Source organism: Methylobacterium tardum (genome assembly GCF_023546765.1).
GTDB classification, from domain to species: domain Bacteria; phylum Pseudomonadota; class Alphaproteobacteria; order Rhizobiales; family Beijerinckiaceae; genus Methylobacterium; species Methylobacterium tardum.
The window spans coordinates 939,987-1,055,329 of the sequence record NZ_CP097484.1 but is presented as its reverse complement, the minus strand read 5'-3'; the positions used below and the strand labels follow the sequence as shown (position 1 = coordinate 1,055,329).

General features: G+C 64.6%; 84 protein-coding genes and 26 pseudogenes (2 of these 110 cut by a window edge). 55 read left to right on the top strand and 55 right to left on the bottom strand.

The genetic code is table 11. From position 1 onward, the window contains the following. On the top strand, positions 1–159 hold the end of the coding sequence (locus M6G65_RS05135) for a family 16 glycosylhydrolase (protein WP_250103646.1). 2,709 nt of this gene lie to the left of the window's left edge; 159 of the gene's 2,868 nt are visible here — the last part of the coding sequence; its start codon lies off the left edge, out of view; it ends in the stop codon at positions 157–159. A gap of 254 nt (positions 160–413) precedes the next feature. On the opposite strand, the gene M6G65_RS05130 is transcribed toward M6G65_RS05135, so the two are convergent. After that, positions 414–1,727 carry an HlyD family type I secretion periplasmic adaptor subunit gene (locus M6G65_RS05130; RefSeq protein WP_430929547.1) on the bottom strand — a complete coding sequence of 438 codons (1,314 nt, stop codon included), beginning with the start codon at positions 1,725–1,727 and terminating at the stop codon, positions 414–416. Beyond that, positions 1,727–3,499 (bottom strand): type I secretion system permease/ATPase, encoded by a 1,773-nt coding sequence (locus tag M6G65_RS05125; protein ID WP_238200229.1) that lies wholly within the window; start codon positions 3,497–3,499, stop codon positions 1,727–1,729. Before M6G65_RS05125 ends, M6G65_RS05130 begins: the two co-directional genes overlap by 1 nt. 784 nt (positions 3,500–4,283) lie before the next feature. Between M6G65_RS05125 and M6G65_RS05120 the strand changes: the two genes are divergently transcribed. From M6G65_RS05120 to M6G65_RS05100, 5 genes are all read left to right on the top strand, one after another. After that, on the top strand, positions 4,284–4,793 hold the full coding sequence (locus M6G65_RS05120) for a hypothetical protein (protein WP_238200231.1): 510 nt from the start codon (positions 4,284–4,286) through the stop codon (positions 4,791–4,793). 347 nt (positions 4,794–5,140) lie between these two features. Further along, the gene (locus tag M6G65_RS05115) at positions 5,141–5,386 is read left to right on the top strand and encodes a FitA-like ribbon-helix-helix domain-containing protein (RefSeq protein WP_250103645.1); all 246 of its coding nucleotides are present in this window, start codon (positions 5,141–5,143) and stop codon (positions 5,384–5,386) included. Continuing rightward, complete coding sequence (locus M6G65_RS05110) at positions 5,383–5,802, top strand: type II toxin-antitoxin system VapC family toxin (protein WP_238200235.1); 420 nt, start codon at positions 5,383–5,385, stop codon at positions 5,800–5,802. The genes M6G65_RS05115 and M6G65_RS05110 overlap by 4 nt, the downstream gene beginning before the upstream one ends. A gap of 1,265 nt (positions 5,803–7,067) precedes the next feature. Beyond that, complete coding sequence (locus tag M6G65_RS05105; protein ID WP_250103644.1) at positions 7,068–7,847, top strand: sugar transferase; 780 nt, start codon at positions 7,068–7,070, stop codon at positions 7,845–7,847. An 86-nt stretch (positions 7,848–7,933) separates the two neighbouring features. Then, a complete protein-coding gene (locus M6G65_RS05100) occupies positions 7,934–8,164 on the top strand; it encodes a hypothetical protein (RefSeq protein WP_238200356.1) in 231 nt (76 codons plus the stop codon). 1,044 nt (positions 8,165–9,208) lie between these two features. Here M6G65_RS05100 and galE read toward each other — a convergent pair. From galE to M6G65_RS05080, 4 genes are all read right to left on the bottom strand, one after another. After that, a complete protein-coding gene (galE, locus tag M6G65_RS05095; protein ID WP_250104210.1) occupies positions 9,209–10,201 on the bottom strand; it encodes a UDP-glucose 4-epimerase GalE in 993 nt (330 codons plus the stop codon). Positions 10,202–11,040: 839 nt separating this feature from the next. Further along, complete coding sequence (locus M6G65_RS05090) at positions 11,041–11,556, bottom strand: hypothetical protein (protein WP_238200288.1); 516 nt, start codon at positions 11,554–11,556, stop codon at positions 11,041–11,043. A gap of 1,676 nt (positions 11,557–13,232) precedes the next feature. Continuing rightward, positions 13,233–13,478, bottom strand: coding sequence for a DUF6894 family protein (locus M6G65_RS05085; RefSeq protein ID WP_238200290.1), 246 nt, complete (start codon positions 13,476–13,478; stop codon positions 13,233–13,235). A 386-nt stretch (positions 13,479–13,864) separates the two neighbouring features. Continuing rightward, positions 13,865–14,128 (bottom strand): transposase, encoded by a 264-nt coding sequence (locus M6G65_RS05080; RefSeq protein WP_250103643.1) that lies wholly within the window; start codon positions 14,126–14,128, stop codon positions 13,865–13,867. 183 nt (positions 14,129–14,311) lie between these two features. Here M6G65_RS05080 and M6G65_RS05075 point away from each other — a divergent pair, with 183 nt between their 5' ends. Then, complete coding sequence (locus tag M6G65_RS05075) at positions 14,312–15,727, top strand: phosphohexomutase domain-containing protein (protein WP_250103642.1); 1,416 nt, start codon at positions 14,312–14,314, stop codon at positions 15,725–15,727. 150 nt (positions 15,728–15,877) lie between these two features. Further along, positions 15,878–16,252, top strand: a complete 375-nt coding sequence (locus M6G65_RS05070) for a hypothetical protein (protein ID WP_238200183.1) — start codon at positions 15,878–15,880, stop codon at positions 16,250–16,252. A 322-nt stretch (positions 16,253–16,574) separates the two neighbouring features. Here M6G65_RS05070 and M6G65_RS05065 read toward each other — a convergent pair. Both M6G65_RS05065 and M6G65_RS05060 read right to left on the bottom strand, forming a co-directional pair. Further along, positions 16,575–17,229, bottom strand: a pseudogene (locus M6G65_RS05065) (recombinase family protein). Between the two features lie 221 nt (positions 17,230–17,450). Then, positions 17,451–18,377 (bottom strand): FkbM family methyltransferase, encoded by a 927-nt coding sequence (locus tag M6G65_RS05060; protein ID WP_238200185.1) that lies wholly within the window; start codon positions 18,375–18,377, stop codon positions 17,451–17,453. A gap of 250 nt (positions 18,378–18,627) precedes the next feature. Here M6G65_RS05060 and M6G65_RS05055 point away from each other — a divergent pair. The 3 genes and pseudogenes from M6G65_RS05055 to M6G65_RS05045 all read left to right on the top strand — a co-directional run. Then, a pseudogene (locus M6G65_RS05055) lies at positions 18,628–18,948 on the top strand (transposase); the annotation flags it as partial. A gap of 207 nt (positions 18,949–19,155) precedes the next feature. Further along, positions 19,156–19,578: pseudogene (locus tag M6G65_RS05050) on the top strand (IS3 family transposase); the annotation flags it as partial. Between the two features lie 537 nt (positions 19,579–20,115). Further along, entirely contained in the window at positions 20,116–21,156 is a 1,041-nt protein-coding gene (locus M6G65_RS05045) for an acyltransferase family protein (protein WP_238200184.1), read from the top strand. A 31-nt stretch (positions 21,157–21,187) separates the two neighbouring features. Here M6G65_RS05045 and M6G65_RS05040 read toward each other — a convergent pair. After that, positions 21,188–21,376 (bottom strand): annotated as a pseudogene (locus M6G65_RS05040) (IS3 family transposase); the annotation flags it as partial. Further along, positions 21,307–21,618 (bottom strand): annotated as a pseudogene (locus tag M6G65_RS05035) (integrase core domain-containing protein); the annotation flags it as partial. The pseudogenes M6G65_RS05040 and M6G65_RS05035, both read right to left, overlap by 70 nt. 248 nt (positions 21,619–21,866) lie before the next feature. Between M6G65_RS05035 and M6G65_RS05030 the strand changes: the two are divergent. The 4 genes and pseudogenes from M6G65_RS05030 to M6G65_RS05010 form a co-directional block, all read left to right on the top strand. Next, positions 21,867–22,639: pseudogene (locus M6G65_RS05030) on the top strand (IS110 family RNA-guided transposase); the annotation flags it as partial. 6 nt (positions 22,640–22,645) lie between these two features. Further along, positions 22,646–22,774 (top strand): annotated as a pseudogene (locus tag M6G65_RS05020) (IS110 family transposase); the annotation flags it as partial. Between the two features lie 684 nt (positions 22,775–23,458). Next, entirely contained in the window at positions 23,459–24,238 is a 780-nt protein-coding gene (locus M6G65_RS05015) for a sugar transferase (protein ID WP_250103640.1), read from the top strand. 20 nt (positions 24,239–24,258) lie between these two features. After that, complete coding sequence (locus tag M6G65_RS05010) at positions 24,259–24,432, top strand: hypothetical protein (RefSeq protein WP_250103639.1); 174 nt, start codon at positions 24,259–24,261, stop codon at positions 24,430–24,432. A gap of 425 nt (positions 24,433–24,857) precedes the next feature. Here the strand turns inward: M6G65_RS05010 and M6G65_RS05005 are convergent. The 3 genes and pseudogenes from M6G65_RS05005 to M6G65_RS04995 all read right to left on the bottom strand — a co-directional run. Continuing rightward, positions 24,858–25,170 (bottom strand): annotated as a pseudogene (locus M6G65_RS05005) (helix-turn-helix domain-containing protein); the annotation flags it as partial. Positions 25,171–25,463: 293 nt separating this feature from the next. Beyond that, positions 25,464–26,375, bottom strand: coding sequence for a glycosyltransferase family 2 protein (locus M6G65_RS05000; protein ID WP_238200092.1), 912 nt, complete (start codon positions 26,373–26,375; stop codon positions 25,464–25,466). A 456-nt stretch (positions 26,376–26,831) separates the two neighbouring features. Further along, complete coding sequence (locus M6G65_RS04995; protein WP_238200093.1) at positions 26,832–27,767, bottom strand: glycosyltransferase family 2 protein; 936 nt, start codon at positions 27,765–27,767, stop codon at positions 26,832–26,834. A gap of 210 nt (positions 27,768–27,977) precedes the next feature. On the opposite strand from M6G65_RS04995, the pseudogene M6G65_RS04990 reads away from it, so the two are divergent. Further along, a pseudogene (locus tag M6G65_RS04990) lies at positions 27,978–28,888 on the top strand (IS630 family transposase). Between the two features lie 123 nt (positions 28,889–29,011). On the opposite strand, the gene M6G65_RS04985 reads toward M6G65_RS04990, so the two are convergent. Both M6G65_RS04985 and M6G65_RS04980 read right to left on the bottom strand, forming a co-directional pair. Continuing rightward, positions 29,012–29,188 (bottom strand): IS3 family transposase, encoded by a 177-nt coding sequence (locus M6G65_RS04985; RefSeq protein ID WP_250103638.1) that lies wholly within the window; start codon positions 29,186–29,188, stop codon positions 29,012–29,014. Between the two features lie 19 nt (positions 29,189–29,207). Next, positions 29,208–30,149, bottom strand: a complete 942-nt coding sequence (locus M6G65_RS04980; protein WP_250103637.1) for an IS3 family transposase — start codon at positions 30,147–30,149, stop codon at positions 29,208–29,210. A gap of 41 nt (positions 30,150–30,190) precedes the next feature. Here M6G65_RS04980 and M6G65_RS04975 point away from each other — a divergent pair. Continuing rightward, positions 30,191–30,585 (top strand): annotated as a pseudogene (locus M6G65_RS04975) (IS66 family transposase); the annotation flags it as partial. A gap of 254 nt (positions 30,586–30,839) precedes the next feature. Here the strand turns inward: M6G65_RS04975 and M6G65_RS04970 are convergent. Continuing rightward, entirely contained in the window at positions 30,840–31,325 is a 486-nt protein-coding gene (locus M6G65_RS04970) for a hypothetical protein (RefSeq protein WP_250103636.1), read from the bottom strand. 89 nt (positions 31,326–31,414) lie between these two features. Next, positions 31,415–31,960 (bottom strand): hypothetical protein, encoded by a 546-nt coding sequence (locus tag M6G65_RS04965; protein WP_250103635.1) that lies wholly within the window; start codon positions 31,958–31,960, stop codon positions 31,415–31,417. Between the two features lie 233 nt (positions 31,961–32,193). Here M6G65_RS04965 and M6G65_RS04960 point away from each other — a divergent pair, with 233 nt between their 5' ends. Both M6G65_RS04960 and M6G65_RS04955 read left to right on the top strand, forming a co-directional pair. Further along, positions 32,194–33,222, top strand: a complete 1,029-nt coding sequence (locus M6G65_RS04960; RefSeq protein ID WP_347710493.1) for an IS701 family transposase — start codon at positions 32,194–32,196, stop codon at positions 33,220–33,222. A 75-nt stretch (positions 33,223–33,297) separates the two neighbouring features. Next, positions 33,298–34,452 carry an IS110 family RNA-guided transposase gene (locus M6G65_RS04955; RefSeq protein ID WP_238200097.1) on the top strand — a complete coding sequence of 385 codons (1,155 nt, stop codon included), beginning with the start codon at positions 33,298–33,300 and terminating at the stop codon, positions 34,450–34,452. Between the two features lie 297 nt (positions 34,453–34,749). On the opposite strand, the pseudogene M6G65_RS33870 reads toward M6G65_RS04955, so the two are convergent. Beyond that, positions 34,750–34,839, bottom strand: a pseudogene (locus tag M6G65_RS33870) (IS5/IS1182 family transposase); the annotation flags it as partial. A gap of 1 nt (position 34,840) precedes the next feature. On the opposite strand from M6G65_RS33870, the pseudogene M6G65_RS04950 reads away from it, so the two are divergent. Then, positions 34,841–35,248 (top strand): annotated as a pseudogene (locus M6G65_RS04950) (NAD-dependent epimerase/dehydratase family protein); the annotation flags it as partial. Positions 35,249–35,411: 163 nt separating this feature from the next. On the opposite strand, the gene M6G65_RS04945 reads toward M6G65_RS04950, so the two are convergent. Beyond that, on the bottom strand, positions 35,412–36,476 hold the full coding sequence (locus tag M6G65_RS04945; RefSeq protein ID WP_238200062.1) for a glycosyltransferase family 4 protein: 1,065 nt from the start codon (positions 36,474–36,476) through the stop codon (positions 35,412–35,414). 258 nt (positions 36,477–36,734) lie between these two features. On the opposite strand from M6G65_RS04945, the gene M6G65_RS04940 reads away from it, so the two are divergent. From M6G65_RS04940 to M6G65_RS04915, 6 genes and pseudogenes are all read left to right on the top strand, one after another. Beyond that, positions 36,735–38,030 (top strand): polysaccharide biosynthesis/export family protein, encoded by a 1,296-nt coding sequence (locus tag M6G65_RS04940; RefSeq protein WP_238200061.1) that lies wholly within the window; start codon positions 36,735–36,737, stop codon positions 38,028–38,030. A 16-nt stretch (positions 38,031–38,046) separates the two neighbouring features. Further along, positions 38,047–38,910, top strand: coding sequence for a glycoside hydrolase family 16 protein (locus M6G65_RS04935; protein WP_238200060.1), 864 nt, complete (start codon positions 38,047–38,049; stop codon positions 38,908–38,910). A gap of 26 nt (positions 38,911–38,936) precedes the next feature. Continuing rightward, entirely contained in the window at positions 38,937–40,736 is a 1,800-nt protein-coding gene (locus tag M6G65_RS04930; protein WP_238200059.1) for an oligosaccharide flippase family protein, read from the top strand. Positions 40,737–40,837: 101 nt separating this feature from the next. Further along, positions 40,838–41,050 (top strand): annotated as a pseudogene (locus tag M6G65_RS04925) (IS630 family transposase); the annotation flags it as partial. A 9-nt stretch (positions 41,051–41,059) separates the two neighbouring features. Next, positions 41,060–41,194, top strand: a pseudogene (locus M6G65_RS04920) (IS630 family transposase); the annotation flags it as partial. A gap of 38 nt (positions 41,195–41,232) precedes the next feature. After that, positions 41,233–41,394: pseudogene (locus M6G65_RS04915) on the top strand (IS3 family transposase); the annotation flags it as partial. Here M6G65_RS04915 and tnpB read toward each other — a convergent pair. From tnpB to M6G65_RS04860, 11 genes and pseudogenes are all read right to left on the bottom strand, one after another. Beyond that, a pseudogene (gene tnpB, locus M6G65_RS04910) lies at positions 41,350–41,646 on the bottom strand (IS66 family insertion sequence element accessory protein TnpB). The pseudogenes M6G65_RS04915 and tnpB sit on opposite strands and share 45 nt — an antisense overlap. Before the next feature lie 802 nt (positions 41,647–42,448). After that, on the bottom strand, positions 42,449–43,426 hold the full coding sequence (locus M6G65_RS04905) for a glycosyltransferase family 8 protein (protein ID WP_238200058.1): 978 nt from the start codon (positions 43,424–43,426) through the stop codon (positions 42,449–42,451). Between the two features lie 242 nt (positions 43,427–43,668). Beyond that, a pseudogene (gene tnpC / locus M6G65_RS04900) lies at positions 43,669–44,818 on the bottom strand (IS66 family transposase); the annotation flags it as partial. Positions 44,819–44,836: 18 nt separating this feature from the next. Beyond that, positions 44,837–44,974, bottom strand: a pseudogene (locus M6G65_RS04895) (IS66-like element accessory protein TnpA); the annotation flags it as partial. A 373-nt stretch (positions 44,975–45,347) separates the two neighbouring features. Beyond that, complete coding sequence (locus M6G65_RS04890) at positions 45,348–46,316, bottom strand: glycosyltransferase (protein ID WP_238200057.1); 969 nt, start codon at positions 46,314–46,316, stop codon at positions 45,348–45,350. Between the two features lie 137 nt (positions 46,317–46,453). Then, positions 46,454–46,714, bottom strand: a pseudogene (locus M6G65_RS04885) (transposase); the annotation flags it as partial. A 15-nt stretch (positions 46,715–46,729) separates the two neighbouring features. Beyond that, positions 46,730–48,106, bottom strand: a complete 1,377-nt coding sequence (locus tag M6G65_RS04880) for a hypothetical protein (protein WP_238200055.1) — start codon at positions 48,104–48,106, stop codon at positions 46,730–46,732. 90 nt (positions 48,107–48,196) lie between these two features. Beyond that, the gene (locus M6G65_RS04875; RefSeq protein ID WP_238200053.1) at positions 48,197–49,153 is read right to left on the bottom strand and encodes a beta-1,6-N-acetylglucosaminyltransferase; all 957 of its coding nucleotides are present in this window, start codon (positions 49,151–49,153) and stop codon (positions 48,197–48,199) included. A 130-nt stretch (positions 49,154–49,283) separates the two neighbouring features. After that, positions 49,284–50,912 (bottom strand): GumC domain-containing protein, encoded by a 1,629-nt coding sequence (locus tag M6G65_RS04870; protein ID WP_238200051.1) that lies wholly within the window; start codon positions 50,910–50,912, stop codon positions 49,284–49,286. 134 nt (positions 50,913–51,046) lie between these two features. Continuing rightward, a pseudogene (locus M6G65_RS04865) lies at positions 51,047–52,448 on the bottom strand (mannose-1-phosphate guanylyltransferase/mannose-6-phosphate isomerase). A 91-nt stretch (positions 52,449–52,539) separates the two neighbouring features. Beyond that, positions 52,540–53,694: a glycosyltransferase gene (locus tag M6G65_RS04860; protein WP_250103634.1), complete on the bottom strand. Its 1,155-nt coding sequence runs from the start codon at positions 53,692–53,694 to the stop codon at positions 52,540–52,542. A gap of 924 nt (positions 53,695–54,618) precedes the next feature. On the opposite strand from M6G65_RS04860, the gene M6G65_RS04855 reads away from it, so the two are divergent. Together M6G65_RS04855 and M6G65_RS04850 are read left to right on the top strand one after the other, a co-directional pair. Beyond that, positions 54,619–55,698 (top strand): glycosyltransferase family 4 protein, encoded by a 1,080-nt coding sequence (locus M6G65_RS04855; RefSeq protein WP_250103633.1) that lies wholly within the window; start codon positions 54,619–54,621, stop codon positions 55,696–55,698. Between the two features lie 165 nt (positions 55,699–55,863). Beyond that, entirely contained in the window at positions 55,864–57,177 is a 1,314-nt protein-coding gene (locus M6G65_RS04850; RefSeq protein ID WP_250103632.1) for a UDP-glucose dehydrogenase family protein, read from the top strand. 248 nt (positions 57,178–57,425) lie between these two features. Here the strand turns inward: M6G65_RS04850 and M6G65_RS04845 are convergent. The 3 genes and pseudogenes from M6G65_RS04845 to M6G65_RS04835 all read right to left on the bottom strand — a co-directional run. Then, a pseudogene (locus M6G65_RS04845) lies at positions 57,426–57,640 on the bottom strand (transposase); the annotation flags it as partial. Between the two features lie 461 nt (positions 57,641–58,101). Further along, a complete protein-coding gene (locus M6G65_RS04840; protein ID WP_238200341.1) occupies positions 58,102–58,335 on the bottom strand; it encodes a hypothetical protein in 234 nt (77 codons plus the stop codon). 525 nt (positions 58,336–58,860) lie between these two features. Further along, positions 58,861–59,640 carry a sugar transferase gene (locus M6G65_RS04835; protein ID WP_379011081.1) on the bottom strand — a complete coding sequence of 260 codons (780 nt, stop codon included), beginning with the start codon at positions 59,638–59,640 and terminating at the stop codon, positions 58,861–58,863. Between the two features lie 1,528 nt (positions 59,641–61,168). Here M6G65_RS04835 and M6G65_RS04830 point away from each other — a divergent pair. Further along, complete coding sequence (locus M6G65_RS04830) at positions 61,169–61,411, top strand: hypothetical protein (protein WP_238197460.1); 243 nt, start codon at positions 61,169–61,171, stop codon at positions 61,409–61,411. A gap of 1,357 nt (positions 61,412–62,768) precedes the next feature. Then, positions 62,769–63,692, top strand: a complete 924-nt coding sequence (locus M6G65_RS04825) for a metallophosphoesterase (RefSeq protein WP_373323819.1) — start codon at positions 62,769–62,771, stop codon at positions 63,690–63,692. A gap of 1,088 nt (positions 63,693–64,780) precedes the next feature. Here M6G65_RS04825 and M6G65_RS04820 read toward each other — a convergent pair. Beyond that, entirely contained in the window at positions 64,781–65,077 is a 297-nt protein-coding gene (locus tag M6G65_RS04820; RefSeq protein ID WP_238197458.1) for a hypothetical protein, read from the bottom strand. Positions 65,078–65,225: 148 nt separating this feature from the next. After that, on the bottom strand, positions 65,226–65,594 hold the full coding sequence (locus tag M6G65_RS04815) for a hypothetical protein (protein ID WP_238197457.1): 369 nt from the start codon (positions 65,592–65,594) through the stop codon (positions 65,226–65,228). 372 nt (positions 65,595–65,966) lie between these two features. On the opposite strand from M6G65_RS04815, the gene M6G65_RS04810 reads away from it, so the two are divergent. From M6G65_RS04810 to M6G65_RS04790, 5 genes are all read left to right on the top strand, one after another. Next, positions 65,967–66,329, top strand: coding sequence for a hypothetical protein (locus tag M6G65_RS04810; RefSeq protein ID WP_238197456.1), 363 nt, complete (start codon positions 65,967–65,969; stop codon positions 66,327–66,329). Between the two features lie 434 nt (positions 66,330–66,763). After that, the gene (locus tag M6G65_RS04805; RefSeq protein ID WP_238197455.1) at positions 66,764–67,651 is read left to right on the top strand and encodes an N-acetylmuramic acid 6-phosphate etherase; all 888 of its coding nucleotides are present in this window, start codon (positions 66,764–66,766) and stop codon (positions 67,649–67,651) included. A gap of 38 nt (positions 67,652–67,689) precedes the next feature. Further along, positions 67,690–68,688, top strand: coding sequence for an SIS domain-containing protein (locus tag M6G65_RS04800; RefSeq protein ID WP_238197454.1), 999 nt, complete (start codon positions 67,690–67,692; stop codon positions 68,686–68,688). 285 nt (positions 68,689–68,973) lie between these two features. Further along, the gene (locus tag M6G65_RS04795) at positions 68,974–70,998 is read left to right on the top strand and encodes a BadF/BadG/BcrA/BcrD ATPase family protein (RefSeq protein WP_238197467.1); all 2,025 of its coding nucleotides are present in this window, start codon (positions 68,974–68,976) and stop codon (positions 70,996–70,998) included. 213 nt (positions 70,999–71,211) lie between these two features. Further along, complete coding sequence (locus M6G65_RS04790; protein WP_238197453.1) at positions 71,212–71,649, top strand: hypothetical protein; 438 nt, start codon at positions 71,212–71,214, stop codon at positions 71,647–71,649. A 213-nt stretch (positions 71,650–71,862) separates the two neighbouring features. On the opposite strand, the gene M6G65_RS04785 is transcribed toward M6G65_RS04790, so the two are convergent. Then, the gene (locus M6G65_RS04785; RefSeq protein WP_250104335.1) at positions 71,863–72,036 is read right to left on the bottom strand and encodes a hypothetical protein; all 174 of its coding nucleotides are present in this window, start codon (positions 72,034–72,036) and stop codon (positions 71,863–71,865) included. Between M6G65_RS04785 and M6G65_RS04780 the strand changes: the two are divergent. Beyond that, a pseudogene (locus tag M6G65_RS04780) lies at positions 71,969–72,250 on the top strand (glycosyltransferase family 2 protein); the annotation flags it as partial. The gene M6G65_RS04785 and the pseudogene M6G65_RS04780 overlap by 68 nt on opposite strands. A 124-nt stretch (positions 72,251–72,374) precedes the next feature. Further along, positions 72,375–74,108 (top strand): glycosyltransferase family 2 protein, encoded by a 1,734-nt coding sequence (locus M6G65_RS04775; RefSeq protein WP_250103630.1) that lies wholly within the window; start codon positions 72,375–72,377, stop codon positions 74,106–74,108. A 33-nt stretch (positions 74,109–74,141) separates the two neighbouring features. Here the strand turns inward: M6G65_RS04775 and M6G65_RS04770 are convergent, their stop codons facing one another. Beyond that, on the bottom strand, positions 74,142–75,623 hold the full coding sequence (locus M6G65_RS04770) for a LysM peptidoglycan-binding domain-containing protein (protein ID WP_238197466.1): 1,482 nt from the start codon (positions 75,621–75,623) through the stop codon (positions 74,142–74,144). A 223-nt stretch (positions 75,624–75,846) separates the two neighbouring features. Here M6G65_RS04770 and M6G65_RS04765 point away from each other — a divergent pair, with 223 nt between their 5' ends. The 4 genes from M6G65_RS04765 to M6G65_RS04750 all read left to right on the top strand — a co-directional run bounded on the left by M6G65_RS04765 (position 75,847) and on the right by M6G65_RS04750 (position 81,885). Further along, positions 75,847–76,443 carry an LOG family protein gene (locus tag M6G65_RS04765; protein WP_250103629.1) on the top strand — a complete coding sequence of 199 codons (597 nt, stop codon included), beginning with the start codon at positions 75,847–75,849 and terminating at the stop codon, positions 76,441–76,443. A 79-nt stretch (positions 76,444–76,522) separates the two neighbouring features. Beyond that, positions 76,523–78,265, top strand: coding sequence for a methanol/ethanol family PQQ-dependent dehydrogenase (locus tag M6G65_RS04760; protein ID WP_250104209.1), 1,743 nt, complete (start codon positions 76,523–76,525; stop codon positions 78,263–78,265). A gap of 345 nt (positions 78,266–78,610) precedes the next feature. Next, on the top strand, positions 78,611–80,566 hold the full coding sequence (locus M6G65_RS04755; protein WP_250103628.1) for an autotransporter-associated beta strand repeat-containing protein: 1,956 nt from the start codon (positions 78,611–78,613) through the stop codon (positions 80,564–80,566). After that, positions 80,455–81,885, top strand: coding sequence for an autotransporter outer membrane beta-barrel domain-containing protein (locus M6G65_RS04750; RefSeq protein ID WP_347710492.1), 1,431 nt, complete (start codon positions 80,455–80,457; stop codon positions 81,883–81,885). Before M6G65_RS04755 ends, M6G65_RS04750 begins: the two co-directional genes overlap by 112 nt. On the opposite strand, the gene M6G65_RS04745 is transcribed toward M6G65_RS04750, so the two are convergent. Continuing rightward, the gene (locus M6G65_RS04745; RefSeq protein WP_238197448.1) at positions 81,882–82,787 is read right to left on the bottom strand and encodes a LysR family transcriptional regulator; all 906 of its coding nucleotides are present in this window, start codon (positions 82,785–82,787) and stop codon (positions 81,882–81,884) included. The genes M6G65_RS04750 and M6G65_RS04745 overlap by 4 nt on opposite strands. Positions 82,788–82,878: 91 nt before the next feature. Here M6G65_RS04745 and M6G65_RS04740 point away from each other — a divergent pair, with 91 nt between their 5' ends. Continuing rightward, a complete protein-coding gene (locus M6G65_RS04740) occupies positions 82,879–83,748 on the top strand; it encodes an aldo/keto reductase family oxidoreductase (protein ID WP_250103627.1) in 870 nt (289 codons plus the stop codon). Positions 83,749–83,928: 180 nt separating this feature from the next. Here the strand turns inward: M6G65_RS04740 and M6G65_RS04735 are convergent, their stop codons facing one another. From M6G65_RS04735 to M6G65_RS04710, 6 genes and pseudogenes are all read right to left on the bottom strand, one after another. Beyond that, positions 83,929–85,158 (bottom strand): ABC transporter substrate-binding protein, encoded by a 1,230-nt coding sequence (locus M6G65_RS04735; protein WP_238197446.1) that lies wholly within the window; start codon positions 85,156–85,158, stop codon positions 83,929–83,931. 375 nt (positions 85,159–85,533) lie between these two features. Further along, complete coding sequence (locus M6G65_RS04730; RefSeq protein ID WP_238197445.1) at positions 85,534–86,418, bottom strand: beta-keto acid cleavage family enzyme; 885 nt, start codon at positions 86,416–86,418, stop codon at positions 85,534–85,536. Between the two features lie 18 nt (positions 86,419–86,436). Next, positions 86,437–87,195, bottom strand: a complete 759-nt coding sequence (locus M6G65_RS04725) for an SDR family NAD(P)-dependent oxidoreductase (protein ID WP_238197444.1) — start codon at positions 87,193–87,195, stop codon at positions 86,437–86,439. After that, positions 87,192–88,142 (bottom strand): 3-hydroxyacyl-CoA dehydrogenase family protein, encoded by a 951-nt coding sequence (locus M6G65_RS04720; protein ID WP_250103626.1) that lies wholly within the window; start codon positions 88,140–88,142, stop codon positions 87,192–87,194. Before M6G65_RS04720 ends, M6G65_RS04725 begins: the two co-directional genes overlap by 4 nt. A 13-nt stretch (positions 88,143–88,155) precedes the next feature. Then, a pseudogene (locus M6G65_RS04715) lies at positions 88,156–89,180 on the bottom strand (cyclase family protein). Between the two features lie 202 nt (positions 89,181–89,382). Further along, entirely contained in the window at positions 89,383–90,357 is a 975-nt protein-coding gene (locus M6G65_RS04710; RefSeq protein WP_238197441.1) for a transporter, read from the bottom strand. Positions 90,358–90,677: 320 nt separating this feature from the next. Between M6G65_RS04710 and M6G65_RS04705 the strand changes: the two genes are divergently transcribed. The 9 genes from M6G65_RS04705 (at position 90,678) to M6G65_RS04665 (ending at position 101,567) form a co-directional block, all read left to right on the top strand. Next, a complete protein-coding gene (locus tag M6G65_RS04705; RefSeq protein ID WP_430929546.1) occupies positions 90,678–91,937 on the top strand; it encodes an ABC transporter substrate-binding protein in 1,260 nt (419 codons plus the stop codon). A gap of 19 nt (positions 91,938–91,956) precedes the next feature. Next, complete coding sequence (locus M6G65_RS04700) at positions 91,957–92,832, top strand: branched-chain amino acid ABC transporter permease (protein WP_043386828.1); 876 nt, start codon at positions 91,957–91,959, stop codon at positions 92,830–92,832. 299 nt (positions 92,833–93,131) lie between these two features. Beyond that, a complete protein-coding gene (locus M6G65_RS04695; RefSeq protein WP_238197440.1) occupies positions 93,132–94,052 on the top strand; it encodes a branched-chain amino acid ABC transporter permease in 921 nt (306 codons plus the stop codon). Further along, positions 94,049–95,554, top strand: coding sequence for an ATP-binding cassette domain-containing protein (locus tag M6G65_RS04690; RefSeq protein WP_250103625.1), 1,506 nt, complete (start codon positions 94,049–94,051; stop codon positions 95,552–95,554). Before M6G65_RS04695 ends, M6G65_RS04690 begins: the two co-directional genes overlap by 4 nt. A 189-nt stretch (positions 95,555–95,743) precedes the next feature. Next, positions 95,744–96,997 (top strand): acyl-CoA dehydrogenase family protein, encoded by a 1,254-nt coding sequence (locus M6G65_RS04685; RefSeq protein ID WP_238197438.1) that lies wholly within the window; start codon positions 95,744–95,746, stop codon positions 96,995–96,997. Next, entirely contained in the window at positions 96,994–98,052 is a 1,059-nt protein-coding gene (locus tag M6G65_RS04680; protein WP_250103624.1) for a phosphotransferase family protein, read from the top strand. Before M6G65_RS04685 ends, M6G65_RS04680 begins: the two co-directional genes overlap by 4 nt. Before the next feature lie 2 nt (positions 98,053–98,054). Next, entirely contained in the window at positions 98,055–98,843 is a 789-nt protein-coding gene (locus M6G65_RS04675) for an SDR family NAD(P)-dependent oxidoreductase (protein ID WP_238197436.1), read from the top strand. 181 nt (positions 98,844–99,024) lie between these two features. Then, the gene (locus M6G65_RS04670) at positions 99,025–99,795 is read left to right on the top strand and encodes an SDR family NAD(P)-dependent oxidoreductase (protein ID WP_238197435.1); all 771 of its coding nucleotides are present in this window, start codon (positions 99,025–99,027) and stop codon (positions 99,793–99,795) included. Beyond that, complete coding sequence (locus M6G65_RS04665) at positions 99,792–101,567, top strand: class I adenylate-forming enzyme family protein (RefSeq protein WP_238197434.1); 1,776 nt, start codon at positions 99,792–99,794, stop codon at positions 101,565–101,567. Before M6G65_RS04670 ends, M6G65_RS04665 begins: the two co-directional genes overlap by 4 nt. On the opposite strand, the gene M6G65_RS04660 is transcribed toward M6G65_RS04665, so the two are convergent. Next, on the bottom strand, positions 101,534–102,118 hold the full coding sequence (locus tag M6G65_RS04660; RefSeq protein ID WP_238197433.1) for a hypothetical protein: 585 nt from the start codon (positions 102,116–102,118) through the stop codon (positions 101,534–101,536). The genes M6G65_RS04665 and M6G65_RS04660 overlap by 34 nt on opposite strands. A gap of 183 nt (positions 102,119–102,301) precedes the next feature. Here M6G65_RS04660 and M6G65_RS04655 point away from each other — a divergent pair, with 183 nt between their 5' ends. The 3 genes from M6G65_RS04655 (at position 102,302) to M6G65_RS04645 (ending at position 105,417) form a co-directional block, all read left to right on the top strand. Then, a complete protein-coding gene (locus tag M6G65_RS04655; RefSeq protein ID WP_238197432.1) occupies positions 102,302–102,547 on the top strand; it encodes a ferredoxin in 246 nt (81 codons plus the stop codon). Continuing rightward, entirely contained in the window at positions 102,547–103,818 is a 1,272-nt protein-coding gene (locus tag M6G65_RS04650; protein ID WP_238197431.1) for an NAD(P)/FAD-dependent oxidoreductase, read from the top strand. Before M6G65_RS04655 ends, M6G65_RS04650 begins: the two co-directional genes overlap by 1 nt. Positions 103,819–104,163: 345 nt before the next feature. Then, a complete protein-coding gene (locus M6G65_RS04645; protein WP_250103623.1) occupies positions 104,164–105,417 on the top strand; it encodes a cytochrome P450 in 1,254 nt (417 codons plus the stop codon). A gap of 101 nt (positions 105,418–105,518) precedes the next feature. Here M6G65_RS04645 and M6G65_RS04640 read toward each other — a convergent pair whose 3' ends face one another. The 5 genes and pseudogenes from M6G65_RS04640 to bchO form a co-directional block, all read right to left on the bottom strand. Further along, entirely contained in the window at positions 105,519–105,806 is a 288-nt protein-coding gene (locus M6G65_RS04640) for a hypothetical protein (protein ID WP_238197429.1), read from the bottom strand. A gap of 99 nt (positions 105,807–105,905) precedes the next feature. Beyond that, positions 105,906–106,502: a DUF1989 domain-containing protein gene (locus M6G65_RS04635; protein ID WP_238197428.1), complete on the bottom strand. Its 597-nt coding sequence runs from the start codon at positions 106,500–106,502 to the stop codon at positions 105,906–105,908. A gap of 80 nt (positions 106,503–106,582) precedes the next feature. Beyond that, a complete protein-coding gene (gene gntA, locus M6G65_RS04630; protein WP_238197427.1) occupies positions 106,583–107,335 on the bottom strand; it encodes a guanitoxin biosynthesis heme-dependent pre-guanitoxin N-hydroxylase GntA in 753 nt (250 codons plus the stop codon). Positions 107,336–107,632: 297 nt separating this feature from the next. Continuing rightward, complete coding sequence (locus M6G65_RS04625; RefSeq protein ID WP_238197426.1) at positions 107,633–108,418, bottom strand: gamma-glutamyl-gamma-aminobutyrate hydrolase family protein; 786 nt, start codon at positions 108,416–108,418, stop codon at positions 107,633–107,635. A 76-nt stretch (positions 108,419–108,494) separates the two neighbouring features. Continuing rightward, positions 108,495–109,393, bottom strand: a pseudogene (gene bchO, locus M6G65_RS04620) (alpha/beta fold hydrolase BchO). Positions 109,394–109,603: 210 nt separating this feature from the next. Here bchO and M6G65_RS04615 point away from each other — a divergent pair. Beyond that, positions 109,604–109,750, top strand: a complete 147-nt coding sequence (locus M6G65_RS04615; protein WP_238197424.1) for a hypothetical protein — start codon at positions 109,604–109,606, stop codon at positions 109,748–109,750. Positions 109,751–109,773: 23 nt separating this feature from the next. Here the strand turns inward: M6G65_RS04615 and M6G65_RS04610 are convergent, their stop codons facing one another. From M6G65_RS04610 to acsF, 5 genes and pseudogenes are all read right to left on the bottom strand, one after another. Further along, positions 109,774–111,471, bottom strand: a complete 1,698-nt coding sequence (locus tag M6G65_RS04610) for a magnesium chelatase subunit D (protein ID WP_250104206.1) — start codon at positions 111,469–111,471, stop codon at positions 109,774–109,776. Between the two features lie 159 nt (positions 111,472–111,630). Next, positions 111,631–112,604 (bottom strand): annotated as a pseudogene (bchI, locus tag M6G65_RS04605) (magnesium chelatase ATPase subunit I). Between the two features lie 241 nt (positions 112,605–112,845). Next, complete coding sequence (gene hemA, locus M6G65_RS04600) at positions 112,846–114,063, bottom strand: 5-aminolevulinate synthase (protein WP_238197421.1); 1,218 nt, start codon at positions 114,061–114,063, stop codon at positions 112,846–112,848. 112 nt (positions 114,064–114,175) lie between these two features. Further along, a pseudogene (gene puhE, locus M6G65_RS04595) lies at positions 114,176–114,969 on the bottom strand (putative photosynthetic complex assembly protein PuhE). 1 nt (position 114,970) lies between these two features. Then, positions 114,971–115,343: the 3' end of a magnesium-protoporphyrin IX monomethyl ester (oxidative) cyclase gene (gene acsF / locus M6G65_RS04590; protein WP_250103622.1), read on the bottom strand. 716 nt of this gene lie beyond the right edge of the window; the window shows 373 of its 1,089 coding nt (coding positions 717–1,089); the start codon falls outside the window, past its right edge; it ends in the stop codon at positions 114,971–114,973.

Here is a 115,343-nt window from a genome sequence, read left to right as displayed (position 1 = left end):
TGGTTTGATCACACCATGTTCTCCAGCCCGGCGGACATCCTGAACCACGCCACAGACGTGAACGGAAGCGTCACCATTGTTCTGGACGCCAACAACTCGGTGACGTTGCAGGGGGTCACCAAGGCTCAATTGACTGCGTCCGACTTCCACCTGGTGTGAGCGCCAACCAAGCTGAGCGGCTCTGTGGGCAGGGCCGTCATAGTCGGAACGGATCGCCTCGGTTTGAAGCAGAAAGCGCTTCTGTTCCAACCTCACTTGCCGCTCGCCTGATTTAGGATGCAGCGGGACAGTCGGTATTTCATGACCATGCAGCCCAGAACGGACCGCGGGAGGGGAGAAGCGTGCGCCTGAGCCGATCAAGCCACGCAGGCCCCACTGATGACGGCGCGAAGCATCGAGCCCCGCCGAGGTGCTTATCTTTCCCGCCACGCTTTCGCGACCTGGTCCTGCAACGGCTTGGTCAGGTATGAGATGACGGTGCGGTCGCCTGTTCGGATAAAGCTCTCCACCGGCATGCCGGGCACAAGCTTCATCCCTTGGAGGCGGTCGCGTTCCGCCTCCGGCACGCTCATGCGGATCGTGTAGTACGTCGCTCCCGTCTTGGTATCCTGACTGACATCGGCCGAGACCCGGCTCACTTCGCCGATCAGCTCTGGCGTGGTGCGCTGGTTGAAAGCGGAAAAGCGCAGCACCGCCCTTTGCCCGACCCGCACTTGGTCGATGTCTTGCGGCTGGATCTTGGCTTCAACCGTGAGCGCATCCGCCTCTGGCACGATCAGCATGATCGGCTCAGCCCCTGGCGTGATGACGCCTCCTACAGTGTGAACGTTGAGCTGGTGCACCGTTCCGCTCTGGGGCGCGCGGATGTCTACGCGCTTGAGCTGGTCTTCGGCCGCCACCTTCTTTTCAACCAGCTCCGAGGTTTTGGCACGGATCTCGGCCAAGTCCTTGCCGACCTCCGTTCGTAGGTCTTGGTCGATCTGCAGGATCTGGAGCTCGGTTTCGCTGATCCTGCCTTTGGTTTGAGCGATGGTAGACACAAGCGTGCCCCGCTCACCCTCGATCCGAGCCGCATCGCGTTCTAAAGCCGTCATCCGCCCGATCTGGATCAGATTCTTCTGCCAAAGCTCGCGAACGCCCTTCAGCTCCTCGAACACAAGTGCGAGTTCGCGCTTCTTGGCCGCCAGCTGGTCGGTGAGGCCCGAGATTTGTTCGCGGAGCTGAGCGATGCGCTCCCTAAACTGCGCGCTCTGACCGTCCCGCGCCGCGCGGCGGATTCCAAACAGCTTTTGCTCGCCTTGGACCACCCGGGCCACCGCGGGATCCTTTGTTCGCGCCAAAAGATCGGCCGGGAACACGATCCGCTCGGTTCCGTCCTGCTCGGCCTCATCGCGAGCCTGCACGGCCGCGAGTTCGTCTAGATTTTTGGTGACAATCGCCAAATTGGCGCGGGTTTGTGTGTCGTCGAGGCGCACCACCACGTCGCCGGCTTTGACGGGATCACCCTCCCGCACGTTGATCTCGCTCACCACGCCACCGGTCGGATGCTGAACCTTCTTCAGGTTCGAGGCCACAACCAGCGATCCGGGCGCGATCACGGCGCCGGACAGCTCTGCGGTCGCCGCCCAGCCCCCGACACCGAAAGCCAAAAGGCCGGCCACCGCCGCCCCGCCCAGCAGCGAGCGGCGCATCGAGCGATAGGTTTTGCTTTTGGGATCCATGTTCATCAGACCGCGCCTGCCGCTGCGGCTGCGGGCCGCACAGGCCCACCCGGCGCCGGCATGGTTGCTGGCGCCACCGCCTGTGCGGCCGGACGCAGGACCTGCTCCTTGGGTCCCAACGCCTGGGCTTCGCCGCCACTCATCACGAGCACCTGGTCGACGGCCGCCAAGGCGCTCGGCCGGTGCGCTACGATCACCGCAATCCCACCGCGCGCCCGCACATTTGCGATCGCCCGCGTCAGCGCTTGTTCGCCTTCGCTGTCCAGGTTTGAGTTGGGCTCGTCCAGCACCACGAGGAATGGATCGCCATACAGGGCTCGAGCCAGGCCAATGCGCTGTCGTTGTCCGCCCGACAGCGCCATCCCGCCCTCGCCGACGCGGGTATCATAACCCTGCGAAAGACGCACAATCAGCCCATGCACGCCCGCCTGCTCGGCGGCCCGGATGATCGTGTCAGGATCGGCGTCGGGCGCAAATCGGGCGATGTTCTGCCCGATCGTGCCTTCAAACAGTTCGATATCCTGCGGCAGATAACCCACATGCCGACCCAAAGCTTCGGGCGACCATTGATCCAGCGCCGCTCCGTCAAGCCGCACGCTGCCGCGCGCCGGTCGCCACACGCCCACTAAGGCTCGCGCCAGCGACGACTTGCCCGACGCGCTCGGGCCGATGACGCCCAGCGCGCTTCCGCTTTGCAGGGCAAATGACACGTCCCTGACCACAATCCGCTGATCGCCGGGCGGCACCAAACTGAGCGCCTCAACCGACAGCGTGGACGCGGGCCGACGCAAGGGCAGTGGCTCGGCGGTCTCGGGAACAGCCGCGAACAGTTCGTGCAAGCGCGCCCAGCTTTGGCGAGCGCCGGCAAACGCCTTCCAGTGCGCGATCACCAGCTCAACCGGCGCCAGGGCGCGGGCGGACAGAATCGAGCCGGCGATAATGATGCCGCTGCTCGCCTCGCCATGGATGACAAGATAAGCCCCAAGTCCGAGCACGCCCGATTGCAAGGCCATACGCGCCACCTTGGACGCGCCTCCAAGCCCACTCGCGACGTCGCCTGCGTGTTCGTGCGCGTCCAGATGCTGCTGGTTGACCGCGCTCCAGCGCGCGCTTAAGCGCCCGCCCATGCCCATGGCCGCCACCACCTCGGCGTTGCGCCGGCTCGCTTCCGCAAGGCTCATGCGCGCTGCCCCGTGCAGGGCCGCAGCCTTGACGGGCCTGCGAGTGAACTCTTCGGTGCAGATCGTCAGCAGCACCAGCACAACGGCTCCCGCCGTGGCGGCAAGTCCGATCAAAGGATGGAATAGGAAGCAGATCGCCAAGTAGAATGGCATCCAAGGCAGATCAAAGAAGCCTGGTGGCCCGCTCCCGGCGAGAAAGCTCCGCACCTGATCAAGATCGCGCAAGGGCTGCAGGCCCATGCTGCCACCCTGCCCCATCAAGGGCAGACGGGTCACAAGCGCGAACACGCGCGGGCTCAATCGCTCATCCAGCGACCGCGCCATGCGCGCGAGCACGCGCTGGCGGCAAAAATCCAGCGCCGCTTGGCCTGCATAGAGAACAGCGGCCAAAGCCGAAAGGGCGATCAGGGTCGGCACGCTCCGACTCGGGATGACCCGGTCGTAAACCTGGAGCATGTAAAAAGAGCCGGTGAGGTACAGGACGTTGATCAAAGCGCTGAACAGAGACAGCCCGATCAAAGCGCCTCGGCAGCCGCGCACGGCCGACAAAAAGCCCACAGGAGCTAACTTTGAGGCGGCGGATGCTGATGTCTGCACGTCGTCGTTCCACAATTTTGGGCTTAGGCCAAGGCCGATCGACCACTCAAGACCGCGCTTTGAGTGGCTCAGTATGCGCAAAACTGGTGTGAGACGCTGAACTCCTACTCACCCCGGACGGTGTCCACTTGGCGCCCCCTCTTCTATTTCGGTCAGCTCGGCTGAGTATGCGGCAGATCTGTCTCGAAGCATAAGATTAACATCGCCTTAACGGGTCCGCCAGATCTTGCAACGGCTCGGCAGGTTCGATTAAATCTGTGCGCCTCCGCGATCTGATCATTGGAGGTGACACCGAACAGCGCCAGGGCCGCACGGATGTTCTTGGCCCCGGCGTCGAGTTGCAGCTCGTTGGATGGTCAGTGATGCGGCTCGCCCCCGAGCCAGCGCCCCGGCGACCTGGGCTCGTCCGCCGGAAGCCCTACCCTTATGGTTCAAGATCGCCGTGCTTCTCCTCGTGGCGATCTTCGGCATGATGAAGGCAGGCACTATGATGGCAGAAGAAGCGTCGAATGCGCAGGCGCAGCGTCATGGGCTGAGCAAAGCGGTGTGGACGCCAGGATAATTCCGGCAAAGCGGGCAGGTAGGGGCAGCATGGTGGTGTCTCTTGGCGGCGACGCTCAGCCTACCCGTCACGCCTGCTTCGTCACCTCAGCCCACTCAGTCCCTCACAAACGGCCTAAGTCGAGCTAAGCGCGCTCACAGAGATCCCGGCACAGCCAGTTGACTTTTTGGGTCAGCGCGGCTCTGAGCCAGCACTCTGGAAAGCAACAAGTGTGATGAATCGTTGGAAGACGACAGCACGCTCGCTAAAGCCCTGGTTGATGTAAGGCGGCAGCGCGCGACTCTTGAGGCCAAATTCGAGCAACTCAGCGCCGAGCTGTCGAAGCTCCGTCTCGCTGAGAGGTCGCTCGCGGCAATCGTGGAAGGCGCCACAATGGATGAGCCAGTTGCCGATCCGTCTAGTCGCCGTCGCTCACCGAGCGGTGATGATCAGCCTCGCTCTGGCCGCGCGACCGGCCGCGGAAGCCGTGGGCCGCGAGCCAACTCGGCCAAGGGTCGACTGAAGACTCTCTTGGAGGATGCCGGCATACAGGGCTTGTCGCACGCCCAGATCAGCGATCGCTTGCACGCTGTGGCTCCCAACACCCTGGCCACGTATCTCAGCGTGATGACAACGAGCGGCGAGTTGGAGCGGCACGGCGATCTCTATCGCGCCGCTGCTCCGGCTGCGGACGTCGAGGAGCAGACGTCCGATGAGGTAGCTACCGACGCTGTTATGCACGATCGAGCTTAGGCGACTGACTAGGAGCCTCTCCGAGTAAGTGTCCCGACGGAGTGGCTTGCAGGTTGGGCTCACGGTGCCGGCCGTCAGGGCGACGAGACGCCGGACTGGATGGCCGACAAGCAGCGACGGACGCAGCCGGCCGTCGGAGGCTGACCAAGCTGGCCTGGGATTGCCCCGTTTTTGTGAACGGTCAGGGGACTTGGTTGATTAGGGTCAATTCGGCGGCCTGCAGCCTCGACCACTGTGCACATGAGATAGCTCGGCGATTGAGGGCGTCAGCGTTAGCCGTGAGGTGAGATGTTCCTTGATTTCGGCCAAGCGAGATGATATCACGATATCATTAGCGAGGGTGTGAAGTGGCTCAGCTCGTCGTTCGCAACTTAGCCGAGAGTGTCAAGGTCGGCCTGCGGCGCCGGGCAGAACGACACGGCCGAAGCGTGGAGGCAGAAGTCCGAGAAATCCTGCAAGCCGCAATCGGAGATGATGGCGGGGCGCAGGTTCCGCTTGGAAGCCGCATCGCGGCGCGCTTTTCTCATGTCGGCTTCGGCGAGGAAATTCGCGAGCAGCGGGGCACCATGGGCCAGCCGGCAGTGTTCGAGTGATTGTACTCGACACTAATGTCCTCTCCGCTCTGATGCACATCGAGCCAGATCGCGTGGTTTTGTCTTGGCTCGATCGCCAACCCCTCGAATCAATTTGGATTACGTCCATCACGGTATTCGAAGCCAAGTTCGGCCTCGAACTCCTACCATCAGGGCGCCGGCGAATGCAGCTGGAGCGCGCACTCGAGCTGGTGATGCAGGAGGATCTCGCCGGCAGAGTCCTGTCCTTTGACCAATCAGCAGCCGAGCAGGCCGCGATCTTAGCCGCACAGCGCAAGCGCGCCGGCACGCCTGTTGACTTCCGCGACACCGCAATCGCGGGTATTGTTCTGGCGCGCCGCGCAATGTTGGCGACGCGAAACCGGCGGCATTTCTCGGACGCCGGGATCTCACTTGTCGATCCTTGGACAGCCTGAAAGATGCCGGTACGTGTCTGGTGACCTCGGCTGCGGGCGCATTTACGCGCGAGCGCGGTCCTCGACCGTGCACCTAACACACCGATTGTTACAAATACGCACCAAGTCTCACCAGCCCGTGATCAGATTGGGCAGCGGGGTCGATGTCGCGACGGCGAGCGGCGCATGCACACGATCAGCACCCTGAGCAAATGGCTTTCGCAGCATCACGTCCGCCCTGCACAAGGCGGCCCATCGTTGCTTCACGATCATAGGCCGGCGGAGCAGCGGCCGGAGCCGGTTTACCGATCTTTAAGCCTGATGCAGCGGACGTAGCGCCGGTCTCTGCCACGTCGGCGCCGAATGATCGCGCAGCCATCGCAGGTGGCTTCAAGAGATCCCCAGGGTGCAGTGTCTCCCAGGCCATGCGGGTGCGCCTAGAGGCTTCCAACACTGCAACTGGGTTTACACCGCCAGACACGCTCTCCGCTTTCCGCGTCGTGATGGTGCCTGGGATAACTACCGATGGTAAGGCGTCATCGATCTCGGCCGAGACTAACGGAAGCACGACCGGCCGTGCTGGGACGCTGGCCACTGTTGCCGCTGGCAGCGCGCTGTAGGCTGTTGGCCCAATCGGCAGACGCGAGCACGCACTCGTCAGCATGGCTACCGCTCCTAGAGCCGCAATCGGTTTTCCAATCATGACCATCCTGACGCGCTGCTCGGCCTTTCTGGCCAAGCTTAAGCCCGACCGTTAACCCTATCACGCGCATGGTTTCAATCTGCGAGCCTCTCTTTACCCCGCTCGTTTTGGCCCGCTCGGATGACGCTCCAGTTAGCGCGACGGCGCGCCGCAGCCGCGGACTGCCTGCGGGACAATCCCTCGTAGAAATCTTGCAACGGTTTTGGCTGGTCGGGGGTTCATAGGCCAGTGCAGCGCAAAACCGGGTACGGTTTGGGCGCGTGAATTGTGCCGATTGCGTCCTGTGTGCGTTCAGCGTTGTGGCGCTGGGCTCGCGATCGTGCCTCGCCGCCATGTCGGGTCTCGACCGTGAGATCAGGCGGCCAGGATGGCTACGTAACATATACCTAACGCGAAGCCGCGCGAGGGGCGTCAGCGCGCCCACAAACACGGTATATGAGCACTATACAGCGCATATTGGTCGGTTTTGTGGCACTGCGAGATGGCTATATTGCCTTGCGGAGACTGATTTTCTGGGCTAGGAGCACTGCAACAACCAATCGTTAACCAACCCGCCACTGGCCTCGCCAAAGGAGCTGAGACCATGCTGACTCGCGCCGAAGCCCTTGCTCATCCTGGCTTTTCTGCATCGCAGCGTAGGCCAGAGGTGACCGATAGGGCCGAGCAGGCGGTCGGGCAGGTCAGCGGAGCGGCTGAGCTCGTGGCCGGGGCGGTTCTGCCGGAGGCGCCGTTCGTCGCGCGCGGCCTGCGGCTGGACTGGGCGGCCAAGCGGGGTCTGGATGTGAGCGTGGCGGTGACCGCGCTGTTCCTGCTCCTGCCGTTGCTCCTGCTCATCGCGGCGATCGTCTGGGCCGGCGATGGCAAGGCGCCGATCTTCCGCCACATGCGCATCGGCCGCGACGGACGCCGCTTCGGCTGCCTCAAGTTCCGCTCCATGGTCACCGACGGCGAGGCCGTGCTCGCCGCGCACTTGGCTTCCAGCCCGCAGGCCCGAGCCGAGTGGGCGGAGACCCACAAGCTCAGCGACGACCCGCGCATCACCGCGATCGGTCACGTGCTGCGCAAGACCTCGCTCGGCGAGCTGCCCCAGCTCTGGAACGTGCTGCGCGGCGAGATGAGCCTGGTCGGCCCGCGCCCGATCGTGGCCGCTGAGATCGCCCGCTACGATCACGCATTCGCCACCTGCTTTGCCGTGCCGCCCGGCGTGACGGGTTTGTGGCAGGTCTCAGGCCGGTCCGACACGACCTATGCCGAGCGCGTGGCGCTGGATCTCGACTACGCCACCCGCTGGAGCCTGCGCCGGGATTTCGCCATCATGCTCCGCACCATCCCGGCCGTGCTGGCTCAGCGCGGAAGCAAGTAGGGCGCAGCCTGTTACGATCCTAAGCTGTCCTGCGTAGCCTGCCCGGCGGCATAAGGGTCTATCGGGTCAGACGCAGGGACGTGATCATGAAGGGTCTTCTGCTGAACGCGCTGCTCGGTTTAGGGCTGGGTCGGTTCGGCTCGGTGTGGTGGCTGCTGATGTTCCTGCCAATCGTGGCAGTCGAACTCGCCTACGGTGTCTCCGTTTACCACCTCAACATGCATGCATGCATTCGACGCGGTGCGGCGCTGCTAGTTTGTGGCGAACTCGCGTTTTTGCTCGGCGCGCTGATGCGCCCCTTACGCGGCGAGACATAGCGCAGCTCAGAACCCGCTCAGGCTGCACGTCCATGGAAACATTTGGGTAGTCCACCGCTTCCAGCCCAAACGCAAAGAGCTGAGACCATGAGCTCATTCCAAAGCGGCACAGGAGGAACGCCGCAATTAGACAGGCGGCGCAACCTGGGGCGGCGACTATTTGCATGCTTCGGATCGGCGTCGATCCTGATCGCGGTTGTCCTCGTGGTAGTTGGGTGGATCGGCGTCCTCAGCTGGATGCTGATGCGGTTGCTTGGCTGGACCTGATCCTAGACGGCGGTGCTCGGCCGATTGGTAGGCATAAGCGGAGCGGTGTCGCAAAGGCGCCAGAACTCGGACGAACCCGAGGGCGTAAGCGACGAGGAACACGGCGGCCCAGTGCATGGTCGTACTCTCAAACTGCTTCCACCAGATCCGTGACCCAACGATAATTAATGGGCCGCTAATATGGCTTATAATGCAACCGCGTCATAAAATATAGTAGCTTTTTTGGCCAAAACGCAGCTGGATGAACTAACTTTCAACTTGATTCCCTGCTGCTCGTTACCCTGTTTCGAGAGCACGCCGACTTCGCGAAACGCCGATGTCGAGGCACATTCTGACGGTCAGAGTCGTCGGGGGCTCGGCGAGATGATTGGTCTCCACCATGCACTAGGCCGGGGCGTTTGCGCTCAACCGTGAGCATCAAGCGGCTTTCATGATTAGTTGGCTTTGATGGCAGGTTCTCGGGCACTGTCCAGTGCGCAGCTCTCGCAGTGGTTGAGGTCGAGCTGAATATAGACGACCAAAGCAAAATCCCTGGCATGAACACAACAAACCATCCGAGGCTGAGACCTGCAGTCTGATGATGGCGGCGATGAACGTCGTCCGATTGCTGCAATGGCCGGCGGACGAACGAAGGCGCAAAGGCGACATGTCGCCTTTGCGCAACTGCACCCACTGACGCCTTCCGAGTTGGGCCGAATTCGCCTCCATTATCGAAATGCGGGCGAACCACGAGACCGGGTCGCCATCAAGACGGGCCGCTCATCCTCATATGGGCAATTAAGCTCGGTTGCGTTTGCCGAGATGCTGTTCCCAGGCGAGCGCCTGGGCGACGATCGCGTCGAGGTCGTCATGCTGGGGCTTCCAACCCAGCCGATCGCGGATCAGCGCCGCCTCGGCGACGATCCGCGCCGGATCGCCGGGCCGGCGCGGGCAAAGACGCACCTCGAAATCGCGGCCGGACAACCGCTTCACCACATCGATGACCTCGAGCACCGAGTAGCCGCGGCCGTAACCGCAGTTCAGCGTCAGGCTCTCGCCGCCGGCTCTCAGGTGATCGAGCGCGACCCTGTGGGCTGCGGCGAGATCGGAGACTTGGATGTAGTCGCGCAGGCAGGAGCCGTCAGGCGTCGCGTAGTCGGTCCCGAACACGTCGAGCCGTTCGCGCTGCCCGAGGGCGGCCTGCGTGGCGACCTTGATCAGGTGCGTGGCATTGGGCGTCGACTGCCCGGAGCGGCCAGCCGGATCAGCACCGGCCACGTTGAAGTACCGCAAAATCACGTAGGAAAAGCCGTGGGCGGCCGCCGCGTCGGCGATCATCCACTCGCTCATGAGCTTCGATCGGCCGTAGGGGTTGATCGGCTTCAGCGGCAGATCCTCGGGGACGGGCACGACCTCCGGTTCGCCGTAGACGGCTGCCGTCGGCGAGAAGATCACATGCCGCACGCCGGCACGCACCGAGGCCTCGATCAGGGAGCGCGTCTTCACGGTGTTGGCAAGGTAGTAGCCCAGCGGATCGGACACGGAGTCCGGCACCACGATCCGGGCGGCGAAATGAGCCAGCGTATCGATCCTGTGCTGCAGGATCGTCTGTGTGACGAGCGCTTGGTCCGCCACGTCGCCGACCACAAGCTTGACGCCTTCCGGGACGGCCCAGTCGAAGCCCGTCGACAGATCGTCCAGGACGACGACCTCCTCATGGCCGGCATCGAGCAGCGCCAGAACCATGTGGCTGCCGATGTAGCCGGCGCCGCCCGTCACTAATACAGCCATCATTCACCTCAGGGCAGCCCATCCAGATTGGGCAAAGGCGTCTATGATCGTCGAGCTAGCATATGCGCGGCCATAGCGTCAGAAGGCGCATCAAGCCGTCAACGGCGAAGCTTGGTATTTGTGTGCCTCAGTGGCTTTGACGGGAACATGGTAGGCCGCCAAGAATGCCCGGAGCGTGGTCGGACGGGGCGGGAAAAGATGACGTCCCGCCTACTGGGCCCACCCCTCGCCCAAGGTTGCCTGCGGTGCGCCAGGCCGCCATCGAACAGCTCTTCGCAGCTTTGATCCCGCCAACGCGATGTCCGTGTTTTTGCCCCCCTGAAGACCGGACAGGATCTCGTGGCTGAGTACGAGCGCGTGAGCGGCGAGCTGACGAAGCTTTGCCTTGCAGAGCAGTCACTCGCGTCGATCGGCGAGGGGGCGCCTCTGGATGAACCAGCCAACAACCAGGCGAAGCGTCACCGGGCTTCCGCGGAGGACGGCCATCCTCGTGCTACCCGCGGGGTCCGCGGGCCCCGCGCCAACTCTGCCAAGGGGCGGTTGAGGACGCTTCTGGAAGAATCTGGCTCTCAGGGGCTAACACACCCTCAGATCGCGGAGCGCCTAGTGGACGTAGCCACTAACACGCTGGCTACATACCTCAGCGTGATGGCCAACAGCGGCGAGCTGAAACGGGACGGCGACAGATACCGTACCGGCGCTCCGGCGGCGGCCGCGTCGGACAAAGATGCTGCCACGGACGATCACGAAGCCAGCGATAAGGCTGAGGCGGCCGAGCAGGCCCATTCACCCCCTACCCTTAAGCCGTCCTGGTCTTGTGCTTGGTCCCTGCCGTTGCTTCACTTCGAGGCGGCAGTGGATGGTGCCGGACTCGCCTGGATTACAGGCGGAGTTGGCTTCTCCCCTGCATCGTGACCGTTCGAGAGTCGAACGTTTTCTGCTGCAACTGGGATGGTAGAAAGCAAAGGCAATGCATGAGTTTTCTGCCGCATTTGGTTCGTAATTTTCGGCAATGCTTCAGTTTTATGTCGATAAACCGGAAGTTTTGATTGCATAGTGTCAAGTATGTCTTTCGCGATCTGAAGTTTAAATTGGCTGTTTTCCTCTTCTGACAGTCGACGTTCTTCTGCTTCTACTTCCCTGATCGCAGCCTCTTGCGATTGGTGTTGCAGTTCCAGCGAAGCGAGCGCGAGACCCGTCGAAGCTCGCGCGAGAATGTCGCTCGTTTTCACCGTTGGACGCGATATGAGGATGTAGAAAGAATTTGCGATGAGGAATGCCAAAAAGACAAACAATACGATATCACCGCCTCTTCCGGAAATGGTCCAGAAAAGCAATATTACAAGTGCCGCCAAAGCGGAAAAGCCTAGTAATATGCATCTAAATATCGTCACTACTATTCTCGGGATTGATTTAAGGCGTCAGGTTTAGACAGGCGGTTTAAGGCCATATTGTGAATGAGGTCCGTACAGAGGTGTCTTCACGGGAATGGCACCTGCGCCAGTCGGCCGCATCGTAGCGAGGGCGGAGTACCTAAATCGCGACAGTTGGCATTCCCATTGCTGAGCCTTAGAGCCTACTGTTCATCGCCGGCATGGTGCGCCCTCGATCTCGGCTTGGAAGGGTTGAGGGCGGCCCTCTCCGCTGCCGTTGCCGGCTTTCTGCGATACAAGGACGCGCCGATTGTGCTTTCGCGGTTGAGACAGCTATGCCGATGCCGGGGTCTCCCCGATCTGCTCACGGTGCGGGGAGCGTCCGATCTCACCAGCGTGTGAGCCGAGCCGGTACGCAACTTGGCTCGGGTGCAGGATGGCTGGCGCAAGTTAGCAGGCTGTGGCGACGGCTCATCGCTGAGCGTGTCAGGTTGTAACTGCGTTTCCGATAAGCGCCGGGCTCACTCACGACCGGCGCGGGCGCACCTCCGGCACCGACAGGATGGTCTCGTGTCGGCGGCCGTCATCTCGCGGAGTTCCAGGCCTCTCGATCGGCAGCACGCGCGGCCGGTTATCGAACCCCGGCCATCCAATCGTGAAGATTGGCACGGTAGTACGGTGCGCGTACTTCCTCAGCATCGCTGTTCTAGCGATCTGCCTCCAGTGAAGGCGCGCAGCGATCCGCGTGCGATTGCGTCGATGAAGCCGGGCATATCTCTTACGCAAATAGGCGACCCTCACCTTCGCACGAGGCTTCCGTGCCGCTACCTGAGTACGGGGCGGCAGTGCCTGAGCCAAGTCGATGAGGCTGGGCCTCTCATAGCTGACCGGAGCGACGCGGTTCGCCGAAGTGATGCAGCCCGTGCAGATAGAGCCGGACAACTTCCGCCAAAGGCGCTCCTGCCGCTCGGCGAAGGATGTGTCTACCGCACTCGGTTGATCCACCTTGGATCGCTGTCGCTCCGATCTACGGTCGTGCCCGATCGGCGCCCCTATCGACGGTGCAGCCATTGCCACCACCGTGAGGAGCACAGTTATAACCCGCGCGACGCTCTTCACCTGATCCTCGAATCAACGACATGCTCGAACACCACATCCTGGCGAGATGGTCGCCTCCGCAAGATCTATGCAATCGATCTGCGTAGTTGCCGCCGAAAAGCAGGTGACAGACGCGTGAGATTTGCGCACCCGCAGCACGCAGGCCTGTCGGCATCCGCGAGGCCATGAGCGCACGAGAGAGCCCGCTCCGGCGAACCGGGCGGGGGCCTTCCCAGATCCGAGCCTAAGGGGGGTGTAGAGGCTGGATCCGCGCAGACGATGCCGTGCAGTGATAAAGAAGTGACCGCCACGGCGAACCGGGCGGGCTGAAGGTTGTGCGCCGGCAAGGCTGCACCGAAACGGACCGTTGACCACCGACACGGCACGGCCCTGCCGACGCGCGACCGATAGTCAGTCGCGGGCGGGTGTCTCGCGCGGAAAGATCAATTGATCAACCCCGGCGCGCACGAAAATGCCCCGCGCGGCTGGCCGGCGGGGCTGAAGGAGTCGCAAAGGAACGGCCGAGCCTCGTAGGGGACGGGCCAGCCAGGGCGCTACAATCAGGCCGCTTCGTCTGGCCTGGACCCCGTGAACGTCAGCGTCCCTGCGTAAATCTTGCTGCCCTCCTCATTTCGGACGGTTACCGTGACGGTTTGGTTGTCGCCGTCGCTTGAGGTGATCAGCTCCGCGACATCCGGCAGGCTTGCCAAAACCCTCTCGCGAGCCGCTTCGACGTTTGCACATTCGAGGCCTTCCTCGTCGCGCTGAAGCTCACCATCATGAACATCGAAGTAGAATCGAGGCATATGGGTCGCCTGTTAGTCTAAGCGATAATTGTGATGCTTGTATAAGCTTCGATTAATTGGCGTTGATTCAGATAAGTCAACCTCATCTGCGCGCATCCAAATGCTGAAAGATTGTGCGAAGCTGTTTGTCTTATGTGCAAGCAACAAAAAACCGCCGAGACTGGAGCCGGGCAGCTGAGGTTGATTCGCGTGGGAATTGAGTGCTGGGTCTACGCGCGGGAGGCACGACGGTTCCGGTCAGCCGTGCGGCAGCCGACCGCGACGATCGCGAGAAAGCCGGCGGCGGTGATGCCGAACGCCGGCAGCCGCCACGCGAGGCACAGCCGGAGTGCCAGCGCCGCAGAGCCGCTGCAGCTCGCGGATCTATGGCTCAGGCAGTCCGCAGTTCAGAAGGCTGGCACCACTTCTTCGCCAGCCCCGGCGGCCGTGAACGCCCCCCGCTCCATCAGCCGACGCCACGTGAACAGCTGGTCGGCGTTCAGCCCGTGGCGGCGGGCGACGAGCGAGACAGACTGGCCGGGCAGATAGGTCTCCTCGGCGAGGCGCACCTTCTCCTGCGTAGTCCAGTGCCGACGCCGCTGGACGGAGGTGATCACCTCGACGCGTTCGGCGCGAGGCGGGTCTTCCGAACTCACCATACAGTCGGTCATAGGCACACACTTCCATAAGCGTGAGCCCCTGTCCGGCCATCTCCGCGGCTACTTCAAGCTCGGCCGCCGCTTCGGAGACATCCACGCCCGGCTTCGTGTCCGCACGCCGGCTGTTGTGACGGATTGAAATTCCAAGCATTGATCATAGGAGCGAATCGCAGTGTCAGCATCGGTAGGAATGCCGTGAGCAGTCTGAAATTTGGGACGAGCGGGCTGCGGGGTCTCGTGACGGACCTCGTGGGCAGCCCGTGCTGCGCCTATGCGGGCGCCTTCTTCCGATCGGTTCCGGCCGGGAATGGCAGGCGCGAAGTCGTGATCGGGAGGGACCTGCGGGCGAGCAGCCCCGGCCTCGCCGCGACCGTGGCGCATGCTGCTGCGGCAGCCGGCTTCTCGGCGGTCGATTGCGGCGCCCTCCCCACCCCGGCCCTCGCCCTCGAAGCGATGCGGCGCGGCGCCTACGCCGTCATGGTCACCGGCAGCCACATCCCCGAGGACCGCAACGGTCTGAAATTCTATCGGCCCGACGGCGAGATCACCAAAGCCGACGAGGCCGCCATCCTGGCCGCTCTGGGCGATATCGAAGCGTCCGACGCGACGACGTCCCCCGTCCCGCCCGCGCCGGAGCCCGATGCCATCGCGCGCTATCGCCAGCGCTACCGCGCGGCCTTCGCGCCCCGGATCCTGGAGGGGCTGCGCATCGCGGTGTATCAGCAGAGCTCGGTCGCGCGCGATCTGCTGACGGATCTGCTAGCCGGCTTCGGTGCCAGCGCGACGCCGATCGGCCGGTCCGACACCTTCGTGCCGATCGATACCGAGGCGCACCGTCCCGAGGACGTCGCGTTCATCCGCGGCGTCATGGCGTCCGGCGACTACGACGCGCTGGTGACCACCGACGGTGACGCCGATCGGCCCCTGATGGCGGATGGCACCGGGCGGATCGTGCGGGGCGACGTGCTCGGGCTCATCACGGCCCGCTACCTGGGCGCCGATACGGCCGTGGTGCCGGTGACGGCCTGCTCGGCCCTCGAGCGGTCGGGCGGCTTCAAGCAGGTCATCCGCACCAAGGTCGGCTCGCCCTTCGTCATCGCCGGCATGGAGCAGGCGCGACGCGCCGGGGCCCGGGCTGTGATCGGCTTCGAGGCCAACGGCGGCTTCCTGCTGGGGTCGGACGTCCGCGTCGGCGAGAACATCCTGGGTATCCTGCCGACCCGCGACGCGATGCTGCCCATCCTGGCGTCGCTCGCGGCGGCGCGCGCGGCCGGCCTGTCGCTGGCCGATCTGGTCGCCTCGCTCGATGCGGGCGAGATGGCGAGCGACCGGCTTCCGAACACGCCCGCGGAGCGGAGCGGCGCCTTTCTCGCCCGTCTCGGCGAGGCCGGTTTCCGGGACGATTTCCTCCGGCCGATCGGTTCGCCGCAGGCCGTCGATCAGCAGGACGGGATCAGGATCGATCTGGACGGTGGACGGACGATCCACTTCCGCGCCTCGGGCAACGCTCCGGAACTGCGATGCTACGCGGAGGCCAGATCGGCCCGGGACGCCGAAGACCTCGTGCGGTGGGGGCTGAAGGCCGCCGCGGCGGCGATGGCGGACTCGTGATAAGCACAGCCCTCTGCGGGATCGCCGCCACAGTCGCAGCAGCCGCATCCAGCCCCATCATTTCCTGTGCGGCCTACCAACTGGGTTAAGGATGTTATCGATCTCATATGGGAAGCTAAACGGCTACGCCGCTGGCGTGGGCAGATCCTCGTGCAAGCCCGACTTGAAGCCGCTGCGGAGTTAATCCGTCCGGCCTTCAAGCATGCGAACCCCATACACTTCGACGGAGTAACGGGGCCTTCGGTCGACGCACTTGCGACAGGTTGGAGCATCGGCGAAACGAGTTCGCAGGATCAAGTCAACAGGTACCTTCAAAAGCGCGATCTCACGAGCGAGGATGTGACCGCGCACGCTTTCCTGCTGAACCTGCCCTCCATCGAGCGCGTCGACCGATTGGCGTCACTGGCAGATCAGCGCCGGGACTCGCTGTTGCGCGAGATCGAGCGCAAGCGGGCAAACTTGGCCCAGCAGCTGCGCACTGTGACTGCGGACGTCCTTAATGTCGAGCACATAGAGACACGGTGAGCTGTCGTTTGAACGTTTGAAGCCGCGATGACCTCAGAGCGCGCCACGCTCGCCAATCGCCGCAATGCTCAGGCCAGCACTGGCCCACGGACCGCCGCGGGTAAGGCAAGCTCGGGGCAAAATGCGCGCAAGCACGGCCTATCAGCGGTGGATCCGAATCCGGAAGCGGGGGCGGAGATCGAGCGGCTGGCTGAGCTTATTGCGGGCGAGCATATCAGGCATGCAGGTGTCCTAGAGGCCGCACGGGCCGTTGCCGAGTCGCAGCTTCAGCTTCAGCGCGTGAAGGCGTTCAAGATCGTCCTGCTGCGAACTGTGACCTTGTTCAAGCAGACAGAAGGAGAACTGGATGCGCTTCCTCCTGCTGAAATCCCATCGGACTTCCTCCTACAGCTCGGAGGTCTTGAGCGGTACGAACGACGAGCTTTGTCACGCCGAAAGTTTGCAGCCCGCCGTTCGGCGAGCTTGTCAGACGAGTGCCCCAAGACAATGAGTGAACCCGTTGCAGGATGAGCGAATCAGCGTAAGCGTCCTCCCGCTCCTTCGCGTACTCGATCCCGGCTCGCTGCGCCTCCTTCGTCGCCTCGGCCTGCACCTGGGCAGTCGCCGCCATGAACCCGATCAGCGCGTCCCGCACCGCCATCTGCACTGGGTCGGTGGTCGCCCCGTCAAAGATCATGCTGTTGATCACCGTGCGCATGAAGACACCGCGGCGCATGAACTCGCGGACGGTCTCGGTGACGTCGGCGTAGTTGCGGCCCAAGCGGTCGACCCAGCGGATCAACCAGCACGTCGCCAGCTCGCAGCATGTCGAACGGGCGCCGGCCCTGAAGGCGTTCGCTTGGGACCGTCAACACGCCGGACACACCCTCGTCGGCAACGACCTGGTCGATCTTAAAGCCCACCGCCTCGGCCTGCTTCCGCTGATGGGCAATGGTCTGTTCCGCGGTGCTCACGCGAGCGTAGAGGATGGCCAGCATCGAGCTGGTCCGTCCGTTAGGATAGCGTCCGCGAGGAAGTATGTCCGGAAGCCGGACGCAACCCGAGCGGACACGCATTCCGGCTCTCGTCCCGTGTCCATTGAGGTATGCCCTTGCAGTCGGCCGGAACAACGAATATAACATTCTTCAATTTAGTAGCCGACCCGTCCAAAACGCCGTCATATGGAACCCACAGATTTCAGATTTAATTGATCGTCGTCTTAGCAAAATTGTGCCGTGGAAACTGAACTACGCATCCAGATTACATCACCAGAAACGTTGGTTTCCAGTCGCTGCGCATCTCCATTATTATCTATTTTGTAAGAGACAAATCCGAGAGATTGAAGTAGATCACAGACTTCCGAAACTCGATGCCCATACCGTGCTGCATGTTTCTCCTCAAGCTCTGTCTGAATAATAATATTTCTGCTATTAAACAAGGTGTTCTTTGCGCCACGTATAACCGGAAGCTCAAATCCCTCAACGTCAATTTTTAGGTAATGGATTTCATCTATTCCCAAGCTTCCTAACATAAAATCAACGGTCGTTAACTCAACGCCAACTGTGCCCTCCTTTTCGTCGGATACGTGAGTTTCTCCTGGATTGTTACTATCGAATTTTATACTAATAAAACCGCGCTTGTCGCCAAGCGCGAGGTTTAACGCCGTGGCATTAGCTACTCGATTGTTCTCCAAATTTCTTTTCAAATACGCGAAAGTTTTTGGGTGGGCTTCAAATGAAAGAACTCTCCCTCCAGCGCCCACCAACTTCGAAGCTGGTAACGTGTATGTTCCTATATTCGCGCCAGCATCGACAAACACGCTGCCTGGTTTCAGTGTTTTTCTTATGAAGCGCCATATTTCTGGATCTCGAGCCCCAACCACACAAGTGACAAAAGAACTGTAGTTATTTGGCATGCTTATGTATGATATACCATCAGGAGATCTAAAATAGATATCATTCCCACTCAGTTCTGATAAAATGAATTTCAGAGCACGCAGCCACTTATCTCGAGCACGCTCTCTATAAAGATCCGCCTGATTAGTTAGACGAATTTTTAATCGAAGAGATTGCAAATTTGGCGGAAGCTTTGATTTGATCTGCCGTTTAATAAAGTCCTTTGCGCTGCCATTTATTAAATTATTCATGAAACTCAAAGCTCAGCTAAGCATCCGAAATCAATCCAGGCATATACCAATTTTTGAGTTTCAGCAAGACCATGTTATCCTCCGCCCTTGGCTGCGGACTAAAGATATTAAGATCGACCTGAAACCTGCCACCATCTTCTGTCAACACACTGAAAAATTCAGGTATATTTACACGGCGTCCGATTGATCCGCCCTCAGCAAAGTGGTCCGCCCTGAGGTATGGCTTTCGGGCCAGGACGAGGACGGACAGATAGGAACGAAGCGGCACAAATCAGTGGATGTGGTCACCAAGCTGCGGCAGGTGGATGTGCTGGTCTCTCAAGGCAAGAGCGTTTGCGACGCGATCCGCGCGATCGGCGTGACGGAGGTCACCTACTACCGCTGGCGCAAGGAGTACGGCGGCCTGAAGAGCGACCAGGTTCGGCGCATGAAGGACCTGGAGATCGAGAACCAGCGGCTCCGGAAGGCGATCGCGGATCTCACGCTCGACAAGCTGATCCTGCAGGAGGCCGCCCGGGAAACTGACCAGCCCGCGCGCCGACGCGCCTGCATTGAGCATGTCATGGACGTCCTGGACTGTGGATCGGCGTCCAAGGCGAACCCACGCGTCCGCCTCGGGTAAGACACTGAGATGTTTGAATTTTGGTCCTCAAAGGTGGGTGCCGGTTCGGCGCCGATCGGCGTCCAATAGGTGCCCACCTCAGCGGAAAAAATATCCTTCACATCAAATATGTAGATGTGGCGCGAGAGTGGGTTCGCCTTGGACGCCGATCCACACCTGGACGTCTCCGAGCGCCGCGCGTGCCGTGCGCTCGGTCAGCATCGTTCGACGCAGCGCAAGGTGCCGCGGGGCAGAGACGATGAGGCGGCGCTGACCGCCGATCTCGTGGAGCTGGCGCGCCGGTACGGGCGCTACGGCTACCGGAAGATCGGCGCGCTGCTGAAGGCGGCCGGCTGGTTGGTCAACGGCAAGCGGGTCGAGCGGATCTGGCTGCGCGGGCTGAAGGTACCGACCCGCCGGCCGAACAAGGTCCGGCTGTGTAACGGGGATGGTTCCTGCATCCGGCTCCGACCGGAGCGGCGCGACCACGTGTGGGCCTACGATTTCGTCGAGGCGCGTACGCATGACGGTCGCAAGTTCCGGATGCTCGACGTCGACGACGAGTTCACCCGCAAATGCCTGGCGATCCGTGTCGCACGGTCAAGCGCTCGAAGGCAGAGCATGCATCCATGCATTTCTGCTACAGGCAAGGCCGACCGCTTACAGTGTGGCGCGGAAGCAAATGTGACGAGTAGGCTAACACTGATCTTGCGTCAGGCCAAGTTTGTGGTTGCCTCCTTGCACGCTTTCAACGTCTCTCTCTCGCCCCTGATTTCGGTATAAGTCTGACAACGGAATCTTAAAATCTGCGTTAGATTTGCTACCAGATCTTTCTTCCAGTTTATACTGCCTTAATGCAAGATAAACTTGCATGACGTTGAACACAAGACTTTAGTAGCATAAAATGCCAGCATGAAGAAGGGTTGGTGGCACACTACGTGGTCAAACAGACTTCTAAACCTGATGATTATTTCCTTGACTGCCATTATAACAATCGTTTAATCTTGGCTTGATATGCTTGCGGGCACACTAACTGCTGGCGAATTTTGAAGGGTAAATTTCAACTTGAGAGTAGAAGCGATCTCGGCTGTGAGCGCAACTCGGGGCCATGCCCCAAGTTTGGATGGCATCCAAATTATGCGGGCAGCAGCGGCGACAGCTGTCGTGTTTACGCATTCAATCACCCGCGTTTCTATGTCTATAAATGCGGATTCGAGTGGATCTTATTTCAAGACTTGCGATGGAAATCAATGGGTAATTGGCGATTTCGGCGTCGATCTATTTTTTGTTATCTCTGGTTTTGTAATGTTTTATGCCCACCGATCAGATTTCGGCGTAAGCGGTTCTACGCGCTCTTTTATGATTAAGCGATTGGTAAGAATTGTCCCACTTTACTGGCTGTTAACGAGCCTTGCCGTTTTCATTATAACGTTGGCCCCTGATGTATTCAGCAATGGCCGCGAGCTGGATGTGTTATGGTATATTTCATCTTACCTATTCATTCCGTTTCCGTCACCGTCTGGGGTGGTAGCTCCGGTCGTCGGAGTTGGGTGGACGTTAAATTATGAGTTCATGTTCTACTATCTATTTGGATTATCTCTGCGCTTCCAAAGGGCAACGGCTTTAAAATTAATAACATTGGTGCTTGCCGCGCTTACGTTGGTAGGAAGAATGCGCTTTGGCGACTCTCAGCTGCTCGATTTTTACACAAGTTGGCTGTTTTGTGACTTTCTCGGTGGGGTATGGGTAGCCTGGGTTATTGTCAACTGCCGACCGCTGGGTCCAATTCCGCGGCGTGTTTTGTTCTCCATAAGTGTTGGAATAATTATGTATACCGCGTTTTGGCCTCCGTCTGAAACCGATGTGTCCCGTTTTATTTTTTGGGGACTCCCATCGATTTTAATCGTTTTAGTGTCGTGCGAATACCGTGCTCCGCTGATTGGAGGTCTGATGGCTCGTCAAATTGGTGCCGCTTCTTATTCAATCTATCTATCTCAAGTATTCTCGCTTCCTTTTTGGGCTAAGATTATTAGCTTGAGCTTTATCAAAACACTTCCATTTGACTGCGTCGTACTGATCCTGACTAGCTTGGTTACTATCTCTGGCTTCTTGGTTTGGATTGCTATCGAGCGGCCGATGACCCAATTCGTTCGTAACAAGGTTTTATCATCAAGGTAGTGTTTTTCCGTGGCCAACATGTGAAATTATAGTTCGGCCACAGCGCGGCGGGCTGACGCTCACGGTGTGCCGCGCTGACGTGCCAGTGCGGCCACTTGAGCCGCAGGCTCAAGCCCTCGTCCCGGTATAGGCGATGGACCCTCTTGTGGTTCACCCGCCAGCCCACCCGGCGCTGCAGGATGTGGATCCGATAGCAGCCGTAGCGCACCCGGCGCTTGGCTGGATGTTTGGTCCCGGTATTTGGTGGAGCGGGATTGATCTGAAGCGGCTGGGCTCGGCCGACGATGCTTTGCAGATGGCTTCATAGGGCGTGAGGCCGCGCAGGGTTTTGAGGCGGCGGGCGAAGTTGTAGGCGCTGACGAAGTCGGCCAAGTGCGCACGGAGTTGCGCGTGGCTGTCGTAGTGGTAGCGCTTGACCGTCGTGTCCTTGATCGTGCGGTTCATCCGCTCGACCCGACCGTTATCGGGCATGATGGCCCCGATGCCCTCGCGTTCTGCTGATCGTCAGATGAGCGTTATGGTGAGCCCATTCGGGACGCGGGGCACCGGGAGCACGCGAGTGCGGGCGGGCCGACGCTTGTACCATGGGCTGCGAGCCCGAGCCGTTATTTGGCCGCCCCTGCGGCTCGCCCGGATGCGCTGCGAGCGCGGATCCGTAGTTGCCGTGTTGCCCGCCAGCTCCCGTGAACGACGCACGAGGAGACAGGTTCATGCGAGTTGTGGGATTGGACATCCACCGCATCTTCGCCGAGGCGGTGCTGCTGGATGATGGAACGGTCCGACGTCTTGGTCGGATCGGCATGACGCGCGATCACCTGACGGCGTTCGCCAAGTCACTGACCCATGACGACCACGTCGTGGCCGAGGCGACGGGCAACGCCAGCGCGGTCGCCGAGGTGATCCGGCAGCATGTCGGCCGGGTCGTGATCGCCAACCCCCGCCAGGTGCGCCTCATCGCGGAGGCGCGGATCAAGACCGACGTGATCGACGCCACCGTGCTGGCCCGGCTCTATGCCAGCGGGTTCCTGCCCGAGGTCTGGATCGCAGACCAGGCCACGCTCGGTCTGCGGCGCCAAGTGACGCGCCGCACGCAGATCGTGCGGCAACGGACGCGGCTCAAGGCCATCGTGCAGTCGATCTTGCACGCGCATCTCGTGCCGCCTTGTCCGCATGCCGATCTGTTTGGGCCGCGCGGGCGGACTGGCTCCTGGCGCAGCCAGTGCCGCCGGACGAAAGCGATGCGATCACCCGGCATCTGCGCGAGTACGACCGGCTGAGCGAGGACCTGAAGATCGTCGAGCGTGAGCTTGCTCGGGCGGCGCGCACCGACGCGAACGTCACGCGGCTGATGACGATCCCGGGCGTCGATATGGTGGTGGCCGTCGGGCTCATCGCCGCGATCGGGCCCGTGGCACGGTTCTCCGGTCCAGATCGCCTCGTTGCCTATCTCGGGCTGAACCCGAGCGTACATCAGTTTGGCACAGCTACCACCAACCTCAGTCATCCCTGCATGGTCGATGCCCCCTCGCTGATCCCGAGGAAGCCTGGTGCCCGGGTAATGACGAACCACCGCGACGCGCTCGCGCTGGCTAAGATTCTGTACGCGGACGGACTCACAGCGCGGTGAGTCCCCGACGTCGGATTCCTGACTGATGCCGGCCTTACTGGCGACTTCCAAGACGTAAAGGCATTGGGCCGGGAGCAGGACCATCCGAGTAGGCTCAATGGACTTGTGAGGAAGTCCGGCCGCGATTTCTAGGTGCGGCTCTGCCCGCGCCGGCCTGTAGATCCGGTGAGCGGCCCGCCGTAAGCACCCCGCTGGTTTTGGCCCGCTCGGATGACGCTCCAGTTACCGCGACGGCGCGTCGTAGCCGCGGGCTGCCTTCGGGATAATTCCCGGCCAAATTTTTGAAACGGTTTTGGCGGGTCAGGGGTTCAAGGATCGATGCGGCGCAAAACCGGGTACGGTTTGGGCGCGTGAATTGTGCCGATTGCGTCCTGTGTGCGTTCAGCGTTGTGGCGCTGGGCTCGCGATCAGAAGCCCCGCCGCCATGTCGGGTCTCGACCATGAGATCAGGCGGCCAGGATGGCTACGTAACATATACCTAACGCGAAGCCGCGCGAGGGGCATCAGCGCGCCCACAAACACGGTACATGAGCACTATACAGCGCATATTGGTCGGTTTTGTGGCACTGCGAGATGGCTATATCGCCTTGCGGAGACTGATTTTCTGGGCTAGGAGCACTGCAACAACCAATCGTTAACCAACCCGCCACTGGCCTCGCCAAAGGAGCTGAGACCATGCTGACTCGCGCCGAAGCCCTTGCTCATCCTGGCTTTTCTGCATCGCAGCGTAGGCCAGAGGTGACCGATAGGGCCGAGCAGGCGGTCGGGCAGGTCAGCGGAGCGGCTGAGCTCGTGGCCGGGGCGGTTCTGCCGGAGGCGCCGTTCGTCGCGCGCGGCCTGCGGCTGGACTGGGCGGCCAAGCGCGGCCTGGACGTCAGCGTGGCGGTGACCGCGCTGTTCCTGCTCCTGCCGTTGCTCCTGCTCATCGCGGCGATCGTCTGGGCCGGCGACGGCAAGGCGCCGATCTTCCGCCACATGCGCATCGGCCGCGACGGACGCCGCTTCGGCTGCCTGAAGTTCCGCTCCATGGTCACGAACGGCGAGGCCGTGCTCGCCGCGCACTTGGCTGCCAGCCCACAGGCCCGGGCCGAGTGGGCGGAGACCCACAAGCTCAGCGACGACCCGCGCATCACCGCGATCGGTCACGTGCTGCGCAAGACCTCGCTCGACGAGCTGCCCCAGCTCTGGAACGTGCTGCGCGGCGAGATGAGCCTGGTCGGCCCGCGCCCGATCGTGGCCGCTGAGATCGCCCGCTACGATCACGCATTCGCCACCTGCTTTGCCGTGCCGCCCGGCGTGACGGGTTTGTGGCAGGTCTCAGGCCGGTCCGACACGACCTATGCCGAGCGCGTGGCGCTGGATCTCGACTACGCCACCCGCTGGAGCCTGCGCCGGGATTTCGCCATCATGCTCCGCACCATCCCGGCCGTGCTGGCTCAGCGCGGAAGCCGATAGACGCGCGCCCGGGCAGCGCCATGCACGACGACAACCCGCTCTGGTACGACTACGCCGAACCCGACGAGCCGCACGGCAAATTGCTTCTGGCGCTGGCTGGCCTGTTCAGCGTCACGGCAAGTGCGGTGACCGCCCTGCTCGGTTCCGCCGGGTGGTGCAAGAGCTCTGGTGCGGACGAGTTCGTGCGCGGATGAGTCAGCGGAGAACGAGCGAATGGCGATCCTGAGTTGACCCACAGCAAACTAAGCCGCGATGTTGCTACTTTCGTGCAGTATAGCCCAGGGGGATAATGCCTATTTCGGCGCCGTTTTAAGGGCCAAATCCTATCTCATTCGACTTAGCCCTTGCGGATGGCGCGGTACCTCGAACCGGCATGGGCAGACGGCGGTCTTTAGCGGCTAGAACAGGATTCAGCTCACGCGTCTATCGAGCAGTAAAGCGCAGATAGTCCGATGCGAGCGATCGTATGCCTGTGTGAGATGCCAAGCCCGAGTGGAGACCGGCTCAACCAATCCGAGCACCCCTCGACGGTGCAGTGTAGGGCGAGCCACCACATAGACGCGGACATACGGACATGCAATTCTACACGACCTGTTAAAAACTTTTTTGGGACACCGCAGCCCGGCGGTTCCGAGCACGTCAGCGCCAGCACCTGCGCCACCGTGTGGGTGGAATGCGGCGGGGTGCCGGGCGGGTCTTGTCGCGCAGCAGGCCCTCGACGCCCTCCTCGGCAAAGCGCTGCTGCTAGCGCCAGATTGCGGGCCAGCTGACGCCGGCCTGCCGAGCCACGTCCTGCACGCTCAAGCGTTCGAACGAGAGCAAGACAATACGCGCCCGCAGGATGTGCTTGAGGGGCGGGATCGATCTCCAGCGATCGTAGACAGCGCTAACTTGGTGGCGTCGTCGAGGAGCACGCAGACGGTCTGAGCCATCGCCCAGACCCGCATGCATCACGCCCTTCGTGAATCCTCTGACCGCGTCAATGCACTAGCATCTTTAAGCTTTGTCAGTCAGCCACATCTTGGAACGAAAAGCTTGCTTCAATTAGTCTCAAAATAAATATCGAGATCCGGAATGCAAGACTTTCCGAGATCAGCTAAACGGGTGCTACACCTATTTTTTTATCAGAAATGAATAACGATAAGGCACGAAACCTTTTAATGCAAGCAACTAGTTATTCTACTCACCGGAAACTGGGGGTGACTGTGGCTGAGCAGAAATTGTGTTATAACGATTTGGAACATTGTATATCCATAATTTGCAGCAAGCTTTTCCAATCAACAAATTCGGCACTTATTTTCGGATCGAAGTAAGTACTTTTCAGGCCGGCATCCAGGTTGGCAGCATAGGAAGTATATTCCTGAGTATGCTGTTTACGCAACAGTTCTTCTTTTATTTTATGATTGAAATCAAACAAGAACTTATAGTGCAATAATGCCCCAGTAGGATTTTCGAAGCTTTCCTTGCTGCGCCCGTTTAAACAGAAAGGCCAAAGTTGGTGACTTGACTTTAAAAACGCAAAATGGCGACGCCATAAAACCAAAGGAGTCTTGTTCAAAGCAGGGCCGGTTTCGAGTTCAGAGAAAAAGATACGGCTTCTTACTCCGCCCTTAATCCATGTTGTATTAGTAAGCGGTTCATACTCATAGCGATACCCAGTTCGATCAAAAAAAGAGCAGACGCTTACCGGATCTTGGCCTTCGAGAACGACATTATGGGCTACAGGATGCCGGCTATACATATCAAGCATTAAACATTGTAACGATACGCGCCCCTTCGATTGCAATTCGTCCGTAAACGTTGCAATGTTTACGGTGTCCATGTTTGGGTACACAAAATATTCATCTGCGTCTATGTGAAGCACCCACTTACCAACGCAGTACTTAGAAGCTATGTGATTTACCCAATCGATGCCGAAACGCGCATCTCTGTAGCTGCCAATTGCTCTGAATAGACTAACATTCGAACGATTCTTAAACTTCTCAATAGTGCCGTCGGAAGACTCATTGTCTATTATGATAAAATGCTCGAATCCAATCTTTTGATGGTATTTTATTAGATGCTCCAGCCGAAACCCCTCGTTTCGCACGACCATAACGACTACATAATTTGCCTTTCTCAGCGGGTCGATCTTCACTTTTACAGATATGACCTCCCGCGATTTGAACAATCGCCGAATGTGAGCTTTAGCGGACGTGTAAAGTGAGTGAAAACTATTATTTCGCAGCAACTCAATCGCCTTTTCAGATGTGACGGATGCGGTGCTCAGTTTGTTAAACACGCTTTACAGATATCATGGTCTACGGCGGATGAAAACTGGTGCGTATCTTTTAACACAAGCAATCCGTCCGGTAAGTAGTTTAATCGGGCGCAGTAGACGGATGTGGAGCTGCTTCGATCGTCGCCGATTGTTGCCGGAAGGCGCGCGCTCTCGAGGCGGTTACTAGGCACTATGGGAAGTTCGCCGCCAGCTTTAGCGGCGCCCCTGCCTCGCCGCAGTCTTCGATCACCTCAGGGGACAACAAACCCTAAACTCGCCGCAGCCGTCCTCGACAGCCAGCTTGCACCGACCGCCTGCATAACAGCACCAGGATTACTCCGGTTTTTGTACGTTTCGCACCGCACGTTCAGGATCTAAGCGCCCCAGCAACGCATCTAGACCTGCACGGATGTTTCCGCGAAGCCGGCCGCGACGGTCAACGTAAGGCTCTGGCCTTAACGAGCCAACAAGATTGCTGATTACATTTCTAAATATATGATCTACTACTTGGATATAGGTCATAGTTCCTTTTCGTAGCATGTACAATGGATTTATAACTTGAGAATAGCCGAGCCGATCACCCGCTACCCTACCACTTTTAACACCGAGGTGAACGCCCTGCGCCTGCATGCACTTAACGAGCCGTCCGCCCTTTGATTTCAGTTTCGCTCCGAAGTCACGATCCTCAAGCCAGCCGTATAGAACGAGACGCTCGTCAAACCGCAAAGAACCAACGGCTGAGCGACGAAAAGCCATATTGCAGCCGTAAGGGCTGAATGGCTCGACCAATGAAACTAAGCCGATGGGCGGCGCTTGCTCAATAAGGCGATCGGCGTCTTCGAAGCTCAAACCAGGTCCTTTGATTCCGTCCGCGATCAAAGAACCTGTAAAGCCGACTACGTCTACGTTGTCGTTAAATGCACGAACAGCAATTTCGATCCAATCAGCCGCAGGCACAAAATCATCATCGAAGAAAACAACAATCTCAATTGCTTCGGACAATGCAGACAGCGCTGTATTACGCTGAGCCGCCAAACCTACCGGACCGGTCACGACGGTGACATTGGGCCAATCAGAAGCATCATCAAAATCTTCGGCGGCGGCACAAGAAATAATGATCGTCGCAGGTTTATAAGTTTGATTTTCGATTCGCCTCAGCGTCTGCGCAACAACCCTGGCGCGTCCCAGTGTCGCGACGACGACAGCGACCTCGGGCGAAGATTTTGAATTTGGCTTCCTTGTGTTACGATGACGATCAGGTTTTTGCATGAGACTCTGGTAGCCTTGCGCTGTTTGGTCCGTGAAAATGTTGCACCTTGATTCTGACCGCGACTAGCTAGATCTTCGCGCTGCGTCAAGTTTCTGAGCAATGGCTGGCCGTGACCCATCCACCGCTAAGACTGTCCGGCGGCGCGGATAGCTAGTGCGCTGACGCATTCAGAAGGTTCATATTAGGCGTGAGACATGCGAGTCTGGGGCATGGCTCAGCCTGTCTGCGTGATCCTCACCGAGGCTGAGAAGGCACGGCTGCGCGCGATCAGCGAGGATCGCGCTCGCCCCCTCAAGCACATCCAGCGCGCCCGCATCGTCCTGCTCTCGGCCGAACGCCTGTCGTCCTTGAGGTCGCCCACCAGGCCGGCGTCAGCCTACCCGCCGTCTGGCGGTGGCAACAGCGCTTTGCCGAAGAGGGGGTCGACGGCTTGCTGCACGACGAGACCCGCCCGCCCGGCAAGCCGCCTCACTCCACCAGCACCGTCGGTGCGGTGCTGGCTCTCACCTGCTCGGAGCCGCCCGGCGAGGTCACTCACTGGACCGGTCGCGCCGTCGCTGCCGCGACTGGCATCTCGCTGCGCTCGGTCCAGCGCATCTGGCAGGAACACCGCCTGCAGCCGCACCGGGTGCGCACCTTCAAGCGCTCCGCCGACCCAGCCTTTGCCGAGAAGGTGGAGGATATCGTTGGCCTCTACATGGACCCGCCCCGTCATGCGGTGGTGCTGTCTGTGGACGAAAAGAGCCAGATCCAGGCTCTTGAGCGTACCCGGCCCGACCGTCCACTCGCTCCTGAACGACCGGCGACCCGCACCCACGACTACGTTCGTCACGGCACCACGACGTTGTTTGCCGCGCTCGACGTGCTGGAGGGGACCGTGATCGGCCGCTGCATGCAGCGCCATCGTCACGCCGAGTTCCTGCGCTTCCTCAACGCCGTCGAGGGGTTCTTCTCGGCGCTGTCACGTCGGCGGCTGCGACGCGGCACGTTCACCGGGATCGTCGACCTGCAAGCGGCGATCAAGCGCTATATCGCCGAGCACAACAAGCGGCCAAGGCCCTTCGTCTGGACCAAGCCGGCCGCCGCAATCCTTAACAGCCAGGCTGCACCATCCGTCTGAGTCAGTGCACTAGGTTTCACCACAAATCTCAAATAACCTGATGCACTGACTCAGACGGATGGTTCAGCTTCGCCGTTGACGGCATCGAGGTGATCCCCCCCTGATCTCGCGGACACCGGGAGATTAGCTCGCGGTCCGTTCGGCTTGCTCAGGCGTGAGATAGCTGAGTGCCGAATGGAAGCGCTGCCGATTGTAGTAGCCCTCGATGCAAGCGAACAGATCGCGCCGCGCTTCATCCCGGGTTGCCCATCGTCGCTGATGGACGAGCTCGACCTTGAGCGTGTGGAAGAAGCTCTCCATCGGAGCATTGTCGTGAGCCCTAGGCCGTGCGGCTCATCGACGGCTTCGCCCTCATGGCGGCGAGCTGCTTCCGGTAGGCCTCCGCCGCGTACTGGCTGCCGTTATCCGAGTGGCAGATGAGCCCAGCAGCCGGCCGCTGCCGCTGGGCGGCCATCATCAGCGCAGCCGCGCTCAGCTCGGTGCACATATGATCGCGCATCGACCAGCCGACGATCTTGCGCGTGGCCAGATCGAGGACGGCGGCCAAGTACAGCCAGCCCTCGCCGGTCGGCAGGTAGGTGATGTCGGCCAGCCAGACCGTGTTTGGCCGCGCGGCCGAGAAGTTCTGCCGCAGGAGGTTTGGGGCGATCGGGAGATCGTAGCGGCTGTCGGTCGTACAAGGCCGGAACCGACGCCCCGCCAGGGCACGGATGCCATGCCGGCGCATGAGACGCTCCACCCGCCCGCAGCTGATAGACCGGCCCTCGGCCCGCAGGGCGGCATGCACGCGCGGGGCACCATAGCGTCGGTGATGGGCGGCATGGATGCGCCGGACGTCGTCCAGGAGCTGGCGGTTGGAGGCTGAGCGGGCGCTCTCTGGCCGTGACCGCCAACCCGTAGAAGCCGCTCGGTGAGACTCCGAGCGCGCGGCACATGAGACGCACCGGCAGGTCTGCGCATGCTGCTCGATGAAGGCGAAGGTCACTTGGGCATCTCCGCGAAGATGCCGAGGGCTTTTTAGCACGTCGCGCTCCATGCGCGTGCGGTCGAGCTCACGCCGCAGACGGGCGATCTCGTCAGCCTGATCGGACGGGCACCCGAGCGCACGGACCGGCCGCGCATCGCGGGCTGAGGGAAGGGGCTGGCGGAGCCATCGTGGGCAAGCTAAGCGATTGGAGTGGCTCTCGATCCTGCCTCGTTGCCGGATGATGTGGATGCGCTCAAACGCATGATCGTCGGCATGGCGAGGGACGCCGTTCATGCCAACACACTGATCGAGAAGCTCCGCGGTGAACTCGCCAGCTCGCGCACATCGCCGTGGCGAAGTTCGATGATCACCTGCCTCTGTATCGACAGGCTGAGATCTATGCGCGGGACGGCGTCACGTGCAGACCTCGACCCTATCCGGCTGGATGGGCGCCACAGCCGCCGTGCTGGCCCCGCTGGTCGATCTCCTGCGGACGGAAGTGATCGCCGGGTCGGACGTCCTGCACGGTGACGATACGACGATACCGATCCTGGCGCCCGGGGCGGGGAAGACGAGAACTGGCCGGCTCTGGGCGTATGTGCACGACGAGCGCCCCCACGGTGGGGTGCGTCCGCCGGCGGCCGTGTTCTTCGCCTCGCCGGACCGGAAGGGCGAGCGCCCGCTCACGCACCTGGCGGCGTTCTCGGGCGTGCTTCAGTTGGCCGATGGTCGTGGCCGACCGGTTGCGTTCGCCCTGACGCCGGGACCGTGATGCGGCTTCTGTCGGCTTTGTTCGAGGACTACACCACCATCCGCCCTCACTCTGGCCTGCCTTCACGACCTGGTGCCCGGCCGGCATCCCGATCGAGGAGCTGGTGATGGTAGAGGGCCGCCGCTGGGTAATTGAGGACGCATTCGAGACCGCCCAGACGGAACTCTGCCTACAATGCGAGGTTCCCCAGCGTCGGCGCAACGCGTGAGCAGTTATGAGGCGACCGCGGCGTCGAATTGGGCTTGATTAAGCGCGACGATCTTCTCACAGCCCGCTGCCAAGTTAAACCGAAACTGGTAGACCTCAGCAGGATCAAGCTCTGCGGAGGAGAAGAAGGTTAGCAAATCGTCGTGTTTGTCAAAAAAGTATCCGAATGGTCCTATAATCTCCGTCAGCTCGTCCCCAAAGTCGGTCCGCAGCCCAATCACCGGAGTGCCCGTCAGCAGCATGTCCATCAATGCACCGCTCGCCTGCAGTTTGTAGGAGTCGCTCGGGAGATGCAGAAAGAAATCGGCTCTAGCGATCTCATTGAGACGGTCTGCATAATCGGTCAAGAATGATTTTTCCCTCTGAGCATCAGCCGCTTGGAACTTGTTTGAGAGCGCGACAAATTCGAAGCGATGATTTTTCGGAGGGAGGCGCTCAATTTTGCTCAACAATTCCTTGTTGTTGGGCGATAGACCATGCCAGCCCGACATGAATATGACGCGGGGAAATTTACTTAGCGAACCAGCGGCACTGGGGGTGCGCCCGGGCAGCTTTGTGATACCCACAGGGTGCGTAATGGCTACGATATTGCCGCGTCGGAAAAGGAGCCGATGGAAGCTTCGATGCTTGCGCGGATTCTCTCTCCCAAAACAATGAACTTAACCTTCCGGAACGCGCGGAAGAGGAAATACCATTTGACAACGTTCTTGATCCGCGCTGCTTTGCCGGACGAGCGCGCCTTCAGGAGGTGGCTATGAAGTGTCCAGAGGATCGGCTTTGAGCTCGCCCGCTTGTGAAAAAGATTCATATAGGCAAATATGCCATACTCTAGATTCGTGAAGATGATTTGATCGAATTGTTCACCCGCGATGAACCCTCGTACGGTCTTTCTAATTTCACTCCTACGGTGCCAGGGAACGAAAGTAACTTGGTTGCTAATTTCCGCCCCAAGGTATTTCTTAAGTGCGTCGCAGTGGGTGTTCTCGGCGATGATGGCAATACGCGCGTAGCGCAGGGCGACGAGGCGCACCATTCCTGTGTTGACCAGAAGGTGCGATTGCCCCACGACTGACGGATCGATCAACAGGGCGCTTCGCTTGTCCAAAGAACCTTGGTGGTTGCACATACTAAAGGCCTCGGCGGCAGTGGCTATGAAAGTGGAAAAACCGGCGATAGTGGAACTGTCTTAATGCGGAACCCATAGCCACGGACGGTGCTCGCACAGCGGGATTCAGACCGGATTTTAGTAGCGCGGAGCACCTGTCCTGTCCAAGAGCGGAACATCCTCGGCGCCGCTCACGCTGACATACACCAGACCAGCCCGGCGCTAAGCGGGGTTCCCGCCGCCGCGGCAAGCGGATCGCGGCCAAGGGTATCTACCGTGATCCGGTTCGCTCCTCCGACGGCCACTTCGTCAAGGCAAGCGGGCTGCGCTGGATGAGCCTGATGTTGCTCGCCCCAATTCCCCGGGCGGGGCGCATCTGGGCGTTGCCGTTTCTGACCGCGCTGGTGCCGTCAGAGCGCGCCTGTCGCGAACGGGGCCGTCGGCACAAGCCGTTGCTCAACGTCGGCGGCCAACTTGCCCTCCAGGCCCGACGCTGGCTGCCGGGGTGCGACCTCGTCGTTGTGGGCGACAGCGGCTTCTCGGCCTTGCTGTTCCTCGACGCGAGGCGCCGCGCTCGCATCACGGCAATCACCCGCCTGCGGCTCGACGCAGCACTCTACGATCCCGCCCCGTCGCGCCCGCCGGGCACGATTAAGCGCCCGCGGACCAAAGGCGCGCGGCTGCCGACGCTCACCGCGATCCTCGCGGCCAAGGACGCGCGCTGGCACGCGGTCGTGGTGCCTGGCTGGTACGGGGCAGGCGAGCGCACGATCGAGATCGCCTCGGACACCGCGGTGTGGCGGCACGGTGGCTTGCCCGTCGTGCCGATCCGCTGGGTGCTCATCCGCGATCCCGAAGCGCGCTTCCCACCCCAGGCGCTGCTCTGCACAGATCCGACGCGCGAGCCCGCGCAGATCGTAGGGTGGTTCGTGCGGCGCTGGACCATCGAGGTCACTTTTCAGAAAGCGCGCGCCCATCTCGGGGTCGAGACGCAGCGGCAGTGGTCCGACACGGCGATCGCCCGCACCACGCCCTGCCTGCTCGCCCTGTTCTCGATCGTCACACTGCTGGCCGCACGCCTCTCGGCACGCCAATGGCGACGCGTCGCGGCGGCTGCGTGGTACCCCAAACCGCGCCCGACCTTCGCCGATGCTCTGGCCGCCGTGCGCTATGCGATCTGGCGCGAGCGGATTTTGACAACATCACCGCGCCGACGCGCCCGAACAAAACCCCGCTTCCGTTTGCCACCGCCCTGGGCCTATGCCCTCTGCCACGCCGCATGAGTGGCCAAAGATACCATGCAGGGAGCTGGAGATTGCATCACTCTCCAGTTCTCTGACCTTGGACCGGAGTTGGCCATGCTTGATCATGAACAGATCCAGACAAACCTGCCTGAGGTTGCTGTGTTCGTCACGCTGGAACTCAGCAAGTCGGCATGGCTCCTGGCCGCCCAGGCCATCCCGAGCGGGAAGACCTCCGCACACCGGGTGAGCGGCGGCGACGTGGAGGGCCTGCTCGCCTTGCTGCGCCGCCTGCAGGCTCGCGAACAGCGCAGCTCCGGCCGAGAGGTCGCGATCATCCTCGGCTACGAGGCCGGGTACGACGGCTTCTGGCTGCAGCGTCGGCTTTCGGCCGAGGCGATCACCTGCTTCGTCATGGATCCCGGCAGCCTCCAGGTCGACCGCCGCGCGCGACGGGCCAAGACCGACCGGCTCGACGCTGCCATGCTACTACGGGCGTTGATGGCTTGGTGCCGCGGCGATCACGCCGCCTGCCGCATGGTGCAGGTGCCCTCGGTCGAGCGCGAGGATGCGCGGCGCACTCATCGCGAGCGTCAGCGCCTGATCGCGGAGCGGGTGCAGCACGTCAACCGGATCAAGGGCCTGCTCGCCACCCAGGGCGTCTACACGTTCCAGCCGCTGCGACGCGACCGTTGGGAGCGGTTGAACGAGGTGCGCACCGGCGACGGGCGCGACCTGCGTCAGCGCCTGCGCGGCGAGATCGAGCGCGAGTTCCGGCGGCTGGAACTCGTGCTCGAACAGGTCGCGGCCGCCGAGGCCGAGCGCGATGCCGCCGTGGCGGATCCGGCCGTCACGGACGCCGACGCCGAGAAGGTGGCGCGTCTGGCCCGGCTCGGTGGCATCGGCACCGAGCTGGCCACGGTGCTGGTGCGGGAGGCGCTGTATCGGCCCTTCGCCAACCGCAAGCAGGTGGCCGCCTATGCCGGTCTCACGCCGAGCCCGTACGCCAGCGGCGACCGGCAGCGCGACCAGGGCATCTCCAAGGCTGGGAACCCACTCCTGCGGAAGTCGATGGTCGAACTGGCGTGGCTGTGGCTGCGCTATCAGCCGGGCAGCGGGCTCGCCCGCTGGTTCGTCGAGCGGATCGGCACCGCACGCGGTCGCATCCGCAAGATCACCGCGGTGGCGCTGGCGCGCAAACTGCTGGTCGCCCTGGGGCGCTATCTCGCCACCGGGCTGGTTCCGGAGGGCGCGCGCCTGAAGGCGGCCTGAGGATCAAGGTTCGTCCGCCGAGCCGGTCCACGGCACGTCGGACGAGTGGGGGCAGGCGTGTGACCGGAGCTCGACGGGGTTTGCTGCCGTCGCCAAAGATGGGTCCCGCCGCCTTCAGCCGGTTCGCCTCGCATGAGGCATCTTGGTCAGGAACGTTCTGTTCCGCCGGATACGAGTGGATCCGCGAGCCCGGCGCTCGCACGACATCCCGGCTCCCCCGCCCGTCCGAAGCGTCGATCTCCGGCCCCCCTTGCGGAAACGCCTCATACGAGTCGAGCTTAGAGTCAGCCCGATATTTCATGAGGCGTGGGCGAGGCGTCGGACGAGGATCATGACGGCTGCGGCGGAGAGGAAGGTTTTGGCCGAGGCGACGGTCGCCTCCCGGTCCGTCCCCGAGGATCTGCCGCTGAAGCCGATCAACCCCTACGGCCGATCGAAGCTCATGAGCGAGTGGATGATCGCCGACGCGGCGGCCGCCCACGGCTTTTCCTACGTGATTTTGCGCTACTTCAACGTGGCCGGTGCTGATCCGGCTGGCCGCTCCGGGCAGTCGACGCCCAATGCCACGCACCTGATCAAGGTCGCCACGCAGGCCGCCCTCGGGCAGCGCGAACGGCTCGACGTGTTCGGGACCGACTACGCGACGCCTGACGGCTCCTGCCTGCGCGACTACATCCAAGTCTCCGATCTCGCCGCAGCCCACAGGGTCGCGCTCGATCACCTGAGAGCCGGCGGCGAGAGCCTGACGCTGAACTGCGGTTACGGCCGCGGCTACTCGGTGCTTGAGGTGGTGAAACGGTTGTGCGCACTTCTCGGAGATTGGGCGCAGACGAACCATCCGGCTTCAAGAGATTACCTACACGACCTAGGCCATACCTCCGACCGATTTGGCTCACCTTTATCAGGACAACACCCAAAACAACATAGCAAAGCCGACCCGCAGATCATAGTTTAAGTGATTACGGATGCGCGAAGCGTGCCACAGCTTCGGCATATACAGAGTCATAATTAGAAGCCATATTCATCGCTTTAAACGGATCTAAGCCAGTCATCGCAGCCATTCTGCGTTCAGAAAGTTTGTCAGGACTCGCTATCAACTCACGGAGCGCCCGGGCGATTGTCTTCGGGTCGGAATCGGAAACGATTGTACCCGCGCGACCATGCTCAACGACTTCCGGCATGCCACCAACATCCGATACTACTATTGCGCAACCACTCGCTCGCGCTTCGGCCACTGCTAGGCCAAATGGCTCAGCGTCGGCGAAATTTACAAATATGGCAGCCTGACGTAGGAGCTGTTGCGGATTCGGATGGTGACCCTGGAATATCACACGACTCTCAACACCAAGGGCCATACTCAAATCCTTCAACTTCTGCATATCGGGACCATCGCCAACAATAACTAAATACCAATCACTATAAGTGGCTGAAAGTTGAGCAAACGCCTCGATGGTCAGATTTACCCTTTTTCTCCCATGAAGACCACAGACTGAAATGATTGACTTTGCCGGAATAGTTACAAGATTCCCAGGGTTCAAGCTCTCCCTCACAGAGTCTATCGGTCCATTATAAACCACTCTTAACTTTCGCGAATCATATTTGCGAGACAGGAGAAGCCGACGTTCAGACTCTGACACTGCAACTATGGCGTCGCCTAACCGCATAAGGAATGAATGTCTGTCGAAGGAGTTATGCATGGTCGTGACAAGCGGAATTTTTTTGAAGCGCGTCGATAAATAAGCAATTGCTGCCGAGCCCATCATATGCGCATGAACGACGGTTGGATTTTCCCTTCTGAGTAGGCTATGAAAAGCGGCCACAGCAATGGGTGCGCGGCGAGCCGACTGAGGGATCGTTACGTGTCTAACTTTGTGCAACTCTAAAAAGGAAGTGTATGCGCCGCCTCCCGAGGCGACCACAACGTCATGTCCTCTAGAAGCCTGGGCACATGCTAGATCCACCACCACATGAACGTGGCCGTTGCTTAGATCACAATGTTTTAAAAAATGCACAATTTTCATCATTCAATTCCTAGGCCTCATGTCGCCACACCGCCCCATTCCGCCGAAGAATACCGCCACGAACCTGCAAACGTTTCTAAGAAAATGGCCGCGTCGCATCTTATCAGAATGCCAAGGGCAAAACTTAATGCTTCTCATGATTGGGCCACATGCAATCCTGGAAAATAAGAGTGTACCTCTGCAACCGGCATCCTAGCATGATATAGACAGGCAGCAGTGAACAAAACAAGGCAGTGAACGATTTCGATAGAAGGAAGAATTATGACATCCTCAACAAGGCAGAACCGAAAATACACCAAAAGCCATTACGTAGTCAAATGGTTTTTCCTCCAGATGGCTATTACGGGACTTATATCGACTAGCGCACATTCGCAGGTGCGTTACACAGTTGGTCCGGAAGATCGTGTCGCCCTAAAAGTCTGGGATGTGCGAAACGGGGATCCCTATCAATGGGTTGCCTTGACCGGTGAATTTATCGTTGGCGCCGATGGGCGTCTCTCGTTGCCACTTATCGGCGATGTGGTCGTCTCAGGTCTCACCACGAGCGAACTTGCGTTAGCGGTGGGAACCCAGTTGAAAAATAAAGTTGGACTATCTACTACTCCTACAGCATCCGTTCAAATCGTAAAATATCGGCCTTTCTATATTACAGGAGCCGTCCAGCGTCCTGGAAAATACGACTACGTGCCGTCACTTACAGTGATGCAAGCTATAAGTATCGCCGAGGGTATGCGTCGCGCTCGAGACAACTCGAGGACCGAAAGAGAGGTGATCACTGGAAGCGGGGACGCTCGGCTTTTAGGAGTCGAGCGCATCGGATTATTAGCGCGTCAGGCTCGGCTTAATGCAGAAATCGGCGGGCAAAGTTCGGTCACCTACCCGCACGAGCTTATGCAACAGGCCGCAAGCCCTGGCGCGAAACTGGCGATGCAACAGGAGACTTCGTTATTTCTCGGTCGACGCGAGGCCTTAGAGGCGCAACTCGCCACAATAAATCAAGCAAAGAAAATCCTTCAATCACAGCTGGCATCACTGGAAACTAAAGATAGTAATATTTCGCGTCAAATATCATTAACTCGCAAAGATCTATCAAATGTCAACGAGCTAGCGTCGAAGGGTATGGTGATTGCTCAGCGGCAAATTTCTGCAGAGCAAAACGTTGCGTCGTTGGAAGGTAACAAACTAGACATTCAGATCGCCACTTTGAGGGCGCAACAGGACTTATCCCAAGCTGACCGCGATATAGTCACACTGACTACTAAATTTCGGACTGACGCTCTGGCGGAGATTTCTGAAATCAGATCTCGCTTGGATCAGAATCAGCAGAAAATCAGCACGGCGTCCGGTTTGATCGAAGAAGCCAAGTTGTTTGGAGCGCTGGATCTTTCAACAGATGACGACAGAGTAATAATATATAGTATAGTACGGGCAGCGTCCGGTGAACGTGCTGCTGCCGACCTAATGACCCGACTGGAACCAGGCGACGTTTTGCAAGTGTCGACGCAGCTGAACTCAGCGCCGACAAATTCAAGCAACAGGACATCTTCTAACCGATAATGAGAGGTCGAGCTCCATGGGGATGCTAATCCGCAAAGCGCTGCTGTACAAACTGTTTCTTCTTTCAATAGTATTTCTCGGAGTTAATTCAGGCCCCTGCGCTGCAGAGGAGCAAGTTCACTTGCAGCCAGGAGAGGAACAGATTGACCTAAAAAACATGGAACTATCCTTCGAAGACAATTTCGCTGAGCCGAGCGTAGTTGGGCGGGCGCCATTTTCGAGCTTCAATAATCATGTAAAATGGTTGGCGCATACTCCTTGGAATGGCGATTTTGGAGAGGCTCAATTCAGCGATCCCGGCGGCAACGGTCCTTTCGCATTCTCCGAGAATGGTTTGAGTATCATTGCTCGAAAATCCCCCGAGGGGAAATGGACGTCCGGATTGATCTGCTCGGTAGATCGGGACGGTCCCGGTCAGCAAGGCTTCACACAGAAATACGGTTACTTCGAAATGCGTGCTAAGTTGCCTGAAGGAGCGGGAACTTGGCCGGCATTCTGGCTCGTCGGAGCCGATAAAGTGAATGGATCAACAGAGATCGACGTTCTGGAGTACTACGGCCAGTTCAATGCGGGGTTTCACACCGTCTTGCATTTCTGGAAAAAGGTCGATTCGAGACACGTTGGGTATGTTGTTGATGTTCCTCCAAAATCGTTGACGAGTGCGTACCATAATTATGGTGTTTTGATCACTGAAACCTCAACAAAATTCTTTTTAGATGGTCGGAAATATCTAGAGTTTCCTACGCCTGATGAGCTACGCCAACCAATGTACATTTTGGTGAATTTTGCGTTGGGTGGTGGATGGCCTATCGATAAAATGATATCTCCCGCCGTGATGTCAGTCGAGTATGTTCGCGCTTATAGGCAACGATCCCGCTGAGTCAGGGTGGTCCGATAAGGTTAAAGATGGCTACCGTAGACGAATATGCCTCGATATTGTCCGACGCTATTGTTAAGTCTCGAATGACAGGTTTCGCTGGTCGCAGTGAGATATATAGCTGCGCACGCAATACTATACATGAACATTTTAGAAACATCGGAAGCCTCTCAGACAGGCGGTCCGGTGAACGTGAAATTGCGTTATTGAACACCGCCATCCGAGTGGTCGAAGAAGGTTTCTACAGCCGGCAGAGATCCGTTTCGACTGCCGCAAAAGGTAGACAAATGGGGCTCAATAGCGATGTATCGACAGAAGCTTTGTTGCAGACAGATTCTGTTACTACAGTTACGGGTGGAGAATTCGAGACCGGAAATGTTCAAAGCCGCGGCAAAAGCAAACAATTTATCGCAAATGTAGGGGCGGGAACTCTCGTCAACATAATTCGTGTTTCTCTTCAGCTCGTAACCTTACCTGTACTCGCGAGACTACTGACCCCGTCAGACTACGGTATCTACGCACTCGCCTTGCCGACAGTCAGCCTTTTCATAATTCTAGCGGATGGTGGATTGGGCGCATCTTTAGCCCGAGAGAGTGAAAACAATCGTATTCTTTGGTCCACGGCATTTTGGACCCTTCTAGCTACTTGTTGTTTGATGGGAGTTTTAGTTTGCTGCTCCGGATTTATACTGGCCTCGGTCTCGGGCGAACAGACGCTAGTCGGACTCATGGCTCTTCTATCCGCGTCTCTTCCGTTGCTTGCCTTTTCGATTGTAGCCGACGCAAGATTAATTAGACGTGGTAATTTGCTGTTCCATTGCGGAGCTGATTTGTGCGGTTTGCTTACGGGAGCCGCTGTTGGTCTGACTTGTGCATTTCACGGTGGTGGCGCTTGGAGTTTGGCCGCGCAGTATGTTTCATCTCTCGCAGTTCGAGCCCTTATTCTAAATATAGCGGCACGAGCCCGTCCTCACTTTGAATTTGATATTTCGACGCTTTCCGGGCATCTATCGATTGGCGGTTGGCTGATTGTGATGCGGGTAAGTGATACCGTCGGTAAGATAATTGAGAATTCCTTGTTCGGTCGGTTGTTCGGCGCCGACCTACTTGGTTCTTACACGTTGGCTTTTCAGCTTGTTCGATTCTCATGTGAATCTGTCACCAATCCAATCCTGAGCGCTTTTTATTCCCATGCAGTTCGCCACGACGCGTCGGAGATTGCGAGAATCCATCTTTTTCTTTCGCGTCTGATCCTCGTTATTTTGGTACCTTTTGCGGTGTTCATGTCTATCATTGCTCCGAAAATACTCCCATCTGTGCTTGGCGGTCAGTGGGATCACGCTGCGGGATTCGTTCGCATCTTATTATTGCCCTATGCGATCGCAGGAGCCTCCTGGCTCAGCGGACAAATATTGCTGCGGAATGGTATTGTTGCTCGGAGCGCTTTTATAACTGTTTCGGTAAATCTTTTTCGCGTGATCGCTATCGCATCCGGCATCTGGTTTGATGTGGTCGTGATCGCTTGGCTTCTTGCCATCTCCTTTGTTATCCAAGCGGTAGCAGTAACTGTTGTCGTCCCTGATGGCGCTGGCGCTGAAAAAGCGGCTCTTTTAAGAAATTTTGTCTCTATCTTGCTTTCCGCTTCTGTCGCTGGAGGCATCGTGTATGCCATAGATAGTTTCAGCAGTTTAGGGTGGCCGACGTATGGGGCGGAGTTTTGCGTAGGCGGATTGGTATACTTTTCTTGTCTTTTTGCTTTGCTCAAGAAGACTCTTCGCGGTGATTTTCAGGCATTGATGGGAATCATTGCTGCTTTGAAAAAGGCCTAGTCGCCGCGTTTGGTGGTATAATCGGACTGCGATCTAGAGCGGGGCTCATTCGGTCGGAAGCTGCGCTGGGCGGCTGGGGGGTGATGGGGCAGGAGGCGAACATGCCGACAACCTTGTCCGTTGATCTGCGTCAGCGTGTGGCTTCGGTCGTGTCCGCTGGGGCCGCCGGCCGGCAAGCCACCGGGTGTTTCGGCTGGAGCCGGGCTAGCTCCAGCCGCTGGTCACAGCAGAAGCGGCGCCTGGGCCGCGTCGCGCCCAAGCCGTTGGGCGGCGACCAGCGCTCCCGCCACATTGAGGCTCATGCCGAGCTCATCCAGCATAGTCCGCCGCTATGGCGCTGGCAGCAGCGTTACGGCGAGGAAGGCGTCGAGGGTCTCCTGCGCGACAAGGCTCGCGCGCCCGGCAAGCCGCCTCACTCCACCGACACCGTGGCCGAGATGCTGGCTCTGACCTACTCCATTGGACTGGCCGTGCGCACGGGTGGGAAGCGGTCGCCCTGCTGGAGAGCAGCGGCCGGCCGCAGATGCAGGTCGCGGCCGAGCTCGGGATCCAGCCCTCGATGCTGCGGCAGTGGCGTGCCACGCTGAATGGGGCTTCACCCCGGCCGCGGCCGTCAGGATCGACGGGGATTTCGCCACCGAGCCCGGTCGCGTGCCCGCCAGTCGATCCCCTCCAGCAGCATCGCGAGCTGGGCCGGTGTGAGCGCCACCGCGGCCCCCGCCATCCCCGGCCAGACGAAGCGGCCCTTCTCCAGCCGCTTCGAGAAGAGGCACAACCCCTAACCGTCCCACCTCAGGACCTTGATCAGCCGCCCCGCACGGCCGCGGAACACGAAGACCTGTCCGGAGAACGGATCGCGGTGCAGGTGGTCCTGCACCAGCGCGGCAAGCCCGTCGAAGCCCTTCCTCATGTCCGTGTGACCGGTGGCCAACCACACGCGCAAGCCCAAGGGAACGGGGATCATCGATCCAGCAGCGCCGCGAGAAGATCTCGCACCAGGGCTGGATCAGCCCCGGCCTCGGCACGGAGCCTATGACCGTCGGCCAGTTCCGCCTCGATGGCGCAGCGCGGCAGAGACTGGTCACACGCCGGCGGTCTCGGCGGCGCCGGCAGCGCGAGCGGAACGAAAGTAGGCTGAACCGGCAAGGAGGCTGCACGCTCTTCGTCCCAGGCCTCGCGCCGCCAGCGGAAGAAGAGCGATGGCGTCAGACCATGGCGACGCGCCACGGAGAGACCGAGGCGGTGGTGCTCTCCGCCTCAGCGAGGATCGCCCGCTTGTCCTCGCGCGTCCACGAGCGACGCGTGCCGGCTACGACGATATGGGGCGAGATCGTAGGTCCAGACATAGGGCGGATACAGGCCTTCGCGACAGCTCTGTATCCAAGTCCAGGATCTCATCGCACAAGGCGCCCGTCAGCGAGCGCTTACACTCCCCTAACACCAGTGATGTTTGCTGCTCACCCAAAAAATTAGCTGTTCAGCCCATTTTCAAGCAGTGTCTCACAGATGACCGAATAGGAATATAGGAGGGACAGGCCATATATTTCAATCATGCCTGAATGAGCCGCATCGCCTTTCATGTATCATAGGTATCACGGAAAATCAGGAAGATATTTTTCCCGTCCATCAAAATCTTTGCGCCATTTCGCAATTCTAAGACAAGTGATGCCTTGTGAATAGTTGCGCCCATGGATCGCTTAATATGCGCGCACCTATATGATGCAGGTGTTGTCGTACTTTGATATGAGTTGAGGCCTGCGCCGGAGCCTGAGATCAAAATACTTCCGCAAAATGGAGGCTGGACGAATAAATTGCGAGTTGTAAGAGATTAATTCATCGGCGCTCATAGTTTTCAGCGGCAAACTAGGTATATTCAAGCCGTCCCTCAGCTCGTTAATTTCGGCAAAGATGGGTTGCCAGGGGTAAACCGATCCCATCCAAGGCTTTTTTGCACCAGTAAAATGCAAAAGCGAAGCCTTTGAAAGAGCGGTGTCATCCCATTGCGCAAAGCGTGATTGACAATTCCATCTGGTTGAAAGGCAAGCACGCCGACGCCCAATAACAGCGTTAATTGCGCTCTGATCGTGATAAGGTGGACAGCACTCGGATGAATGCTGTAAGTATTCGAGCGCATCAAGCGAGAGACTCTTCCAATCTTCTCGATTGGCAACCATAACTCCTGAATTGCCGTATGGATCATCTGGCTTTAAGCCGATCCGGCTTAAGTGCTCTCGGGTCGATCGCCCGTTATCTGATTTATCATTTCTAAAAAACGAGATCGCGTCTTCGACCATCCCCACAGTCCCGCTGGACATTGGTGCGAGTGCCAACTCAAGAAGATCGTTTAATACGACGGTATCTCCATCAAGGTATACTATTCGCTCAATATCGGTTGGAAGGATGTCGTGCAGAAGAAGACGTCCGAGCGCTGCTCTTGAGACATGCCCTGGTGCCCAGACTTTAGAAATCCCTTCCACATCCTTAGCATCAATACGTATAACGTGAATAGAAAGTTGGTTAAAAACCTCCTCTAAGTCTGACACGCTTTCATTTTCTTTCAATGTTAGGACTAAAGTTACAGGTAAGAAGGTAGATAGCTTTTTTCTTAGCGATGAAATTGAGATTAATGTGGGAGCTAGATACGAAATATCCGTAACATAACAGAACGCAGAATTCTTCGCAGCCTTCATTAGCATTTACTCTCCGCTGTTGGAAATCGCAGCACTCGCCACAGCAATGCATCTCATAACCGGTCCTTATTCTAGAAGGGGTATAACAGAACGGGCGCGAGCGCTACCATTCGGACTCAGAGACCAATAGCAGACGGTAGCCGCAAGACAGAGGACAGCGAGGTAGTTTCGGGCTAGCCGATCGTAACGGGTGTCGATGCGGCGGAAGTCCTTCAGGCGCCCGAACATGCGTTCGATGGTGTGCGGGTCAGGAGGCCGAGCTTCTCGCGCAACCAAGCTTGGAGCGCCTCGATCATGGGCCGGCTTCGTTCCTGACGGGCCGCCCGTCGCTCCTCGGCCGGGCGACCGCGGATCTCGCCTCGATCCGCTAGAGCACGGCGATGCGGGAGAGCGTCTCCGTCGCGATCGGCGAGGCGGCGGCGAGGTCATAGAAGTGCCGACGCACATGGCTCCAGCTTTAGGCCAGCTGCACGGCGCCGCCCTTGGCCAAGCTCTCATAGGCCGCATAGCCGTCGACCTGGAGACGCCTGCAAACCCGCAGAGATGCGCGATCGGTCGTCCAGCCGTGCGGTCGGGGGCGTAGACGTAGGCGACGCCGGGCGGATCCGTCCCGCCCCAGGGTCGGTCATCGCGCGCATACGCCCAAAGCTGGCTGGTCTTGGTGCGGCCGCGGCCCGGATCGAGCACCGGTGCCGTGGTCTCGTCGGCAAACAGCTTGCCCGAGCGCTTGAGCGTCTCCAAGAGCCGCTCGTGCACGGGCCGGTAGCCAAGAAGGCGGCGCGTCCGACCCAGTCGGCCAGTGTCTGGCGATCCAGGCTGACGCCCTGGCGGGCGAAGATCTGCGCCTGCCGGTAGAGCGGCAGGTGGTCGGCGTATTTGGAGACGAGCACCTGCGCGACGAGAGCGGCGGTCGGTAGACCGCCCTCGATCAGCCGCCCCGGCGTCGGGGCCTGCACGACCGCGTCCCCGCAAGCCCGGCACGCTTAGCGCGGGCGGCGGATCACCAGCACTCGTACTTTAAGCCGGCACCACGTCGAGGCACTCGGACACGTCCTCACCGATCCGGTGTAGGGTCCCTGCGCAGCACGGACTGGCGGTGCTGTCGATATCGGCGAGGCACTCGACCCGCGGCAGGTGAGCGGAGAGCGCCCCACGGTTCGTGCGCCGCTTGGCCCTCCGGGCCTCCTTCTTGGCGGGCTCGCTCTCCTCGTTCTTGGTGGGCTCGCTCTCCTCGGCGGCAAAGCCCGCGGCCTCGACCTGCTCGGCCTCATCCAGCCCGAACAGGAGTTGATCCTCAAGCAGGCTCTCGGCGCGACGTCCGAAGCGGTGGCGCTGTGTGGTCCGGTCATCGAGCCTCCCAGCCTGACGCGCCAGACGCCGCCACGTGAACAGCTGCGAGGCGCTCAGTCCGTGTCGGCGTGCCACCGCGCTGGCCGAGGTGCCTCGCCCGTCACTCTCGGTGATGATGGCGGCCTTCTCCTCATCCGTCCACGTCCGCCGCCGGCCAGCCCCGGTGAACAGCTCCAAGCGCCGGGTCGGCTCCGACATACCCACTCGCCCTGACATCAAAATCTGACGGAGCTCCTCGGGCGCTACCTATCCCCCGCTTAACCGGTCAGCCAAAAGATGCCACTCAGACGAAGGTTACGAGCTACCAGCGGGTAGCGGTCGATGTCGCTCAGCTGAAGGCCGCCGTCGCCAGCGCTTCCCGGTCATTGTCGGCATCTCGGTCTCCGAGAGCTTCGAGAGCGACGCGGTCGCTAAGACCGCTCGTGCCGATGCCGAAGGCAAGAGAGCCAATGCTCGGCGGCCACTGCATCCACGCCGTGGGCTGCAACACAATGCGCAACTAAGTTCTACAAGATAAGCTGCATTACTCAACGCGTCTGAGAACCCGCCTCATAATCAGATTTATGTGCAGCTATCTTGACACTTTGCGATATATCACATTAAATAGCACATATAGTTTATCGGTCAATGATAGTTTTTTGAAATATTTACGTTTCAATAATCGAATTCTTCGACGTGAATTTGGCAGATCGACTGCGGTTTTATTGTCAGCGCGCATATAAAAATTACCCCAGTGCGCATTATGGTATAGCACATTCACTTTCGCCGAGCACGCAAAGATGAAGTCTACATCCATAGCATAGTGCTCATTCTCATCGTAATAACCGATTATATCATGAACAGCGGCATGGTAAAAATAGGCACTTGGGTTAGCTGGGAACTGCGCTACGTCACCTCCCAGTAAAAGTCGCTTCAATCTTAGGTCAGAAGGTTTATTCCAAAATAAAAACCGTCCATCCTCATCTAAAACCTTACAATTTGCAACCACTAACGACGGTGACATCTGTTGCTTTAATATAAAACAAGCTTCGTCGATGGCGTTGTTTTCATAGGTATCGTCTACGTTTAGCATACCGATGATAGGCGCAGTTGCTGATCGCGCCCCTTTATTCATGGCATCAGATTGACCTTTATCCGGACCCTTGATGAGTTTCAACAACTCATACTTTTTCTGAAAGACTTCGATGAGCTCAATTGTTCGATCGGTAGATCCGCCATCGACAATAATATGCTCAATATCACCCGCATTGACTGATTTTACATTCTCGATGCATTTTATAATGTAACGCTCCGCATTTAAGACGGGAGTAATGATTGAGATCTTCATGTAGTTCTCTAAGCTGTTAGCTGCCAGTCCTCTGTTGTTGAAGCTAGGGCACAGAAGCAGTTCGGACAACGTTCGCGCGAACGCCGAGCTACCGAATGAAGGACGGGCCGCCACCGTACCGGTCGTTGCTAGTGCCGTCATCGGGATGGTGATCGTGCTGGGCCGGGGTCGACGCGTCGTCGTCAACGCCGGCGTGGATGCCGCAGCGCTCACCCGTGTTCTCGACGGGCTGGACCGGCGATGATTCCGGTCCCGTCGGCTGCCCAGGTCTGGATGCCGCAGACTTCACCGATATGCGCTACGGCATGAACGGCCTGGCGCTCCTGGTACAGGAGGGGCTGTGGACTCGATCAGCACCAGAAGGCGATGACGGCAGCCAGGGCGACGGCTGAGGCGTAGTTGCGGGCGAGCTTGTCGTACCGGGTGGCGATGCGGCGGAAGTCCTTGAGGCGGTTGAACGTCGCCTGGATACGCCAGCGCTCCCGGTAGCGCCGCTTGTCGCGGCGGATCCTTCTCTTGCGGCCGCGCTTGCCCGGGATGACCGGCCTGATGCCGCTTCTGCGTAGGTCAGCGCGCAGCCAATCGGCGTCGTAGCCCTCGTCGGCGCTCACTTCACAAAGACACAGCTACTGCGACGAGAACCTGGTACTCGTTTTTTTTTCGGAACAAGCCAGGGCAGAAAACAAATAAAATTGAAAACCGAGATCCACTAGTGCGCCAGAAACTATAGACGACATCAAAAGCCCAAGCATTCCAATTTTCGCAGCTGACCGCACCGGCGACAAGCCGTCGGTGACATCTGATTTGCGGAACAGCACTGAAAACAGAAACAAAAAAAACAAAATCGCGCCTGGAACTCCGACGTTTGAGAGGAGAGCAAGTATAAAGCTGGATGCCCTCACGCTTCCTAAGCCCGCGCCCAAAAACCGTGTATCTATAAAATTTTGGAGAGCCGCAGCATTCCATCCCGCGCGCTCCAACCCAGACTGGCTCTGTGCTTTGTCAAAGATCAACGTCGCCAGAAAATCATTCAAACCTTCCAGATAGGTCTGGTTGATAGCAAGCAACAACGCCGTAGACAGAATTAAACATGGGATTCCGACGACCACGACGATGGCACTAGCAGAGACGTTGGAAGAGGACGCTTCCTTCATGGCTAAAAAGTAAAGTAACGCCAGCACGGCGGGCGCGCAGACAATTGCTGTCGAGGAAGTCGATATTAGAAGCATAACCAATGAAATGAGCGCAATAGATCCGGACCAAAAACTTTTTACCCCATAAAGCCACAAAACACTTGAATACCCAAACACGCCGAGGGTGGCAGTCGAGAATGATGACGCTTCAGTAAAAGATCCAGCTATGCGCTTCAAACCGTTAGAGATTTCATCTACGTGCATAACATAAGTCGTGTTTCTGATTATTGACAACAAATAGTCTGTCCCGGTATAAAAAGTCACAACATCGAGAAACGCAAAGATAATGTTTCCCGCGCCATAAAACAGGAAGGCAGTCGCTAAAGCAACCATATCGCTCTTCGATTCGACTATGGCCAGCACCACAACGAAACACGTCAAATTAGCCATACAATAAATTGACTGCGTCGTGTTGCCCCCAACCGGAGCAAGCGGAGTAAGCATCAAACTTTGCCCACTCTCGGTAGCGCCTACCGCAAAAATATTGGTGGCACCCTCAAAGATGCGCGGGTAAAAATAAGCTGCGAAAATTGAAACGACTGTAAACCCCAGAAGCCAAAAACCGGGGTTTGGGAAGGTTATAGCATCAATTGCGGCGACGCACCTTGACTGAGATAGAAGAAGATATGGAACTAAAAATAGGATAAACAGGTGCACGGGTTGGATTTGACCACTCGAGCCGAGCGTTATGGCGGAAGAAGAGCCGAGCAGGCAGGTGATCAGAAAAACGTACAGCGACGATTTCTGTCCAAACTGTAGGCAAACAATCCCGAGGAAGATAGTGATCAAGCCAATTGGCGCTATGCTCAAAGTCTATCTCCCCACCAACAGCAGTGTCTACCGAAAGCTCTCCAGCTACGTAGAAATTGCATGCCGGACAGTTTGCGCGCATAAGACGAGTTAATACTGTTGGTCGCTAACGTCTGCTACTGAGTCGAGGTAAGCCAGCACATCAAGCGATAACTTCGAGGACAGCTTTCTTGTGAACAGTTTTTGCCCGCGATCTCTCACGATTGATCTGGCTTCATCTAAATCGACAATCGGCACCTTAGGAACCAGAGCATGCACGTTGCCGTAGTGAAATGGGCCGCCCGGACCGGTAATGTCGACGTAATGCTCTACGGGAGAAGCTTGACTCACGAATTCTGAGTTTTGCACAATCGTATGCAAAAACATTTCGTCGGGTCCAAACGCCGGGCGAAAAAACGTTTTCAGCATCCTATTTTCTCTCGCCTCTTTTACACAAAATGCTGCGCACTCGCGAGTCAGCGCAACCCAGTTAGAACCCAACGCTATTTCGAATTCACTCGGAAGATCTCTTGGCCAAAGTTTAAGAAATTGCTCAAGAGCAAAAAGCGGTTTTCTTTTGTGCGTAAAACGGTCTGCTAGCTCTCTAAAATGTCTGCCCCTTACTCGCCACAGCTGTCGACTGTCACCGCAGCTCGCCACAAGGAATCTTCGTATAAACTGCTTTTGTTTGTTTCGTTGAAAGAAATCTATAATTTCTTCATTTCCGGCCAAAGGATAGTCCGCGCCTGAAATTATGACAATGTGTGAACACTCTTTACAAGTTCCTTCTAGAGCTTTCTCTATTGTTAGGAGCGTGGACTCCACCTGACTAAAACCCGCCCACATTACCCGGAGTCGCGGCTTTACGAAATACACTTGCGGTACGTCGGCAACGCTAGCTAAAAACGGCTCGATCGGTGCTTTCGCGTCAACATGAACGAAGCACGAGACAAAAGGTCCCGCAATGCGCTTGATTAGGCGGCCGAATAGCTGCGGGTCGGAATGTGCAAGCACCACATAAGCGACTTTTGTCCGTAAGCGTGCGCTCGAATCTCCAACCATGAGCATGCCTCCAAACTCCTATTTTTCGAACCCGCTCAAAGATCAGACAAGTCACAAATTCAGGAAAAGTTTCGCGGATTTGACGAAGCGGGACCAACAATAGTCATGGACCGAGCACTGCAGATAATTCATCCGCCTAACGCTCCGAGGTTAACATGATGTGGATGTCCGCCTTTGAGTTGCTTTTGAGAATATTTCGCTTCATTTCTGCCAATTCCGGGATAGTTGTTACGCCCAATTCGCAAATGATAAATACATGATCTATAACGCCCGTCATGGCGCGATATTCAGCTCCCAAACCCGAACATCCTAGATCTATCACAATTGGTACAGCTCGATTCATCTGTTTAATAATCATTGCCGGAGTATTGAGCGCTGTACTTGCGGTATCGCGAACTTCTCTGATGTAGGCACCAGAGATATATCCGCCCCCACCCATCAGCCAAATTGGCTCAAAACTCTTAGTTTCAATCGCGTCTGCTGGCGCTGCTTCAAATTGAATATTTCTCACGCCTTCGGACTCAGCTGTAAAAAGCCCTCGCATGTTTTCGAACAAATCGACCAATACTAAGTTTTTGTTAAATCTTCTTATTATATCGAAAAAGCTTTCGACTATAACTGCCCCATGCCTTTTTTTGCCGCATGATATAAATCCAACAGACCACTTTTCTTTGCTGGTGATCGCTAGTTCTATCTCGGTGATGGTCGATCTAAGATCCGGATGGAGAATATTTTCAGCTGCCTGCTCACCTGAGTGTTTGTTGGGCATGCTCAAAGCATTGAGGCGGTCGATGCGCTTTTTCTTGCGCAATCCGCATGTGATTACATTCAATTTCAGCACTTCCTCAACTTGGGCCGGAGATCTTATTTTTCTATCGAGGCTTCCATATATAACAACGAATAGCACGCCTATAAAGGTACTAAAGGCAAAAGTAGCGGCGAATATCAATCCACTTTTAGGCCAAGCCCGTCCAAGTGGCTCAGAGGCCGCTCCAATGATACGGGCGTCAGCATCTGGCATGAAATTATCAGGGACGCGTCCATCAGATAGGGCTTGGTCCGCTGCCTTTAATTGATTGTTCAACGAGATAATGCGCCCCTGCAGGTATTCCGCGCCGTTTTGCGCCGCAGCCAACTTATAAGAAATTTGTTGGCTCAAAAATGCTGATAGAACAGCATTTGCAAGTCTGCGCGCCTCGTTTGGGCTGGAGGATGTATAGGAAACTTCGATAACGTATGATTGTCCGACACGTCTAGCCCCAACCCGGGACATGAAGTTTTGAAAAGCACCGGCGATTTCTCTGCGTCTTTGATCCGCATCTTGCTTGATCAATCCGCTCGAATGTAACCTGAATAGACCTTCTATTGTCTCCCTAACATTAAACCCTTTGGGGTGAAGCTCGCCGACCGTTTCCAAATTCAGGGCTTGAAAAACTTTTGCCAATAGGCGCTCTGATCTAACAACTTGAAGCTGGCTTTCGGCCTGCGCATTGTCCAATGTTATTTGAGAAGCAATGCTAGGTGCGTCGGACGAAATTGTTGTGCTTCGTCTTGGATCGAGCAAAAGTGTGCCAGTGGCGGTGTAAACCGGCGCTGTAGCGTTTATATAGAACGCCGCCAAAATTAGGCAAAACAAAATCCAGCCACTTAGAACGTATTTCGACCTCGATAAAAGTTTTACGAATCTCTCAATTGAAGCCCCCACTCCGTTTGTTATTGCTCGAGAATGAGGCTCGCTGTATGTGGATGCATCCGTGTTTGCCATGAAACTTCCGTCGATCATGGATGTTTTGCCTTCAATTTTTTTAGCGAGGTGCCTAAAGAAAAAGTCAATCTCTTTGATCGATTCCGGTTGATGTCGCGCATGGCAAAAGCAATTTCACTTTCGTGGCAGTTTCTTTAGCGTCCGTAGATATCCTCGACGCGGATGATGTCGTCCTCGCCGGTATAGGAGCCGACCTGCACCTCGATCAGCTCCAGCGGGATCTTCCCCGGATTGGCCAGCCGGTGCATCGACCCGATCGGCAGGTAGACCGCCTCGTTCTCGTGGACCAGAACCACCCGCTCGTCGATCGTCACCTCGGCGGTGCCGCGCACCACCACCCAGTGCTCCGCCCGGTGGTAGTGCTTCTGCAACGACAGGCGGCCGCCCGGCACCACCTGGATCCGCTTCACCTGGAACCGCTCGCCGATGTCGATCCGCTGGTACCAGCCCCACGGCCGGTACATCCGCAGATGCGCATCCGCCTCCGGCTCACCTTTCGCCCGCAGCGCGGTCACCAGCTCCTTCACCTGCCCCGAGCGCGCCTTCGAGGTCACCAGCACCGCGTCGGGCGTGGACACCACCACCACGTCCTCCAGGCCCACCACGGCGGTCACGCCCTCACCCTGGCTGTGGACTAGACTGTTCTTCGTCTCGATCAGCGACACCCGGCCCCGCACCGCATTGCCCGCCTCATCGTGGTCCAGGACCTGCCAGACCGCGTCCCAGGTGCCGACATCCGACCAGGGGAACGACACCGGCAGCACGCCGGCCTGGGCGGTCCGCTCCATCACCGCGTAGTCGATCGAGATCTTGGGGGCCTGGGCGAAGGCCGCCGCATCGAGGCGCACGAAGTCGAGGTCGGTGACCGCGGCCTCCAGGGCCGCGCGCGCGGCCGCGAGCACGTCCGGCACGAACGCCTCCAGCTCGGCCAGCATCAGGTCGGCGCGGAAGAGGAAGTAGCCGGAGTTCCACAGCGCGCCCTCCGCGATCAGCGCCTCGGCGCCGGCCCGGTCGGGCTTCTCGGACGAAGCGGGCGACGCGGGCGGCGCCCGGCGCCTCGGCGATCGGCTCGCCGCGGCGGATGTAGCCGTAATCGGTGGCGGGGCGGTCCGGCTCGATGCCCAGTGTCATGGTGTAGCCCGCCCGCGCGCCGGCGGACGCGCGCACCACGGCGTCCACGAAGGCGGCGGTGTCGGGCACGACGTGGTCGGCGGCCATGATCAGCACGACCGCCTGCGGGTCGGTGGCCGCCGCGTGCAGCGCTGCCACCGCCACCGCGGCGGCCGAGTCGCGCCCCTGCGGCTCGAGCAGGATGTCGGCGGCAAGGCCGAGCTGGTCGCGCTGCTCGGCGACGATGAACCGGGCCTCGGCCGAGGCGATCACGGTCGCCTTCGCGAACACGGCCCCGTCCGACACCCGTGCCAGCGTCGCCTGGAACGTCGAGCGCTCCGCGTCCACCAGCCGGGCGAACTGCTTCGGCATGCTCTCCCGCGAGGCCGGCCACAGCCGCGTCCCCGTCCCGCCGCACAGGATCATCGGGTGGATGGACGCCAGACCTTCATACATGCATTCAATCCCTTTAGGACGCGGCATACTTTCGAAACCGGATGTACCAGCCGGCGGTAATTCACCGGACCAGATCGTTGGGCATATGCGCGTTACTAGTCTCACGCTGGGCATGGTTGGAAGCCGCCCTGCCCTTCAGAACCTTACCGATGAATTGGCTGATCTCCTCTGAGAAGCGGTCGATGCCGAACTCCGCCGCGCGGCGCACGAGCCGATCCGGATCCGGCATCAACGCTTCGCACCGGCCGACAGCGTCGATCAGCGCCTCGACAGACTGTTCGTGGAAGAAGCTGCCCGTGACACCGTCAATGACTGTCTCAGTGACACCGCCTTTGCCATAAGCCACGACTGGTCGCCCGCTCGCCATAGCCTCCAAGGGAACGATGCCGAAATCTTCCTCTCCCGGAAAGATCAAGGCGCGACACCGGGCATAATGATGCTTCAGAACATTGAAGGGCTGCGGACCTAGCATCGTCACGTGAGGGCCGGCCATGCCGCGCAGCTCCCGGAGCATCTCGCCGCCGCCGATCACAACGAGCGGCTTGCGCATTTGATTGAACGCCTCGATTGCCAATTCCGGCCGCTTATAGCGTACGAGTTCTCCGACCATCAGGTGATAATCGCCGATCTCCTCGCCGGAGACCCTCTCGAAAGCCTTCGTGTCGACTGGGGGGTGAATGACTGCCGCCGGACGATGATAATACGTCTCAATCCGTCGAGCGACTGTGGCCGAATTGGCGACAAATTCGTGGACGCGACCTGCCGAAATTGCGTCCCAGTTCCTGACATAGTGGGCTAGGGCCGGCATGAGCATGCGCGTGAGTGGACCCGTCCGGTCGCGGTAGTCATGATACATATTCCAGATGTATCGCATCGGAGAGTGGCAGTAACAGATATGGACCGCGTCGGACGGCGGGACAATTCCCTTCGCGGGACCAGATTCGCTACTTATGATGAGGTCGTACCCGCGCAAGTCGAGCTGTTCTAATGCCATCGGCATAAAGGGCAAGTAAGATTTATACTTTGTGGTAGCGCGAGGCAGCTTGCTAATGAAAGATGTTTGAACTCGGTGAGCGTTAATGATTGGCGATATGGCGTCCGGGGCGTATGCATGTGTAAAGATATCGGCCTCCGGGTAGAGGTTGCAGAGCGCTTCGGCGACCTTTTCCCCACCTCGCATTCCGACAAGCCAATAGTGTATAATCGCAACCTTCATAAAACGCGTTCCTTCGAGTGAACCGCTTCCCGCAGTGCCGCTTGCGCGCTCTCAACGCGCACCGGATGAACCAATGGTGAGTAATTAATCCCGTTCTGAAATTCGACTCCTGGCCTGCTTGGCAGATCGGACTTCTGCCAAGACGTTTGGTCGGCCACGGACAGGCGGCCTCACAGGCAGCTATAGACCATGGTTGGAGGTTTCCCACTGCTCTAAACTGCGGGCAGCGTTCCCGATAGGACGAAATGCGATTTATTCGCTGGCCAAGGCAGTCGGCGAGCAGAGCGGCGCGCAGCGCCTTTCGGTGTGAGCGGTGCGCACGTAGGCCCCCAGGCCCTCACCCTCGGCATGTCCGTCCTGAACTGGGCTGAACCTGTGGATTTCCTCCAGCACCCTGCAACAGATAAGTTCTGGTAACGCACCCTCGGCCGGCTCGTTGGCATGTTTCCGAGCAGGTGAAACTGGGCTACGGAGGCAGAATGCAGGTCCGGTGGAGAGCGTTGTCGAGCTATGCAGACGTGACAGGGCACGATGGGCCTGTGACGACGGCGTATCAACGTCCCCGACGTGCGCTAAAACATCCCACTGCGAGCCACACATCCGCAGATATCCATTGCCGGCGCACGGCCCAAATTGCCCAGCGAACTCGACTAGCATTGAGCGCGGTCTTGGCGCACGGTCTTGCGTCGCCGTCTTGCGCCGGCGCTGCCTGCGGCGGCCAGCCTGTGCCCCCGGGGGATCGGGTCTGCCGGAGCGAGCACCCGTACCGGGCGACAGGATCCGACGCGGTCAATCCAGGCCGCCATTGCTCCGGCTCTCGTGCCGGCCCCCCCGGCACGCGGCCCTTTGCTGGTCACCTGCGGAAGTCGCACCAGATCGTCCCGACTGACGCCGTCACGGCCCTGAGCAAGACAGATTGCCAGTGTGGCCAGCACAGCGCATTTCATCCGCCCGTGGTACTCTACGTACACGTTTAAAGCCCGCAATCTCAGGAACAACGTGATGGAACCGAGACACGGGTTCGCCATGAACGGGCGCTTTCTTACCCAGGACCTAACCGGCGTTCAGAGGTACGCCTGGAACGTCGCGCGTCATCTCAATGACGCCCTCGACACGCTGAATGCCTCAGCTCCAATCCTCGCGCCCGTCCGCACCACTGACCCACACCTGCCGCGGATGCCCGTCGTCGAACTCGGCCGCATCAGCGGGCACGCTTGGGAGCAGTTCGCCCTGCCCGCGCGATGGCATGGAAATCTCCTCAACCTGTGTAACACCGCTCCAGCTATCAAAGCCAAGCAGGTAGTTTGCATTCACGACGCGAATGTTTTCATTAGACCAGAAAGTTACAGCGTATACTTCCGGGCCTATTACCGGCTTCTTCAATCTGTCATAGTTCGGAGATCAACCCAGATAACTAGCGTCTCGTCTGACTCAGCGGCGCAGATCGCCAAGCATCTCCCGCTAAAAGCTTCTCAGATCATTGTGCTGCCCAATGGCCACGAGCACGCACTCGATTGGGAACCTCAATTCGCCCAGACTGCTCCCTCCATCGTGAGCGGCCGACGCGGTGGTGCGGAGCGCCCGTTCGTCCTAGCCCTTGGCTCACGTGCGCCGCACAAGAACCTGCGGCTCATCATGGATATCGCTCCGAAGCTCGGCCAAGACGGCATCGACGTCATCGTTGTCGGCGGATCCGCCAAAATATACTCCGATGACGCCCTAACGGGTGGCGAGAACGTCCTGTTCACTGGCCGAATTGACGACAACGACCTGGCTTATTTGTTGGAGCGCGCGCTGTGCCTATTATTCCCATCTTGGACGGAAGGGTTTGGGCTCCCAATCGTCGAAGCGATGGCGCGTGGCTGCCCTGTTATTTCCTCAGATCGCGCGAGCATGCCCGAGGTCTGCGGAGACGCAGCTTTAATGGCTGCGCCCGATGACCCAGCGACCTGGGTTAGGCATATCGAAACGCTTCGACGCTCCCAGCATCTGAGGGGGAGCTGATCGCCGCTGGTAGGCAGAGAGTAAATCGGTTTTCATGGAGAACAACAGCACAGGCCTACGCTGACTTGATGTCCGGGTGAGCCCCAGCGCGCCTCCTACACACGAGAGCGAAAAGACATCCAAGCCCCGCGGGACGGCGGGATGTGTAGCGACACTGGAGGTAAAATGAAGGTTGCGATGATTGGGGCCGGCTATGTCGGCTTGGTCTCCGGGGCGTGCCTGGCCGATTTCGGCCACACCGTGGTCTGCATCGACCGGGAGCCCGACAAGATCGCCAGCCTGAACGCCGGCCGCATGCCGATCTACGAGCCGGGCCTCGACGCGCTGGTCGCCGAGAACGTGCGCCAGCGCCGGCTCGCATTCAGCACGTCGATGCGGGAGGCCGTGGCCGACGCCGATGCGGTGTTCATCGCGGTGGGCACGCCCTCGCGCCGCGGCGACGGCTTCGCCGACCTGAGCTTCGTGTTCGACGCCGCCCGCGAGATCGCCGGCGCCTTATCGGGCTTCACCGTGGTGGTGACCAAGTCGACGGTTCCGGTGGGGACGGGCGACGAGGTCGAGCGGATCATCCGGGAGGCCAACCCGGCTGTGGAGGTCTCGGTGGCGTCGAACCCCGAGTTCCTGCGGGAGGGCGCGGCGATCGCCGACTTCAAGCGGCCTGACCGGATCGTGGTCGGCACCCAGGACGCCCGCGCCGAGGCGGTGATGCGCGAGGTCTACCGGCCGCTCTACCTCAACCAGGCGCCGATCCTGGTCACCGACCGGCGCACCGCCGAGCTGACCAAGTACGCCGCCAACGCGTTCCTGGCCGCCAAGATCACCTTCATCAACGAGGTCGCCGACCTGTGCGAGGCGGTCGGGGCCGATGTCCAGCAGGTCGCGCGCGGCATCGGCCTGGACAAGCGCATCGGCCCGAAGTTCCTGCATGCCGGACCGGGCTACGGCGGCTCGTGCTTTCCCAAGGACACGCTGGCGCTGGTCAAGACCGCCCAGGATGCCGGCACGCCGCTGCGGCTGGTCGAGACCGTGGTGGCGGTCAACGACCAGAGGAAGCGCGCCATGGCCCGCAAGGTGATCAAGGCCTGCGGCGGCTCGGTGCGGGGCAAGACGGTGGCGCTGCTCGGGCTGACGTTCAAGCCCGACACCGACGACATGCGCGACGCGCCCTCGCTGGCGATCGTGGCCGGGCTGCAGGATGCCGGGGCGCGGATCGTGGCCTACGATCCGGAAGGCATGGCCCACGCCCGCGCGCTGATGCCGGAGGTGACGTACGCCGAGGATGCGTATGCCTGCGCCGAGGGCGCCGACGCCCTGGTCATCGTCACCGAGTGGAACGCCTTCCGGGCGCTCGATCTCGACCGCCTGCGTCAGACCATGGCGTTCGGCGAGGCCGCCCCCGTCCTGATCGACCTGCGCAACATCTACGATCCCGCGAGCGCCGCACGTCACGGATTCACCTATCGCGGCATCGGACGATGAAGCTATTTATTTAGCTGCGGAACGTCGTTGGGACGTGTCGCACTGGGCGATCAAGGCTTACGCGTGGCGGTACGAGGTGTGCGCCGCCCTGCCACCAGGATGGCCTGCCGATGTTCGCCATCTTTCCCCCGGGTCCACACAACATCGTCTGTCCGAGCTGAGATTGCCCGCTCGCCCGAGAGCTCCGGCGTGTTTGGGCTAGGGTTTGGGATTGCCCGGTTTTTGTGGTTTTCCGCACTTCGCATAGATCAGGCAGCGAGGAGCACGCGGCGGCGGAGTGCGAAGCTGGCGCGACCGTACATAGTACGCTTGAGAATCTTCAGGCGGCTGATCTGTCCCTCGGCACGCGTGTTGCTCCAAGACGTCGCCAGCACCTCCTGCACCGCCGCCCCGGCTTCGCCAGGCCAGCCGCGAAGGTCTCCAACGCGGCGACGCCGCAGTCGCGCATCTCCGAGAGCCACTTCGCGACCGCTTCCGAGAGCGCCCTGGCTGCAGCGAAAACTCGCCAGCAGCAAGCGGCGGTGCATCGCCAAGCTCAGGAACGTTAGTGCCCCGCCGTCAGATTGCGCCTGATGCGGTCGGAGGCCCAGCACCATAGCTGGTCGGGAAGCCAGTAGACGTGCACACCCACCCTGAAGCCGGTCATCAGCAATAGAAAGAGGTAGGCTGCAGCGTTCAGAAATAGGCCTGGCGGCTCGTCAGGCTCAGCTCGATCGTACCAGAGTGGGTCTAATAGCCCGTGCGAATCGTCCTCGTTCAAAGGTAGGCCCCCTCTTCACCGCGTCGCTTGAGCGCGGCGTGAGGTGTTAGCAAATCATTTACCACTCCGCTTGTCACGTCCTGAGACAAGGCTGTCCATCGGCCGACGTGAACCGTGCCGTGACCGCATCGTGAAGGTGGTTGACCAGACGCCGGGACGCGCCATCACCGCTCGCCGCGCATCGGACGGAGAAGCGCCCCAAGTAAAAAGCCGAGCTGGCCACAGATCATCAGGGCCATGGCGCGCCGGACTAAGCCTGAGCCCAGGCCGAGATGGTAGACGTAAATGCCGTAGGCGAATTCGGCCGCGACGATTGGTAGGAGCAGTAGGAGCCACCACACGGAGCCGAACCGCCCTAGACTTATCCCGAGCAGCGCATTCAGCAGCAGCGCCTTCATTATTGTTCTCAGACTTGCCTGGGCCGGTCAGCGTCTTAGACCGCTTTCACGCCAGGCACCATTACGGCCGTGCTAGCAATCGCGCTGCCCGTAATTGGCGGTCATGAACATCCACTCTGGGCGTTAATGAGTTCGCCGTGATCCACCCGTGTGGGAGATGAGTGCTCGAGTCGATGCCACCTTCTTTCGCCCTGCAGGGATCAATGGTCTAATCTGCGATCATAACGAGGCGGACAAAACCCTTAGCCGGCAGGCACCCTCGCCACGGACCTCCATGCGCTGTGCAGGCTCATGGTTGAGGCCGATCTTGGCGTCTTGATTACGAAGGCCGCAGGTAGGACTCCTACCCAGGCACCGATCGTGCCGCGAGGTCGACCTCTGCAGCCAACCGCGGCCATGCAGAGGTTATAAAATAGCCTGTGATTACGCTTTCCGAAGGTCCGAATTAAAAGCGCCAGCGGCGTGCGATTCGCGAGTCGTACCAGAGCGGGTTGTCGTCGTGCATGGCGCTGCCCGGGCGCGCGTCTATCGGCTTCCGCGCTGTGCGAGGACGGCTGGGATGGTGCGGAGCATGATGGCGAGATCCCGGCGCAGGCTCCAGCGGGTGGCGTAGTCGAGATCCAGCGCCACGCGCTCGGCATAGGTCGTGTCGGACCGGCCTGAGACCTGCCACAAGCCGGTCACGCCGGGCGGCACGGCAAAGCAGGTGGCGAATGCGTGATCGTAGCGGGCGATCTCAGCGGCCACGATCGGGCGCGGGCCGACCAAGCTCATCTCGCCGCGCAGCACGTTCCAGAGCTGGGGCAGCTCGTCGAGCGAGGTCTTGCGCAGCACGTGACCGATCGCGGTGATGCGCGGGTCGTCGCTGAGCTTGTGGGTCTCCGCCCACTCGGCTCGGGCCTGCGGGCTGGAAGCCAAGTGCGCGGCGAGCACGGCCTCGCCGTCGGTGACCATGGAACGGAACTTCAGGCAGCCGAAGCGGCGTCCGTCGCGGCCGATGCGCATGTGGCGGAAGATCGGCGCCTTGCCGTCGCCGGCCCAGACGATCGCCGCGATGAGCAGGAGCAACGGCAGGAGCAGGAACAGCGCGGTCACCGCCACGCTGACGTCCAGACCCCGCTTGGCCGCCCAGTCCAGCCGCAGGCCGCGCGCGACGAACGGCGCCTCCGGCAGAACCGCCCCGGCCACGAGCTCAGCCGCTCCGCTGACCTGCCCGACCGCCTGCTCGGCCCTATCGGTCACCTCTGACCTACGCTGCGATGCAGAAAAGCCAGGATGAGCAAGGGCTTCGGCGCGAGTCAGCATGGTCTCAGCTCCTTTGGCGAGGCCAGTGGCGGGTTGGTTAACGATTGGTTGTTGCAGTGCTCCTAGCCCAGAAAATCAGTCTCCGCAAGGCAATATAGCCATCTCGCAGTGCCACAAAACCGACCAATATGCGCTGTATAGTGCTCATATTCCGTGTTTGTGGGCGCGCTGACGCCCCTCGCGCGGCTTCGCGTTAGGTATATGTTACGTAGCCATCCTGGCCGCCTGATCTCACGGTCGAGACCCGACATGGCGGCGAGGCACGATCGCGAGCCCAGCGCCACAGCGCTGAAGGCACACAGGACGCAATCGGCACAATTGGCGTGCGCGAACCGCACCTGATGGTGCGCCGCACTGGCCCATGAACCCCTGAACGGCCAAAACCGTTGCAAAATTTCAGCGGGAGATTTCTTCGTACAGGCATCCCGCGGCTACGACGCGCCATCGCGGTAACTGGAGCGCTAACCGAGCGAGCCGGAAAGAGTGGAGCGGTACGGTATTGGCCGAAGGCGAGCGCCAATGGTCTCACCCCTGTTAGTCCATCTGCGTGAGGGCGTACTCCGTGCCGCCGAGGCGGGCGCGTTCCGATACCAAGTGGTAGAACGTTCGCGGCAAACTGGTTCAGAACGAGCCGCTGGTGCAGGCAGCGCGCCCGAAGGGCCATATCACGCCAGGTCCGGGGCGCCGATCACCACTCGCAATGGATTAAAGCTCACACCGACCTGATCCCCCCATACGAGGCGCAACCCGTCCTCTACCTGCACGGGCTATGGACCGCCCTGGCTGCGCGTGGCATCTGCTTCACCCGAAGCGGGGCATCGCGCCTTTTTAGGCGTTACGGCATCTCGCGAAAATGGGCAGTGCTCAAGCGGCCGAGCAGAAGCGGCCAGACGTGAGAGCCGCGCGAGGCGGGGTTCGGGGGCCGGCTCGACCTCGACCCAGATTGCCTCGTGTTCATCCACGGTACCGCAGCCAACACCGTCTCAGCCCGGCGCTATGGGCCTACTCCGCGGGGCGAGTGCTGCCGGATGAGCGTGCCCCAAGATCATGGGCGGACGCCCCCGCCTGCAAGCAGAATTTCTGAATAGGTGCTGCGCGTGATCGAGTGCTGCCATGTGTCCGGCACCTGATGCGGCGGGTCACATGCTGCGGACTCGCATGAAGGACCAACCAGTAGGGGCCGCGCGCCCTCTCGGCATCAGCCAGCGCGGGTGCCCGGCGGCAAACACTTCCGATGGTGTTCTTTCGCTCACCACCGTCCGAACAGCACGACAATGGCCACACGGTCGAGAACGCGATCCTGCTATCCCCGAAGAATGGATAAGACGATGTGTCTGCGGATTACCCACAGCCGCGCGTTAACAAGGTTAACAAGCCGCCGCACGAGAGCTAGCCAGCGTTAATTATGCCGCTCCCATATTGCGGAACCGTCTTGAAAGTGTCCTCATTGCCAGGAAGGCGCGAAGCGCCGAAATGTGGCTTAGATGCAGGCGTACAGCAAAGTTGAACCGCCACCGTCGGGGGAGACATGATCACTCTGATATTTGCGAGCTTACTCGGAGGAATCACCACTATTGCTTGCGCCTGGCATTGGCTGGGATTGTACTCGATCCTAATCGCTCCGCTGGGGGCGACAGTCAGTACTGCTCTGATGGGATTTGCCCTTGCCTACATCAGGAAAATTCATGATCGAAAAATGCGTATTATCCCGAATCGAGTTGAACATCCTCAATCCGAAAGCGAAGAAACTGAGCAGATCAAGCATCACTGAGTGTACTTCTCATTGCCACTTGCTTTGAAGCAGCGCTGAGTACTGCCAGATGCCCCGACTTATTCCAGCCCCGATCCTGACGAAAAGGAGATCGACTGCGTGCTCATGTGGCTCGTAGCGCGACAATCACGTTAATCGTGTCAATCGCGTCCTGCGCCCACTCATAAGGTTTGATGTATTCGTAATAAACAGAAATTTCAACTTGCAAAATCCTGACGCATTCGTCCGACAGTTCTGAGAGGATATTGTATCCGTCCTCATTTAAAACGGACCGTATCAATACGAGAGGGCAACCCAGCTCATATGTGACGAGCACTTCCTGGTCGGCATATGGGTCAAGCGGGTTGATACAGTAATGATCTGGCATCCGAAGTTCTATACTCAACTTGTATGTAAGTTAGTGCCCCTATATCGCCGCTGAATCAGCCCGATGAAAATTGCTGATCCACGTGTGCCTGAGAGTCACCCATCCCTACTCGCTCAATCCGTGTTCACGTTACCCGACTGACGGTGCCGCCCCACAGCCTTCGACTGCCGCAGACACCGTAGCACGCCACGAGTTGATGCAAGCTGCCGGCGACACGGCCTCGCTCTCACAGTCCCGTCGAGACGTCAGGTACAACCGAGTAGGCGCTCGGAAACTCGCCCCGTAAAGCCCAGCACGCTGAGCGAATGGCTCCTTTCACCTGAGTCGGAGCGCGCTGGGCCTCAGCCTGGGCGCGGAGCTCCTGAAGCTCGCGCAGGAGCGTCTCCCGCCGCGGATCTCCTGGAAGGCCGTGGTCTGTCGTCAGAAGGCTCAACAACGCACGGCCGAGGGGGTCCGTAAGAAGCGTCCACGTATCAGCGCCCATAATTAGTATGTCGCACTAAATCGGTATGGCACCAGGTAGCTGTCTACGTACATCCAACCAATTGAGCAACATAGAGCGTGCTAGGTACTGAACAGCTCAGGCTCGTGCCCCCGCGGGTCTGGTCGGTGAGGAGGGACGGAGGAGCATCGCTCGGTCGCTTTGTCGTTCGAGATCTCGGCTTTGCCAAGTGTCGGCTCGCCGATGAGTACGATGCCTTACAGCCGCACGACCCCAGATGGCCGGCCATAAGATGGCAGCATGGGCCTTCAAGATGGGAGCGACTGGCCGCCGTCAGCAGCCTCAGCCTGACCAGCACAGCGATTCACAATGCGTGCCAGCTGCACGATGCGGTGGCCGACTCAGGCGCGATCCGGCGTAAGCTTGACAAGCCTTCTGTACCCGTGCCGTGGGCTGTGGGAGGAAGGTGCTACGCGATCGTGATGGGTTCGAAACCCGTCCATAGCTATCGCACATGAACCTTGCAGAGCTCAGACGCTTCACCCTCAATGCTCACGCGACGCGGACTGCTCTCCCGCCCTGCCCTGACCGGCGCCCTGGTCACGGCAGGCGGCCTCATTAGCACAGGATACGCAATGGCGTTCGAGCCATATCGTGTGCAAGTCACCACCTATCGCCTGTCGCCCCAGGGCTGGCCGCCCGGCTTGCGCCTGCGGATCGCACTCCTGACCGACTTCCACGCTCACCCGCGATGTATGGGCGAGGCTGAAATCGCGGCTGTGGTCGATCGAACCAACGCGCTCGCTCCCGATCTCACGGTGCTCCTGGGAGACTACGGCTCGCAGAGCGCAGGCCCGGTGCCCCTCGAGACCATTGCCGGTATTCTGCGCAACCTCACGGCACCGAAGGGCGTCTACGCCATCCAGGGCAACCATGACTGGGGCGACGATCGGGAAGCGCGCCGCCGTGGCCATGGCCCGACGCGTACCGAACGAGCGCTGCGGGCGTCCGGGATACCGTTCATCGAGAACACGGCGGTGCAACTCGACCTACCCGTGCCGCTTTGGCTGGCCGGGCTGGAAAGCGAGGACACGCCGCGCGCGCAAGAGCCGTTTGAGTGGTTCCGCCTTGATACCCTCACCAGAACGCTCCGGGATGTACCGGTAGGCGAGCCCGTCATCCTGCTGGCGCATGAACCGGACGTCTTCGCCTTAGACCTCGACCCACGGGTGGTCTTGACGTTATCGGGTCATACGCACGGCGGCCAAATCCGCATCCTGGGCTGGTCGCCCTGGATCCCATCACGCTACGGCCTGCGATACGCCTATGGCCATGTTGTCGAGCGGGGACGCGATCTCGTGATATCGGCTGGTCTGGGATCCCACTTCGTAGCTGGCCGCCCGCTACGCTTGGGTGCGCCGCCCGAGATCGTCATTGTTGATCTCGAGCGGCAAGACGCTCCTACATCTTAGGGCGTCGAGAGGCATCACTCAGCAACCGGCGCAAAGCAGGACCGCTCAGTCACCATCAAGGAGCGGATCATCCTCGTGAGGCTGGATCAGAGCCTCTCTTCAAGACGCCGAAAACGAGCTCGAGTGACTTACCGCTTTTTAGCCTCTGGCCTAAAAGCGCCCGAGACTCCGTCGCGCGACATCGACGTTTTCAACAATCCCTCCTGCCATATTGCGCGCCGGTTGCGGTCAGTCCCGTTGAGTCCTCAGAAGCGCAGCGCCATCCAGCCCTGCCCCGCTAAACCGAAGCAAACCCAATCCGCGAGTTCCGCCAGCCATATCGCTGCAGACCAGTAGATGGGCAGGCCCCACAGTTTGGTAGCCGCTTCCTTGTCTCCCTCCATTCTCCACGATGACGATGGCGCAAGCCTGCAAATGACGTCCCTTGTCGTTCGCTGTGCGTCATCGCACGCTTTCAGGCTCCGCCCACCGCGTTAACCCAAACACAGGCAGCCGGTGCGAACCTGCGCACGGCATCCAATCTTTCGAATCTCGTTGGGTCGGCAAGCGTCACCATGGTCACTATTCGGCTACTCGTCGCCAGCTTGGCCGTCTCTCTCAACCTCGGTGTTGCTCAGGCAGCTGACCCAGAGCGGACAGACAGCACCGATCTTATGCTGGACGCTCACTTGGCTCTGCACGCCCGCTCGGTGATCACTGACCCGACTCTAACTGAGCCTGGGCGGACCACATCAGTGATCCTGCCTGAGCTAAGCGTCACTTCCTACGTCTTAGCATCCAGGCCTCTGCCGCCGTTGAAGCCGCTTCCGAAATGGGATCCGCACGTCTGCATTGGCTGCTGAACGCCGCGCCTTCAGCGCCTCTTCCACGAGGCGATGCGACGGGTTTAGTCCTCGTCATTCTTGAAGCCGTTCAAGCCCTCCAGCAGCTTTCTCAACGGCATCGACTATCTCTGGCTGATTGAGGCGGCCGAATGACCGGATCGACCGGACGGACAGGATAGATCCCTCGGGTTTTGTCCTGTCCGTCCGGTACCCGCTGCCGGACAAATCGGACATCTGTCCGGAACGTCCGGTTTGTCCGCACGATCACACGATGACCCACTTCGTGATCCGCAGACCCGACCAAGCCCTGCTGCGACGCGCCAGAAGCTTAGTGGGTGCCGGCCGTATCGTGATGAGGCCGTGGCCTTCGATTTCCACATCAACGGTCCGCGAGAAGCGCGATACGACCTCGCCCCGCGTGAGCGTGTTGTCGCTGTTAGTGATGCGGAACGTGTCACCTATGGCTGGTGTCGTCTGGTGGTTGGATTGCGAAGTGGCGAGGTGCAGCACCGTTCCGCCTTGGATCGCGTCGGTGAAATGAGCATCCCAGTTTTGAGTCATTCAACGCCTCCAAACCCCTCGCTCGGTCAGCAGGCCGAGCGGGATCAGGAATAGAAGGCTCGACGCACAGGCTAGCAGGAGTGACAGGCAAGGGTTGAGATCAGGTTGTCGCCAGCGGCGGCCGGTGACCGGGCCCCTGCTAAGCCGGTTAGATCCTCACGCTCATCGCGCCCAGTTCGGCCGCCTCTTCCACGGTAGCACCGTTCCGCAATGCCATCGCGATGACGGCCGACATCTTGTCGACGGCTTGAGCGCGATCTTCGCCGTGATCGTAGGGAATGCTCATTCGCAATCTCCGGTGAGCGTACTGCCCATCCGGAAATTTACGATCCAATCGATCTCTGAGCATTCTGATGGCCTGCGTGTAGTCCTGATCAAAATCGCGGGCTCTGCGATGGGGCTTCTTGCTGGCAATCTCAGCTTCATCTTCTGCGGGCAGCAACTCGCCCCGACGCACCCGAGTGTCGCTGACAATGAAATCAAACGCTTTGGCGATCAGCCGGTAGATAAACGGCATCGGAGCCTCCCCAATAGGCAACGGATGACGCAACTGATCAGTGTTCGCAACACGGATCTGGAGTACGTGGCAGCAAGGAGCGGGCCACGATGGCGCCGAGCGCTATGCCGCTGACGGCTCCCGCTGGAAGCGCGTGGCCTAATCCGGATTGCGTGGGTCCAAGCTCTCACGGGCTTCCTGCCTGCGCCATTGAGAGAGCCGCAGTCCTCTCAACAACGGCAGCCAGTCTGTCCCCGACACGAGCATCACCATTGGACCGGGGATCCGAAGGCCGGCACGGCTGCACTCCCTGACCAAGCAGGGACCATCCATCAAAGATAGCGGCGGAAGGGTTACGCCGCTGCGGTCTCCTCCGACATCGAGGACGGCACCATGACCACCGGCAAACTCAGCGTAGAGATCCATTCGCCCGGCACCACGCCGAGCCACCGCAGCCCGGCGCCGCTCGCCAGCGCGACCTTGTCGATCTCGGCCACCACGCCGACCGATCCGAATGCCTTGCCCGCGGTGGCATCGCTCCTCACGGGCGGCACGAGCTTCACCGGCACCTGCATCGTGTTCGTCACGCCGCACAGCAATCTGCAGAGTACCAACATCTGGTGCTCTTTCGGCACGACGCCCGATGTGACGGCAGAGCCCCGGAACATGCTGGTCCCAGACAACACAGGCCGCACCCAGACCTTCCTCATCGACATCTGCTTGAAGGACCGGATGCAGTTCGCGACTACGGCGTGAGGCCCGACCGCTCTACCGACGATCGTCATCCCGCAGCGATGGTCCTTTGCCCACCTCGATGAACCTGCCGATGAACAGAGCAGCGGGAATTGAGGCGAGAAACCAGACCCGGACAAACCGAAGCACCTTCAGCATAGACTGCCCTCACATCTCCGCGGGACCAACAGAGCACAACGCAGGGAGTGCCATCGCGACCATCTTACAGGGAGGGTGTCCGGTCGGACAGTTGGTGGTAGGCGGACAGTGTCGGACCCACAAACCGGCTCGTCCCGAAAGCCGTCGATCGGACGAACTTCCTCCTCGGTCGTAGCGACGTTCCCGGCCTGAGCGGCTGCTCGGGCACCGCTTATGAGATCTTGACGCGAAAGACGGCGGAGCGTTCGTCCGCCATCTCCGTTCTTCAGCCACGGGATCCTGCGGAGGAACAGCCAGGCATGAGCACGGAGTGGGCGAGCCCCCGTTTCAGCGAACTCGACGCCTGGGAGAGTGCCGACATCCTGCAGGCGCTCTGGGAGGGACAACTCGCGGCCGTCGCCGCGATCGGGCCCGCGCTTCCGGCCATGGAAGCGGCCGCAGCGGCCGCCGAAGCCGGCCTGCGCCGCGACGGGCGCCTCCTTTATGTAGGGGCCGGCACCTCGGCACGGATTGGCGTCCAGGACGGGGCGGAGCTGCCGCCGACGTTCGACTGGCCGGAGGAACGCCTGGGCTTCGCCGTAGCGGGCGGCGAAGGTGCGCTGGTCCAAGCGGTCGAGGGGGCCGAGGACTCGACGCAGGACGCGGCGCTCTGGGCCGAGCACGCCGAGATCCGGTCGGACGATGTCGTTATCGGGTTGTCCGCAAGCGGGATCACGCCGTTCACCCTCGCCGTCCTTCGCCGTGCCCGCGATCGCGGTGCCGTCACCATCGGGATCGCGAACAATCCCGACACGCCAATTCTGCGTGACTGTACCCATCCGATTCTCGTGGCGACCGGCGCAGAAGCGATCGCCGGCTCGACGCGGATGAAGGCGGGAACCGCGCAGAAGATCGTGCTCAATCTGCTCTCGACGCTGATCATGATCCGGCTCGGGCGCGTCTATCGCGGCCGTATGGTCGCGATGCGCGCCACGAACACCAAACTGCGCCGACGGGGCGTCGCGATGGTGGCGCAGATCGCCGGCTGCGATGCCGAAACCGCGGCCAGCGCCCTGGCCGCGGCCGAGGGGGACATCCCGCGCGCGGTGCTTGTCGCTCTCGGGATCGACCGCGATGACGCGGCCAGCCTGCTCATGCGCAACGGCGGCAACTTGCGCGCGGCTCTGGCCGAAGCGGGGCCGGCATGAGGGACCCCGCGCCGATGCCGAATGGGCCCGAAACATCCATGGCCCGCGAGATCGCCGAGGTGCCCGCGGTCGCCGCCCCTCTCTGCGCCGGCTGGGCTGAGGCGGAGCGCGTCGCCTCAGTCCTCAGGGCCCGTCGCTTCCCGTTCGCGGTCGTATGCGGTCGCGGAAGCTCGGGTCATGCGGGCGTCTACCTTCGCTACCTGATCGAGACCCGATGCGGGCTCGCCGTCTCGGCATCGGCCCCCTCCGTCGTCACCGGCTACGATCGCCCGCCGCGAATGGAGGGCGCGCTCTTCATCACCATCTCGCAATCCGGCCGGTCGCCGGACCTCGTCGCGGCGACGCGCACCGCACGCCAGTGCGGCGCCCTCACGCTCGCGCTCGTGAACGATGCGGCCTCACCCGCCGCGGCGGCCGCCGATCTGGTCCTGCCGATCGAAGCCGGGCCTGAGCGGGCGGTCGCGGCAACGAAGACGGTGGTGAATTCGATGGTTGCGAGCGCCGCACTGGTCGCGCGCTGGTCCGGCGACGACGCGCTGATCCGTGGCCTCGCGGCTCTGCCGGGTCGCCTCGCTGCGGCCTCCAACCTCGACTGGAGCGCCTGGACCGCCGATCTCGCGGGCGCGCCGGCCGCCTTCGTCACGGGCCGCGGTCACGGCTTGGGCTCGGTGCGGGAGATCGCGCTCAAGCTTGCTGAGACCTTGCGCCTGCCGGCCCTCGGCTACAGCGCCGCGGAACTGCGGCACGGGCCGCGTGCCGCGATTCAGCCCGGGACCCCGGTGCTGGCATTCCGCCAGGACGATCAGCTCGCCGAGGGGATTGACGCGCTTGTGCAGGACCTCCGGCGCGCGGATCTGCGCGTGCACGCCTGTGGCGGGCCGAACGGTAACCTGCCTTGGCTTGCGCCCGATCACGCCGCCTGCGACCCCATCGCCATGCTGGTGCCCGCCTACCGCGCGATCGAGCGCGAAGCCCGCCGCCGCGGTCTGGATCCGGACGCGCCTGTGGGCCTCACGAAGATCACGGAGACTCTGTGAGCGCCCTCGATCTCGTCATCCCCGCCGCGCGCCTGGGTACACCACCCGCGGGCTGAGTCTCGGAAAAACGCGCAAGCACCCTGAAACGGTCTAGAGGCAGGTTCGTTCGTTCAGAGAACAGGATCCCATGGATCAACCCGTGCAGGACGGACGTGGCTCAGAGCTCACCCGGAGGTGCTGTTTGGGCGTCATGAGGCACTTGTCGACACGCTGGCGGACGTTGGCTCCTGCGCCTGCGCACCGAGACTTTGCGGCCATGCGCCGGTTCCCTCGGGTCTCGTGATCATGCAGGCTCCACACCCATCCCTCTCCGCACAGAGCAATGGGATCAGGCTGCTGGCTATCGATGCGGGAGCCAGCAAGACGATCGCGGTCTTGGCAGACGCGCACGGAGCCGAGCTATCGCGGGCGCGGGGAGCGGGTGCGCATATCGGCCTGCTCGGCGCAGGGGTCTGGGACGTGGTCCTGCCGACCGCCGCTGCTGCCCTCGCCGAGGTGGGCTCGGCGCTCGTGCCCCAGCAATTGCATTGCTGTCTGGCCATCGCGGGTGGCGAGCATGTGGCCGCGCTCGCGGCGGCCCGCGCGGCTTCGCCCCGGTTCGGGCGTCTCCAGATCGTGTCGGATGGTCTCGCCGCCCTGAGCGGCTGTCTCGGTGCAACGGAAGCGGGTGTCATGGTCGCGGCTGGCACCGGCACCGTCGCCTGGGCCAGATCGCGGCAAGGCAAGACCACGAAAGCGGGCGGGCACGGCTTCCCGGCCGGGGATGAGGGCGGGGGAGCCTGGATCGGCCTGCAATTGATCCGACATACGCTGCTCAGAACCGATACCGCAGAGCTCGACGCACTCGCGAATGCCGTTCTCGACCGCTTCGGCGGCGATATCGCGCGACTGCACGCGTGGCTGCCGATCGCAAGTCCGGCCGATTACGCGACCCTGGCGCCGATCGCCTTCGACCTCGTCGGGAGCGGCGGGCCCGCATCAGCGATCCTGCGTTCGGCGGCACGCGAGCTTGTGCACCTTGCCGAGCGAGCCGACCCCAGCGGCGAGCTCCCCCTGGCCGTGACGGGCGGTCTCGCGGCGCCTCTGCGGCCCTGGCTCAGTGAAACGACGCGCCGGCCCATACGGATCACCGCTGACGCCGTGATCCGCGGAGCCCTCTCCATGGCTCGTGAGACGGACGCTCCTGTCAGCGCTCCGGCGCTGGTGTCCGGGTGTGCGAGCATCGCCGGCCGGATCGTCACGCCCGCGGGTGTGGTGACGGGCGAACTCCGCTTCCGCCGCCTTATCGAAGAGGCTCGTCCGGGCCCGGTGGATGAGGATGCACCACTGATCCTGCCGGGCTTCATCGACCTGCAGGTGAATGGCGGCGGCGGCCACGACATCATGGCGGGCGACCCGGACGCCGTGCGCGGTACGGGGCGCTTCCATCGCACCAGAGGCGTTACAACCTGGCTGCCCACGGTCATCACCGAAGCGGCCGACGAGCTGGAGCGCGTCACCCGCTCCGTCGCCGCAGCACGTGCCGACAGCCAGCTCGGTGAGTCGGACATGGCGGGTCTACACCTCGAAGGCCCTTTTATCAGCGCCACGCGGCGCGGCACGCACGGCCCCCACACCGCCGCGCCGAGTTGGGACCTCGTCAGCCGCTTGCATGCCCTTGTTCCCTTGCGCGTCCTGACCTTGGCTGCAGAGCTTCCAGGTGCGCTACTTGTGACGGCTTTGGCGAGGGAGGCCGGCATCCGCGTGCAGCTCGGCCACTCCAACGCGACTTACGACGAGGCTGCTGCCTTCTTCGCCGCGGGCGGCTCAGGCGTGACCCACCTCTACAACGCGATGAGCCCCCTGCAGGGCCGGGAGCCGGGTGTGGTCGGGGCCGCACTGGCACATGCGACGAGCGCGCAGATCATCGCCGATTTCATTCACGTGCACCCGGGCGCGCTGCGCGCCGCCTTACGGACGATCTCCGACCTCTTCTGCGTCTCAGATGCGGTGGCGGCTGCCGGTATGCCGGACGGCGATTACAGCCTCGGCGGGGTATCCATTCGCAAACGGGGGGACCGGGTCAGCAATACCGCAGGCGCACTGGCCGGCTCAGCCGCGCCGCTCGACGTCGCATGGCGCAACCTGCGGGCACTGGGATTGACCGTCACGGACGCGACGCGCCGAGTCTCGGCACTCCCGGCTGGCTATCTTGGGCTGAAAGACCGTGGGGCGCTTCAACCCGGGCTGCGGGCCGACATCGTGGTCATGGACGATGTAGGCATGGTGACCCAGGTCTACGTGGAAGGGGAGCCTGGCGATGCACGCTAGCCGGGCGATCGCCAGACCGTCCGGCGTGCCTTGCTGGCAGAGCCGGTTAGCGCCGGGAGCACCCTGCTGCGGCCCACGCACTGCCTGTCACTCAGGGTTGACCGGTCTAGGAGGCGATCGTATCACCCCGCCTCACTTCACAGGGGAGCCCTGTCGCGCCGGTATCCGGTCGATCCCGCCGTGCGACGATGCGCGTGAGCTCCTGAGAGCGTCGTGACTGAGACGGAGCCGACCTTGGGCGAGGACGTAGAGGCGCTGCGGGCCGAGCTCGCCGAGACCCAGGCACGGCTCAAAGAGGCGCAGGGCGAACTCGCCCGTCTGGTGCGCCTGGCCGAGGCCGATCTTCAGCGCCGGCGTCCCGGTGAGCAATCGAGCGTCGTCGCGTCCTCGGTCCGCCGCCCGGCCGCCAAGGAGGTCGCGGCCCGTATCGCCCGGTTCGCGCATTTGTACCGGGAGGCCGCGTCCGCCTCCCCCGAACGCGCGCCCGTCGTCCCCGAGGCGACGATGCTCGGATGGCTCGAAACCTCCGGCCTGTTCGACCGCCAGTTCTACCTGACGTGCAACGACGACGTCGCGGGTGCCGGCGCCGACCCGACGCAGCACTATTACAACCACGGCTCCGAGGAAGGACGCCTCCCCAGCACCCTCTGAGGGTCCGGTCTGGGGAAGCGGCCGGCTGATTGCGCGTTCGAGGGATCTGCGAGGGATCGGAGTGATGCAGGACGGGGCAGGAGAGGCCGCACCCGCGCTCGAGCCGTGGCAGGACGATTTCGCGACGATCTACGCGAGCGGCCTGTTCGACCACATCTGGTACGCGACGCGCTATCCCGAGGTCGGCCTGACCGACCTGTCGCCCCTCGAGCATTACGTGAAGTACGGCGCCCGCCTCGGCCGCCAGCCCCGGGCCGACTTCACCGCCCCGCCGGACGAGACCTTCGACGGCAGCTTCGTCAATCCCTTCGCGGCCTGGATCCTCGCGCGGGCCGAGACCGAGCCGGCGCCGGCCTGGAACCGGCCGGTCGTTTCCGTCCTGTGCATCACCTACAACCAGGCGGCGTTCATCCGGCAGACGCTCGACAGCATCCTCGGCCAAGCCACGGACTTCCCCTTCGAGCTGCTCGTCGGCGACGACCGCTCCACCGATGGCACCGCCGAGATCATCGCCGAGTACGCTGCGCGTCATCCCAACCTCGTGGCGGTGCTGCGGCCTGAGAATCTCGGACCCAACAAGAACTTCGCCGACCTCACGGAGCGTTGCCGCGGCGAGTTCGTGGCGATCTGCGAGGGCGACGATTACTGGACCGATCCACGCAAGCTCCAGCGCCGAGGTCGAATTCCTGCGGGCGCGGCCGGAATTCACCCTCTGCTTCCACCCGGTGCGCGTCGTCTACGAGGACATGCCGGGGATCGAGGAGATCTACCCGGAGCAGTGCAGCCCGCAGCCGTCGCTGTCCGACCTCGTCGCCCACAATTTCGTCCAGACCAACAGCGTGCTGTATCGCTGGCGCTACCACGGCGCCGAGGCATTCGTGTTCGGCGAGGGCATCGCCCCGGGCGACTGGTACGTCCACCTGATGCATGCCGAGGTCGGGCGCATCGGCTTCCTGCCGGAGGTGATGGCGGTCTACCGCAAGCACGCGGCCGGGATGTGGGCGACCTACGCGACCGAGCTCGCCCGGCACAAGAAGCTCGGCAATGCCGAGATCGCGTTCTTCCGCAAGCTGCGCGGCCATTTCGGCGGCCGCTACGCGGCGGGCTACGAGGCCGCGCAGAAATCGATCTTCCGGCGGCTCGCCGAGGCCTATCTCGACGAGGAGGACGTGCCGAGCCTCGGGCGGCTGATCGACGCCAATCCCGACATCGCCCGGACGGCCCTGCGCGACATGGGCCTTGATGCGCCGGACGCGCTCTCCGGCGACCCGGACGCCCTGCGCGGCTGGCTGATAGAGCAACTCACCGTTAGCGTCGTCGTCACGGCCTACAACCACGCCGCCGATATCGGCCGCTGCCTCGACGCGGTCTTAAGCCAGCGCGGGCTGTTCCGGATGCAGGTGGTGATCGGCGACGACAAGTCGACCGACGGGACGGCCGAGATCGTCGAGCGCTACCGGGCGCGCGACCCGGAGCGGATCGTGGTCCGGCCCCGGCCGCAGAATCTCGGCATGCTGCGCAACATGCAGGATTGCCTCTCCGCCTGCACGGGCCGCTACATCGCGTTCTGCGAGGCGGACGATTACTGGCTGTCCGACCGCAAGATCGCCCTGCAGATGCGGATGCTGCGCAACGACCGCGCCCTCGACATGTGCTTCAACTGGGTGCTGCTCCACTACCCGGCGACCGGCTCCTACGTGCCGCACGACGAGCAGGGCCGCTATCCCACGGGCACGATCAGCTTCCCGGTCCTGGCCAATTCGCCGCTCACCGCGAACTTCTCCTGCTGCTTCTACCGCGCCGAGGCCCTGCGCCGGGTACCGGAGGCGTATTACGAGAACGCCGCCGCGGCCGACTGGCTGATGAACCTCTACATCGCCGACAAGGGCCGCATCGCGTTCCTGCGCGAATTGCTGTCGGTCTACACGATCCAGGAAAAGGGCCAGTGGTCGGGCCTGCCCGAGAACATCAAGAACGCCCGGATCGCCCAGTACCAGAAGCAGTTCGCCGGCATCTTCGGCGAGGGGCGCGGCTTCGAGAAGTACGAGGTCGGCTGCACCGTGGCCGAGCTCGACGGGGAATTGCCGGATTCGTTTGCCCGGGCGAACCTCGAGGCGCCGCAGGACCGGGTCTGGGCCGAGATCCAGGATGGGCAGGTGGTGTTGGCCGGCTGGGTCGTCTCGGCGAGCCGCGCCAAGGCGACGCTGGTCGCAGAGGTCGACGGCGAGGTCCAGCGCATCCCCGTGGACGTCCACCGGCCCGACGTGATCGCGGCGGTGCTCGGCGACATGCCGACCACCATGGAGGAGGCCCGCTGCGGCTTCCGCTTCACCCTACCTTACGCGCTCCACCTCGAGGTGCTGCTCTCCATCGAGGTCGAGCACGAGGTCGTGCCCTGGCTCTCGGTCATCTTCACCCACCGGGTGAAGCGGAAAGCAGAAGCCGCGCTGAATCCGTGAGCAGGCTGAGGGTCGAGCCGGGACGACGGCCGATCAGCCCCGCTTGTCGGGGGGAAGCACGAAGATCTGGCCGGGGTAGATAAGGTCCGGATCCCGGATCTGGGTCTGGTTCGCGTCGTAGATCACCGTGTAGCGCTCGCCCCGACCGTAGGTGCGCTGGCTGATCCGCCAGAGGTTGTCGCCGCGGGTGATCCGGGCCGTGCTGATCTCCGGCACGAACACGGCCCCGGCCCTGGCCGGGGTGCCGGTCTCGGCCGCCAGATGGCGCGTGTCGGGAGTCGCGTCGGGCGCGGGGGCCATCCCGGCGGGCGCGGGTGCGGGCGACGCGGGTTGCCGGGGCGCGGCTGCCTCCGGGGTCTGAGCGGTCTCCCTGGCGGCCACTCTGGGGGCCTCCCGGGCGATGCCCTGGCCGCCGGACGGCGCCGCGGGCTCGCGGGCCGCGACCGGCGCCGGCTCGGGCACGGCCAGGGGCACCTCGGCGCGGGACGCCACCTTGCCGGTCGCCGCATCGATCTGGTCGATCCGCACGTGGTACTGGCCGGGCTTGACCCCGCGCCCGATGGTGAAGCTCGCCCGGCCATCGGGGCCGATGCTGCCGGGCGCGATCAGCGTGTCGTTGAGGTAGAGCCGGAGCGTCGCACCGGGCGTGCCGGCCGCCGTCACGAACAGGCGCCCGTTGCCCTGCACGTCGACGCTGACGATGCGGGTCGGCTGCGCCGGCCCGGGATGGGCCGCCGCGCGGCCGTCCCCGGCCGCTTGCCTGTTGGGCGCTGTCGGCTGTCCGGGTGCCGCGTTGGCGATCCTGGCGGGCGCGGCCGGTCCGGCTGCGTCGGGCTGCGACAGGACCACGGTCGCCGCGTCCGGTGCCGTCAGGGCGACCAGCGGCTGGCGGTCCCGGCCCGGGGCGACGCTCACCGCCACGCTCTGCTGCGAGCTGGCCGCCTGCCCGTCCTTGGCGGTCATGCGCAGCCGGATCGTGCTGGAACCCGCGGGCAGCGCCGGCGGCACGATCGCGAATTGCCCGCTGGCGTCGGCCATTGCCTTGGCCACCGGCTTGCCATCGACCAGCATCTCGACCTCGGCATGCGGCGCCCCGCGGCCGGCCACCACGGCGTCGCCGTTCGGCTCGACCCGGACGATGTCGAAGCGCGGCGCCTCGGCGGCTCCGGGCGCCCCCGCCGGCCGGCCGGATCCGGCGGATCGGGCGCCGGGCGTGGGCGATGCGGGCGCCCCGGGTTCGGCCGGACTGGGCCCGGCCGAACCGGGCATGGCAGCCTTGGGGAGATCGTTGCGGAAATCGATCGCGGGGTCGGTGGCCTTCGCCATCGCCCCGGGATCGGCGAGCCCGGGCACGCTGCCCTGCGGCACGGTCGTGGCGGCCGCCGGTGGCTCCGCCGCATCCCGACCGGTCAGCCGGCGCAGGGACTCGCCGCCGAACAGGGCCGCCACGAGCCCGAGGCCACCGAACAGGCCGGCGAGCGCCAGGGCGAGACTGCGCCGCACCTGTCCCGACATCGCCACGAAGGCCTCCCCTGATCCTGTTGCCGCCCGCTGCGGGCTTTGGGCCGCGCGAAAACCGTCGACGGCGTGGGCCATAATACCGTACATGCTCCCGACACCAAGCCGTCCCGCCGCCCTGGCGGGTGAATCCCACGCGATGTCAGCACTTTGGCGCGGGAAGCGCCGGACGCGGGGCTCTTTCTGGACGGCTCGCAACGGACGCGCAGGAGGGCGCCGGATGGCCCCGGTGAGGACAGTCTGTGTCTATTGCGGCTCCGGCTTCGGCCGCGACCCCGCCTTCCGCGAGGCCGCGGAGCTGCTCGGGACCGCGCTGGCCGAGGCCGGGATGCGCCTCGTCTACGGCGGCGGCGATGTCGGCCTGATGGGCACGGTCGCGCGGGCGGCGCTCGAAGCCGGCGGCCACGTCACCGGCATCATCCCGGACTTCCTCCAGGCGCGCGAGCACATGCTGGCGGACATCCAGGAGACCGTGGTGGTGCCCGACATGCACACCCGCAAGCGCCTGATGTTCGAGCGCTCGGACGCCTTCGTGACCCTGCCGGGCGGGATCGGCACCCTGGAGGAACTCGCCGAGCAGCTGACCTGGGCGCAGCTCGGGCGGCACCGCAAGCCCGTGGTGCTGGTCTCGGTCGCCGGGTTCTGGTCGCCGCTGCTCGCCCTGTTCGAGCACATGCGCGGCCACGGCTTCATCCGCGAGGGGCTCGATCTCAGCTACCTCGTCGCCCGCGAGGCGGCCGAGGTGGTGCCGCTGCTCCGCGAGGCCGGCCACGAGCCGGATCCTCAGGCCGAGGAAATCGTCCAGCAGCGGATGTGAGGCGGCCCGCGCGGGATCCCGCGCGTCGGCCGCCGCGCGGCGAGAGGATGTCCAGGATGCGCGCTTCCCCCTCGCGGCCCTGCCGCTCGCCTGCCTCGCCGGTGCGGCCGCCGCCGGCGACGCACCGGTCCTCCAGACCCTGGACTACGCCAACACCCGCTATTCCGACCTCGACCGGATCAATTCCGGCACTGTCGGCCGCCTCAAAGTGGCCTGGACCTTCTCCACCGGCGTGCTGCGCGGCCACGAGGGCGCGCCGATCGTGGTCGGGCACGTGATGATCGTGCACACGCCGTTCCCCAACGTGGTCTACGCCCTCGATCTCGACCAGGGCGGGAAGATCCTGTGGCGCTACGCGCCGCGGCAGGATCCGAGCGTGATCGCCGTGATGTGCTGCGACACCGTCTCCCGCGGCCTCGCTTACGCGGACGGGCGGCTGTTCCTGCAGCAGGCCGACACCACCGTGGTGGCGCTCGATCCGGAGACCGGCCGGGTGCTGTGGTCGGTGAAGAACGGCGATCCGGGCCGGGGCGAGACCAACACCGCCACGGTCCTGCCGGTGCACGGCAAGCTGATCGTCGGGCTGGCCGGCGGCGAGTACGGGGCGCGCTGCCACGTCACCGCGTACGATCAGGCCAGCGGGAAGCGGCTCTGGCGCGCCTACGCCACCGGGCCGGATGCCGACATGCTGGTCGATCCCGAGAAGACCACCGCGCTCGGGCGCCCGGTCGGCACGGAGTCCTCCCTGAAGAGCTGGGAGGGCGACCAGTGGCGGACCGGCGGCGCCTGCAGCTGGGGCTGGTTCTCCTACGACCCCGACCTGAACCTCGTCTATTACGGCACCGGCAATCCCGCGACCTGGAACCCGGCCCAGCGCCCGGGCGACAACCGCTGGGCCCAGGCGATCATCGCCCGCGACGCCGATACGGGCATCGCCCGCTGGGTCTACCAGATGACCCCCCACGACCAGTGGGATTATGACGGCGTCAACGAGATGATCCTCACCGAGCAGGTGATCGGCGGTCGGCCCCGCAAGGTGCTGACCCATTTCGACCGCAACGGCTTCGGCTACACGCTGGACCGGGCCACGGGCGAATTGCTGGTGGCGGAGAAGTTCGACCCCACGGTGAACTGGGCCAGCCGGATCAGCCTGGATCCCGCCGCGCCCGATTACGGGAAGCCGGTGGTCGACAAGCGCTATGCGCCGGGCGAGGCCGACGAGGACGAAACAACCAAAAATATCTGTCCCGGAGCGCTCGGCGCCAAGAACCAGCAGCCGGCCGCCTACTCGCCCCGGACGCGGCTATTCTACGTGCCGACCAACCACATGTGCATGGATTACGAGGCGTTCCGGGTCACCTACACGCCCGGCCAGCCCTATGTCGGCGCGACCCTGACCCTGCACCCGCCCGAAGGCACCGACCGGACCGGGGCGTTCATCGCCTGGGACGGGGCGAAGGGCCGGATCGCCTGGACGATCCCGGAACCGTTCTCGGTCTGGTCGGGGGCGCTCGCCACCGCGGGCGACGTGGTCTTCTACGGCACGCTGGAAGGCTACCTGAAGGCGGTCGATGCCCGGGACGGGCACGAGCTCTACCGGTTCAAGACGCCGTCGGGCATCGTCGGCAACGTCACCACCTACCTGCACGCCGGCAAGCAGTACGTGGCGGTGCTCTCCGGAATCGGCGGCTGGGCCGGGATCGGCCTGGCGGCCGGGCTCACCGACCCCGCCGACGGTTCGGGGGCGGTCGGCGGCTACGCGGCCCTGTCACAGTATACGGCGCCGGGCGGGCAGCTCACGGTGTTCGAACTGCCGGAGTGAGCCGGTCGCCGGCGGCGTCTGCTCGCGCCGCCCCGCGATTCGCCCCCCTCCCGCCGAAGTGCTCCCGCGCGGCATCGGCCGAGGTCCATCCCGGGCCGATTTCCCGTCCCGCCAGGCCCCGCCATCGGCGCCGGCAGCCGACCTCGGGTACGTCTATTCAGGCGAAGCCGCGCCGTGCGCGGCAATCGATTGCCGCGATCCAGTGCTGTTCAGAGAATTTATATAATAAAAAATTCGGACTTACAAATTATTTATCCGAAAATAAGTCGGCTTTCAGAGTGTTGCTTCGAGGATGCGAATCGGAAAGACCTTGAATTTTGAACGAACTATGACGATCCGCCATCGATGATCTTGGATAAGGGGCGCGCGACCGGCCGGCTGAGGCGGCTTTGGGGAGCGCGTCATGAAACGGGGATATGGGGTCTCAATTGCCGCTCTGGCGGTCACGATGCTCGGTTCGGGCGCCCAGGCGCAGACGCCGGGTGCCGGCAACGGCGTCGACATCCTGTCGGGCTTCCGGCGGATCTGGATCCCCGGACGGACCTACGACACCGGATCACAGACGGTCCTCGGAACGCCCCTCCTGCTGCGCAACATCCAGATCGTCGCCGAGCGGGCGCAGGAGCGGACCCGCGCGCAGGAGATCGCCGCCTATTACGACGACCGCCGCAACCAGAGCTACAGCGTCATCGACGGCCTCGGGCCGCTGACCCAGGCCTATCTGGCGGGATCGGGGGCGACCACCACGATCCCGACCTTCGACGCGACCACCTCGCGCGTCCAGTATGTCGACCAGGGCACCGGCGCCGGCGTGACGACGTCGCCCCTCGGGAAGGTCGTGCAGCTGGTCAACGCGTTCCGGACCAACGCCTCCACCAGCCCGGCCAAGGATGCCTACAGCTATCCGCGCCCCTGGCGGCAGAGCCTGAACGGCCAGAGCCTCGGCCTCGTCGTGCCGCCCTCCCTTGGGCCGGAGAAGAGCCCGACCCCGCAACGGATGGCGGCTTCCCGAGCGGCCACACCAACGCCGCCTATCTCTCGGCCCTCGCCCTGGCCTACGCGGTCCCGCAGCGGTTCCAAGAACTGCTCACCCGCGCGAGCGAACTCGGCGACAACCGGATCGAGGCGGGCATGCACGCGCCCACCGACGTGATCGGCGGGCGCGTGCTGGCGACCTACTTCGCCATCCGGGCGCTCAACGACCCGGCGAATGCGGCCCTGCTGGGCGAGGCCTTCGCGCAGGCGCAGAGCTACCTGAGCCAAGCCTGCGGCGGCCCGCTGGAGCGGTGCGCCCACGCGCCCGTGGATCCCGCCACCGACCGATTCTCCGATTACGCGCGCAACAAGGCCGCCTACACGGCGCGCCTGACCTACGGCCTGCCGCCGGTCGGGCCCACGGACCTGCCGCCGGTGGTTCCGGCGGGCGCCGAGGCGCTGCTCGCGACCCGCTTCCCCTATCTCACGGCGGCGCAGCGCCGCGACGTGATCGCGACCACCGAATTGCCGTCCGGCGGCTTCCTCGACAACGGGCTGGGCTACGACCGCATCAACCTGTTCGCCGCCGCGGACGGCTACGGCGCCTTCAACGGCACGGTCACCGTCACCCTGGACGCCGCCAAGGGCGGGTTCTCGGCCTACGACGTCTGGCGCAACGACATCGGCGGCGCGGGTAGCCTCGTGAAGCTCGGCAGCGGAACGCTGGTCCTGACCGGCGCCAACACCTACGCGGGCGGCACCACGATCGGTGGCGGGACGCTGGTCGGCCATGCCGGCGCCTTCGGCACAGGCGCGATCCTCGACAACGCGGCGCTCGTGGTCGACCAATCCGTCGACGGGACGATGGCCAACGCCATCGCGGGCTCCGGGACCCTGGCCAAGACCAATTCGGGCGCCCTCACCCTCACGGGCATCAGCACGCTGACCGGTGCCACCACGGTCGAGGCGGGGCAGCTCGTCGTGAACGGCTCCCTCGCCAACTCGCTCGTGACGGTGCGTCAGGGGGCGGGACTGGGCGGCTCGGGCACTGTGGGCGGGATCCGCGTGCTCGCGGGCGGCACCGTGGCGCCGGGCAATTCCATCGGCACGCTCACCATCGCCGGCAATGCCGCCTTCGCGGCCGGCTCCACCTACAGGGTCGAGGCCAACGCCGCCGGCCGGCCGACCGCATCACCGCCGGGGGCCAAGCCGCGCTGTCGGGCGGCATCGTCCAGGTTCTGGCCGCCTCGGGCTCCTACAACCCGCGCACCACCTACACGATCCTGTCGGCCACCGGCGGCGTCTCGGGCCAGTTCGCGGGCGTGACCTCCAACCTCGCCTTCCTGTCCCCGGGCCTGCGCTACCTGACCAACGCGGTCGACCTGACCCTCACCCGCAACGACGTGCCCTTCGCCGCCAGCGCCACCTCGCGCAACGGCGCGGCCGCCGCCAACGCCATCCAGGCGGCCGGCGCCGGCCGGCTCACCGACGCGGCGGTGGGCTTCACCGCCGCCGAGGCGGGCGGCGCCTTCCGGGCGCTCGCCGGCGACATCCACGCCGGCACCGTCTTGGCGGCCTACGAGACCGCCTTCTTCGTGCGCGAGGCCGTGCTCGACCGGCTGCGCTGGGGCGATCCCGGCACCGGTCTGAATCACGGCACCCTGCCCGCCGCCTACACCGCCGACCTGCCGGGCCGCCAGCCGGTGGTGGCGAACGTGCCGATGCGCACGCTCGACCCGCAGGTGTTCGGGCTGTGGGGCCAGGGTTTTGGCGCCTTCGGCACGGCCGAGGGCGGCGGCAACGCGTTCGACCTCGACCGGCAGATCGCGGGCTTCGCGGCGGGCGCGGATGTGCGCTTGTCCAGCGGGCTGCGCTTCGGCGTGGTCGGCGGCTACACGGAGGCGTCTCTCGACAGTGCCGGCCGGGTCGGCGGCACGCGCCGGGCGGAGAGCGCCACGCTGAAGAGCGGCTTCGGCGGCGTCTACGGCGGCTACGAGCTCGGCCCGCTGTCGCTGCGGCTGGGGGCGATCTACGCCGACACGGACGCGCACACGCGCCGGGCGGTGCTGTACGGGCTGTCCGATACGCTGAGCGGCCACGGCGGCGGCGCCACCGTGCAGGGCTTCGGCGAGATCGGCTGGACGATCCCGCTGGGTGAGCCGGCCGCGGCGGCGCCGGTGTCGAAGGACGGGGCGGCGGGCACGGTGCAGCCGGCGGCCTCGTATGTCGAGCCGTTCGTGGGCGGGGCCTATATCGGCATCCGGCGGGACGGGTTCGGCGAGACCGGAGGCGCCGCGGCGCTGGTGAGCTTTGCGCGCGACTATGATCTCGGTGCGGCGACTGTGGGCGTGCGGGCGCAGACGCGCCTGGACCTGGGCTTGGGCCTGCCGGTGACGCTGCGGGGTCTCGTCGGCTACCGGCGGGCGTTCGGCGACGTGGTGCCGACGGCTTTGCTGGCCTTCGGGGCGGGCGGCCCGGCGTTCCTGAGCGCGGGCGTGCCGATCGATCGGGACGCGCTGGTGGCGCAGGTCGGGCTGGATCTGGCGGTGGCGCCAAACGCGACGCTCGGCGTGGCCTATACGGGCCAGACCGGCGCACGGGCGCAGGACCAGGCGGTGAAAGGCAATTTCACCCTCCGGTTCTAGCGCGCCCCTTGCGCGCCGACGAAGTCCACGAAGGCGCGCAGCGGCGCCGGCAGGTGCCGCCGGCCGGGGTAGTAGAGGAACGGGCCGGAGAAGTCCTGCCACCAGGGTTTCAGCACCGGCTCCAGGGCGCCGCTGTCGAGATGCGGGCGCAGCCAGTCCTCGAACAGGTGGACGATCCCCGAGCCGGCGACCGCCGCCGCCACCGCGAGGTCGCTGGCGCCGACCCGCACGATCAGCGGCCCGGACGGGTCCACGCGGACGATTGCGCCGTCGCGCTCGAATTCCCAAGGCGCCGTCAGCGCGCCGCTCGGGAAGCGCCCGAGCAGGCAGGCGTGGCCGAGGAGGTCGCGCGGGTGGTCCGGCCGGCCGCGCCTTTCGAGATAGGCCGGGGACGCCGCGGTGGCGAAGCGCTGCCGCCGCGGGCCGATCGGCACGGCGATCATGTCCTGCTCCAGCCGCTCGTCGTAGCGGATGCCGGCATCGCAGCCCGCCGCCAGCACGTCCACGAACCCGTCCTCGACCACCACCTCCAGGCGGATCTCCGGATAGGCCGCCAGGAAGGGCGGAACGAGCGCCGGCAGCACCAGGCGGGCGGCGCTGAGCGGCACGTTGAGCCGCAGCGTGCCCGCCGGCCGGTCGCGGAACCCGTTCACCACGTCGAGGGCGGATTCAACCTCGGCGAGCGCCGGGCCGAGCCGCTCCAGCAGGCGGGTCCCGGCCTCGGTCGGCGCGACGCTGCGGGTGGTGCGGTTCAGGAGGCGCACGCCGAGTCCCGCCTCCAGCCGACGCACGGCCTCGCTGAGGCTCGACGCGCTCCCGCCCCCGGCGCGGGCGCCCTCGCGAAAACCGCCGGCCCGCGCCACGGTCACGAAGGCGGCGAGGTCCGTGAGATCCTGGGTCATCGTTCGAGAATCCGCACAGGCCGTGCCGATTGTCACGGCTTATCGGCGCAAAACCGGGCGTCTACATCCGGGGCGCCACAGGAGATACGTCATGACCGACATCGCGCAGGCCGGGACCTTCCGACTCGGCGACCGCACCGTGAAGCGGCTCGGCTACGGGGCCATGCAGCTCGCCGGGCCCGGCGTGTTCGGGCCGCCCAAGGACCGCGCCGAAGCGGTCGCGGTGCTGCGCGCGGCCGTGTCGGCGGGCGTCGATCACATCGACACCAGCGACTTCTACGGGCCGCACGTCACCAACCAGATCATCCGCGAGGCGCTGCACCCCTACCCGGACGGGCTCGTGATCGTCACCAAGGTCGGTGCCGTGCGTGGGGCCGACGCGTCGTGGAACCCGGCCTTCTCGGCCGACGACCTCACCCAGGCGATCCACGACAACCTGCGCAACCTCGGCGTCGACGCCCTCGACGTGGTCAACCTGCGCCTGATGTTCGACGTCCACGGCCCCGCCGAGGGCTCGATCGAGGCGCCGCTGACGGTGCTGGCGGAGCTGCAGCGGAAGGGTCTGATCCGCCGGATCGGCTTGAGCAACGCCACGCCCCGTCAGGTCGCCGACGGGCGCCGGATCACCGACATCGTCTGCGTGCAGAACCAGTACAACCTCGCGCACCGGGGCGACGACGCGTTCATCGACGATCTGGCGGCGGCCGGCACCGCCTACGTGCCGTTCTTCCCGCTCGGCGGGTTCAGCCCGCTGCAATCGGGCACCCTGTCGGCGGTGGCGGCCGGTCTCGGCGCGACGCCGATGCAGGTGGCGCTCGCGTGGCTGCTCCGCCGGTCGCCCAACATCCTGCTGATCCCGGGAACGTCGTCCCTCGGCCACCTGCGCGAGAACCTCGCGGCCGCCGCGCTCGCGCTCCCGGATGAGGCGATGGCGGCGCTGGATCGGATCGGGGCGGCGTGAGCGACGCGTGCCGCTCGACGACCTGTCCTCCCACACGTCATTCCGGGGCGCCGCAGGCGAGCCCGGACCCGGAGGGGCACGCCGGAGGCGGGCAATCCAGAACCACCGACGGAGCAAAGCATTGGCGCGTCGGCGCGTCTGGATCCCGGGCTCCGCTGCGCGGCCCCGGGATGACGGCTCCTACTTCGCCGTCTGCTGCGCCAGCATCGGGCAGCCGCCCTCGCTCATCGGCCGGAAGGCCTGCTCGGCCGGGATCGTCTCCAGCACCTTGTAGAGGTCCCACTCGCCCTTCGACTCGGACGGCGCCTTGGCCTCGAACAGGTACATCGGGTGGATCTTGCGCCCGTCCGGCCGGATCGTGCCCTTGCCGAACAGGGGGTCGTCGGTCGGCAGCTCCTTCATCTTGGCAACGACCGCGGCGCCGTCCTTGGCCGAGTGCAGGGCTTCCACCGCCTTCAGGTAGTGCAGCGTGCTGGCGTAGACGCCCGCCTGGTAGGAGGTCGGCTTCTTGCCGGGCATCCGCTTCTCGAACCGCTCCGCGAAGGCGCGGGTGCCGTCATTGAGGTCCCAGTAGAACGAGGCGGTGAAGGCGAGGCCCTGCGCCACGTCCAGGCCCAGCGAGTGGATGTCGGTGATGGCGATCAGCAGGGCGGCGAGGGTCTGGCCGCCCTGGCGGATGCCGAATTCGTGCGCCTGCTTGATGGCGTTGGCGGCATCCAACCCGGCATCGGCGAGCCCGATCACCTGCGCGCCCGAGGCCTGGGCCTGGAGGAGGAACGAGGAGAAGTCCGGGTTCGGGAACGGCGTGCGCACGCCGCCGACGACCTTGCCGCCGTTCTTCTCCACCACCGCCTTGGTGTCGCGCTCCAGGGCGAGGCCGAAGGCGTAGTCGGCGGTGATAAAGTACCAAGACTTGCCGCCGCGCTTGAGGATGGCCTTGCCGGTGCCATTGGCCAGCGCCGCGGTGTCGTAGGTCCAGTGCACGGTGTTGGGCGTGCAGGCCGGGCCGGTCAGGTCGGCGGTGCCGCCGCCCGAGTTGATGAAGGCCTTGTTCTTCTCCTTGGTGATCTGCGCGATGGCGAGCGCCACCGAGGAGGTGGGGACGTCGAACACCGCGTCGACGCCGTCGCGGTCGTACCATTGCCGGGTGATGGAAGCGCCGACATCGGGCTTGTTCTGGTGGTCGGCGGCGACGACCTCGACCTTCAGCCCGTGCGCCTCCGGCTTGAAATCCTCGACCGCCATGCGGGCGGCGACCACCGAGCCCTCGCCGGTGGAATCGAAGTAGACGCCGGAGCGGTCGTTCAGCACGCCGATCTTCACCGGTACGAGGTCGGCCGCGAGCGCCGCGCCGGCGCCGAGCGCGCACAGACTTCCGAGCAGCCGCGCGGCGAGGTGGCGGAGCGTCATGTCTCTCTCCCTGTTTTTTGTTGGATGCGGCGCCGTTGATCGGCGCTCGCGGCCTTCGAAGACAGAGTATCCGTGGGCGTTAGCGGCTGATACCGGCGCGGGTGAGGATGTCACTAATCCGTAAGCGCTACGGCTCCTCCCTCCCTCGCAGAGCTACGATGTTCACACATCGCTGGCCGAGGCGCTCTCTCCTCCCCCTTGCGGGGAGGGGTTGGAGGTGGGGGTGGCTCAGGATCGAGCCTGGCGGTCCCTTCTGCACCACCCCCACCCCTTGCCCCTCCCCACAAGGGGGAGGGGAAACGCGCTTGATTTTCAAGCCCTTGGCGTCCGGCAGAGAAGTATGGATCTGCTAGCCCGCAGAGGGGGCGCGGGTCATCACCCAAGCGGCGCCAATCCAAAAATCGCCCGCGCCTGATCGGGCGTGGCCGGCTCGCGGTCGATGTGGGCCAGCAGGCTGACGGCCTTCTCCACCAGCGCGGCGTTGCTCGGCGTGAGCCGGCCCCGGGACAGGTACAGGTTGTCCTCCAGGCCGACCCGGACGTTGCCGCCCATCCCGGCCGCCACCGCGAGGATCGGGAACTCCTCCCGGCCGATGCCGAAGGCCGACCAGATCGCGTCCTCCGGCAGCCGCGCGCGCATCGCCACCAGCGCCTCCGGGGTCGCCGGGGCGCCCCACGGGATGCCGAGGCAGATCTGGAACAGCGGCGGGCGCGCCAGATGCCCCTCGGCGATCAGGTGCCGGGCCAGCTCGATCTGGCCGAGGTCGAACACCTCGATCTCCGGCTTCACACCCGCGTTGCGGATGTGACCCGCCATCGCCCGCAGATGGCCGGGGGTGTTGAGGAACAGGTGCTCGCCGAAATTCATCGTGGCGATGTCGAGGGTGCAGATCTCCGGCCGCAGCGCGCCGACATGCCGGGTGCGGGCCTCCGGTCCCACGAAGGTCGTGCCCGGGCCGGCGACCGACGGGTCGGGGTCGCCCGGCACGAACCGGCCCCCTGCCCCCGTGGTCAGGTTGAGGATCACGGCGTCGTTCCTCTCGCGGATCCGCTCCACCACCTCGCGGTAATGGGCGAGCTCCATGCTGGGCGCGGCGGTCTCGGGGTCGCGGACATGGATGTGGACCACCGCGGCCCCGGCGGCGGCGGCCTCGAGCGCCGATTCGGCGATGGCCTTCGGGCTCACCGGCACGGCCGGGTTCTTCTTCGGCGTGTCGAAGGAGCCCGTGAGGGCGCAGGTGATGACGGTGGTGCTCGACATGTGTGTGCTCCCCGAGCGTCAGATCGCTCCGCCGTCGACCGTGATCGTCTCGCCCGTGATGTAGGCCGCCCCCGCCGCGAGGAAGAAAATGGTCTCGGCGATGTCCTCCGGGCGGGCCATGCGGCCGAGCATGGTGCGCCCCACGGTCGAGGCCTTGCGCTCCTCCGACCAGGGTTCGGTCCAGGGGGTGGCGACGAGGCCCGGCGCCACCGCGTTGACGCGCACGTCCGGCGCCAGGGCCCGGGCGAGGCTGCGGGTCAGGTTGATCAGCCCGGCCTTGCTGGCCGAGTAGGCCACCGACGAGCCCCGCCGCCCGAGCCCGGCCACCGAGGCGGTGTTGACGATGGCGCCGCGGCTCGCCTTGAGGGTTGCGGCCGCGGCCCGGGCGCAGCGGAACGGCCCGAGCAGGTTGGTCGCCAGGATCGTGGCCCAGAAATCCTCGCTCATCGCGTCGAGATCCTCGAAGGCGATGGGCGTGGTCGTGCCCGAGGTGCCCGCATTGTTGACGAGCACGTCGAGCCCGCCGAGCCGCTCAATGCCGGCCGCCACCATGGCCTCGGCGGCGCCGGCGGCCGACACGTCTCCGGGCAGGGCGATCACCGAAAGACCGTCCCCGGCGAGCCGCTCGGCCTCGGCGGGGCCGCGGGGATCGTCGGGCAGATGGTTCAGCGCGACTGTGGCGCCGTTGCGCGCAAACATCTCCACCGTCGCGAGCCCGATGCCCGACGAGGCTCCGGTGACGAGGACGCGCCGTCCCGACAGGTCCGCCCCGATCATGTGCCCTCCATCCGGCCGATCCCGGCCATGGCCGCCTTCAAAGCCAGGAGCTTGCGGTCGCGCTCGCGGAACAGCTCTTCGGGCGGGCGACCGCCCCAGTCGAAATAGCCCTTGCCCGCCATCACCCCGATCCGGCCTTCGGCGCAGAGGGCGTCGAGGGTCTCGGAGCGCGTGCGCGGGGGCGGCGGCGCGTAGCTTCCATTGGCCAGCGCCCGCTGCGTCAGCTCCAGGCCGGTGAAGTCCGCCTTGGCGAGGTGGCCGAGGATCGGGATGCGTAAGGAGAGCCCGTGGATGATCGCGTCGTCGATGTCCCGGGGCGCGGCGACGCCCTCGTCGAGGAGCCGGAACACCTCGGCGCTGATCGCCTGCTGGATCCGGTTGGCGACGTAGCCGGGGATGAACCGCTTCAGCACGATCGGCACCTGACCAAGGCCGCGCACGAGATCCGCCATCGCGGCGACCACCGCGGGGTCCGTGCCGGGGCCGGGCACCACGTCGGCGAGGTCGGCGATGTAGGGCGGCGTGTACCAGTGCAGGATCAGCGCCCGCGCCTGCCGCGCTTCGGGAATCAGCGGGAAGACGTCGAGGTAGCTGGTGTTGCTGGCGAGGATCGTCTCGGCAGGGCAGAGCCGGTCGAGCTCGGAGAAGAGCGCGCGCTTGGCGTCCGGGTTCTCGGTGATCGCCTCGATGACGAGGCCGGCGCCGGCGACCGTTTTGTCCAGATCCGCCTCGACCCGGACGGCCTGCCCGAGCCTTTCGGCATCCCAGCCCTCCGGGGCGGCTCCGGCTTCCCGCAGGGTCGCGAGCGCCGATTCCATGAGGCCGGGCACGCGGGCGCGGGTCTCAGTCGACGTGTCGGTGATCCGCACCGCGTGCCCGTGGAGCGCCAGCACCAGGGCGATGCCGTGCCCCATCAGGCCGCCGCCGATGATCGCGATCTCGGTCATGTTCCCCCTCCCCTCACACCGTGGCGATCGGCGTCGTCGGCGAGCCGACCGCCCCGGGCAGGCGGAGCGGCGGGGCGGTGAGCAGGAAGCGGTTGCGGCCGTTCGCGCGCAGCCACTCGGCCAGCGGCGTCAGGTGCCACAGCTCCCCGAGATTGACCCCGAGCTTAAACAGGCAGTGCTCGTGGAGCGGCAGCGTCGCGCAGCAGGCGGGTCCCGGCCCGGCCGGGTAGGATTCCACGGCGTAATTGTCGGCGATCAGCGCGCACAGGCCCGTGCGGGTGATCCAGTCGAGCAGGCGCGGGTCCCGGCCGTCGAGCCCGGCGCAGAGGTTGCGGACGAGCTTCGGGTCCGGATCACCGCCCATGCCGATCAGCCGCTCGGCGAAGCCCGTGTGCAGGCAGACCATGTCGCCGGGCTCGATCACGACCCCGTCGGCCTCCAGGATCCGGGCGAGCTGGTCGTAGCCGACTTTGGCTTTGGCATCGCCGAGATGGGCACGCAGGTCGATCATCACCGCCCGGCCCTGCATGCCGGTCTCGGCCAGGCGCTCGATTCCGAGCCTTTTCGCCCGGGACGGCTGGTCGGCGGCTTCCGGCGTGCTCGGCCCGACGATGTCGCGGCCGCCGCGGAAGCCGTTGTAGAAGGTCGGCGCCGCTCCTGTGCCGTCCGCGTCGAAGAGCGACCCGACATGGGCGAGCGAATCCCACTGCGTCGAGTATTGCAGGTGGATCAGCGCACGGTCGTCGCAGATCACGTCGGTGGCGCCGTCGACCTCCTCGCAGACCGGGAAGTTCATGTTCGGCCGGCCGTTGGCGCGGCGGGTCGGGGTGATCTGCGGCGGGTGGCGGCGCGGGTTCAGGACGTTGCCGCCCGGAAGATCGAGGGGCAGGCTGAGACAGAAGGTGAGCCCTTCGCGCACCTCGGCGATGCCCTGCAGCACCTTCTCGGGGGTGAGCAGGTTGAGGCGCCCGCGCTCGTCGTCGGGGCCGAAATCCCCCAGGTCGAGCCCTCGGGCCGCCGGCTCCAGCGCAGGCTCACCGATGCAAATCCCGGCGTGGCCGGAGGCCGCGGCCCGGGAGCCTCCCGGGCACGGCCGCGCGTGCGTTCCTCACCTGTCTGCACCCTTCTTCGAGGCCGTCCGGTCCGCTCGGCGCGGGATCTCCCGAAGCCTAGGCCGGCCGCACCGGGTCCGGAAGCCCGGGGGCGGACAGGGCGGCCCACGTGAAACCCGCCGCGCGCCTCAGTTCTTGCGGATCAGCAGCTCGGGCGCTGCCGCGACCGCCGTCGGGAAGGGAACGATCACCCGAAACCAGCCCCGGGTCTCCTCCTTGTGCTGACGGTGCCCCGCAGGATCGATGGTGTCGCGAGCCACGATCTCGCGGGTGACGAAGGTCTGCAGGATGACGCGCCCGAAATCGTAGCCCACCAGCCCGCCGGCGGCGATGGAACCGTCCCGCTGGAACCGGCCGAACAGCCGGTCGCGGCGGTTCACCGGCAGGTCCGTGTAGCCGTACGCCACGGCCCCGATCTCAAGATGCCCGAACTTCCTGGTGGCGGTCAGGTCGAGGTTGATCTGGTCCGCCAGCGGCAGCGGGCCGATCGCCGCCCCGACCGGGCCGCCGAATCGTCCATGCGCGTCGAACGGCCGGTTGTAGGTGAGGACCGCCGAGAGGTTGAGGCTGCCGTCGCCCACATAGGTGGCGGCGACGCGCTGGCTGAGCGTCCCGGAAGCGGCCGCCGGGATCAGAGGCGTGCCCCGGAGCCCCAGACCCAGCGACCCGCGGTCGCCGTAGGGCAGGTAGGCGCCCGCGATGTACGACACGCCGAAGCCGCCGCCGAGGTTCCAGGCGAAGATGTTGCCCAGGAATGGCGTGTAGAAGGTGCTCACGGTCTTGTTGGGGACCGGGGCCGGGGCGTGGGTGTCGATGAACACCGACGGGACCGCCACCACCGGCTCGATCCGCGCTCCGAAGACCTTGAGCGGCGACGCATAGATCAGGAACGGGATGTTGACCCCGACCTCGGCGGCGTCGCGGCGGTTGGCCCGTCCCCAGCTGAACGTGTCGAAGGCATAGAAGCCCTCTGGCAGCGGCAAGCCCGGTGCAAGGCCGACCTGCTCTCCTGGCTGAGTCACGGCGGCGGCGCGGGCTTGGCCCGTCGCGCCCAGCAGCAGGGCGCCCACCGTTAGAATCGCGGCGGTCATTCGTGTGCGCATGGCGTCCCCCCGATCCGATGCTGCACGGCGCACCTGCGTCCGGGCTCGGTCGGGAGGGGACGCGACACCATCGCGCTGTGCCGAAGCTGGACTCCGGCGGACCCGCGCGCGCCGCGCGCGACGGCAGGCATCCGGCGCCGCTGGAATCGGAGCGCGTGTTGTCGGGGCGCAACGTTCCGGGCGCGGCCATGCGCAGCCAACGACTGGCCGGAAACGTCACCCGCCCCGCGCCGCCGACCCCTTGTGATCCGGCAGGCGCCGGATACAGTCGTCGCCAAGCCTGCGAATAAAGAATGCGGGCACGACCAGAGGAAACGCTGATGTCCGAGCCCGCGCGCGCCGTTCCCCGGCGCGTTCAGATCCGGCGCATGCTGCCCGCGCTGCTGGCCGCGGGCTCAATGCTGGCGGGGCCTGCGCACGCCGCCGACCCGATCAAGATCGGGGTGATCGCCGAGGCGCAATCCGTGGCCGGGGCCTCGATCCCGCAGGCGGTGCAGCTCGCCGCCGACGAGATCAACGCCAAGGGCGGCATCGACGGGCGCCAGATCCAGGTCGTCACCTACGACGACAAGTCCTCCGCCTCCGACGCGGTCCGCGCCTTCCAGCGGGCGGTCTCTGAGGACAAGGTCAACTTCGTCATCGCCAGCTACATCTCGGAGGTGGTGCTGGCGCTGATGCCCTGGGCGGCCCGGCTCAAGACGCCGATGATCACGCCCGGCGCGGCCTCGAACGAGATCAGCGTCGCGGTCCACAAGGACTACGCGCGCAACAAGTACACCTTCCACGGCTACCTGACCTCGCACGCCCTGGCGCAGGCGGTCTGCGACTCGGCCAAGGAGGTGCTGGTCGAGAAGCTCAAGGCCAAGACCGCCGCGATCATGAGCGAGGATGCGGCCTGGACCCGGCCGCTGGACGCCGCCTACCAGGAATGCCTGCCGAAATCCGGGCTCAAGGTGGTCGAGCATGTCCGCTTCTCGCCAGACACGGGCGACTTCACGCCGATCTACAACAAGATCGAGGCGGCCAAGCCCGACCTGATCGTCACCGGCATCGCCCATGTCGGCGTGCAGCCGACCGTGCAGTGGCAGAACCAGCAGGTCCCGATCGCCATGACGGGCATCAGCGGCGAGGCGACCTCCTCGACCTTCTGGGCCAACACCAACGGCGGCACGCAGGGCGTGCTGTTCGACAGCGTCGCGCTGCCGGGGGTGGCGCTCACCGAGAAGACGATTCCGTTCGCCGACGCCTTCACCAAGCGCTTCGGCGGCGCGCCCTCCTACGCGGGCTACATGGCGTACGACGCCGTCCACTACACCGCGGAGGCGATCAAGCGGGCCGGCTCCACGGAGGCCGACAAGCTCGCCGAGGCCCTGGAGAAGACCGACTACGTCGGCACGGTCGGGCATCTCAAGTTCTACGGCAAGGACGAGCCGTTCACCCACTCGATCCAGTACGGGCCCGGCCTGATGACCAGCGTGCTGGGGCAATGGCAGAACGGCAAGCAGGTGGCGATCTGGCCGGCGGCGACCGCCAACGGGGCCATGATCCTGCCCCCCGCCGTCAAGCCGGCGGTCCAGTAGGCCGGAGCGGGAGAGCGCGGTGATCGGCCTCCAGATCCTCGTCGATGGCTTCGCCATCTCGGCCCTCTACGCGCTGGGCGCGATGGGCTTCACCCTGATCTTCGGGGTCTCGGGCGTCCTCAACCTGACCCACGGCGCCCTGATGGTCATGGCCGCGGTGGCGGCCTGGGCGGCCTCGGCCCTGTTCGGGCTCGGCTCCTACGCGGGCGCGGCGATCGGCGTGCTGTGCGGGCTCGCGGGCGCCCTGGTGACCTACTTCGCCGTCGTGGCGCCGATCGAGCGCAGCCGCGCGATCCCGCGGGAGGAGAAGGAGATCTTCGTCCTCACCGGCACGCTGCTCTGGGGCATCATGATCCAGGAGCTGGTGGCCTACTTCTTCACCGACAACCCGAAGACCGTGCTGCCGCTCATCGAGGGCGTGGTCGAGATCGCGGGCGTCCGCACGCCGAAGAACGAGCTGTTCACCGCGCTGATCTGCTGGGTGGTGATCGGGCTGCTCTGGCTGTTCGTGAACCGGGCGCGGGCCGGCAAGGTCCTGCTCGCGGCCTCGATGAACCCGCGCGGCGTGACGCTGCTCGGGCACGACATGGCGAAGATCTACGTGGCGGTCTGGGCGATCTACGGCCTGCTCGCCGGCATCGCCGGGGTCTTGCTCGGGATGTTCCTGGGGGTCTCGTCGTATTCCGTGGGGCCGCTCACCGCGAGCGCCTTCTCGATCGTGGTGCTGGGGGGCTTGGGCAGCGTCACCGGCTCGCTGATCGCCGCCTATGTGGTGGGGTATCTGGAGACCGCCACCGCCTACCTGATCTCGCCGGCCTACCGGGTGATCCCGGCTCTGCTCCTGCTGGTGGCCGTCATGTACCTGCGCCCGCAGGGTCTGCTGGGGCGGCGGTGATGGTTGTTTTCAAGGCTGTTTCGAGCCGCGGCTCTCCCTCCCCCTCTGCGGGGGAGGGTATTCACGCATCGCTGGTCGCGGGGCTCTCTCCTCCCCCTTGCGGGGAGGAGCCGGAGGTGGGGGTGGTGCAGGATGGGGCGGTGCGGTGCCTTCTGCACCACCCCCACCCCCTACCCCCTCCCGGCCAGGGGGAGGGGAAAGCGCTCCTTTTTCAGGGCGTTGCTCTCAGACCCAGACGTGTGAATCCGGCAGCCTCCCCCGCAGAGGGGGAGGGAAAGTCCCGCCCGCAGCGAGCAATCATGAAGCTCCTCACCACCCCCGGCTTCTGGATCGCGGTCCTCGCCGTCCTGGCCGCCGCCACCCTCCCCTGGTATGTCTCCGGCTACATCCTCGGCCTCCTGACCATCGCCTACTATTTCGGCGTGTTCGCCATGGCCTGGGACCTGCTCTTCGGCTTCGCCGGCGAGGTGAATTTCGGCCCGACCTTCCTGATCGGCCTCGGGGCCTACGGCGCCGGCATCCTCAACAACCGCTACGAACTGCCGATCCCCTACTGCCTCGCGGCCGGGACCGTGCTCGCCGTGGTCGGCGGCCTCGCCCTGGCACTGCCGGCGCTGAAGGTGCGCGGCCCCTATTTCGGCCTGATCACCCTGGTGGCGGTGCTGCTCCTGCAGAACATGATCGTGGTCTTCTCCGGCCTCACCGGCGGCGAGATCGGCCTGACCGTGCCCGACGTCATCTCGATCGACGCCGACACCAATTACTGGCTGGCTTTGGGCTTCATGGCCGTCTCCGGCCTGATCCTCACGGCCATTGCCCGCTCGCCCGCGGGGCTGATCCTCCAGGCCGCCGGGCAGGACCCGGTGGTGACCGGGGCGCTCGGCTTCAACGTCGCCAAGCACAAGCTCGCGGCCTTCGCGGTGAGTGCCGCCTTCTCGGGCCTCGCGGGCGGTTTGGTCGTCTTCTACATGGGCACCGCCTCGGTCGGCACGCTGATCGACACGGCGGTCGGCGTGCAGGTGATCATCGCGGCGGTGCTCGGCGGCCGGCGCACCATCGTGGGCGCGGCGCTCGGCGCCGTGTTCCTGATCGCGGCGGGCGAGCTGCTGCGCCCGCTCGGCGCCCTCTCGACCTTCGTGGTCTCGGCGGTGGCGCTCCTCGTGATCCTGTTCGTGCCCTCGGGGCTGCTCGGCCTCGGATCGCTCCGGAGAGCCCGATGACCGTCGCCGTCGCGCCCCCGCCGGCCGTGTCGCCCGTCCTGGCCGAGCCCTGCCTCAGCGTCCGTGGCCTGACCAAGCGCTACGGCGGCCTCGTCGCCGTCAAGAACATCGACCTCGACCTGCGGCCCGGCGAGATCCTGGGCCTGATCGGCCCGAACGGCTCGGGCAAGTCCACCGTGATGAAGCTGATCATGGGGCTGGAGCGCCCGAGCGCCGGCTCGATCCGCCTGGACGGCCAGGAGATCGGCGGGATGCCGGCCCACCGGGTGGCGCGCTCCGGGATCGGCCTCGTGTTCCAGCACGCGCGGCCGCTCCAGCGGCAGACCGTGCTGGAGAATATCAGCCTCGCGCTCCTGCCCGACAGCCTGATCCGGCTGGCCGCCGACCCCCACGTGGCGCGGCGCGCGAAAGAAATCGCCGAGCGCGTCGGCCTCGGCGCCGTCGCCGATCGGCGCCCCGGCACCCTGCCCTTCGCCGACCTGCGCCGGCTGGAGCTCGCCAAGGCCATCGCCCGCGATCCCCGGGTGGTGCTGGTCGGCGAGCCCTTCGCGGGCCTGACGGGCGGCGAGGTCGCCTCGTTCTCCGAGCTGATCCGGGGGTTTCGCGACGAGGGCAAGGCCGTGCTCCTCGTCGACCACAACGTGAAGAGCGTCTCGGCCCTCGTGGACCGGGTGTTCGCCATGTATCTCGGCGAGCGCATCGCGGAGGGCTCGGCCGAGGCCGTGATGGCCGACCCGACGGTTCGCCGGGTCTATCTCGGCGGCAGCATCGAGACGGCGGCCCGGCCGGAAGCCGCGTTCAAGCCGGATTCGCTGCTCACCGTCGAGGGCGTCGACGTGCTCTACGGCAAGGCGCAGGCGCTCCGCGGCGCCTCGATCCACGTCCACGAGGGCGAGTTCGTCTCGGTGGTGGGCCTGAACGGCGCCGGCAAGACCACCCTGTTCAACGCCATCTCGGGCCTCGTGCCGCATACCGGCACGATCCGGTTCAACGGGCAGGATCTCTCCCGGATGAAGCCCGCCGCCATCGCGCGCGCCGGCATCGTCCAGGTGCCGGAGACCCGCGAACTGTTCGGCGACCTCAGCGTGCGCGAGAATCTCGACCTCGGCGGCCAGCACTTCCCGAAGGCCGAGAGCGCCAAACAGCGGGAGTGGCTCTACGAGCTGTTCCCGATCCTCAAGGCCCGCGAGGCGCAGACCGCCCGCACCCTGTCGGGCGGCGAGCAGCAGATGCTGACCATCGCCCGGGCGCTGATGATGCGCCCGCGCCTGCTAATCCTCGATGAGCCGACCTTGGGCCTCGCCCCGGTGATCCTGGAGCTGCTTTCGAAGGCGCTGGAGAAGCTGCGGCAGACCACGCCGATCACGGTGCTCCTCGGCGAGCAGAACGTCACCTTCGCGCTCCCCCACGCCGACCGGGTCTACGTGCTGGAACAGGCCCGGATCGTCTGGGAAGGCCCGCCGCAACGCTTCGCCAGCGAGATGGGCTCGGCCTATCTGTGAGGGGTATTTCCCCTCCCCTGGCGATCCCGGGCCTGCCCGGGATCGCTCGAGCTTGTGGGGAGGGGCCAGGGGTGGGGGTGGTGCAGGAGGCACCGCTTCGCACCATCCTGCGCCACCCCCACCTCCAACGCCTCCCCGCAAGGGGGAGGAGAGAAGCCCGCAGCGACGGATGTGAGCGGAGCGGACACCGTGGACTTCACCCCTTCCCAGTCCCAGACGCACTGGCTCACCCGCGTCCGCGCCTTCATCGCCGACGCGATCGTGCCGGCTGCCGCCGCGGTGGCAGCCGAGCGTGCGGAGAGCCGCGATCCTTCGCCCACCATGGAGCGGCTGAAGGAGAAGGCCCGAGCCGAGGGCCTGTGGAACCTGTTCCTGCCGCCTTCGCCTGAGCACGACACCGACGATTATCGCGGCGCCGGCCTGACCAACCTCGATTACGCCCTCTGCGCCGAAGAGATGGGTCGGGTCGGGATTGCCTCGGAGGTGTTCAACTGCGCCGCCCCCGACACCGGCAACATGGAGGTGCTGCACCGCTACGGCACCGCGGCCCAGAAGGACCGGTGGCTGAGGCCCCTGATGGCGGGGGAGATCCGCTCGGCCTTCCTGATGACCGAGCCGGAGGTCGCCTCCTCGGACGCCACCAACATCAGCACGTCGATCCGACGCGACGGCGATCACTATGTCATCAACGGCCGCAAATGGTGGTCGACCGGCGTCGGCGACCCGCGCTGCCGGATCGCGATCCTGATGGGCAAGACCGACCCGGAGGCGCCCCGCCACCGGCAGCAATCGCAGATCCTCGTACCCATGGATACGCCGGGGGTCCGGGTGGAGCGCCTGCTCCCGGTCTTCGGCTACGAGGACGCGCCCAAGGGACACGGCGAGGTGGTGCTGGAGAACGTGCGCGTCCCGGCCGAGAACCTGATCCTCGGCGAGGGGCGCGGATTCGAGATCGCGCAGGGCCGCCTCGGGCCCGGGCGCATCCACCACTGCATGCGCACCATCGGGGCGGCCGAGGTGGCGCTGGAGGCGATGGCGCGACGCCTCGTGTCCCGCGTCGCCTTCGGCAAGCGGATCTCCGAGCAGTCGGTCTGGGAGCAGCGGGTCGCCGAGGCGCGGATCGACATCGAGATGACCCGCCTCCTCTGCCTGAAGGCCGCCGACATGATGGACAAGGTCGGCAACAAGGGCGCCAAGCTCGAGATCGCCATGATCAAGGTCGCGGCGCCGCGGGTGGCGCTCAAGGTGATCGACGACGCCATCCAAGCCCATGGCGGGGCCGGCGTCTCGGAGGATTTCGGGCTCGCGAAAATGTACGCCCATATCCGCACCCTGCGGCTCGCCGACGGGCCGGACGAGGTCCACAATCGCTCGATCGCCCGGCTGGAATTCGGGCGCTACACCAATGCCCGGCCAGGAGCCCCGGAAGCGGAGCGGGCATGAGCGACGCCGAAATCTTCTCCGGCGTGAAGCCGGTCGAGCCGCGCCACCGGATCGGCGAGGCGAAGCTCGCCGCCTGGATGGAAGGCCACGTCCGCGGCTATGCCGGCCCGCTCACCGTGCAGCAGTTCCGCGGCGGCCAGTCGAACCCGACCTACCGGCTCGACACGCCCGACCAGGCCTACGTGCTGCGCCGAAAGCCCTTCGGCGCGCTCCTCCCCTCCGCCCATGCCGTGGACCGTGAGTTCCGGGTGATCGGCGCCCTCTACGGCGAGGGCTTTCCGGTCCCGCGCCCCTTCGCGCTGTGCGAGGACCCGGAGGTCATCGGCGCGGCCTTCTACGTGATGGAGGCGGTCGACGGCGCCGTGCACTGGGACGGCGCCCTGCCGGGCCTCGACCCCCATGCCCGACATCGACACTACGCGGGCATGATCGCCACGCTGGCGCGCCTCCACGCCATCGACCCGGAGGCGGCGGGGCTCACCGATTACGGCCGCCCCGGCAACTACTTCTCCCGGCAGGTCGACCGCTGGACCCGCCAGTACCGCGCCGCCGAGGACGGGCGCCTGGAGGATGTCGAGCGGCTGATCGCGTGGCTGCCCAAGACCGTGCCGGAGCAGCAGGGTGCCTGCGTGGTCCACGGCGATTACCGCCTCGACAATCTGATCTTCTCCAGGGATGGCGGCGTCAGCGCGGTGCTCGACTGGGAGCTGTCGACCCTCGGCGATCCGCTGGCGGATTTCAGCTACCTGCTGATGCAGTGGGAATTGCCGGCCGACGGGCGCAGCGGCCTCGGCGGCCTCGACCTGCCGGCACTCGGCATCCCCACCCGGGACGAGGCGGTGGCGCTCTACTGCCGGGCGGCCGATCGGAAAAACCTGCCCGACCTCGACTGGTACTTCGCCTACAACCTGTTCCGGCTGGTCGGCATCCTGCAGGGCGTGGCCGCCCGCGCCAAGGCCGGCAACGCCGCGAGCGAGCACGCCTCCGCGATGGCGGCGCGCGTGCCGAAGCTCGCCGCCGCGGCCTGGGGCTTCGCCGAGCGGGCGGGGGCCTGAGCATGGAGCTCGCCGGCCGCGTCGTCGCCGTCACCGGGGCCGCACGGGGCATCGGCCGGGCGCTCGCGGTCGCGGCCAAGGCCCGGGGCGCGACGATCGTTGCCCTCGACCGGGACGGAGAAGGGGCGGAGGCCGTGGCGGCGGAACTCGGCGGGCGGGCCTTCGCGCTCGACGTCGGCGACGCGGAGGCGGTCAGTGCGGTCCTGGCGCGTATCGAGGCCGAGATCGGCCCGATCGCGCTCTACTGTTCCAACGCCGGCATCCTGGAGCGCGACCCCGATCCGGCTCTCGCCACCTCCGCCGACCCGGAGAGCTGGGCGCGTGCCTTCGCGGTGAACGTGATGGGCCATGTCCACGCGGCGCGGGTGCTGGTCCCGCTCTGGCGCGTCCGGGGCGGGGGCGCGTTCCTCGGCACGGTCTCGGCGGCGGGACTGCTCAGCCAGATCGGCAGCGCCACCTACTCGGCCACCAAGCACGCGGCGCTCGCCTTCCTGGAGCATCTCGCCATCGCCCATGCCGAGGACGGGATCCGGGTCGCCGCCCTGTGCCCGCAGGGCGTCGACACCGCCATGCTGGGGCAAGCCAGCGCCGCGTCGCGCGACGGCGTGCTGGCACCGGAGGTCGTGGCCGAGGCCGCCCTCGACGGGCTGGCCTTGGGGCGCTTCCTGATCCTGCCGCACCCGCAGGTGGCCGAATACGCCCGCCGCCGCGCCGAGGATCCCGAGCGCTGGCTCGCCGGCATGGCGCGCCTGCGCCGGTCGATGCGGGCGGGGGCGGATGGCGGCCGATGATCTGTGACCCGCCCCTCCCCGCCCGTCATCCCGGGGCCGCGCAGCGGAGCCCGGGATCCAGACGCGCTGGCCGACCTCGTCCTGGCGCCGCGGCGGCTCTGGGTCCCGGGCTCGCCTGCGGCGTCCCGGGACGACGGGGCCGGTGCGGGATCCGCGCGTCTCCGGTGAGAGGGTCTAGCCCATGTCGCTGTTCGACCTGACCGGCAAGGTCGCCCTCGTCACCGGCTCGTCCCGGGGCATCGGGCGGGCGATCGCCCTGCGGATGGCCGAGCACGGCGCCCGGGTGGTGATCTCCTCGCGCAAGCGCGAGGCTTGCGAGGCGGTCGTGGCCGAGATCGAGGCCGCCCATGGGGCCGGCCGCGCCGTGGCGATCCCGGCCAGCATCTCGGTGAAGGCGGAGCTGGAACACCTCGTTGCCGAGACCGAGACCCAGCTCGGTCCTGTGGACGTGCTGGTCTGCAACGCCGCCAGCAACCCCTATTACGGGCCGCTGGCCGGCATCTCCGACGCGCAATTCCGGAAGATCCTCGAGAACAACGTCCTGTCGAACCACTGGCTGATCCAGATGGTCGCCCCCGGCATGGTCGCGCGGCGGGACGGCGCGATCGTCATCGTCTCGTCGATCGGGGCGCTCAAGGGTTCGCCGGTCATCGGCGCCTACAACGTCTCGAAGGCCGCCGACCTCCAGCTCGCCCGCAACTACGCGGTGGAGTACGGGCCGGCCAACGTCCGGGTGAACTGCCTCTGCCCGGGGCTGATCCGGACCGACTTCGCCCGGGCCCTGTGGGAGGATCCCGCCATGCTGGCCGCCACCACGGACGCCGCGCCCTTACGCCGGATCGGCGAGCCCGACGAGATCGCGGGCGCCGCCGTGTTCCTCGCCTCCGCGGCCGGCCGGTTCGTGACCGGCCAGGCGCTCGTGATCGACGGCGGCGTGACGATCGCGCGATGAGTCCCGATCCCCGCATCCCCGCCGGCTGGCCGGCCCTGCCCTTCCGCGAGGCCGAGGCGCGGCTCACCGCCTCGGGCGCGCCCTTCGCGATCACGACAGTCGAGATCCGCGGCGTGCCGACCCGAATCTGGGAGAAGGCGCCACCGACGCTGGGCGACCTGTTCCGGATCGCGCGCGGCCACGGGGACAAGACCTTCGTGGTCTACCAGGACGAGCGCGTGACCTTCACGGGCTTCGCCCGCGCCGCCACCGCCCTGGCGCAGGCGCTGGTGGCTTCCGGCGTGCGCAAGGGTGACCGCGTCGCCATCGCGCAGCGCAACCTGCCCGAATGGCCGGTGAGCTATTTCGGCGCGCTGCTCGCCGGGGCGATCGCGACGCCGCTCAACGCGTGGTGGACCGGGCCGGAACTCGCCTACGGGCTGCAGCATTCCCGGGCGCGGGTGCTGATCGCCGACGGCGAGCGCTTCGACCGGATCGCCCCGCACCTGCCCGAATGCCCGGCCCTGGAGCGGGTCCTCACCACCCGGATGGCGCCGGACCCCCGGGCGACGCCGCTCGCCGCCATCGTCGGGCCGGTCCGGGACTGGGGCGCCCTGCCCGACCTGCCCCCGCCGGACATCGCCCTCGATCCGGAGGACGACGCGACCCTGTTCTACACCTCGGGCACGACCGGCAAGCCGAAGGGGGCGGTCGGCACCCACCGGGCGGCCGCGACGACCGTGATGGCCTATCCCTACTCGGCGGCGCGCAGCGCCCTGCGCCGGGGCGAGGTGCCGCCGAAGCCCGACCCGGCCGCGCCGCAGCGGGCGGCGCTGCTGGTGATCCCGCTGTTCCACGTCACCGGCTGCCACGCGAGCCTCGGGGCGGCCCTCTACGGTGGCCACCGGCTGGTGATGATGCACCGCTGGGACGCGAACGCGGCCCTCGACCTGATCGAGCGGGAGGGCTGCACCAGCGCGGGCGGCGTCCCGACCATCGCGTGGCAGCTCGCCAATGCGGCCCGGGAGGCCGGCCGGCCGCTGCCGACCCTCGAGGGCGTCACCTACGGCGGCGCCCCGGCCGCCGGCGACCTCGTGCGAGCGCTGGGCGAGGCCCTGCCGCGGGTCGTCCCGGGGACCGGCTGGGGCATGACCGAGACCTCGGCGACCTTCACCCACCACCAGGGCGAGGATTACCTCGCCCATCCGGAATCCTGCGGCCCGCCCCTGCCGGTCTGCGAGGTGCGGATCCTCGATCCCCTCGGGCAGGATCTGCCGCCGGGCAGCGTCGGCGAGCTGTGCGTGAAGGGCCCGAACGTGGTCCGCGGCTACTGGGACGACCCGGCGGCCACCGCGGAGGTTTTCTCGGACGGCTGGCTGCGCACCGGCGACCTCGCCCGGGCCGATGCCGAGGGCTTCCTGACCATCGTCGACCGGATCAAGGACATGCTGATCCGCGGCGGCGAGAACATCTATTGCTGCGAGGTCGAGAACGCCCTCTACGCCCATCCGGACGTGATCGACGCCGTGGTGCTGCCGGTCCCCCACCCGACGCTGGGCGAGGAGCCCGGCGCCATCGTGGTGCTGGCGGAGGGCGCCGAGACCGGGCCGGAGGCGATCCGCGCCTTCGTGGCCGAGCGGCTCGCGGCGTTCAAGGTGCCGGTGCGGATCGTGGTCTGGGACGGGCTCCTGCCCCGCAACCCGGCCGGGAAGGTCCTGCGCGCGCCGCTGCGGACGGTCTTTGCCGGGTCAGAGGAGAATCAGAACGGCTCGCTCTCGTCGTCCGGGCGGTAGTACCGCAGGGTCCGGCCATCCGGGAACTGGACGGTCCGGCGGCGCACGACGAGGTAGCCGGCGGCCTCCGCGCTGCTCAGCCGGTCGAGGCGCTCGTCGGCGTAGCCCGGGCCGTAGCCGGGTCCGTACCCGTAAGCGCGGTAGCGCGCGTAGCCGTCCGGTGGCGGCGGCGCGACGGCGACGACCTGCGGTTCGCGGAAGGTCCGCGCCGGCGTCGCCGCGACCCGGGTCCGGCGCGATGCGGCGGCGACCTGCTTGGTCGCCGGAACCCTGCGCGTTGCTGTCCGCTCCGGAGCGCGCCGCGCCGCGACGGCCTTCCGCTTGGCGCGCTGCGGCCGGACCTCCGGCGACGCCGCGGCCGGAGTCGATGCGCTCACGGCTGCCGGCGCCGGAGCGGCGGCCTTCTTGTCGGCGGCCGGCGGCGGCTCGGCGGCCGACTTGTGGGCGGGCGGGTCCGTCCAAGTCGAGCCCGCGGCGGGCTCGGCGGTGGCGCCCCCGACGCCGAGGAGCAGGATGAGGGCGGCGAGGCTCGTGCGTGCGCCGTGCGGCATGGTGCCCTCCTGAGATCGCGGTGCATCGGCTCGGTCCGCGGGGCGGTGCAACAATAGAGCGAACGGCGACGCAAGGGAATTCCGACCTTCCATTTCCGCGGGGATCGGCGAGTACATGGTTATACCGATGGTGCACCGCTTCGGCGGTGCGGAACCCGCAGCGCTCGCGGGGGTTGCCTCGCCATGTCCGCCCCCGCCGATGCGTCCTCCGGCTCCCCACCCGGCCTGCGGGTGAGCGTCGATCTCAACCTGTGCCAGGCCTATGCCCAGTGCTGCTACGCGGCGCCGCGGCACTTCCGCATCGAGGGGCACGAAGCCCTGTTCTACGATCCCGCCCCCGCCGCCGAGCACCGGGCTGACATCGAGCGGGCACGCGTCGCCTGCCCGGTTCAGGCGATCCGGGTCGAGGATCCGGGGCAGACCGTCTGATGCCGCAGATGTCCGAGCGGGCGGTGATCGTGGGCGCCGGTCTCACGGCCTTGCGCGGCGCCGAAGCGATGCGTGCGGCCGGCTTCTCCGGCCCGCTGACCATCGTCGGCGACGAGCCCTACCGGCCCTACGACCGCCCGCCGCTCTCGAAGCACGTCCTCACCGGTGCGACGCCCGCGGACGCGACGACCCTGCCGGGCAGCCTCGGTCTCGACGCGGACTGGCTCCTGGGCTGCCCGGCTACCGGCCTCGACCGGCAAGCCCGCGCCGTCCGGCTGGCCGACGGGCGCACCCTCTCCTACGACCGCCTGCTGATCGCCACCGGCACGCGAGCCCGTCCGTGGCCGAACCCCCATGAGGGCCGGCTCGCCGGTGTCTTCACCTTGCGCGGGCGGGACGACGCCGCCGCCCTGCGGCAAGCCCTGGCCGCCGACCCCCGGCGCGTGCTGGTGATCGGTGGCGGCTTCATCGGCTGCGAGGTCGCCAGCCTGTGCCGGCAGCTCGGCCTGGCGGTGACCCTGGTGGAGCCCGGCCCGACGCCGCTGGCCCGCGTCCTCGGCCGCACCGTCGGGGCGTTCATCGGCGCGATCCACGCAGGCCACGGTGTCGATCTGCGCTGCGGCAGCGAGGTCGAGTGGCTGGAGGACGAGCACGGACGGCTGGTCCGCGCCCACCTCGTCGACGGCACCCGCATCGAGGCCGACCTCGCCGTCGTCGCCCTCGGCGCGGTGCGCAACACCGAATGGCTGGAGGGTTCCGGCTTGTCGGCGGATCCGGGCGGGGTCGATTGCGACGCGCGCGGCTACGCCGTCGATACGGACGGAACAGCAGATCCGCGCATCGCCGCGGCCGGCGACGTGGCGCGCTTCCCGCACCCGCTCTACGACGGCCGGCGCGTCGCGCTGGAGCATTGGAGTCAGGCGGTGGCGCAGGGCATCCATGCCGGCCGGCTGCTCGCCGGTGCCGTGCCCGAAGGCCCCTATGCCGAGCTGCCGACCTTCTGGTCGACCCAGGGCGACCTCGTAGTCAAGTCGGCCGGACTGACGGAGGGGGCGGACGCGGTGGCGATCACGCAGGGCGACCCGACGTCCGGCCGCTTCGTCGCCCTCTACGGCCGCGAAGGCCGGTGCATCGCAGCGGTCTCGGTGGATTCGGCCCGCTGGCTGCCGGCCCATGCCGAACTGGTCGCCGCCCGCGCGCCGTTCCCGCCCCGCGGCGGCGCCACCGACCGTCCGAAGGAGATCGAGATCTTCGCGCCAGACTTTCCTTGAGCCGTTCCGTCCTCCGGACGCGCCGTGCGTGCCGTTCGCCGTGGTGAGCGGCTCCGTCAATCCGGGGCGCCGAGGGCGACCCTGGAAGCCGGAACCACAGGTTCCGCAAAGGCTTGGCGCGTGGGCGGCTCTGGATCCCGGGTTCCGCTGCGCGGCCCCGGGATGACGGGGCGGGGGGCGGAATCCCGGCGCATTGCGGCCGGCAACCGGGGCCGCCCGACCGCGCCGCCCGGGTGGCGAACACCCGGAAGCGGAACCGCCACGATGCGCGAAGCCTTTGCTGTCGCGGCATCGTTGCCCGAAGGCCGACGGCCGCTTTTCGGGCTGATGCGCCAAGGAGACCGCATGCCCGACGCCACCCTCCTCGACCAGGTCAAGGACATCGCGAACCGGCCGAATCCCTACCCGATCTACGCGAAGCTGCGGGCGAATCCCGTCTCGCGCCAGGACGACGGCACAGAGTCGGGTACCTGGGTGGCGGCCACCCACGGCACCATCGCGCGCCTGCTGCAGGATCCGCGGGTCAGCTCCGACACGCTGCCGCCGGCCGACCGGCCGCGCACCGGCAACCCCCTCACCGACCTGATCGTGAAGCCGCTCAAGGACTGGATGATGGACCGTCACCGGGTCTTCATCTTCCGCGACCCGCCTGACCACGACGCCCTGCGCTCGGCGGTGATGCACCAGTTCAGCCGCGAGCGCGTCCAGGCGATGCGCGCCCGTTCCGACCGGCTGGTGGCCGACCTGCTCAACGAGAAATGCGGTGCCCGGGAGATCGACGCGGTCGGCGACCTCGCCTACCCGCTGCCGGTGACGGTGATCTGCGAGCTGTTCGGCGTGCCCCGCGAGGACGAGCCGAAGTTCCACGGCTGGGCGACGCAGCTCGCCACAGCGCTCGAACCCGACAGCCTGTCCGACCCCGAGATCCGCGCCGAGAACAGCCGGACCTTCGACGCGATCGGCGGCTACATGGGCGACCTGATCAAGGAGAAGCGCAAGCATCCGCAGGACGACATGCTGTCGGGGCTCGCCAACCACGCCACACCGGCGGGAGTGAAGATGGGCGATTTCGACCTGATCGCCACCTCGATCCTGATGCTGGTGGCTGGGCACGAGACGACCGTCAACCTGATCACCAACGGCCTGCTGACCCTGCTGCGGCATCCGGACGAGCTGGAGCGCCTCCGGCAGGATCCGCTCAGGGCCCCGCGGCTGATCGAGGAGCTGCTGCGCTACGAGCCGCCGGTGCAGTTCCGGACGCGCCGGACGCTGTCGGCCATCGACATCGCGGGCGTGACGATCCCCGAGGGCGCCGACCTCGTGCTGCTGCTGGCCTCCGGCAACCGCGATGCAGCCGTGTTCCCGGATCCCGACCGGTTCGACCCGGACCGCACGGGCACCCGCCATCTCGGCTTCGGCGGCAGCCTGCATTACTGCGTCGGCGCGCCACTCGCCCGGTTCGAAGCCGAGGCGGCCCTGACCGCGCTGGCCGCCCGCCTGAAGGCGCCGCGCCTGATCGAGGATCCGCCGCCCTACCGGCCCGGCGCGGCCCTGCGCGGCCCGAAGCACCTGCGGGTGGCGATCGACGGAATCGCGTGAGCCGCGCCGTCATTCCGGGGCGCCGCAGGCGAACTCGCAACGACGGGGAGAGGCAGCGACGATGCCTCTGCACGGAAGGCGTGAGCGGCGCTTCCCGCGCCTCAGGCGGCCTTCACTTCGGCGAGGAACGTGGCGACCGCCTGTCCGAGGTTCGCTGAGTAGCGCGCCAGTTCCTGCGTGGCGCTCAGGACCTGGCCGGAGGCCGTTCCGGTCTCGCGGGTGGCCTGCCGGACGTCGGCGATATCCACGCTCACGGCCTGCGTCCCCTGCGCCGCCTGCGACACGTTCCGCACGATTTCGCCGGTCGCCGCGCCCTGCTCCTCCATGGCGGCGGCCACGCTCAACGCCACCGTGCGCATTGCGTCGATCGTGCCGCCGATCGCCTGCATCGCGTCGACGGCGTGGCGCGTCTCGCCCTGGATCGCTGCGATCTGGCTGGCGATGGTCTCGGTCGAATTCGAGAGAGTTTGGGGTGTGACGGATGAGGACTAGGTCTCGACACGGTAATGGATCGGCTTGAAGCTGCCGTTATTCGATTGCAGGGCCGAGCAGGCTGTCAGGCCGATGATCAGGTCGGTCTCGGCCACGAAGACGATGCGGTCCCCGGCCCGGCTCAACGGCGGCTCGACGGTGAGGGCTCCGGTTTTGCCGTCGATCGGCACGTTCATGAAGCAATTGAACGCCACCGGGATGGCGTCCGGCGCGATACCGTAGGGGGCGAGCGCGGCCGCGAGGTTGCCGAAGCAGCCGCGATGCGGGTTCGTGTCGCCGTAGATGATGCGGAACGTGTCGGCCGAGCACGGGGTCAGCAGGAAGTCGTGCCGCCCCACCGTGTCCTCGACGATGCGCAGGAGCACGTTCGAGCGGTTCGAGTAGAGCGGATCGCCGGTGGTCAGGTAGATCCGGCTGGCATAGTCGAGGGTCCGCCCGGACGAGATCACCTCGCCGATGTCGTGGCGGTTGTAGGCGACGAGGTCGGCGACCTGCTCGCCGCGCGGGTCGATCACCGTGAGGCGCTGGCCCCGGTCGAGGGTGAAGGCGACACCCGAGCGCGGCTCGATCTGCTGCACGTCCGCTTGGCACATGATGGATTGGCTCACTCCGTTGAGGGGCGCAGCGGGACCGCGTCCGGGAACGCGCCGGCCGGCCCCGCGATCCGCGGTGCTTACGCTCCGGTTCCGGGCAGCGTCCGGTCCAGGGGCAGGACCGGCGGGTGCCAGTCGTCGGACTCGGCGCCGGGCGCCGGACGGCCCTGCATCGGGCAGCGCCAGTCCGCATCGACCACGCGGCCGCTGTACTGCCGCGCCTCCGAAGCCTCGCCGTGGCGCGCCAGCATCGGGTTGACGCTGCCGGCCAGGGCCTGGTCCCGCTCCAGGATCGAGGCGCGCAGCTTCTCGTAGCGGCCCTCCGCGCGCAGCCGCTCGAACTGCGCGTGCAGGTTGAAGACCAGCACCGGTGACGAGAAGCGCCGCGCCGGCCGGCTGGCATGCGGGTGGAGGCCGACCACGAAGAACGCCTCCCCGCCGAAGCTCAAGGAGAAGTGCGGGTTCTCGGGGTCTTCAGCCACGCGGGCATCGTGGGGTTGGCCGAGCCACGCGTCCTTGTCGGTCAGGGACTGGGCCCGGGCCCAGAGGTTCTGCTCGAAGGCTTCCTCGGACAGATCACCCGGCCCCTCGAACACGACCGCGAAGCTCTGGAACAGGTCGGGCTGCTGGCGATAGCGCGCCACGAAGGCGAGCAGCGCCGGGTAGATGCGCATGTCGTCCCAGCCCGAGGTGATGTCCCGGGCCACCACGATCTGCATGCGCCCGCGCGACAGCGCCGATTTCGCGCCGACGCAAGGGAAAGGCGGATTTCGGATGAAGTCGCGGAAGGCCTCGGCGCGGGGGTGCTCGCGGTCGTCGCGGGGAAGCTGCATGCGGTCTCTGCCCGTCTCCTGCGCAAGCCGCCCGGGATCGAGGCGGCCGCTGTTCGGGACTCCGGCAACTGAACCGCGATGACCCTGTTCCGTCCTGCGACAGGTCGTCCGGGGATGATGGTGAATCGCGCGGGGCTGACGAAAGATCTGCCTAGCGTCCGCGAAGATGCGAGGCAGATTTTCCGCCCCGAATAAACATAGGTTAGGTCACGGACGACTCGTCCGGCCGCTCATGCCGCTGCGCTGTGCTGGCCCGGCGGCTCGGCACAACCACGGATGTGAAGCGAATGCCGGGGATCAGCCCCGCCCGCCGGTCCGCGCACGGCGATGCGCCGCCGCGGCGGACCCGAACGCCTCGAACAGGGCGCGGTTGATCGGGTTGGTGGCCGGGTCGTGCTCGGCATGCCACTGGACGCCCAGCGCGAAACCCGCGGCGTCGCGGATCCGGATCGCCTCGACGGTCTCGTCCTCGGCCACGCCCTCGATCACCACCCGGGCTCCCGGCTCGAGGATGCCCTGGCCGTGCAGCGAGTTCACCCGGATCGTCTCGCGCGCCAGGAGCCGGGCGAAGGCACCGTCCGGGGTCAGGCGGACCTCGTGACGGTCGGCGAAGATCACCTCCAGGTCCGGATGGATCTCGCCATTCGCGAGCCGCGGCATCCGGTGGTTGAGGCGCCCGGGCAGGTTGCGGATCTCCGGGTGCAGGCTGCCCCCGAAGGCGACATTCATCTCCTGGAAGCCGCGGCAGATGCCGAAGAGCGGCACGCCGCGGGCCACGCAGGCCTCGATCAGCGGCAGCGCCACGGCGTCACGCGCCTCGTCGTAGGGCTCGTGCGCCGCGCAGGGCGCGGCGTTGAAGCGGGCCGGGTGGACATTGGCGCGGCCGCCCGTGAGCAGGATTCCATCCACCGTGTCGAGGAGGTCGCCGAGATCGGTGATCGCCGGGTCGGCGGCGAACATCAGCGGCAGGGCGCCGGCCACCGCGGCCACGGCCTGCATGTTGTTGGCGCCGACGATCTGCGCCGGGAACCGATTGTCGATCAGACGTGCGTTGCCGATGACGCCGATCACGGGTCTCGCCATCGTCTCGACTGCTCCTCGTCCCTGCCCCAGCGGCAGGCTCTAAAGCCCAGGCAAGGGCGGCGCCAGTCCCGTCGGCTCAGGGCAGGCCGAGGGTCCGGGCCTCCGCGAGCAGCACCTCGGCCACACGCTCCGGCGCCTCCTCGTGGGCGAGGTGGCCGAGGCCGCGGATCAGGGCCACGCGGGCGTCGGGCAGGCGGTCGCGCAGCCCGAAGGCGGTGTCGGGCAGGATGGCCCTGTCGTCGCCGCCGACGATCAGCAGGGTCCGGGTCGCGAGGCCGGGCAGCGCCCGGTGCAGCGCGTCGAGGTCCCAGTTCGCCATCATGCCGAGCGCCCCGCGCACGTGGCCGGACCGGGCAAAGAGCCGCCGGTAGAGATCGACGCCCGCCGGGTCGAGGCGCGAGCCCGTCCCCTCGATCAGGCGCTTGGCCGCGGAGCGATCGGCCGTCCAGGCGAAGATCTTCGGGGTGAACGGGTTGAGGAACAGCAGCCGCGCCATGCTGGGGAACAGGAGGCTCGCAGCCCCGGCAGCGGCGCCAGGGCGCCGTTGAAGGCCGCCAGCAGCCGGGGCGCGATCGAGCCGTCCAGGCACATCCGGGCCAGCACCGCCGCGCCCGCCGAGTGGCCGGCGGCCAGGACCGGCGGGCGGCCCAGGGCCGCGACGAGGCCGGCCACGGCCCGGGCCATGCCGGGGAGGGACAGGTCGGCATCGGGCAGGGGGTCGGTGAAGCCGTGGCCCGGCAGGTCCGGGGCGATCACGAAGAAGTCCCGGGCGAGCAGCGGCGCCAGCCCGCGCCAGGAATGGGTCGCCGCCCCGGTCCCGTGCAGGAGCAGCAGGGTCGGAGCCTCCGCCCGACCGAACTCCTGGACGTGCCAACGCAGGCCCGCCGCCTCGACGAAGCGGCTCGCCTCCCGGTGCGGCCAGTCCCGGCCCTCGACGGCCCAGTCCGGCCGGTCGGCATCGAAGGGGTTCAGCACACCGCGTTCTCCCGCAGCGCATCAACACCCGTCCGTGATGTCCGGGAGGCGGCGCTATCGTTCAGGACCGGAAGTATTTCGTAACGCTGAAGAATCCCATGCGGCGGCCGCATGCCACCGCTGATCCAGGACCGATTGCTGCGTTGCAGCAGAAACCGCATATCCCGGTCGGACAAGAGCAAGACGCGTCCCCCAACTTCGGAGCAGGCCATGATCCTCTTCACCTCCTCGACGCAGAACATCGCCGCCCCGACCACCGGCGGCTGGAGCTTCAGCGCCATCGTCCGCGAGATGCTGAACTCCTGGCTGTCCCACCACCAGCGCCTCGCCGACCTCGGCATCAGCGGCGACCTCTGAGCCGGCTCCGTCGCTGCGCGCGCTCACAGGGCCGCGCGCACCGCCGCGCTGATGTCTCCCGACTCGAGGCGCGGCAGCTTCAGGTAGCGGGCGCCCATCGCCTCGGCGACCCGCCGGGCCTCCTCGCCCCGGCTGCCCGTATCGACCACCAGCGCCGGCAGCCCGGCGGCCCGCAAGGTCCGGGCCGCCTGCAGGGCCTCCGCCCCGGCCCGGGTGCGGCCCCCCTCCCCCGAGCGTGCGACGTTGGCGCGCCCGTCGGTGAGCAGCACGATCGCCGGCCGGCTGCCGCCCCGGCGCACACCCAGCGCCACCGCCACCGCCGCGTCGATCCCCGAAGCCAGTGGCGTCCCGCCCCCGCCCGGCAGCCCCGAGAGGCCGCGCTTGGCCCGGGTCAGCGAGCGGGTCGGCGGCAGGATCAGCTCCGCGCCCGTGCCGCGGAACGCCACCAGCGCCACCCGATCGCGCCGGACATAGGCCTCGGCGAGCAGCAGCTCGACCGCGCCCTTCGCCTCGGCGAGCCGTTCCAGCGCGGCCGAGCCCGAGGCGTCGACGCAGAACACCGTCGTGGTCTCGGTCCTCTGCTTGAGGATCCGGATCCGCAGGTCGTCCCGCCGCACGACGAGGCGGCGCGTCTCCCCTTCTCCCCGGCGGATCGTCTGCCACGGTGCCGCGGCCCGCAGGGTGCCGAGCAGATCGAGGCGTCCCCGCCGCGGATCGCCCCGCCGGCTGCCGATCGGCCGCCCGGTTCGGGACGCCGCCGCCTGCCCGACCCGGCCCGCCTTTGCGGCCGTGAGCCTCGGTCCACCCGCCAGCAGCTGGTCGAGCAGGTGCGGCGGGATCGCCGCCCGCACCGCCTCCAGCACGACGTCGTCGGGCGTGTCCGCAGCGGCGGGCTCCGACGCCGCGTCCGGCGGGGACTCCGCGCGCGGTTCCTCCGGCGGCGCCTCGGTCTCCGGGGCCGGCTCCTCCGGCGCGGGCAGGCGGGTGGCGCGGGGCGCCAGGACGAGGCGCGCGGCCGTGACGATATCGTTCCGACCGATCGGCCGGTCTCCGGCGAGCCTGCGCGCCACGCGCGCCGCCAGGATCGGGCCGCGCAGCGACGCGACGCCGAAGGCCTCGGCCAGCGCGCAGAGGTCGCCGACCGGATCGGATACCGGGGCGCCGGGTTCGGAATCCGGCGGATCGGCCCGCGTCTCCGCGGGGCCGATCCCGCTCAGGTCGATCCGGAAGGCGAGGCGGTCGGCCAGGGTCTCGGCGACGGTCTCGTCGCCCTCGCCCTCGCCGAGGAGGATCAGCCCGAACCGGGCGGGCCGGCCCGACGCGGTGCCGGTGTCGAGGGCGGCCGCGAGGCGCGACGCGGTGCCGGGCGGCAGGCGCTCGGCCATGGGCACGACGACGATCCCGCCCTCGGCCTCCGCGAGCAGCCCGGCCCGGGCGACGGGGCGGCCCGCCGCCAGGGTCGCGGCGAGGTCGAGGCCCCCGAGCAGGGCGTCGTCGCCGATGCCGGTCGGCAGGCAGCGCCACGGCGTTCCGGGGAGCCCGTCGCGCAGGGCTTCGAGCCAGCGCTCGCGGACCGGGCCCGGCGGTGCCCGAACCACGGCGCCGCCGTATCCCGGTGGCTCGGCGGCGAGTAGGTCGGCGGCAAGGCGGGCTTCGGCCCAGAGATCGAGCGACTTCCCTCCCCCTCTGCGGGAGAGCGTGGGCCGGCCGTCGGGCCGGATCGGGCGAGGGGATCGACGGTGCAGGCGCTGGCCCGGCTTTCGTGAAGGCGCGCGCCGCGCCCGGAATCCGGGCTCCCCTCCTGCGGGACTTCGTTCCGGCCCGCCCCCCTTCGGAGGCCGCCCTCTCTTTCAGAGGGGGCGGGAGAGGCGGCGCGCCCGTCACGCGAAGACCTCGGCCAGCGCCCGCTCCACCCGGGCGGTGGATCCGGATTCGTCCAGCGGGTTGCGGCGCAGGCGGTGGCGCAGGGCGGCCGGGGCGATGCGGCGGAGATGGTCGCTGGTGACGGTCCCGGCGCCGTCGAGGGCGGCGAGCGCCCGGGCGGTGCGCATCAGGGTCAGCTCCCCGCGCAGCCCGTCGGTGCCGAGCGCGAGGCAGAGCCGCGCCGCCTGCTCCAGGGCGGCATCCGGCACGGTCACCCCGGGCAGGCGCTCCCGCGCCAGCAGGATTGTCTTCTGAATTTTCCGCTCCTCGCCGGCGCGCGCGGCGCAGAAGCCCTCCGGGTCGCGCTCGTAGGCGTCGCGGGCGCGGACCACCGCGATCCGGGTCGGGATGTCCTTCGGGGTCGCGACCTCGCAGGCTAGCCCGAACCGGTCGAGGAGCTGCGGGCGCAGCTCCCCCTCCTCCGGGTTGCCGGACCCGACCAGCACGAACCGCGCCGGATGGCGCAGCGACAGTCCCTCGCGCTCGACGGTGTTGACGCCGGAGGCTGCCACGTCGAGCAGCAGGTCGGCGAGGTGGTCCTCGAGGAGATTCACTTCGTCGATGTACAGGAAGCCGCGGTTGGCCCGGGCGAGCAGCCCCGGCTCGAAGGCCTTCACGCCGGCGCCGAGCGCCCGCTCCAGGTCGAGGGTGCCGACGACCCGGTCCTCGGTGGCGCCGAGCGGCAGGTCCACCACCGGCACCGGCTTTTTTCTGATTTCTTCCGCGCGCCCGGACTGCCCGCGCAGTGGGGGCAGGACTCCGCCGGGCTGTCGGGATCGCAATTGTACGGGCAGCCGACCACCGCCCGCATCGGCGGCAGCAGGGCGGCGAGCGCCCGGATCGCCGTGGATTTACCGGTACCGCGGTCGCCGAAGACCAGCACGCCGCCGACCGCCGGGTCCACCGCCGCGATCAGCAGCGCCTGGCGCATCTCGTCCTGGCCGACGATGGCCGAGAAGGGGAAGGTGGGCACGCAGTACTCGCACTGTGCCCCCTCTCCTCCCCGCAGATCTCGGACCTGTCCGAAATCTGCTTCCTGTCTGCCCAGGTCGGGCAAGCCCGATCTGGGTGGGGAGAAGACGGAGGTGGGGGTGGTCCAGACTTGAGCGGAGCGGTGCCTCCTGCACCACCCCCACCCCTACCCCTCCCCGCGAGGGGGAGGGAAGAGCACCCTACTCCGCCGCCTTCTGCCGGAGCCCGATCCGTCCCCAGATCGTGGTGAGCGCCGTGACCAGATGGGCGATGTCGGCGTCGGTGTGCAGCGGCGACGGGGTGATCCGGAGGCGCTCAGTGCCGCGGGCCACCGTCGGGTAGTTGATCGGCTGCACGTAGATGCCGAACTCGTCGAGCAGGGTGTCGGAGATCCCCTTGCACAGCACGGGGTCGCAGACCATCACCGGCACGATGTGGCTGTCGTTCGGCATGGTCGGGATGTCGGCGGCCTCCAGGGCCTGCCGGACCTTCGCCACCCGCTCCTGATGCCGGGCGCGCTCGACACCGCTCGCCTTCAGGTGGCGGATCGACGCCGCCGCGCCGGCCGCCACCGCCGGCGGCAGCGAGGTGGTGAAGATGAAGCCCGAGGCGAAGCTGCGCACGAAGTCGCACAGCTTCTCCGAGGCCGTGATGTAGCCGCCATGGACCGCGAACGCCTTGCCCAGCGTGCCCTCGATCACGTCGAGCCGGTGGGCGACGCCGTCCCGCTCCGAGATGCCGCCGCCGCGCGCGCCGTAGAGGCCGACCGCGTGGACCTCGTCGAGATAGGTGAGCGCCCCGTGGGCCTCGGCCACGTCGCAGATCTCGGCGATCGGGGCGATGTCGCCGTCCATCGAGTAGACCGACTCGAAGGCCACCAGCTTCGGCCGGGCCGGATCGACCAGGGCGAGCTTGCGGTTCAGGTCCTCCGGGTCGTTGTGGCGGAAGATGTGGCGCTCGGCGCGGGAGAACCGGATGCCCTCGATCATCGAGGCGTGGTTCTCGGAATCGGAGAAGACCGCGCAGTTCGGCAGGCGTGACGCCAGGGTCCCGAGCGCCGCCCAGTTCGACACGTAGCCGGAGGTGAACAGCAGGGCCGCCTCCTTGCCGTGGAGGTCGGCGAGCTCGCGCTCCAGCAGGACATGGTAGTGGTTGGTGCCCGAGATGTTGCGGGTGCCGCCGGCGCCCGCGCCGCAGCGGTCGATCGCCTCGTGCATCGCCCCGGTGACGGTCGGGTGCTGGCCCATGCCGAGGTAGTCGTTCGAGCACCAGACCGTGACCGGCCGGGTGCCACCGGCGTGGTGGTGCGTGGCGTGCGGGAAGTTGCCGGCGTGGCGCTCGAGGTCGGTGAAGACCCGGTAGCGCCCTTCCCGATGGAGACCGGCGATCTCGGCTCCGAAGAAGGTCTCGTAGTCCATGTCGCCTCTCCCCGAACAAACCCTGCGGGTTGATCCCGCCTGTGACACCGGACTTCGCACAAGACCAGTTCCAGACTGGTGGACGTGCGTCGCCCGGATCTGATCCCTCGCCCTACACGCGATCCCGCGGCGGGGCCGCCTCCCCGGGCGCCCGCCCCGGCAGGCTCCAGCGCCACAGCTCCGCCGAGGGCAGCGGCAGCATCAGGAACCAGTGCTCCAGGGTGGCGAGCGCGGTCAGCGTCGCCAGGACCGTGAAGCCGATCAGCTCGTGCTCCAGGAGGTCGGCGCCGAGCGCCGCCCGGCCGAGCAAAGCCGCAGCGATGGTCCCGAGGCTCACCGAGACCGGGAACAGCAGGTTCATCGGCTTCCGGGACAGGTAGCAGGCGAGGTAACCGAGATGGTCCGGCAGGAACTCGGCGTGGAGGTTGCGCACCCCCAGGAACAGGTTGAGCCGCGCCGAGAGGTTCATCACCACCAGGGTGCCGTAGGTCCACAGGGCGAAGCGGTTCGGGCTGCCCCAGACCAGCGCCAGGATGGCGAGGCCGCCGATCACGATGGCGAATTCGTGCCACAGGCTGGTGGCCAGCGCGGCCAGGAACCGGTCGACCCCCGGACGCTCGGCGCGCAGGCCACAGGCCGCGGGCCGGACAGGAAGCCCATGTAGTAGCTCATCTCCTGCCAGCCCCAGACCACCAGGGCCGCCGTGAAGGCCGTGTAGGCCCCTGTGGCGGTCGTATCGGCGGCGCTGGCGCGGATCGCCACCAGGGCGCCGGCGAGCAGCAGCGTCGCCCCGGCCATGCTCCACGGATGGGTCCGCCGCGGGGCGTGGTCGAGCAGCAGGATCAGCCCGGTGGAAAACCACCAGAGCAGCACCGCGTACAGGACCGGGGCGGCATAGGTCGCCATGCTACCAGACCGGCTGGAGGCGGATGTCGGCCGGCAGGGCATTGGCCTTGACGGGCAGGAGATAGAGCCGCGCGAAGGTCACCGCCGCCCGCGCGGCGTGGAATCCCTGCAGGGCCTTGCCGACGAGGCCGCCCCGCGCCTTGGCGTCGGCGATCGCCCGGGAGCAGGCGAGCAGCCGGTCGAGCCCCGCCTTGAACTTCGGATTGTCGAGGTCGAGCTCCAGCGGGAAGGTCTGCCGGGAGATCTCCGAGGTGATCCGGAAGACCTTGAAGTCGTAGTCGCTCGGATCGACGCCCAGCGCCTTGTGGAAGGCCGGCCTGTGATGGTCGCGCACGTACATCGTGGCGAAGACGGCGAGCAGGAAGAACCGGATC

Coding starts and splice junctions, on each gene's coding strand:
- M6G65_RS05130 (WP_430929547.1), bottom strand. CDS start 1,727: ATGAACATGGATCCCAAAAGCAAAACCTATCGCTCGATGCGCCGCTCG.
- M6G65_RS05105 (WP_250103644.1), top strand. CDS start 7,068: ATGCTGACTCGCGCCGAAGCCCTTGCTCATCCTGGCTTTTCTGCATCG.
- M6G65_RS05100 (WP_238200356.1), top strand. CDS start 7,934: ATGAAGGGTCTTCTGCTGAACGCGCTGCTCGGTTTAGGGCTGGGTCGG.
- galE (WP_250104210.1), bottom strand. CDS start 10,201: ATGGCTGTATTAGTGACGGGCGGCGCCGGCTACATCGGCAGCCACATG.
- M6G65_RS05085 (WP_238200290.1), bottom strand. CDS start 13,478: ATGCCTCGATTCTACTTCGATGTTCATGATGGTGAGCTTCAGCGCGAC.
- M6G65_RS05080 (WP_250103643.1), bottom strand. CDS start 14,128: ATGACCGACTGTATGGTGAGTTCGGAAGACCCGCCTCGCGCCGAACGC.
- M6G65_RS05060 (WP_238200185.1), bottom strand. CDS start 18,377: ATGAATAATTTAATAAATGGCAGCGCAAAGGACTTTATTAAACGGCAG.
- M6G65_RS05045 (WP_238200184.1), top strand. CDS start 20,116: ATGCGGGCAGCAGCGGCGACAGCTGTCGTGTTTACGCATTCAATCACC.
- M6G65_RS05015 (WP_250103640.1), top strand. CDS start 23,459: ATGCTGACTCGCGCCGAAGCCCTTGCTCATCCTGGCTTTTCTGCATCG.
- M6G65_RS05010 (WP_250103639.1), top strand. CDS start 24,259: ATGCACGACGACAACCCGCTCTGGTACGACTACGCCGAACCCGACGAG.
- M6G65_RS04995 (WP_238200093.1), bottom strand. CDS start 27,767: ATGCAAAAACCTGATCGTCATCGTAACACAAGGAAGCCAAATTCAAAA.
- M6G65_RS04985 (WP_250103638.1), bottom strand. CDS start 29,188: ATGGAGAGCTTCTTCCACACGCTCAAGGTCGAGCTCGTCCATCAGCGA.
- M6G65_RS04980 (WP_250103637.1), bottom strand. CDS start 30,149: ATGAACGGCGTCCCTCGCCATGCCGACGATCATGCGTTTGAGCGCATC.
- M6G65_RS04970 (WP_250103636.1), bottom strand. CDS start 31,325: ATGTCGGGCTGGCATGGTCTATCGCCCAACAACAAGGAATTGTTGAGC.
- M6G65_RS04965 (WP_250103635.1), bottom strand. CDS start 31,960: ATGTGCAACCACCAAGGTTCTTTGGACAAGCGAAGCGCCCTGTTGATC.
- M6G65_RS04955 (WP_238200097.1), top strand. CDS start 33,298: ATGCTTGATCATGAACAGATCCAGACAAACCTGCCTGAGGTTGCTGTG.
- M6G65_RS04945 (WP_238200062.1), bottom strand. CDS start 36,476: ATGATGAAAATTGTGCATTTTTTAAAACATTGTGATCTAAGCAACGGC.
- M6G65_RS04940 (WP_238200061.1), top strand. CDS start 36,735: ATGACATCCTCAACAAGGCAGAACCGAAAATACACCAAAAGCCATTAC.
- M6G65_RS04935 (WP_238200060.1), top strand. CDS start 38,047: ATGGGGATGCTAATCCGCAAAGCGCTGCTGTACAAACTGTTTCTTCTT.
- M6G65_RS04930 (WP_238200059.1), top strand. CDS start 38,937: ATGGCTACCGTAGACGAATATGCCTCGATATTGTCCGACGCTATTGTT.
- M6G65_RS04905 (WP_238200058.1), bottom strand. CDS start 43,426: ATGAAGGCTGCGAAGAATTCTGCGTTCTGTTATGTTACGGATATTTCG.
- M6G65_RS04875 (WP_238200053.1), bottom strand. CDS start 49,153: ATGCTCATGGTTGGAGATTCGAGCGCACGCTTACGGACAAAAGTCGCT.
- M6G65_RS04870 (WP_238200051.1), bottom strand. CDS start 50,912: ATGGCAAACACGGATGCATCCACATACAGCGAGCCTCATTCTCGAGCA.
- M6G65_RS04860 (WP_250103634.1), bottom strand. CDS start 53,694: ATGAAGGTTGCGATTATACACTATTGGCTTGTCGGAATGCGAGGTGGG.
- M6G65_RS04850 (WP_250103632.1), top strand. CDS start 55,864: ATGAAGGTTGCGATGATTGGGGCCGGCTATGTCGGCTTGGTCTCCGGG.
- M6G65_RS04840 (WP_238200341.1), bottom strand. CDS start 58,335: ATGAAGGCGCTGCTGCTGAATGCGCTGCTCGGGATAAGTCTAGGGCGG.
- M6G65_RS04835 (WP_379011081.1), bottom strand. CDS start 59,640: ATGCTGACTCGCGCCGAAGCCCTTGCTCATCCTGGCTTTTCTGCATCG.
- M6G65_RS04830 (WP_238197460.1), top strand. CDS start 61,169: ATGATCACTCTGATATTTGCGAGCTTACTCGGAGGAATCACCACTATT.
- M6G65_RS04825 (WP_373323819.1), top strand. CDS start 62,769: ATGCTCACGCGACGCGGACTGCTCTCCCGCCCTGCCCTGACCGGCGCC.
- M6G65_RS04820 (WP_238197458.1), bottom strand. CDS start 65,077: ATGACTCAAAACTGGGATGCTCATTTCACCGACGCGATCCAAGGCGGA.
- M6G65_RS04815 (WP_238197457.1), bottom strand. CDS start 65,594: ATGCCGTTTATCTACCGGCTGATCGCCAAAGCGTTTGATTTCATTGTC.
- M6G65_RS04810 (WP_238197456.1), top strand. CDS start 65,967: ATGACCACCGGCAAACTCAGCGTAGAGATCCATTCGCCCGGCACCACG.
- M6G65_RS04805 (WP_238197455.1), top strand. CDS start 66,764: ATGAGCACGGAGTGGGCGAGCCCCCGTTTCAGCGAACTCGACGCCTGG.
- M6G65_RS04800 (WP_238197454.1), top strand. CDS start 67,690: ATGGCCCGCGAGATCGCCGAGGTGCCCGCGGTCGCCGCCCCTCTCTGC.
- M6G65_RS04795 (WP_238197467.1), top strand. CDS start 68,974: ATGCAGGCTCCACACCCATCCCTCTCCGCACAGAGCAATGGGATCAGG.
- M6G65_RS04785 (WP_250104335.1), bottom strand. CDS start 72,036: ATGCACAGGACGGAAACGACCGGCCGGTTCCAGGCCGGCGCCGGCTCG.
- M6G65_RS04770 (WP_238197466.1), bottom strand. CDS start 75,623: ATGTCGGGACAGGTGCGGCGCAGTCTCGCCCTGGCGCTCGCCGGCCTG.
- M6G65_RS04765 (WP_250103629.1), top strand. CDS start 75,847: ATGGCCCCGGTGAGGACAGTCTGTGTCTATTGCGGCTCCGGCTTCGGC.
- M6G65_RS04755 (WP_250103628.1), top strand. CDS start 78,611: ATGATCTTGGATAAGGGGCGCGCGACCGGCCGGCTGAGGCGGCTTTGG.
- M6G65_RS04745 (WP_238197448.1), bottom strand. CDS start 82,787: ATGACCCAGGATCTCACGGACCTCGCCGCCTTCGTGACCGTGGCGCGG.
- M6G65_RS04740 (WP_250103627.1), top strand. CDS start 82,879: ATGACCGACATCGCGCAGGCCGGGACCTTCCGACTCGGCGACCGCACC.
- M6G65_RS04735 (WP_238197446.1), bottom strand. CDS start 85,158: ATGACGCTCCGCCACCTCGCCGCGCGGCTGCTCGGAAGTCTGTGCGCG.
- M6G65_RS04730 (WP_238197445.1), bottom strand. CDS start 86,418: ATGTCGAGCACCACCGTCATCACCTGCGCCCTCACGGGCTCCTTCGAC.
- M6G65_RS04725 (WP_238197444.1), bottom strand. CDS start 87,195: ATGATCGGGGCGGACCTGTCGGGACGGCGCGTCCTCGTCACCGGAGCC.
- M6G65_RS04720 (WP_250103626.1), bottom strand. CDS start 88,142: ATGACCGAGATCGCGATCATCGGCGGCGGCCTGATGGGGCACGGCATC.
- M6G65_RS04710 (WP_238197441.1), bottom strand. CDS start 90,357: ATGCGCACACGAATGACCGCCGCGATTCTAACGGTGGGCGCCCTGCTG.
- M6G65_RS04705 (WP_430929546.1), top strand. CDS start 90,678: ATGTCCGAGCCCGCGCGCGCCGTTCCCCGGCGCGTTCAGATCCGGCGC.
- M6G65_RS04695 (WP_238197440.1), top strand. CDS start 93,132: ATGAAGCTCCTCACCACCCCCGGCTTCTGGATCGCGGTCCTCGCCGTC.
- M6G65_RS04690 (WP_250103625.1), top strand. CDS start 94,049: ATGACCGTCGCCGTCGCGCCCCCGCCGGCCGTGTCGCCCGTCCTGGCC.
- M6G65_RS04680 (WP_250103624.1), top strand. CDS start 96,994: ATGAGCGACGCCGAAATCTTCTCCGGCGTGAAGCCGGTCGAGCCGCGC.
- M6G65_RS04675 (WP_238197436.1), top strand. CDS start 98,055: ATGGAGCTCGCCGGCCGCGTCGTCGCCGTCACCGGGGCCGCACGGGGC.
- M6G65_RS04670 (WP_238197435.1), top strand. CDS start 99,025: ATGTCGCTGTTCGACCTGACCGGCAAGGTCGCCCTCGTCACCGGCTCG.
- M6G65_RS04665 (WP_238197434.1), top strand. CDS start 99,792: ATGAGTCCCGATCCCCGCATCCCCGCCGGCTGGCCGGCCCTGCCCTTC.
- M6G65_RS04660 (WP_238197433.1), bottom strand. CDS start 102,118: ATGCCGCACGGCGCACGCACGAGCCTCGCCGCCCTCATCCTGCTCCTC.
- M6G65_RS04655 (WP_238197432.1), top strand. CDS start 102,302: ATGTCCGCCCCCGCCGATGCGTCCTCCGGCTCCCCACCCGGCCTGCGG.
- M6G65_RS04650 (WP_238197431.1), top strand. CDS start 102,547: ATGCCGCAGATGTCCGAGCGGGCGGTGATCGTGGGCGCCGGTCTCACG.
- M6G65_RS04645 (WP_250103623.1), top strand. CDS start 104,164: ATGCCCGACGCCACCCTCCTCGACCAGGTCAAGGACATCGCGAACCGG.
- M6G65_RS04640 (WP_238197429.1), bottom strand. CDS start 105,806: ATGCAGGCGATCGGCGGCACGATCGACGCAATGCGCACGGTGGCGTTG.
- M6G65_RS04635 (WP_238197428.1), bottom strand. CDS start 106,502: ATGTGCCAAGCGGACGTGCAGCAGATCGAGCCGCGCTCGGGTGTCGCC.
- gntA (WP_238197427.1), bottom strand. CDS start 107,335: ATGCAGCTTCCCCGCGACGACCGCGAGCACCCCCGCGCCGAGGCCTTC.
- M6G65_RS04625 (WP_238197426.1), bottom strand. CDS start 108,418: ATGGCGAGACCCGTGATCGGCGTCATCGGCAACGCACGTCTGATCGAC.
- M6G65_RS04615 (WP_238197424.1), top strand. CDS start 109,604: ATGATCCTCTTCACCTCCTCGACGCAGAACATCGCCGCCCCGACCACC.
- hemA (WP_238197421.1), bottom strand. CDS start 114,063: ATGGACTACGAGACCTTCTTCGGAGCCGAGATCGCCGGTCTCCATCGG.